The 112,253-nt window shown below is 70.8% G+C and carries 118 protein-coding genes, 2 tRNA genes and 1 riboswitch (2 of these 121 cut by a window edge); of the genes, 81 read left to right on the top strand and 39 right to left on the bottom strand.

Annotated features, from left to right (window positions below; translation table 11 throughout):
* From V1227_RS35390 to dprA, 15 genes are all read left to right on the top strand, one after another.
* On the top strand, positions 1-627 hold the 3' portion of the coding sequence (locus V1227_RS35390) for an RNA polymerase sigma-70 factor (RefSeq protein WP_329789528.1). It extends 249 nt beyond the left edge of the window; the window shows 627 of its 876 coding nt (coding positions 250-876); the start codon falls outside the window, past its left edge; its stop codon occupies positions 625-627.
* A gap of 406 nt (positions 628-1,033) precedes the next feature.
* Positions 1,034-1,864 carry a CPBP family intramembrane glutamic endopeptidase gene (locus tag V1227_RS35395; RefSeq protein WP_329789529.1) on the top strand — a complete coding sequence of 277 codons (831 nt, stop codon included), beginning with the start codon at positions 1,034-1,036 and terminating at the stop codon, positions 1,862-1,864.
* Positions 1,864-2,595, top strand: a complete 732-nt coding sequence (locus V1227_RS35400; protein WP_329789530.1) for a LamB/YcsF family protein — start codon at positions 1,864-1,866, stop codon at positions 2,593-2,595. The genes V1227_RS35395 and V1227_RS35400 overlap by 1 nt, the downstream gene beginning before the upstream one ends.
* Positions 2,596-2,719: 124 nt before the next feature.
* A complete protein-coding gene (gene rpsP / locus V1227_RS35405; RefSeq protein ID WP_236225201.1) occupies positions 2,720-3,160 on the top strand; it encodes a 30S ribosomal protein S16 in 441 nt (146 codons plus the stop codon).
* Positions 3,157-3,396 (top strand): RNA-binding protein, encoded by a 240-nt coding sequence (locus tag V1227_RS35410; RefSeq protein ID WP_030468017.1) that lies wholly within the window; start codon positions 3,157-3,159, stop codon positions 3,394-3,396. Before rpsP ends, V1227_RS35410 begins: the two co-directional genes overlap by 4 nt.
* A 17-nt stretch (positions 3,397-3,413) precedes the next feature.
* The gene (gene rimM / locus V1227_RS35415) at positions 3,414-3,929 is read left to right on the top strand and encodes a ribosome maturation factor RimM (RefSeq protein ID WP_329789531.1); all 516 of its coding nucleotides are present in this window, start codon (positions 3,414-3,416) and stop codon (positions 3,927-3,929) included.
* Complete coding sequence (gene trmD / locus V1227_RS35420; protein ID WP_329789532.1) at positions 3,919-4,665, top strand: tRNA (guanosine(37)-N1)-methyltransferase TrmD; 747 nt, start codon at positions 3,919-3,921, stop codon at positions 4,663-4,665. The genes rimM and trmD overlap by 11 nt, the downstream gene beginning before the upstream one ends.
* Positions 4,666-4,818: 153 nt before the next feature.
* A complete protein-coding gene (rplS, locus tag V1227_RS35425) occupies positions 4,819-5,178 on the top strand; it encodes a 50S ribosomal protein L19 (protein ID WP_090095457.1) in 360 nt (119 codons plus the stop codon).
* A gap of 72 nt (positions 5,179-5,250) precedes the next feature.
* On the top strand, positions 5,251-5,919 hold the full coding sequence (gene lepB / locus V1227_RS35430; RefSeq protein WP_442916404.1) for a signal peptidase I: 669 nt from the start codon (positions 5,251-5,253) through the stop codon (positions 5,917-5,919).
* A 4-nt stretch (positions 5,920-5,923) separates the two neighbouring features.
* Positions 5,924-6,784 (top strand): signal peptidase I, encoded by an 861-nt coding sequence (gene lepB, locus V1227_RS35435; RefSeq protein WP_329789533.1) that lies wholly within the window; start codon positions 5,924-5,926, stop codon positions 6,782-6,784.
* Complete coding sequence (locus V1227_RS35440; protein WP_236225205.1) at positions 6,781-7,575, top strand: ribonuclease HII; 795 nt, start codon at positions 6,781-6,783, stop codon at positions 7,573-7,575. Before lepB (V1227_RS35435) ends, V1227_RS35440 begins: the two co-directional genes overlap by 4 nt.
* The gene (locus V1227_RS35445; RefSeq protein WP_030468024.1) at positions 7,575-7,898 is read left to right on the top strand and encodes a DUF2469 domain-containing protein; all 324 of its coding nucleotides are present in this window, start codon (positions 7,575-7,577) and stop codon (positions 7,896-7,898) included. The genes V1227_RS35440 and V1227_RS35445 overlap by 1 nt, the downstream gene beginning before the upstream one ends.
* A gap of 247 nt (positions 7,899-8,145) precedes the next feature.
* On the top strand, positions 8,146-8,517 hold the full coding sequence (locus tag V1227_RS35450) for a YraN family protein (protein WP_329789534.1): 372 nt from the start codon (positions 8,146-8,148) through the stop codon (positions 8,515-8,517).
* 1 nt (position 8,518) lies between these two features.
* On the top strand, positions 8,519-10,036 hold the full coding sequence (locus V1227_RS35455; protein WP_329789535.1) for a YifB family Mg chelatase-like AAA ATPase: 1,518 nt from the start codon (positions 8,519-8,521) through the stop codon (positions 10,034-10,036).
* Positions 10,037-10,999: 963 nt separating this feature from the next.
* Positions 11,000-12,157, top strand: coding sequence for a DNA-processing protein DprA (dprA, locus tag V1227_RS35460; RefSeq protein WP_329794188.1), 1,158 nt, complete (start codon positions 11,000-11,002; stop codon positions 12,155-12,157).
* Here dprA and V1227_RS35465 read toward each other — a convergent pair whose 3' ends face one another.
* Complete coding sequence (locus V1227_RS35465; protein ID WP_329789536.1) at positions 12,158-12,673, bottom strand: hypothetical protein; 516 nt, start codon at positions 12,671-12,673, stop codon at positions 12,158-12,160.
* 157 nt (positions 12,674-12,830) lie between these two features.
* Here V1227_RS35465 and V1227_RS35470 point away from each other — a divergent pair, with 157 nt between their 5' ends.
* Together V1227_RS35470 and V1227_RS35475 are read left to right on the top strand one after the other, a co-directional pair.
* Entirely contained in the window at positions 12,831-13,808 is a 978-nt protein-coding gene (locus tag V1227_RS35470) for a tyrosine recombinase XerC (protein WP_329789537.1), read from the top strand.
* Complete coding sequence (locus V1227_RS35475) at positions 13,783-14,781, top strand: FliA/WhiG family RNA polymerase sigma factor (protein WP_329789538.1); 999 nt, start codon at positions 13,783-13,785, stop codon at positions 14,779-14,781. The genes V1227_RS35470 and V1227_RS35475 overlap by 26 nt, the downstream gene beginning before the upstream one ends.
* 1,120 nt (positions 14,782-15,901) lie before the next feature.
* On the opposite strand, the gene V1227_RS35480 is transcribed toward V1227_RS35475, so the two are convergent.
* On the bottom strand, positions 15,902-16,375 hold the full coding sequence (locus tag V1227_RS35480; protein WP_329789539.1) for a M23 family metallopeptidase: 474 nt from the start codon (positions 16,373-16,375) through the stop codon (positions 15,902-15,904).
* A gap of 370 nt (positions 16,376-16,745) precedes the next feature.
* Here V1227_RS35480 and rpsB point away from each other — a divergent pair, with 370 nt between their 5' ends.
* From rpsB to V1227_RS35505, 5 genes are all read left to right on the top strand, one after another.
* Positions 16,746-17,609 (top strand): 30S ribosomal protein S2, encoded by an 864-nt coding sequence (gene rpsB, locus V1227_RS35485; protein WP_236225212.1) that lies wholly within the window; start codon positions 16,746-16,748, stop codon positions 17,607-17,609.
* A 71-nt stretch (positions 17,610-17,680) separates the two neighbouring features.
* Entirely contained in the window at positions 17,681-18,496 is an 816-nt protein-coding gene (gene tsf / locus V1227_RS35490) for a translation elongation factor Ts (protein WP_090095469.1), read from the top strand.
* Between the two features lie 121 nt (positions 18,497-18,617).
* Positions 18,618-19,328 carry a UMP kinase gene (pyrH, locus tag V1227_RS35495; protein ID WP_090096004.1) on the top strand — a complete coding sequence of 237 codons (711 nt, stop codon included), beginning with the start codon at positions 18,618-18,620 and terminating at the stop codon, positions 19,326-19,328.
* Positions 19,329-19,389: 61 nt separating this feature from the next.
* Entirely contained in the window at positions 19,390-19,947 is a 558-nt protein-coding gene (gene frr / locus V1227_RS35500) for a ribosome recycling factor (protein WP_329789540.1), read from the top strand.
* Between the two features lie 66 nt (positions 19,948-20,013).
* On the top strand, positions 20,014-20,868 hold the full coding sequence (locus tag V1227_RS35505) for a phosphatidate cytidylyltransferase (protein WP_329789541.1): 855 nt from the start codon (positions 20,014-20,016) through the stop codon (positions 20,866-20,868).
* 7 nt (positions 20,869-20,875) lie between these two features.
* On the opposite strand, the gene V1227_RS35510 is transcribed toward V1227_RS35505, so the two are convergent.
* Positions 20,876-21,694: a VOC family protein gene (locus V1227_RS35510; RefSeq protein WP_329789542.1), complete on the bottom strand. Its 819-nt coding sequence runs from the start codon at positions 21,692-21,694 to the stop codon at positions 20,876-20,878.
* A 96-nt stretch (positions 21,695-21,790) separates the two neighbouring features.
* On the opposite strand from V1227_RS35510, the gene V1227_RS35515 reads away from it, so the two are divergent.
* Positions 21,791-22,534, top strand: coding sequence for a class I SAM-dependent methyltransferase (locus V1227_RS35515; protein ID WP_329789543.1), 744 nt, complete (start codon positions 21,791-21,793; stop codon positions 22,532-22,534).
* 19 nt (positions 22,535-22,553) lie between these two features.
* The gene (locus V1227_RS35520; protein WP_329789544.1) at positions 22,554-23,531 is read left to right on the top strand and encodes an aldo/keto reductase; all 978 of its coding nucleotides are present in this window, start codon (positions 22,554-22,556) and stop codon (positions 23,529-23,531) included.
* 1 nt (position 23,532) lies between these two features.
* Here the strand turns inward: V1227_RS35520 and V1227_RS35525 are convergent, their stop codons facing one another.
* Complete coding sequence (locus V1227_RS35525) at positions 23,533-23,919, bottom strand: PadR family transcriptional regulator (RefSeq protein WP_329789545.1); 387 nt, start codon at positions 23,917-23,919, stop codon at positions 23,533-23,535.
* Positions 23,920-24,119: 200 nt separating this feature from the next.
* Here V1227_RS35525 and rlmN point away from each other — a divergent pair, with 200 nt between their 5' ends.
* The 6 genes from rlmN to V1227_RS35555 all read left to right on the top strand — a co-directional run bounded on the left by rlmN (position 24,120) and on the right by V1227_RS35555 (position 29,524).
* Positions 24,120-25,226: a 23S rRNA (adenine(2503)-C(2))-methyltransferase RlmN gene (rlmN, locus tag V1227_RS35530; RefSeq protein ID WP_329789546.1), complete on the top strand. Its 1,107-nt coding sequence runs from the start codon at positions 24,120-24,122 to the stop codon at positions 25,224-25,226.
* Positions 25,227-25,422: 196 nt separating this feature from the next.
* Positions 25,423-26,085: a hypothetical protein gene (locus V1227_RS35535; protein WP_329789547.1), complete on the top strand. Its 663-nt coding sequence runs from the start codon at positions 25,423-25,425 to the stop codon at positions 26,083-26,085.
* Positions 26,082-26,717, top strand: a complete 636-nt coding sequence (locus V1227_RS35540; RefSeq protein ID WP_329789548.1) for a hypothetical protein — start codon at positions 26,082-26,084, stop codon at positions 26,715-26,717. Before V1227_RS35535 ends, V1227_RS35540 begins: the two co-directional genes overlap by 4 nt.
* Positions 26,714-27,382 carry a hypothetical protein gene (locus V1227_RS35545; RefSeq protein WP_329789549.1) on the top strand — a complete coding sequence of 223 codons (669 nt, stop codon included), beginning with the start codon at positions 26,714-26,716 and terminating at the stop codon, positions 27,380-27,382. Before V1227_RS35540 ends, V1227_RS35545 begins: the two co-directional genes overlap by 4 nt.
* Before the next feature lie 39 nt (positions 27,383-27,421).
* A complete protein-coding gene (locus tag V1227_RS35550) occupies positions 27,422-27,850 on the top strand; it encodes a hypothetical protein (RefSeq protein WP_329789550.1) in 429 nt (142 codons plus the stop codon).
* Between the two features lie 102 nt (positions 27,851-27,952).
* Positions 27,953-29,524 (top strand): serine/threonine-protein kinase, encoded by a 1,572-nt coding sequence (locus V1227_RS35555; RefSeq protein WP_329789551.1) that lies wholly within the window; start codon positions 27,953-27,955, stop codon positions 29,522-29,524.
* A gap of 9 nt (positions 29,525-29,533) precedes the next feature.
* Here V1227_RS35555 and V1227_RS35560 read toward each other — a convergent pair whose 3' ends face one another.
* Complete coding sequence (locus V1227_RS35560; protein ID WP_329794189.1) at positions 29,534-29,896, bottom strand: winged helix-turn-helix transcriptional regulator; 363 nt, start codon at positions 29,894-29,896, stop codon at positions 29,534-29,536.
* 103 nt (positions 29,897-29,999) lie between these two features.
* Between V1227_RS35560 and V1227_RS35565 the strand changes: the two genes are divergently transcribed.
* The gene (locus V1227_RS35565; RefSeq protein WP_329789552.1) at positions 30,000-30,899 is read left to right on the top strand and encodes an NADP-dependent oxidoreductase; all 900 of its coding nucleotides are present in this window, start codon (positions 30,000-30,002) and stop codon (positions 30,897-30,899) included.
* On the opposite strand, the gene V1227_RS35570 is transcribed toward V1227_RS35565, so the two are convergent.
* Positions 30,896-31,153, bottom strand: a complete 258-nt coding sequence (locus V1227_RS35570; RefSeq protein WP_236225225.1) for a DUF2631 domain-containing protein — start codon at positions 31,151-31,153, stop codon at positions 30,896-30,898. The two genes, V1227_RS35565 and V1227_RS35570, sit on opposite strands and share 4 nt — an antisense overlap.
* 154 nt (positions 31,154-31,307) lie before the next feature.
* Between V1227_RS35570 and V1227_RS35575 the strand changes: the two genes are divergently transcribed.
* Positions 31,308-32,447: an ABC transporter ATP-binding protein gene (locus V1227_RS35575; protein ID WP_329789553.1), complete on the top strand. Its 1,140-nt coding sequence runs from the start codon at positions 31,308-31,310 to the stop codon at positions 32,445-32,447.
* Entirely contained in the window at positions 32,440-33,576 is a 1,137-nt protein-coding gene (locus V1227_RS35580; RefSeq protein WP_329789554.1) for a polyamine ABC transporter substrate-binding protein, read from the top strand. Before V1227_RS35575 ends, V1227_RS35580 begins: the two co-directional genes overlap by 8 nt.
* Here V1227_RS35580 and V1227_RS35585 read toward each other — a convergent pair.
* Together V1227_RS35585 and V1227_RS35590 are read right to left on the bottom strand one after the other, a co-directional pair.
* The gene (locus V1227_RS35585; RefSeq protein WP_329789555.1) at positions 33,563-34,675 is read right to left on the bottom strand and encodes a cytochrome P450; all 1,113 of its coding nucleotides are present in this window, start codon (positions 34,673-34,675) and stop codon (positions 33,563-33,565) included. The two genes, V1227_RS35580 and V1227_RS35585, sit on opposite strands and share 14 nt — an antisense overlap.
* A complete protein-coding gene (locus tag V1227_RS35590) occupies positions 34,650-35,189 on the bottom strand; it encodes a TetR/AcrR family transcriptional regulator (RefSeq protein ID WP_329789556.1) in 540 nt (179 codons plus the stop codon). Before V1227_RS35590 ends, V1227_RS35585 begins: the two co-directional genes overlap by 26 nt.
* A 52-nt stretch (positions 35,190-35,241) precedes the next feature.
* Here V1227_RS35590 and V1227_RS35595 point away from each other — a divergent pair, with 52 nt between their 5' ends.
* The 4 genes from V1227_RS35595 (at position 35,242) to V1227_RS35610 (ending at position 39,210) form a co-directional block, all read left to right on the top strand.
* Positions 35,242-36,081 carry an ABC transporter permease gene (locus tag V1227_RS35595; protein WP_329789557.1) on the top strand — a complete coding sequence of 280 codons (840 nt, stop codon included), beginning with the start codon at positions 35,242-35,244 and terminating at the stop codon, positions 36,079-36,081.
* A complete protein-coding gene (locus V1227_RS35600) occupies positions 36,078-36,887 on the top strand; it encodes an ABC transporter permease (protein WP_329789558.1) in 810 nt (269 codons plus the stop codon). The genes V1227_RS35595 and V1227_RS35600 overlap by 4 nt, the downstream gene beginning before the upstream one ends.
* A gap of 71 nt (positions 36,888-36,958) precedes the next feature.
* A complete protein-coding gene (locus tag V1227_RS35605) occupies positions 36,959-38,563 on the top strand; it encodes a histidine kinase (protein ID WP_329789559.1) in 1,605 nt (534 codons plus the stop codon).
* On the top strand, positions 38,560-39,210 hold the full coding sequence (locus V1227_RS35610) for a response regulator (protein WP_236225233.1): 651 nt from the start codon (positions 38,560-38,562) through the stop codon (positions 39,208-39,210). The genes V1227_RS35605 and V1227_RS35610 overlap by 4 nt, the downstream gene beginning before the upstream one ends.
* Before the next feature lie 62 nt (positions 39,211-39,272).
* On the opposite strand, the gene V1227_RS35615 is transcribed toward V1227_RS35610, so the two are convergent.
* The gene (locus V1227_RS35615; RefSeq protein WP_236225234.1) at positions 39,273-39,539 is read right to left on the bottom strand and encodes a GlsB/YeaQ/YmgE family stress response membrane protein; all 267 of its coding nucleotides are present in this window, start codon (positions 39,537-39,539) and stop codon (positions 39,273-39,275) included.
* A gap of 136 nt (positions 39,540-39,675) precedes the next feature.
* Here V1227_RS35615 and dxr point away from each other — a divergent pair, with 136 nt between their 5' ends.
* The 7 genes from dxr to map all read left to right on the top strand — a co-directional run bounded on the left by dxr (position 39,676) and on the right by map (position 47,070).
* A complete protein-coding gene (gene dxr, locus V1227_RS35620; RefSeq protein WP_329789560.1) occupies positions 39,676-40,806 on the top strand; it encodes a 1-deoxy-D-xylulose-5-phosphate reductoisomerase in 1,131 nt (376 codons plus the stop codon).
* 7 nt (positions 40,807-40,813) lie between these two features.
* Positions 40,814-42,025 carry a M50 family metallopeptidase gene (locus V1227_RS35625; RefSeq protein WP_329789561.1) on the top strand — a complete coding sequence of 404 codons (1,212 nt, stop codon included), beginning with the start codon at positions 40,814-40,816 and terminating at the stop codon, positions 42,023-42,025.
* A 49-nt stretch (positions 42,026-42,074) separates the two neighbouring features.
* Positions 42,075-43,205 (top strand): flavodoxin-dependent (E)-4-hydroxy-3-methylbut-2-enyl-diphosphate synthase, encoded by a 1,131-nt coding sequence (ispG, locus tag V1227_RS35630; protein ID WP_329794190.1) that lies wholly within the window; start codon positions 42,075-42,077, stop codon positions 43,203-43,205.
* A 208-nt stretch (positions 43,206-43,413) separates the two neighbouring features.
* On the top strand, positions 43,414-44,265 hold the full coding sequence (locus V1227_RS35635; RefSeq protein ID WP_329789562.1) for a GNAT family N-acetyltransferase: 852 nt from the start codon (positions 43,414-43,416) through the stop codon (positions 44,263-44,265).
* Positions 44,266-44,283: 18 nt separating this feature from the next.
* On the top strand, positions 44,284-46,074 hold the full coding sequence (locus V1227_RS35640; protein WP_329789563.1) for a penicillin-binding transpeptidase domain-containing protein: 1,791 nt from the start codon (positions 44,284-44,286) through the stop codon (positions 46,072-46,074).
* Entirely contained in the window at positions 46,074-46,202 is a 129-nt protein-coding gene (locus V1227_RS35645) for a hypothetical protein (protein ID WP_329789564.1), read from the top strand. The genes V1227_RS35640 and V1227_RS35645 overlap by 1 nt, the downstream gene beginning before the upstream one ends.
* A 10-nt stretch (positions 46,203-46,212) precedes the next feature.
* Positions 46,213-47,070: a type I methionyl aminopeptidase gene (gene map, locus V1227_RS35650; RefSeq protein WP_090096010.1), complete on the top strand. Its 858-nt coding sequence runs from the start codon at positions 46,213-46,215 to the stop codon at positions 47,068-47,070.
* On the opposite strand, the gene V1227_RS35655 is transcribed toward map, so the two are convergent.
* Complete coding sequence (locus tag V1227_RS35655; RefSeq protein WP_329789565.1) at positions 47,057-47,737, bottom strand: hypothetical protein; 681 nt, start codon at positions 47,735-47,737, stop codon at positions 47,057-47,059. The two genes, map and V1227_RS35655, sit on opposite strands and share 14 nt — an antisense overlap.
* Before the next feature lie 28 nt (positions 47,738-47,765).
* Between V1227_RS35655 and V1227_RS35660 the strand changes: the two genes are divergently transcribed.
* Complete coding sequence (locus V1227_RS35660) at positions 47,766-49,265, top strand: cobyric acid synthase (RefSeq protein WP_329794191.1); 1,500 nt, start codon at positions 47,766-47,768, stop codon at positions 49,263-49,265.
* Here the strand turns inward: V1227_RS35660 and V1227_RS35665 are convergent.
* On the bottom strand, positions 49,189-50,082 hold the full coding sequence (locus V1227_RS35665; RefSeq protein ID WP_329789566.1) for an EamA family transporter: 894 nt from the start codon (positions 50,080-50,082) through the stop codon (positions 49,189-49,191). The genes V1227_RS35660 and V1227_RS35665 overlap by 77 nt on opposite strands.
* Positions 50,083-50,155: 73 nt before the next feature.
* On the opposite strand from V1227_RS35665, the gene V1227_RS35670 reads away from it, so the two are divergent.
* Positions 50,156-51,046, top strand: a complete 891-nt coding sequence (locus V1227_RS35670) for a LysR family transcriptional regulator (protein WP_329789567.1) — start codon at positions 50,156-50,158, stop codon at positions 51,044-51,046.
* Here the strand turns inward: V1227_RS35670 and V1227_RS35675 are convergent.
* The 3 genes from V1227_RS35675 to V1227_RS35685 are packed head-to-tail and all read right to left on the bottom strand — an operon-like array spanning position 51,043 to position 53,949.
* Positions 51,043-52,134, bottom strand: a complete 1,092-nt coding sequence (locus V1227_RS35675) for a winged helix DNA-binding domain-containing protein (RefSeq protein ID WP_329789568.1) — start codon at positions 52,132-52,134, stop codon at positions 51,043-51,045. The genes V1227_RS35670 and V1227_RS35675 overlap by 4 nt on opposite strands.
* Positions 52,131-53,234 carry an epoxide hydrolase family protein gene (locus V1227_RS35680; protein WP_329789569.1) on the bottom strand — a complete coding sequence of 368 codons (1,104 nt, stop codon included), beginning with the start codon at positions 53,232-53,234 and terminating at the stop codon, positions 52,131-52,133. The genes V1227_RS35675 and V1227_RS35680 overlap by 4 nt, the downstream gene beginning before the upstream one ends.
* Positions 53,235-53,277: 43 nt before the next feature.
* A complete protein-coding gene (locus V1227_RS35685; protein ID WP_329789570.1) occupies positions 53,278-53,949 on the bottom strand; it encodes a FadR/GntR family transcriptional regulator in 672 nt (223 codons plus the stop codon).
* 105 nt (positions 53,950-54,054) lie between these two features.
* Between V1227_RS35685 and V1227_RS35690 the strand changes: the two genes are divergently transcribed.
* On the top strand, positions 54,055-55,242 hold the full coding sequence (locus tag V1227_RS35690; RefSeq protein WP_329789571.1) for a CynX/NimT family MFS transporter: 1,188 nt from the start codon (positions 54,055-54,057) through the stop codon (positions 55,240-55,242).
* A 58-nt stretch (positions 55,243-55,300) separates the two neighbouring features.
* Entirely contained in the window at positions 55,301-55,705 is a 405-nt protein-coding gene (locus tag V1227_RS35695) for a VOC family protein (protein WP_329789572.1), read from the top strand.
* 6 nt (positions 55,706-55,711) lie between these two features.
* On the opposite strand, the gene V1227_RS35700 is transcribed toward V1227_RS35695, so the two are convergent.
* From V1227_RS35700 to V1227_RS35710, 3 genes are all read right to left on the bottom strand, one after another.
* On the bottom strand, positions 55,712-56,125 hold the full coding sequence (locus V1227_RS35700; protein ID WP_329789573.1) for a hypothetical protein: 414 nt from the start codon (positions 56,123-56,125) through the stop codon (positions 55,712-55,714).
* 67 nt (positions 56,126-56,192) lie between these two features.
* Complete coding sequence (locus tag V1227_RS35705) at positions 56,193-57,566, bottom strand: mycothione reductase (RefSeq protein ID WP_329789574.1); 1,374 nt, start codon at positions 57,564-57,566, stop codon at positions 56,193-56,195.
* 284 nt (positions 57,567-57,850) lie between these two features.
* On the bottom strand, positions 57,851-58,378 hold the full coding sequence (locus tag V1227_RS35710; RefSeq protein ID WP_329789575.1) for a YbhB/YbcL family Raf kinase inhibitor-like protein: 528 nt from the start codon (positions 58,376-58,378) through the stop codon (positions 57,851-57,853).
* Positions 58,379-58,466: 88 nt separating this feature from the next.
* Here V1227_RS35710 and V1227_RS35715 point away from each other — a divergent pair, with 88 nt between their 5' ends.
* The 3 genes from V1227_RS35715 (at position 58,467) to V1227_RS35725 (ending at position 60,326) form a co-directional block, all read left to right on the top strand.
* Positions 58,467-59,237 (top strand): polysaccharide deacetylase family protein, encoded by a 771-nt coding sequence (locus V1227_RS35715; protein WP_329789576.1) that lies wholly within the window; start codon positions 58,467-58,469, stop codon positions 59,235-59,237.
* A 78-nt stretch (positions 59,238-59,315) separates the two neighbouring features.
* Complete coding sequence (locus V1227_RS35720; protein WP_236225249.1) at positions 59,316-59,786, top strand: AMIN-like domain-containing (lipo)protein; 471 nt, start codon at positions 59,316-59,318, stop codon at positions 59,784-59,786.
* Between the two features lie 63 nt (positions 59,787-59,849).
* Positions 59,850-60,326 (top strand): AMIN-like domain-containing (lipo)protein, encoded by a 477-nt coding sequence (locus V1227_RS35725; RefSeq protein ID WP_329789577.1) that lies wholly within the window; start codon positions 59,850-59,852, stop codon positions 60,324-60,326.
* A gap of 69 nt (positions 60,327-60,395) precedes the next feature.
* On the opposite strand, the gene lon is transcribed toward V1227_RS35725, so the two are convergent.
* Entirely contained in the window at positions 60,396-62,744 is a 2,349-nt protein-coding gene (lon, locus tag V1227_RS35730; protein ID WP_329789578.1) for an endopeptidase La, read from the bottom strand.
* Between the two features lie 76 nt (positions 62,745-62,820).
* Positions 62,821-63,531 (bottom strand): hypothetical protein, encoded by a 711-nt coding sequence (locus V1227_RS35735; protein ID WP_329789579.1) that lies wholly within the window; start codon positions 63,529-63,531, stop codon positions 62,821-62,823.
* A gap of 81 nt (positions 63,532-63,612) precedes the next feature.
* On the opposite strand from V1227_RS35735, the gene V1227_RS35740 reads away from it, so the two are divergent.
* On the top strand, positions 63,613-64,413 hold the full coding sequence (locus V1227_RS35740) for an SAM-dependent methyltransferase (RefSeq protein ID WP_329789580.1): 801 nt from the start codon (positions 63,613-63,615) through the stop codon (positions 64,411-64,413).
* Here the strand turns inward: V1227_RS35740 and srmL are convergent.
* The 6 genes from srmL to V1227_RS35770 all read right to left on the bottom strand — a co-directional run bounded on the left by srmL (position 64,386) and on the right by V1227_RS35770 (position 71,437).
* Positions 64,386-65,414 carry a PheS-related mystery ligase SrmL gene (srmL, locus tag V1227_RS35745; RefSeq protein WP_329789581.1) on the bottom strand — a complete coding sequence of 343 codons (1,029 nt, stop codon included), beginning with the start codon at positions 65,412-65,414 and terminating at the stop codon, positions 64,386-64,388. The two genes, V1227_RS35740 and srmL, sit on opposite strands and share 28 nt — an antisense overlap.
* A 124-nt stretch (positions 65,415-65,538) precedes the next feature.
* Positions 65,539-67,419, bottom strand: a complete 1,881-nt coding sequence (locus V1227_RS35750) for a patatin (protein ID WP_329789582.1) — start codon at positions 67,417-67,419, stop codon at positions 65,539-65,541.
* A gap of 41 nt (positions 67,420-67,460) precedes the next feature.
* Positions 67,461-68,003, bottom strand: coding sequence for a hypothetical protein (locus V1227_RS35755; protein ID WP_329789583.1), 543 nt, complete (start codon positions 68,001-68,003; stop codon positions 67,461-67,463).
* Positions 68,000-68,635: a CatB-related O-acetyltransferase gene (locus V1227_RS35760; RefSeq protein ID WP_329789584.1), complete on the bottom strand. Its 636-nt coding sequence runs from the start codon at positions 68,633-68,635 to the stop codon at positions 68,000-68,002. Before V1227_RS35760 ends, V1227_RS35755 begins: the two co-directional genes overlap by 4 nt.
* The gene (locus V1227_RS35765) at positions 68,632-70,506 is read right to left on the bottom strand and encodes an ABC transporter ATP-binding protein (protein WP_329789585.1); all 1,875 of its coding nucleotides are present in this window, start codon (positions 70,504-70,506) and stop codon (positions 68,632-68,634) included. The genes V1227_RS35760 and V1227_RS35765 overlap by 4 nt, the downstream gene beginning before the upstream one ends.
* Before the next feature lie 34 nt (positions 70,507-70,540).
* Positions 70,541-71,437 (bottom strand): alpha/beta hydrolase, encoded by an 897-nt coding sequence (locus tag V1227_RS35770; RefSeq protein WP_329789586.1) that lies wholly within the window; start codon positions 71,435-71,437, stop codon positions 70,541-70,543.
* Between the two features lie 69 nt (positions 71,438-71,506).
* On the opposite strand from V1227_RS35770, the gene V1227_RS35775 reads away from it, so the two are divergent.
* From V1227_RS35775 to V1227_RS35785, 3 genes are read left to right on the top strand one after another with little or no spacing between them, the layout of a single operon-like run.
* Positions 71,507-72,526 (top strand): M48 family metallopeptidase, encoded by a 1,020-nt coding sequence (locus V1227_RS35775; RefSeq protein ID WP_329789587.1) that lies wholly within the window; start codon positions 71,507-71,509, stop codon positions 72,524-72,526.
* Positions 72,527-72,541: 15 nt separating this feature from the next.
* Positions 72,542-73,318, top strand: coding sequence for a S1 family peptidase (locus V1227_RS35780; RefSeq protein WP_329789588.1), 777 nt, complete (start codon positions 72,542-72,544; stop codon positions 73,316-73,318).
* 22 nt (positions 73,319-73,340) lie between these two features.
* On the top strand, positions 73,341-74,060 hold the full coding sequence (locus tag V1227_RS35785) for a S1 family serine peptidase (RefSeq protein WP_329789589.1): 720 nt from the start codon (positions 73,341-73,343) through the stop codon (positions 74,058-74,060).
* On the opposite strand, the gene V1227_RS35790 is transcribed toward V1227_RS35785, so the two are convergent.
* Together V1227_RS35790 and V1227_RS35795 are read right to left on the bottom strand one after the other, a co-directional pair.
* On the bottom strand, positions 74,032-76,227 hold the full coding sequence (locus tag V1227_RS35790; RefSeq protein WP_329789590.1) for an ATP-binding protein: 2,196 nt from the start codon (positions 76,225-76,227) through the stop codon (positions 74,032-74,034). The two genes, V1227_RS35785 and V1227_RS35790, sit on opposite strands and share 29 nt — an antisense overlap.
* Before the next feature lie 52 nt (positions 76,228-76,279).
* Positions 76,280-76,915: a LysE family translocator gene (locus V1227_RS35795; RefSeq protein ID WP_329789591.1), complete on the bottom strand. Its 636-nt coding sequence runs from the start codon at positions 76,913-76,915 to the stop codon at positions 76,280-76,282.
* Between the two features lie 120 nt (positions 76,916-77,035).
* On the opposite strand from V1227_RS35795, the gene V1227_RS35800 reads away from it, so the two are divergent.
* Both V1227_RS35800 and V1227_RS35805 read left to right on the top strand, forming a co-directional pair.
* On the top strand, positions 77,036-77,770 hold the full coding sequence (locus V1227_RS35800; RefSeq protein ID WP_329789592.1) for a serine protease: 735 nt from the start codon (positions 77,036-77,038) through the stop codon (positions 77,768-77,770).
* A 13-nt stretch (positions 77,771-77,783) separates the two neighbouring features.
* A complete protein-coding gene (locus V1227_RS35805) occupies positions 77,784-78,242 on the top strand; it encodes a GNAT family N-acetyltransferase (protein ID WP_090095515.1) in 459 nt (152 codons plus the stop codon).
* On the opposite strand, the gene V1227_RS35810 is transcribed toward V1227_RS35805, so the two are convergent.
* Complete coding sequence (locus V1227_RS35810) at positions 78,196-79,395, bottom strand: 8-amino-7-oxononanoate synthase (RefSeq protein WP_329789593.1); 1,200 nt, start codon at positions 79,393-79,395, stop codon at positions 78,196-78,198. The genes V1227_RS35805 and V1227_RS35810 overlap by 47 nt on opposite strands.
* Before the next feature lie 37 nt (positions 79,396-79,432).
* Here V1227_RS35810 and V1227_RS35815 point away from each other — a divergent pair, with 37 nt between their 5' ends.
* Positions 79,433-80,494: a hypothetical protein gene (locus V1227_RS35815; protein WP_329789594.1), complete on the top strand. Its 1,062-nt coding sequence runs from the start codon at positions 79,433-79,435 to the stop codon at positions 80,492-80,494.
* Here V1227_RS35815 and V1227_RS35820 read toward each other — a convergent pair.
* Positions 80,478-81,314: a quinone oxidoreductase family protein gene (locus V1227_RS35820; protein ID WP_329789595.1), complete on the bottom strand. Its 837-nt coding sequence runs from the start codon at positions 81,312-81,314 to the stop codon at positions 80,478-80,480. The genes V1227_RS35815 and V1227_RS35820 overlap by 17 nt on opposite strands.
* 79 nt (positions 81,315-81,393) lie before the next feature.
* Here V1227_RS35820 and V1227_RS35825 point away from each other — a divergent pair, with 79 nt between their 5' ends.
* The 12 genes from V1227_RS35825 to cobA all read left to right on the top strand — a co-directional run bounded on the left by V1227_RS35825 (position 81,394) and on the right by cobA (position 93,798).
* On the top strand, positions 81,394-81,900 hold the full coding sequence (locus tag V1227_RS35825) for a helix-turn-helix domain-containing protein (RefSeq protein WP_329789596.1): 507 nt from the start codon (positions 81,394-81,396) through the stop codon (positions 81,898-81,900).
* Positions 81,901-81,907: 7 nt separating this feature from the next.
* Positions 81,908-82,870, top strand: coding sequence for a threonine aldolase family protein (locus tag V1227_RS35830; protein ID WP_329789598.1), 963 nt, complete (start codon positions 81,908-81,910; stop codon positions 82,868-82,870).
* 197 nt (positions 82,871-83,067) lie between these two features.
* Complete coding sequence (locus V1227_RS35835) at positions 83,068-83,478, top strand: hypothetical protein (RefSeq protein ID WP_329789599.1); 411 nt, start codon at positions 83,068-83,070, stop codon at positions 83,476-83,478.
* Positions 83,479-83,590: 112 nt separating this feature from the next.
* A riboswitch (cobalamin riboswitch) is annotated at positions 83,591-83,739 on the top strand.
* 36 nt (positions 83,740-83,775) lie between these two features.
* A complete protein-coding gene (locus V1227_RS35840) occupies positions 83,776-85,680 on the top strand; it encodes a putative cobaltochelatase (protein ID WP_329789600.1) in 1,905 nt (634 codons plus the stop codon).
* 10 nt (positions 85,681-85,690) lie between these two features.
* Positions 85,691-86,305 carry a cob(I)yrinic acid a,c-diamide adenosyltransferase gene (gene cobO, locus V1227_RS35845; protein WP_329789601.1) on the top strand — a complete coding sequence of 205 codons (615 nt, stop codon included), beginning with the start codon at positions 85,691-85,693 and terminating at the stop codon, positions 86,303-86,305.
* The gene (locus tag V1227_RS35850) at positions 86,302-87,678 is read left to right on the top strand and encodes a cobyrinate a,c-diamide synthase (protein ID WP_329789602.1); all 1,377 of its coding nucleotides are present in this window, start codon (positions 86,302-86,304) and stop codon (positions 87,676-87,678) included. The genes cobO and V1227_RS35850 overlap by 4 nt, the downstream gene beginning before the upstream one ends.
* Before the next feature lie 31 nt (positions 87,679-87,709).
* On the top strand, positions 87,710-88,747 hold the full coding sequence (locus V1227_RS35855) for a cobalt-precorrin-4/precorrin-4 C(11)-methyltransferase (RefSeq protein WP_329789603.1): 1,038 nt from the start codon (positions 87,710-87,712) through the stop codon (positions 88,745-88,747).
* Positions 88,748-88,757: 10 nt separating this feature from the next.
* Complete coding sequence (locus V1227_RS35860; protein ID WP_329789604.1) at positions 88,758-89,579, top strand: hypothetical protein; 822 nt, start codon at positions 88,758-88,760, stop codon at positions 89,577-89,579.
* 49 nt (positions 89,580-89,628) lie between these two features.
* On the top strand, positions 89,629-90,879 hold the full coding sequence (locus V1227_RS35865; protein WP_236225275.1) for a cobalamin biosynthesis protein: 1,251 nt from the start codon (positions 89,629-89,631) through the stop codon (positions 90,877-90,879).
* Positions 90,880-91,030: 151 nt separating this feature from the next.
* Positions 91,031-91,780, top strand: a complete 750-nt coding sequence (locus V1227_RS35870) for a S1 family peptidase (RefSeq protein WP_329789605.1) — start codon at positions 91,031-91,033, stop codon at positions 91,778-91,780.
* A gap of 44 nt (positions 91,781-91,824) precedes the next feature.
* A complete protein-coding gene (locus tag V1227_RS35875) occupies positions 91,825-92,538 on the top strand; it encodes a PIG-L deacetylase family protein (RefSeq protein ID WP_329789606.1) in 714 nt (237 codons plus the stop codon).
* Between the two features lie 51 nt (positions 92,539-92,589).
* Positions 92,590-93,798, top strand: a complete 1,209-nt coding sequence (gene cobA, locus V1227_RS35880) for a uroporphyrinogen-III C-methyltransferase (protein WP_329789607.1) — start codon at positions 92,590-92,592, stop codon at positions 93,796-93,798.
* Here the strand turns inward: cobA and V1227_RS35885 are convergent.
* The 4 genes from V1227_RS35885 to V1227_RS35900 form a co-directional block, all read right to left on the bottom strand.
* Entirely contained in the window at positions 93,795-94,928 is a 1,134-nt protein-coding gene (locus V1227_RS35885) for an MFS transporter (RefSeq protein WP_329794192.1), read from the bottom strand. The two genes, cobA and V1227_RS35885, sit on opposite strands and share 4 nt — an antisense overlap.
* Positions 94,929-95,014: 86 nt before the next feature.
* A tRNA-Lys gene (locus V1227_RS35890) sits at positions 95,015-95,088 on the bottom strand.
* 6 nt (positions 95,089-95,094) lie between these two features.
* Positions 95,095-95,166 (bottom strand) — tRNA-Gln (locus tag V1227_RS35895).
* A gap of 16 nt (positions 95,167-95,182) precedes the next feature.
* The gene (locus V1227_RS35900) at positions 95,183-96,505 is read right to left on the bottom strand and encodes a hypothetical protein (RefSeq protein WP_329789608.1); all 1,323 of its coding nucleotides are present in this window, start codon (positions 96,503-96,505) and stop codon (positions 95,183-95,185) included.
* A 59-nt stretch (positions 96,506-96,564) separates the two neighbouring features.
* Here V1227_RS35900 and yaaA point away from each other — a divergent pair, with 59 nt between their 5' ends.
* From yaaA to V1227_RS35915, 3 genes are all read left to right on the top strand, one after another.
* Entirely contained in the window at positions 96,565-97,293 is a 729-nt protein-coding gene (yaaA, locus tag V1227_RS35905; RefSeq protein WP_329789609.1) for a peroxide stress protein YaaA, read from the top strand.
* Positions 97,294-97,505: 212 nt separating this feature from the next.
* A complete protein-coding gene (locus tag V1227_RS35910; protein ID WP_442916405.1) occupies positions 97,506-98,474 on the top strand; it encodes a serine protein kinase RIO in 969 nt (322 codons plus the stop codon).
* A gap of 236 nt (positions 98,475-98,710) precedes the next feature.
* Positions 98,711-100,285, top strand: a complete 1,575-nt coding sequence (locus V1227_RS35915; protein WP_329789610.1) for a DEAD/DEAH box helicase — start codon at positions 98,711-98,713, stop codon at positions 100,283-100,285.
* A gap of 683 nt (positions 100,286-100,968) precedes the next feature.
* Here the strand turns inward: V1227_RS35915 and V1227_RS35920 are convergent.
* Positions 100,969-101,724 carry an SAM-dependent methyltransferase gene (locus tag V1227_RS35920; RefSeq protein ID WP_329789611.1) on the bottom strand — a complete coding sequence of 252 codons (756 nt, stop codon included), beginning with the start codon at positions 101,722-101,724 and terminating at the stop codon, positions 100,969-100,971.
* A gap of 83 nt (positions 101,725-101,807) precedes the next feature.
* Here V1227_RS35920 and V1227_RS35925 point away from each other — a divergent pair, with 83 nt between their 5' ends.
* Complete coding sequence (locus V1227_RS35925) at positions 101,808-102,764, top strand: GNAT family N-acetyltransferase (protein ID WP_329789612.1); 957 nt, start codon at positions 101,808-101,810, stop codon at positions 102,762-102,764.
* Here V1227_RS35925 and V1227_RS35930 read toward each other — a convergent pair.
* Complete coding sequence (locus tag V1227_RS35930) at positions 102,761-103,120, bottom strand: VOC family protein (protein WP_329789613.1); 360 nt, start codon at positions 103,118-103,120, stop codon at positions 102,761-102,763. The genes V1227_RS35925 and V1227_RS35930 overlap by 4 nt on opposite strands.
* Positions 103,121-103,255: 135 nt before the next feature.
* On the opposite strand from V1227_RS35930, the gene V1227_RS35935 reads away from it, so the two are divergent.
* Positions 103,256-105,001, top strand: a complete 1,746-nt coding sequence (locus V1227_RS35935; protein WP_329789614.1) for a proline--tRNA ligase — start codon at positions 103,256-103,258, stop codon at positions 104,999-105,001.
* 225 nt (positions 105,002-105,226) lie between these two features.
* Here V1227_RS35935 and V1227_RS35940 read toward each other — a convergent pair whose 3' ends face one another.
* On the bottom strand, positions 105,227-106,207 hold the full coding sequence (locus V1227_RS35940) for a hypothetical protein (RefSeq protein ID WP_329789615.1): 981 nt from the start codon (positions 106,205-106,207) through the stop codon (positions 105,227-105,229).
* 118 nt (positions 106,208-106,325) lie between these two features.
* On the opposite strand from V1227_RS35940, the gene V1227_RS35945 reads away from it, so the two are divergent.
* Positions 106,326-107,285: an ABC transporter permease gene (locus tag V1227_RS35945; protein ID WP_329789616.1), complete on the top strand. Its 960-nt coding sequence runs from the start codon at positions 106,326-106,328 to the stop codon at positions 107,283-107,285.
* On the opposite strand, the gene V1227_RS35950 is transcribed toward V1227_RS35945, so the two are convergent.
* Positions 107,181-107,588, bottom strand: coding sequence for a YjbQ family protein (locus V1227_RS35950; protein ID WP_329789617.1), 408 nt, complete (start codon positions 107,586-107,588; stop codon positions 107,181-107,183). The genes V1227_RS35945 and V1227_RS35950 overlap by 105 nt on opposite strands.
* A 100-nt stretch (positions 107,589-107,688) precedes the next feature.
* Between V1227_RS35950 and V1227_RS35955 the strand changes: the two genes are divergently transcribed.
* The 4 genes from V1227_RS35955 to V1227_RS35970 are packed head-to-tail and all read left to right on the top strand — an operon-like array spanning position 107,689 to position 110,806.
* The gene (locus tag V1227_RS35955) at positions 107,689-108,597 is read left to right on the top strand and encodes a glycosyltransferase (protein ID WP_329789618.1); all 909 of its coding nucleotides are present in this window, start codon (positions 107,689-107,691) and stop codon (positions 108,595-108,597) included.
* Positions 108,598-108,608: 11 nt separating this feature from the next.
* Positions 108,609-109,073, top strand: a complete 465-nt coding sequence (locus V1227_RS35960; protein ID WP_329789619.1) for a DUF4442 domain-containing protein — start codon at positions 108,609-108,611, stop codon at positions 109,071-109,073.
* Complete coding sequence (locus V1227_RS35965; RefSeq protein WP_329789620.1) at positions 109,066-110,019, top strand: aminotransferase class V-fold PLP-dependent enzyme; 954 nt, start codon at positions 109,066-109,068, stop codon at positions 110,017-110,019. Before V1227_RS35960 ends, V1227_RS35965 begins: the two co-directional genes overlap by 8 nt.
* A 55-nt stretch (positions 110,020-110,074) precedes the next feature.
* Positions 110,075-110,806, top strand: a complete 732-nt coding sequence (locus tag V1227_RS35970) for a hypothetical protein (protein ID WP_236225292.1) — start codon at positions 110,075-110,077, stop codon at positions 110,804-110,806.
* Here the strand turns inward: V1227_RS35970 and V1227_RS35975 are convergent.
* Both V1227_RS35975 and V1227_RS35980 read right to left on the bottom strand, forming a co-directional pair.
* Positions 110,803-111,231, bottom strand: coding sequence for a ferritin-like domain-containing protein (locus V1227_RS35975; RefSeq protein WP_329789621.1), 429 nt, complete (start codon positions 111,229-111,231; stop codon positions 110,803-110,805). The two genes, V1227_RS35970 and V1227_RS35975, sit on opposite strands and share 4 nt — an antisense overlap.
* Positions 111,228-111,671 (bottom strand): hypothetical protein, encoded by a 444-nt coding sequence (locus tag V1227_RS35980; RefSeq protein ID WP_329789622.1) that lies wholly within the window; start codon positions 111,669-111,671, stop codon positions 111,228-111,230. The genes V1227_RS35975 and V1227_RS35980 overlap by 4 nt, the downstream gene beginning before the upstream one ends.
* A 129-nt stretch (positions 111,672-111,800) precedes the next feature.
* On the opposite strand from V1227_RS35980, the gene rimP reads away from it, so the two are divergent.
* Positions 111,801-112,253: the 5' portion of a ribosome maturation factor RimP gene (gene rimP / locus V1227_RS35985; RefSeq protein WP_236225295.1), read on the top strand. It continues 72 nt past the right edge of the window; only the first 453 of its 525 coding nucleotides appear in the window; the start codon lies at positions 111,801-111,803; its stop codon lies off the right edge, out of view.

The raw sequence follows: 112,253 nt of genomic DNA on the forward strand, positions 1-112,253 counted from the left end.
GAGCCGCTGCTGACCGCCCCGGACGTCGCCGAGGACGTCGAGCTCGCCGACAGCGTCTCGATGGCGATGATGCTGGTCCTCGAAACGCTCACCCCGACCGAGCGCGCCGTCTTCGTGCTGCGCGAGGTGTTCGACCTCGGCTACGACGAGATCGCCGAGGCCGTGGGCAAGAACCCGGCCGCCGTCCGCCAGATCGCCCACCGCGCCCGCTCGCACGTGGCCGCCCGGCGCCCGCGCGAGGTCGTCACCCAGGCCGAGTCGCGCGAGGCCCTCGCGGCCTTCCAGCGCGCCACCGAGACGGGTGATCTCCAGTCGTTGCTGGACCTGCTCGCCCCGGACGTCGTGTTCCTCGGCGACGGCGGCGGCGTGAAGCAGGCCGTCCCGCGTCCGGTCGTCGGCGCCTCGAAGGTCGCGCGCCTGCTGCTCGGCGGCTTGCTGAAGGTGACCGGGTGGGAGATGGAACCGGCCCAGGTCAACGGCTACCCGGCGCTCGTGGTCAAGTTCGGCGGCGAGCTCGACACGGTGATCGCGGTGCGGATGGAGGAGGGGCGGATCAGCGGCCTCTACGCCGTGCGCAACCCGGAGAAGCTCTCGCACATGGAACGGGAGACGTCCCTGCGCCGCTGATCACCGGCTGGTGCGGACGTGTCCCGTGCCGCCGGGCGTGGTGAGAGCCGGCCACCCGGGGCGACCTCGCCGCGGCACCGGTCCGGCATCTCCCGCGCCTGTGGTTTGCGACCCGGTTCGTGCGCCGATCCGTTCACCAGGAGCCGGGACATCCGGCGGGGACCCGATCTGACCATCTTTTGGCCAGGTGCTCGGCCCGGATTCCGTCGGTGCCGCACAGTAACCTCGGATCCGGGGGCGGCAACGCTCCCCGAGGGGGCTCGCGGTCCCCACTCCAAGCGTATCGCGAGGCACCGACAGCCCGGAGGTGCTTCAGCAGCCGTCGATCGCGAGGTGGGTTGATCATGAGGGTGTCGGTGCCCGCTGTTGCCCCGCTGGTAGCCGCGGTGTGACTAGATTGCAGAGCGTGAGCGAGCCGGAATCCCTGAAGCCCAAGCGCGGCTTCGCCGAGAGCGTCGCCGGGGCCGCGCGCCGCGTTGCCGGGGCCGTGCGCGGCGCCGTCGAAGCGGTGCGGAACATCAACCGCGACCCGGAGCCCGAGCGGGTCGGCCAGCGCTGGGGGTTCGGCGCGTTCCTCCTGGTCGAGGCGATCTTCATCCTCAGCGCCGTGTTCATCACGGCGCTCGCCAAGCAGTTCGGCATCAGCCTGCTGGACTCGGTGCCGCTGGTGCTGGTCGGCTCGATCGTGCCGACGGTCCTCGCGGCCGGCGCCGCCATCGTGATCACCTACGTCAGGGGTAACGGTCCCAAGATCGACCTCCGCTTCAGCATGACCAAGGAGGACGTCGCGATCGGGCTGAAGCTCGGCGTCCTCGGCCTCGTCCTCACCTACGCCGCCGCCACGCTCTGGACGAAGGTCGTCGGCGAGGAGAACGCGACGAGCGCGGTCGGTGACCTGCTGTCCGGCTCGAACCTGCCGCTCGGCGCCGCGATCACGATGTTCCTCTACGTGAGCCTCATCGGGCCGATCTGCGAGGAGATCATCTACCGCGGCATGCTCTGGGGCGCCGTCGAACGCCAGGGCTGGAGCCGCTGGGCCGCGTTCTGGCTCACCACGGTGATCTTCGCGATCGGCCACTTCGAACCGCTGCGCACGTCGTTGCTGCTCGTGATCGCCATCCCGATCGGAATAGCCCGCCTGCTCACCCGCCGCCTGGGGGCGAGCATCGTGGCGCACGTGATGAACAACTTCCTGCCGGGGCTCACGCTCCTGCTCGTCTCCGTCGGGGTCATGTGATGGATCTGAACAGCGACCTCGGCGAGGGCTTCGGCATCTGGAAGCTCGGCGACGACACCGCCCTGCTGGGCCTCATCAGCAGCGCGAACGTCGCGTGCGGCTTCCACGCCGGTGATCCGTCGACCATGCGCAAGGTGTGCGAGGAGGCGGCGCGCAACGGCGTGCGGATCGGCGCCCAGGTGTCCTACCGCGACCTCGCCGGGTTCGGGCGCCGCTTCATCGACGCCGACCCGCTCGAACTGGCCGACGAGGTGCTCTACCAGATCGGTGCGCTCGACGCGTGCGCGCGAGCAGCGGGCACCGAGGTCGTGTACGTGAAACCGCACGGCGCGCTCTACAACGCGACGGTGCACCACGAGAAGCAGGCTGAAGCCGTGGTGAACGGCACCAAGGCGTTCAAGGACCTGCCGATCCTCGGCCTGCCGGGCTCCCAGTTGCTCGCGAAAGCCGCCGAAGCCGGGCTCAGGCCCGTCCAGGAGGCGTTCGCGGACCGCGGCTACACGCCGGAGGGCACGCTGGTCCCGCGCAGCCGGCCGGACGCCCTGCTGAGCAGCACGGACGAGGTCGTCGAACGGGCCAAGAGGCTCCTGGACGGCGAGATCGTCGCGGTCGACGGCACCGTGATCAAGACGCGCGCCGAGTCGTTGTGCGTGCACGGCGACACGCCCGGAGCGGTCGAACACGCCCGCGCGGTGCGCGAGGCGCTCGGCTCCGTGACGCCGTTCGCGTAGGCCCGATTCGGATCCACCGGCCGCCATCTGGCACAATTGCCCGCTGTCCGTCGTGGTCGGCCCCTCTGCCCGGGCCACGGCTGTGCGAACCATCAACACAGAGCTTTCGAGGAGTACCAGGCCAATGGCCGTCAAGATCAAGCTTCAGCGTCTCGGCAAGATCCGCCAGCCGTACTACCGCATCGTGGTCGCCGACGCGCGCACCCGTCGCAACGGCAAGGCCATCGAGACGATCGGCAAGTACCACCCGAAGGAAGAGCCGTCGTTCATCGCGGTCGACTCCGAGCGCGCGCAGTACTGGCTGGGTGTCGGCGCGCAGCCGACCGAGTCGGTCCAGCGCCTCCTCGAGATCACCGGTGACTGGCAGAAGTTCAAGGGCCTGCCGGGCACCGAGGGCACGCTGAAGGTCAAGGAGCCGAAGACTTCCAAGGCCGACCTGTTCGCCGCCGCCCTGGCCGCCGCGAACGAGGAGCCGATGACCGAGGCCACCACCCCGAAGGCGAAGAAGGCCAAGAAGGCCGACGAGGCCCCCAAGGCTGACGAGGCCACCAAGGACGAGGCGTGAGTTTGTTGGCTGACGCCCTCGAACACCTCGTTCGCGGCATCGTCGACCACCCGGACGACGTCCGGGTGAACCTCGTCACGACCCGCCGCGGCCGCACCCTCGAGGTCCACGTCCACCCGGACGACCTCGGCAAGGTGATCGGCCGTGGCGGTCGCACCGCGACGGCTCTGCGCACCGTGATGGCCGGCATCGGCGGTCGTGGTGTGCGGGTCGACGTCGTCGACACCGACCGCTGAACGAACTTCAAGGGCAAATGGACGTCGTTGTCGGCCGTGTGGCCAAGGCGCACGGGATCACCGGCGAACTCGCCGTTGACGTGCGCACTGATTCACCCGAACTGCGGTTCGCGCTCGGAGCCAAGCTCCAGGCCAAGCTGCGTGACGGCACGTCCCGAAGCCTCACCGTGTCAGCCGCCCGGCCTCATGCCGGGCGGCTGCTCGTGCGTTTCGCCGAGGTCGTCACCCGCGATGTCGCCGAGGCGTTGCGCGGCACGTTGCTGCTGGGCAGCACCGACGACCTCCCGCCGACCGACGACCCCGACGAGTTCTACGACCACGAGCTCGAAGGGCTCGCCGCGGAGCTGGTCGACGGCACGAAGATCGGCACGGTCAAGGAGATCCTGCACGGCCCCGGTGGCGAGCTGCTCGTGGTCATCCGCGACGGCGGGGAAGCGTTGATCCCGTTCGTGCGCGAGATCGTGCCCACTGTGGACGTTCGCGGCGGCCGTGTCGTGATCGACCCGCCCGAGGGTCTTCTCGATGCAGATTGACGTCGTCACGATCTTCCCCGAGTACCTCGCGCCGCTGCGCGCGGCGTTGCTCGGGAAGGCGATCGACAAGGGTCTGATCAGCGTCGGTGTGCACGACCTGCGGGACTGGACCCATGACGTGCACAAGGCCGTCGACGACAGCCCGTACGGCGGTGGGCCCGGCATGGTCATGAAGGCCGACATCTGGGGCCCCGCGCTCGATGACGTCTGCACGGACGAGACGCGTCTCATCGTGCCGACGCCGGCCGGTCGTCCGTTCACGCAAGCGCTCGCGCACGAGTACGCGAGCGAGTCGCACCTCGTCTTCGCGTGCGGGCGCTACGAGGGCATTGACCAGCGTGTGGTCGACGACGCCCGGCGGCGCGTTCGCGTCGACGAGGTGTCCATCGGGGATTACGTGCTGGTCGGCGGCGAGGTGGCCGTGCTCGCGATCGTGGAAGCGGTCGCGCGGCTGCTGCCGGGCGTGCTCGGCAACCCGAAGTCGCACGCGGAGGACTCGTTCCAGGACGGGCTGCTCGAAGGGCCGAGCTACACGCGGCCGCTCGTGTGGCGCGACCTGGCCGTTCCGGACGTGCTGCGCTCGGGCAACCACAGGCTCATCGACCGCTGGCGGCGTGACCAGTCACTCGCCCGCACCTTCGAACGGCGTCCCGACCTGCTGGAATCGTTGCCGGAGGACGCCTTCGACAAGCACGACCGGGCCCTGCTCGCACGCCTGCGCGAGGGTGGCGAGTAGCCCGATTTCATTCCGGAGTGCCTGGTCTGGCACACTGGAACAGTTGCCGCAGCCGGTGTCGTATCGGCGTGCGCACCAAGCCGACCCCCATCATGTCGTGCACAGCCATGGAACATGCTCTGGGGAGTTCACAGACACACGTGAGGACCACCGATGAACATCCTGGACGCACTTGACGCCCAGTCGCTGCGCTCCGACGTCCCGGCCTTCCGCGCCGGCGACACGCTGAAGGTCCACGTCCGCGTCATCGAGGGCTCGCGCGAGCGCGTCCAGGTGTTCCAGGGCGTCGTGATCCGTCGCCAGGGTGGCGGCATCCGCGAGACCTTCACCGTCCGCAAGGTCTCCTTCGGCGTCGGCGTCGAGCGCACCTTCCCGGTGCACTCCCCGAACATCTCCGAGATCGAGGTCGTCACCCGCGGTGACGTGCGTCGCGCCAAGCTGTACTACCTGCGCGACCTGCGCGGCAAGGCCGCCAAGATCAAGGAGAAGCGCGAGGCCCGTCCGGTCTCCTGATCGGTGGCTTCGAGCCCAGAAGACCCGGAGGACGCCTCCGCACCGGATGAACCGGAGCGGGGGCGTACTCCTGTGTGGAGGGAAGTCCTCTACGTCGTCCTGACGGCCGTCGTGCTGACGGTGCTGATCCAGGCGTTCGTGGCGCGGGTCTACGTGATCCCCTCGGCGTCGATGGAGAACACGCTGCACGGGTGCACCGGCTGCGAGAACGACCGCGTGCTCGTCGACAAGGTCACCTACAGGTTCGGCGACGTCGAGCCCGGCGAGGTGGTCGTGTTCCGCGGGCCCGAGGCGTGGACGACGGACTTCCGCAACCCGCCGTCGACGAACCCCGTCGCACGGTCGGTGCAGTACGTCGGTTCGTTGCTGGGCATCGCGCCCGCGAACGAGCGCGACTTCGTCAAGCGCGTGATCGCGCTTCCCGGTCAAACGGTGATGTGCTGCGACGAGCAGCACCGTGTCGTCGTGGACGGAAAACCGCTCGACGAGCCGTACGTGTACTGGCAGCCCGGCACCTCTCCCGCCGACCACGAGCCGTTCGCACCGATCCGCGTGCCGGAGGGGCGGTTGTTCGTGATGGGGGACAACCGGATGAACTCCACCGACTCGCGCAAACAGGGCGGCGGGGGCGTAGCGGGCACGGTGCCCCTCGAGAACGTCATCGGCAAAGCCCGGTACGTCATCTTCCCGAAAGATCGGTGGAGTGTTGTGTCCGACCACAACCCCCAGCCCCTAGGCTGATCTCGTGGTCGACGACGCTCCAGAGCAGAACCCGTCCGGTGACGAGCCGACTTCCGACGCTTCGGGTGAAACCGGGAAGAAGAAAAAGGGCAACTTCTGGAAGGAACTGCCCGTCCTCATCCTGGTCGCGTTCGGCCTCGCGATCGGCATCCAGGTCTTCCTGGGCCGCGTCTACATGATCCCGTCGGAGTCGATGGAGACGACGCTGCACGGGTGCACCGACTGCTACGGCGACCGGGTGCTCGTGGACAAGGTCACCTACCGCTTCACCGAGCCGGCGCCCGGCGACGTGATCGTCTTCCGCGGGCCGCCGTCGTGGCAGAACGACTTCGTCTCCGAGGAGCCGGGCAACCCGGTCTCGCAGGGGCTGTCGTGGCTCGGGTCGCTGGTCGGGCTGCCGTCGGCGAACGAGGAGGACTTCGTCAAGCGCGTGATCGCCGTCGGCGGGCAGACCGTGAAGTGCTGCGACGAGCAGAACCGCGTGACCGTGGACGGCAAGCCCCTCGACGAGCCGTACAAGCACTTCGACCAGGGCACGCCGGCCGAGCAGGAGTCGTTCGAGGAGCTCAAGATCCCGGACGGGATGCTGTTCGTGCTCGGCGACAACCGCAACCACTCGTGCGACTCGCGCTGCCAGGGCCAGGGCGGTCTCAACGGCCTCGTGCCGGTGGACGACGTGATCGGCAAGGCGCGCGTGATCGTGCTGCCCCCGTCGAGGTGGGGCGGGGTGTCGGACCACAACCCGCAGGCCGTGTCGATGGGTGCGCCGGGCTGGCAGGAGAACGTGCCGCTGGGTCTGGGTATCGTCGCCGCGTGGCCGCTTCTGCTGCTCGGACGTCGAGTGCGAGACCGATTCCGCCGATGACCATGCTGATGCCGCCTCGCGCGGTGGTGCGGGGCTCGTCGGGGAACTGGGCGCTGCAGAGCACCCTGGAGCGCCGGGGCCTGGGTCCCGTCGCCGGGGTCGACGAGGCGGGGCGCGGTCCGTGCGCCGGGCCGCTGGTGATCGCCGCGTGCGTCCTCCGGCCGGGTGACGCGTCGCGGTTCGAGGGCCTGAACGACTCGAAGCTGATGACGGCGTCGGCGCGCGACAGGATGTACGACCTGGTCCTGAAGCGCGCGGTGGACCACTCGGTGGTCGTCGTGCCGCCCGCGGACATCGACTGGCTGGGCATCCACGTCATGAACATCGAGGGCATGCGGCGCGCGGTGGCGCAGATGTCGACCCATCCCGGCTACGTCCTGACCGACGGGTTCAAGGTGCCGGGCATGCCCGCGCCGAACGTGGCAGTGCTCAAGGGCGACCAGGCCGCTGCGTGCGTGGCCGCGGCATCGGTGCTGGCCAAGGTCACGCGGGACCGGATCATGGCCGACCTGCACGAGCGCCATCCCGAGTACGGGTTCAACGTGCACAAGGGTTACTGCACGCCCGACCACACCGCTGCGTTGATGGAGCACGGGCCGTGTGCGGAGCACCGGTGGTCGTATGTAAATGTGGCAGCGGCGGCTGCCAAGCACGGTCTCGCCGCGCCGCACAGGGTGGCGCGCGCCACGACCGCGGCGGCCGTGGTCCAGAATGATGCAGCCCCGGCTGATGCCGGGGAGCTCGCGACGAGGGAGGGCGCGGAGCAGATGATGACCCGCGCGGAGGCGTAATGAGTGCAGAGGATCTCGAGAAGTACGAGACCGAGATGGAACTGTCGCTGTACAAGGAGTACCGCGACATAGTCAGCCAGTTCTCGTTCGTCGTGGAGACCGAACGGCGTTTCTACCTGGCCAACTCGGTGGACGTGCAGGTGCGCAACGCCGACGGCGAGGTGTACTTCGAGGTGCGCATGTCGGACGCGTGGGTGTGGGACATGTACCGGCCCGCGAGGTTCGTCAAGAACGTTCGTGTCATCACGTTCAAGGACGTGAACGTGGAGGAGCTGGACAAGCCGGACCTCCGACTGCCCGAGAGCGGTCCGTTCCCCACCTGAGGTCTTCCGCAGCACCGCCCTCGCGTCCCGGGTCGTACCGGGACGCGGGGGCGGTGCTGTTTTGTGCCGCGGATCGCCGTCCTCGGGCCAATAGCACACCCCACCGACAACTCCGCCCTTTCAAGATCCACAATGGCCGACCTGTCCACAGCCGCTGAGTTGTCCACAGATCCCCCTCAGCCCGGCCACCCACCCCGTTCCACCCGGCAAGGTCGAACCGACGACCCGCAGGGAGGCGAGGACAGTGGTGGCACAGGCACCGGCCGGGACCAGGCAGCAGGAGAGAGGCCGTCAGGGCGAGGACCTGGCGTGCAGGTACCTGGAGGAGCAGGGCCTGGTGGTCCTGTCGCGGAACTGGACGTGCCGCGACGGTGAGCTCGACATCGTGGCCGTGGAGGGCGACCGCCTGGTCGTCTGCGAGGTCAAGACGAGATCCGGTCCCGCGTGGGGACGCCCGGACGAGGCCGTGGACCAGAGCAAGCTCTCACGCCTGCGCCGAACAGCCCTGCGCTGGCTCGCGTCGCACGGCGTCGGCTGGTGCCACGTCCGCGTCGACCTGATCTCGGTCACGTGGCCCCCGTCCGGCGAAGCCCGCCTTCAGCACCTGCGGGGAGCCTGAGATGGGCCTCGCACAGGCGTGGTCGGTGGCGCTCTGCGGCGTCGACGGCCTGCCGGTGGAGATCGAGGCGGACGTGGGCGTGGGTCAGCCCCGCACGCACCTGCTCGGGCTGCCCGACGCGTCGCTGCACGAGTCGAAGGAGCGCGTGAAGGCCGCCGTCCGCAACAGCGAGGAGGAGTGGCCGAAGCAGCGCATCGTCCTGGGCCTGTCCCCGGCGAACCTGCCGAAGGGCGGCAGCAGCTACGACCTGGCCATCGCGTGCGCCACGCTGTCCGCCTCGGGCGCGATCCCGCCCGACCGCCTCGCCACCACCGTCCTGCTGGGCGAGCTGGCCCTGGACGGCCGCATCCGCCCGGTCCGCGGCGTCCTGCCCGCCCTGCTGGCGGCCCGCCGCGCGGGCCTCACGCAGGCCGTCGTCCCCGTCGCCACCCTGCCCGAGGCCGCCCTCGTGGACGGCGTGGAGATCCACGGCGCCCTCACCCTGACGGAGGTCCTGGCGTGGCTGCGCGGCGACGAGGTGACGCTGCAGAAGCCACCGCGGCCCGTCGACCCGCCGCTGCCGCAGGTTCCGGACCTGGCCGACGTGGTCGGCCAGCCGGAAGCCCGCTGGGCGCTGGAGGTGGCCGCGGCCGGCGCCCACCACCTCCTCCTGACGGGTCCACCGGGCACCGGCAAGACGATGCTCGCCGAACGCCTCCCGGGCCTGCTCCCACCCCTGACCCGCGAGGAGTCGCTGGCCGTCACGGCGGTGCACTCCGTGGCGGGCGTCCTCTCCTCCGACTACCCGCTGGTCGCCAGCCCACCGTTCGTCAACGTGCACCACACGACGTCGATAGCGGCCCTGATAGGCGGCGGAAGTGGATTGGCGAAGCCGGGCGCCGCCTCCCGGGCGCACAGGGGAGTGCTGTTCTTGGACGAGGCCTGCGAGTTCGGCCAGAAGACCATCGACACCCTCCGCACAGCGCTGGAAGAGGGCGAGGTCCGCATCCCGCGCCGTGACGGCATAGCCCGCTACCCGGCGCGCTTCCAGCTGATCCTCGCCACCAACCCGTGCCCGTGCGCCCCGCCGAAGGAGGTCGACTGCATCTGCACCAGCACGGTCCGCCGCCGCTACCAGTCCAAGCTCTCCGGCCCGCTGCTCGACCGAGTGGACCTCCGCGTCCGCATGAGAGCGACCACCGCCATGTCGAACGCCGACGCGGCCCCACCCGACTCGACGGCAACGGTCCGCGAACGTGTCCTCAAGGCCCGCTCCCGAGCCGCCACCCGCTGGTCGGCCCACGGCCACAACTGGCGGGCCAACGCCTTGGTCCCAGGCCCGGCACTCCGCCAGGAGTTCGCCCTCCCACGCGACACCACGGCGCTGCTGGACCGAGCCCTGGCCATCGGCGCCCTGACAGGCCGAGGCGCCGACAGGTGTCTGCGAGTCGCCTGGACCTTGGCCGACCTGGCCGAAGCCGACCGCCCCACCGCCGACCACGTGGCCGCCGCCCTCCAGTTCCGAGAACGCCGGGTCTGACGCCTCTCCGCTGGCCTCCGGCGCTCCTGCGACGACGCCAGGCCAGCACCCCGCGCCACCGTGGGCGGTCGTCCACAGGTACCGCCTGACAAACGGCGCTCGTGTCTGGCGGCCGACCGCCTGGCAGCGAGCCCAAGGGAGCCGCCCACCCGGAGCCGCCGGTCGCCAGCGGCGGCCCTTGTCACCCCGGCTGCCAGCGGACTCCAAGACAGCCGTCCACCCGAGCCGCCGGTCGCGGAGCTTCCCGCCCCGACTCCGCGTCCGGCCCCCGGTCGAGCGGGCGCTCGTCCACCCCGGCGAGCGCCCGCTCACCCACCAACCCCAGGGGCCACCCCACGCCACGGCCACCAACGCCCTGATCCCCGAGCCACGACCACCAACGCCCCGAGCCCGAGCCACGACCACCAACCCCTGACCCTCCCGAGCCGCCGGGCGCGGAGCCCCACTCCCACTCCGCGCCCGGCACCTGTCCCGCTCACCCGAGCCGCCGGAGGCGAGCTTCGAGCCTCTGCTCGTCTCCGGTCCCCAGGTGGGCCGTCCGCTCCTCCCCACCGGGCGGCCCACCACCCCAGCCCTCTTGCCAACTCCAGAGCCGCCGGTCGCGGAGCTTTCCGCCCCGACTCCGCGTCCGGCCCCGGTGGAGCAGGCGCTCGTCCACCCCTGCGAGCGCTCGCTCACCCACCAACCTCAGAGGTCCGACCCCCGGCACCGACGACCAACCCCTGACCCTCCCGAGCCGCCGGGCGCGGAGCCCCACTCCCACTCCGCGCCCGGCCCCGTCCAATCCAGACCAAGGAGTCCGACCATGTCCCCGCTTCTCGTCTGCGCGGCCACCTCGACCACCGCCCGAGCAGCCGCTGCTTTGCCCGAGCTTCTGCGGATGCCGTGCACGGTGCGAAGGCGCTCGTCGGGTGCCAGTCCGCCGTCGCCGTGGCGTTCGGAGCCCTGGCAGCGCTGGCTGCCCTGGTGGTGGTTCCGGTGAGCGCCGGGGCGACGGACGCCGTCCGGCTGGCGCGGGCGTACCTGTCACGGGTGGCGGAGCCGTATCCGGCGGCGCTGGCCGCGTTGGTGGCCGAGGTCGGGCCGGTTGAGGCCGCGGCGCTCGTCCGGGCTGGTGAGGTGTCGTCTTCGGTCGCCGGTCAGACGTCTGCTCGGCGGGCTGAGGAGCGGGCTGAGCAGGACCTCGCGCACGTCACCAGGTTGGGTGGGCGGCTGGTTGTTCCTGAGGACGAGGAGTGGCCGCGGTGGCCCTTCATCGCGTTGGAGGGGGTGTCGGCGCGGCGGTGTGGTGGTGAGCCGTTGGCGTTGTGGGTCCGTGGGGCGCACGACCTCGCCGAGGCGGTGGACAAGGCCGTGGCGATCGTCGGGTCGCGGGCTTCGACCGGGTACGGCGAGCACGTTGCCGGCGAGTTCGCGTTCGGGTTGGCGGCGGCGGGTGTGACGGTCGTGTCCGGGGCGGCGTACGGGATCGACGGTGCTGCTCACCGCGGTTCGCTCGCCGGTGGCGGGCTGACCGTCGCGGTGCTGGCGTGCGGGGTGGACTTCGCCTATCCCGCCGGGCACCAGGGGTTGCTCGCGAAGATCTCGCGGGATGGGGTGATCGTCAGCGAGTACCCGCCCGGTGTGATGCCTGCTCGGCACCGGTTCCTGACGCGCAACCGCCTCATCGCGGCGCTGGCCGGTGGCACGGTCGTCGTCGAGGCCGGGCGGCGCAGCGGGGCCAAGAACACCGCCGCGATCACGCTCGCGCTGGGGCGGCCGTTGATGGTGGTGCCGGGGCCGGTGACGTCGGCCAGTTCGATCGGGTGCCACGAGCTGTTGCGGGACGGGCAGGCGGTGTCGGTGAGCTCGGTGGCCGAGGTCGTCGAGTCGGTCGGGCGGTTCGGGGACGACCTCGCCACCGAGCCCGCGGAGAAGGAGAGCGAGCTCGGGGCGCCGCAGGGCGAGGCCATGCGGGTCTACGAGGCCCTCGGGAAGCGGTGCGGGGTCAGCGACGAGGTCGTGTCGGTCGAGTCCGGTGTGCCGTTGGAACGGGTGCGGGCGCTGCTGCCCGAGTTGGAGCTGGCCGGGCTGGCGCTGCAGGTCGACGGTGGCTGGCAGAAGCTGGAGGTGCGGTGCTGATCAGTCCGGGTCGGCCGGGCCTTCTTCGGGGTCGTTGTCGCGCAGCACCAGGGCGGCGACGACGGCGTCGGCGAGAGCCTCCGCCTTCTCCTTCTCCATGCCCAGCGAGAGAGCGCGTTCGAGGGCGGTCTTGCGCACCTCGGCCAGCTGGGGCGTGGTCAGGGGCGTGGACGGCAGCTCGAGCGGTTCGGCGGGCTTGCCGCGGAGTTTGCGCCACGCTTTGCGCGCGGCGTTCGTCGTGCCCTGCTGCACGGCCTTGCCGACGCTGTCGGACACGGCGGTGATCACGCTGCCGGACACCAGGGCGATCACCGGGGTCGCCATCGCGACGATGTCGCCCAGGCCGAAGCCCAGCGGGTCGTCGTGGGCCTGGCGGAGCCGGCGTTCGGCCTGCTGGGGGTTCTCCAGGTAGGGCGCGGCGACTATCTCGAACGAAGGCAGCTCCTCGGGCGCGATCTTGCGCACGACTCGGCGGGCGAGCTCGTCGACTGTTCGGACGGTGGTGCTGGCTACCATCGCTACTCCGAAAGGTGATCTGTACGTGCCACCAAACCCCTGGTCGTCACAGGGAGTTGAAACGTTATCGTGTTCCCGACCATGAGAGCGCTCTCATGCGGCTCGGGGGTGTGGCGATACTTGACCAAACGCCCCGACTGGCGCAGCGTCTTGGCCTATGTCCCCGCCGCCGCATGGTCGGACACGTCGTGTCGATCTCGTTCGCCTGCGCGAAAAACTGCCTGCGCACGTCGCGGAGGTGTTGCGGCAGTACGAACGCCACCTGGCATTGGAGCGTGATCTCTCGACGCACACAGTGCGCGCGTACGTGGGCGATGCGGTGGCTTTGCTGGGACACGTCGCCGGGAATATCCCGGAAAACGCCGATGTCGGGCACATAGACCTGACAAATCTGCGGTCATGGCTTGCGGCACAACGCACAACGGGTGCGAGCCGCACGACTCTCGCGCGCCGCGCTGCCGCTGCACGCGCGTTCACGGCGTGGGCGCACCGAACTGGGCATTTGGCGACGGATCCGGGACCTCGCCTCGCTGCTCCGCGGCCGCACCGGACGTTGCCGTCCGTGTTGCGACAGGACCAGGCGAAGGACGTGATGAGCGCCGTATCCTCTGGCGCGTCCCAAGGTGATCCGGTTGCGCTGCGTGATCAGGCCGTGGTGGAGTTGCTGTACGCCACCGGTATCCGCGTGGCCGAACTCTGTGGTCTTGATCTCGACGACGTGGACTACTCCCTAAGGGTGATTCGAGTTCTGGGCAAAGGTGGACGAGAGCGCAGCGCGCCGTTCGGCGTGCCGGCCGAGCGCGCGGTGCGGCGGTGGGTGGACGAGGGCAGGAACGCCCTGGTAGCACCGGATTCGCCGCCCGCCCTGTTCCTCGGTGCGCGCGGGGGCCGGCTGAACCAGCGGGCGGTCCGCGCTCTGGTGCACGAGGTCGTCGCCGAGGTGCCGGAAGCGCCGGACATCGGGCCGCACGGGTTGCGCCACTCCGCTGCGACCCATTTGCTGGAAGGAGGAGCGGACCTGCGCACCGTCCAAGAGCTGCTTGGTCACGCTACGCTCGCAACGACTCAGCTTTACACACACGTCACTGTCGAACGGCTGAAGGCGATCCATGACCGAACCCACCCCCGTTCCTGACGCCGCAGGGGGAGGATCGCGTACGGCGACCGTGCCCCCTGACCCCGTCCTGCCCGCACCAGCGTCGAAGCAGGCGAGCAACGGGCACCGTCAGAACGGCGCGCCACACAGCACCGAGGCGACCCCCGAGCCCGGTGCCGACACGCATGTCAACGGCACGCCCGCTGCCGTCCCGACCGGCGTGACGCGTACGGATGTCCGGTCCGGTGATGACGTCGAGGCCGGCATCGTCGCGCTGTGGCGCAGCTACGGCGAGTCCCGCGACCAGGGCCAGCGCGACCGCCTGGTGCTGCACTACGCGCCGCTGGTCAAGTACGTCGCCGGCCGCGTCGGCACGGGCCTGCCCGCCCACGTGGACGTCGCCGACCTGATCCAGTCCGGCATCTTCGGCCTGGTCGACGCGATCGAGAAGTTCGAGCCGGAACGCGGTCTCAAGTTCGAGACCTACGCCATGCAGCGCATCCGCGGCGCGATCCTCGACGACCTGCGCTCCCAGGACTGGGTGCCGCGGTCGGTCCGCAGCCGCGCCCGCGACGTCGAACGGGCCTTGGAACGCCTCGGCGCCAAGCTCCAGCGCACGCCGACCGACCGCGAGCTCGCCGCAGAGCTCAAGATCGGTCTGGCCGAGCTGCGCGAGCTGTACGGCCAGCTCCAGCTCACCAGCGTCGTCGCGCTCGACGAGCTGATCGCCCCGAACAAGGGCGGCTCCTCCCTCGCCGAGTCGCTGCCCGACGACGCCGCGGAAGACCCGGTCGCGAGCCTCGTCGACCAGGACAGCCGCCGCCAGCTGGCCGACGCGATCGCCCAGCTCGCGGAGCGCGACCGCGTGGTCGTGACCCTCTACTACTTCGAGAACCTGACCCTCGCCGAGATCGGCAAGGTCCTCGGCGTGACGGAGTCCAGGGTCTGCCAGCTGCACACCCGCGCCGTCCTGCGCCTGCGCACCAAGCTCAACGAGCAGTCCGAGGCCTGACGAAGGCTCATTCCACCCGCAGTCGGGCGCACCGCCCGAGCTGCCGGACGCGCGTACCGAGAAGTCGTGTGCGGCCCTGGAAGTGAGCTTTGAGCCTCCTTTCCGCCCCTCGCCGGGCTAATTCACTCGAACGGGTGGACTTCTTCTCGGTCTCAGCACGCCGCGTGCCCGCTCGGGCAGCAGGCGAACAGTCGAGCGCCGAGCTGAGCTGCTGGACTTCGGGCGCGCCGGTCGATTCCCGCGGTGGGCCGTCGAGTCGAGCTGCGGAAGACGGCGGCCAATCTGCGAGCCCGCAGAAAATGCATTCAGCGCTTGCGAACCTGTACCGGCAACGGCAATCGGGCAGGCGCCGAACAGGCCGGTCGTCATCGTCGGACCGCGATTCGGCGATCGGCTGGAAAGTCGAGCTGTCGCCCGCGGTAGGTGGACGAGCGGGAGCAGTGGGCAGGGGTCGAGCCTGCTCGCGGGCGCAGGCCGGGCAGTTCGCGCGGAGAACGGGCAGGGCCGTCGCGCGTCGACCTGGCCCGGGCGTCCGCGGACCTGGGCTAGGTGGGCCGGGAGGCGGCCGGAAGGTGAGCGGGGGCCGAGCCGGCTTGTAGGTGCAGGCCGGGCGATTCCGCCCGGAGAGCAGGCAGGGCCGCCGCGCGCGGCCGGGTTCGGACGTCTGCGGGCCAGGGTCAGGTGGGTCGGGGGCGGGCGGAAGGTGAGCGGGTGCCGAGCCGGCGGCTCGCGGGTGTAGGCCGGGCGGTTCAGTGCGGAGAGCGGGCAGGGCCGCCGTGTGCCGGCCGGGTTCGGACGTCTGCGGGCCAGGGTCAGGTGGGTCGGGGGCGGGCGGAAGGTGAGCGGGTGCCGAGCCGACGGCTTGCGGGTGCAGGCCGGGCAGTTTCGTGCGGAGAGCGGGCAGGGCCGCCGTGTGCCGGCCGGGCTCGGACGTCTGCGGGGCCAGCGCCAGGTGGGCCGGGAGGCGGCCGGAACGTGAGCGGGGCCGCCTCCCGGCACCTGGTGGGCGCCGCGGCGCGGGGACGGGTCGCGCCGCTGTCCGGCCGTCGGGGACGGCGGGAAGCGCCCTATCGGAGCGCCGCTCGCAAGCGCTGGGCTGCGCGGCGCGAGTCTCGTCCGGTCAGGGGCTCCTGGCCGGCGCGGATAGGGGCAGCAGGCGCACGTGCGGCGAGCTGACCAGGCGGAGCGGGTCGAGGTACTCGGTGCCCCGCCTGGCGCCCCAGTGCAGGCACGGCGTGGAGCAGTGGCCCTCCTGCAGATGACCGATCACCTGTCCCCGGCGCACCGGGCTCCCCGCCGCGACGGTCGGCGCCACCGGCTCGTACGTCGTGCGCAGGCCGCCGCGGTGCTGGAGCGACACCAACGTCCTGGTGGCCACCGGCCCGGCGAACACCACCACCCCGTCCGCCGCGGCCAGCACGCCGGTGCCGGCCGGAGCGGAGAGGTCCGCGCCCCGGTGGCCGGGGCCGAACGGGGTCGCCGGGGCCTCGAAGGCGCGCACCACGGGGTGCGGCGGGGGCAGCGGCCAGCCGAAGCGCGCCGGAGGCGGGGCCAGGAGCGTGGTGAGGACCAGGGCGGTGGGGAGGAGGGGCATGGGTCAACGGTCGGCTACGGGGCACACCGGGGACCAGCGGTGATCGGGGATCTGTGGATTACTCGCCGGTTGTGGACAACTGCCACCTGATCGACGGGGGCGATTCGAAGTTTGACGGGGGTGAGGAGTAGGCTTTCGGGCGCGTCCCGTCTGTGCGCGGGACGACTTCGCGTGCCAATGCAGATCCGACCGGCTGGTCCCAGCAGGGTCGAGTCACGACGTCCGACGGTCCTGAAGGTGCAGAGATGCTCCGAGGGTGCGGGCGGCGGCGTTCGGCACCAGGGCTGACGGCCTGCTGGCCTGAGGCGACAACCGGACCGACGCGCAAGGCCAGACCTGGCGCGTCCTACAGATGAGGTGCGAACCGGCCATGGCCGTCGTAACCATGAAGCAGCTGCTCGACAGCGGCGTGCACTTCGGGCACCAGACGCGGCGCTGGAACCCGAAGATGAAGCGCTACATCCTCACCGAGCGCAACGGCATCTACATCATCGACCTGCAGCAGACGCTGACCTACATCGACCGGGCTTACGAGTTCGTGAAGGAAACGGTCGCGCACGGCGGGTCGATCCTGTTCATCGGCACCAAGAAGCAGGCGCAGGAGGCCATCGCCAACGAGGCGCTCCGCGTCGGCATGCCCTACGTGAACCAGCGCTGGCTGGGCGGCATGCTCACCAACTTCTCGACGGTCCACAAGAGGCTCCAGCGCCTCAAGGAGCTCGAGTCGATGGAGCAGACCGGCGGTTTCCAGGGTTTCACCAAGAAGGAAATCCTGATGATGAACCGCGAGAAGGACAAGCTGGAGCGCACGCTCGGCGGTATCCGCGACATGTCCAAGGTGCCCAGCGCCGTGTGGATCGTGGACACCAAGAAGGAGCACATCGCGGTCGGTGAGGCTCGCAAGCTGAACATCCCGATCGTCGCGATCCTCGACACGAACTGCGACCCGGACGAGGTCGAGTTCCCGATCCCGGGCAACGACGACGCGATCCGCTCCGCCGCACTGCTGACCAAGGTCGTGGCCGAGGCCGCCGCCGCCGGTCTCATGCAGCGCTCCGGTGGTCGCCGCGACGCCGCCGAGGGCCAGGACAAGCCCGCTGCCGACGAGCCGCTGGCCGAGTGGGAGCAGGAGCTCCTGACCAGCTCCACGGCCACCGAGGCTCCGGCCGAGGCGGCTCCGGCCGAGGCGGCTCCTGCCGAGGAAGCTCCGGCCGAGCAGCCCGTCCAGTCCTGATCTCCCCCACGAGGTGCCCGCGACCAGCGGGCACCTCGTGACCCAAGCGCGTACATCGCAGAAGGAACACGATGGCGAACTACACCACCGCGGACGTCAAGAAGCTCCGCGAGCTGACCGCCGCCGGCATGATGGACTGCAAGAAGGCGCTGGACGAGGCTGACGGCGACTTCGAGAAGGCCGTCGAGATCCTGCGCATCAAGGGCGCCAAGGACGTCGGCAAGCGCGCCGAGCGCACCACGTCCAACGGCCTCGTCGCCGTCAAGGACGGCGCGATGGTCGAGCTGCGTTGCGAGACGGACTTCGTCGCCAAGAACGCCGACTTCATCGCCCTGGCCGACGACATCGTCGCGATCGCCAAGGCCAACAAGGTCGCGGACGTCGAGGCCCTCAAGGCCGTCGAGGTCGACGGCAAGACCGTCGACGCGCTGGTCCAGGAGTTCTCCGCGAAGATCGGCGAGAAGCTCGAGCTGGCCAAGGCCGTCGACTTCGACGGCACGGTCTCGACCTACCTGCACAAGCGTGCCGCGGACCTGCCGCCGGCCGTCGGCGTGCTCGTCGAGTACACCGGTGACAACGCCGAGGTCGCCAAGGGTGCCGCGATGCAGATCGCCGCGATGCGCCCGAAGTTCGTCACCCGTGACGAGGTGCCGGAGGAGCTCGTCGCCAACGAGCGCCGCATCGCCGAGGAGACCGCTCGCGAGGAGGGCAAGCCCGAGGGCGCGCTCCCCAAGATCGTCGAGGGTCGCGTCAACGGCTTCTTCAAGGACGTCGTGCTCCTCGAGCAGGCTTCCGTGACGGACAGCAAGAAGACGGTCAAGGCTCTCCTGGACGAGGCCGGCGTGACGGTGACCCGTTTCGCTCGGTTCGAGGTCGGCCAGAGCTGATTCGCATGAGGGCGGGGTTGCAGGTACCAGCGACCCCGCCCTTGGCGTGTCTACAGAAGTTCCCGGGGTCAAAGGAGAGGGACCTGTGAGCGAAGAAGGTAGCCACGGCTACAGCCGGGTGATGCTCAAACTCGGTGGCGAGATGTTCGGCGGTGGTGGCGTCGGCGTCGATCCCGACGTCGTCCAGACAGTCGCCAAGCAGATCGCGGCCGTCCACAAGTCCGGCGTGCAGGTGGCCGTCGTGATCGGTGGTGGCAACTTCTTCCGCGGGTCCGAGCTCCAGCAGCGCGGCATGGACCGGTCGCGCGCCGACTACATGGGCATGCTCGGCACGGTCATGAACTGCCTGGCACTGCAGGACTTCCTCGAGCGCGAGCACGGCATCGACACCCGCGTGCAGACCTCCATCCAGATGACGCAGGTCGCCGAGTCCTACATCCCCCGCCGCGCGATGCGCCACCTCGACAAGGGCCGCGTCGTGATCTTCGGTGGCGGCGCGGGTCTGCCGTACTTCTCCACCGACACCACCGCCGCCCAGCGCGCGCTGGAGATCGGCTGCGAGATCGTCCTGATGGCCAAGGCCGTCGACGGCGTCTACACGGCCGACCCCAAGATCGACCCCGACGCGCTGATGTTCGACAACATCACCCACCGCGAGGTGCTGGAGCGAGGCCTCAACGTCGCCGATGCCACGGCCTTCAGCCTCTGCATGGACAACAACATGCCGATCCTCGTCTTCAACCTCCTCACCGAGGGGAACATCGCGCGCGCGGTGCGTGGTGAGAAGATCGGCACCCTGGTCAGCACCCCCGGTGGCCGTCCGGCCTTCTAGACCTGGTGGGATCTCTCCAGGACCGGGAATTGGGCACGAACACGCAGAGCAAGGAGCAGTCGTGATCGACGAGACCCTCCTCGACGCCGAGGAGAAGATGGAAAAGGCGGTTTCGGTCGCGAAGGAGAACCTCTCCTCCGTTCGAACCGGTCGTGCGACTCCCTCGATGTTCAACCGCATCAACATCGACTACTACGGCTCGATGACGCCGCTCAACCAGATGGCCAGCATCACGGTCCCCGAGGCGCGCATGGCGGTCGTGAAGCCGTACGACGCGAGCCAGCTCAACGCCATCGAGAAGGCGATCCGGGACTCCGACCTGGGCGTCAACCCGAGCAACGACGGCAGCATCATCCGCATCGTCATCCCGCAGCTCTCCGAGGAGCGCCGCCGGGACATGGTGAAGGTCGCCAAGCAGAAGGGCGAGGACGCGCGCGTCTCCGTCCGCGGTGTCCGCCGCAAGGCGAAGGAAGAGATCGACCGGCTCGTCAAGGACGGCGAGGTCGGCGAGGACGACGGCGCCCGCGGTGAGAAGGAGCTCGACGCTCTCACCCACAAGTACGTCGCGCAGGTCGACGAGCTCGTGAAGCACAAGGAAGCCGAGCTTCTCGAAGTCTGATCCCCCTGATGGTTCGCCCGGCCGAGTCGCCGAAGGCGTGATTGCCCTGGCCGGGCGGAGGTCGTGATGGGAGCACAGGTGGCAGGCGGTCCCGCGGACGCGCCCGCGTCGAAGCCGTCGCGCGCGGGACGTGACCTGCGGGCGGCGATCCTGGTCGGCGTGGGCCTCGGCGCGGTGATCATCACGTCGTTGCTGACGGTGAAGGAGACCTTCATCGCCATCGTCGCGGCCGCCGTGGCGGTGTCGACGTGGGAGATCGCCACCGCTTTCAAGAAGGCGGGCATCAACGTCGCCTTCTGGCCGGCGTTGATCGGCGGCCAGGCGATCCTCTGGCTGTCCTGGCCGCTGGAGCGCGCCGGCATGATGACCGCGTTCGTGGTCACCGTGCTGGTGTGCATGATCTGGCGGTTCCGGGGCGGCTCGGACGGCTACCTGCGCGACCTCAGCGCGTCGGTGTTCACCGTCGCGTACGTGCCGTTGTTCGCGGCGTTCGCGGCCATGCTCGTCGTGCCCGACGACGGCGTGGGCCGCGTCTTCGCGTTCATCGTCGGTGTCGTGCTGTCCGACGTCGGCGGGTACGCGGCCGGCGTCTTCCTGGGCAAGCACCCGATGGCGCCGACGATCAGCCCCAAGAAGTCCTGGGAGGGCTTCGCGGGCTCGCTGACCGCCGGTGTGGTCGGTGGCGCGGTCACGGTGTCCACGCTGCTCGACGGCCAGTGGTGGCAGGGCGCGCTGTTCGGTGCCGCGCTCGTCGTCACGGCCACCGCGGGCGACCTGGTCGAGTCGCTGATCAAGCGCGACCTCGGCATCAAGGACATGGGCACGCTGCTGCCCGGCCACGGCGGGCTGATGGACCGGATGGACTCGCTCCTGCCGTCCGCCGTCGCCTCCTGGCTGCTGCTGCACCTGTTCGTGCCGTGAGCCCCGGTCAGTCGTCGAACGGGTCGTCCACCTCGGTGCGCGGCTCGGCCTCGATCACGCGGGACGGGTCGATCACCGAGAAGGCCGTTCCCGCGTGGTCCTCGACCACCGTGATGCGCCCGAACGGGGTGTCGTAGGGCTCGACGGTCACCCGGCCGCCGAGCTCGAGCACGCGGTACGCCACCGAGTCGATGCCGATCTCCGGCGCCGCGTTGAAGTAGACCATCCAGTGGGAGCGCTCTCCGTAGGGGAACTCGCGCCCCATCTTCTGCCGCCCGATGACCTCCGTGCCCTCGACGGACCAGGAGGCGTAGTCCAGGCGCTGGCCGTCGCCGATCTGGGTGATGTCGTAGTTGCACAGCTCGCCGAAGAACTCGTCCGCCGCGACGCCGTCGCGGGTGTTCAGCTCGGCCCACGCGTACGAGCCGTGGCCTCCCATGCCGAACCGCCAGTCCGGCGGCACGTGGCGGAAGCCGACGACGGCGCCGGTGGGGTCGGCGATCACGGTGCTCTGCGTGTGGTCGGCGGCGTCCTCGGTGTTGCGCAGCACGGACCCGCCGAGGTGGAAGGCCTTCTCGGCGGTGGCACGCGCATGCGGTGTGACCAGGTACAACCGCCACCCTTCCGGATCACCCTGGGGTAAGCCCGCGACGGGGATGCCGTCGACCATCGCGACGGTGTAGCCGGCGTCGTCGGCGTAGTGCCAGCCGAAGAGGCCGGTGTAGAACTCGATCGCACTCTTGAGGTCGTCGACGGTTCTCTCGACCCAGCACGGACTTCCGGAGAGCAACGGCGCGAGCTTGGGCGTGTTGGGCGCGATGGACACAGCCGCCTCCTGCAGGGGAAAGAGATGTCAACACGCTACGCCGTGATCGGGCGAATTCGTACGGTCGCCGGGAAATGGAGGCCCTACAGTGGCTTCGTGAGGGGATTCGTGCGGGCGGCGCTGAACGCGGTGCGTCCGGCAGACGTCGTGCCCAGCCCGAACATCTGGCACTGGCCGGACGTCTACGAGGTCGAGAACCGCGCGCAGGACGTCCACGGTGCGATTTGGACGGCGATAAGCGAAGAATGTCCGTTTGACGGCAGGGACGTCGTGGACGTCGGCTGCGGTGACGGGTTCCACCTGCCGCTGTTCGCGCGCACCGCGAAGTCCGTCACGGGCGTCGAACCGCACCCGCCGCTGGTCGTGCGGGCCAGGCAGCGGGTGGCCTCGCTGCCGAACGCCCGCGTCGTTTCCGGCCCGGCGCAAGGGCTCCCGCTCGACGACGCGTCCGCTGACCTGGTGCACGCCCGCACCGCCTACTTCTTCGGGCCGGGGTGCGAGCCGGGGATGCGGGAGGCTGACCGGGTGCTGAGGCCCGGCGGCGCGCTGGTGGTCGTCGACCTCGACGGGCTGGCCGACCCGTACGGGCCCTGGTTGCTCGCCGACGAGCCGCGCTACGACCCCGTGGTGGTCGAGAAGTTCTTCGCGGACAACGGGTTTTCGTTGCGGCGGGTCGTGGCGGAGTGGCGGTTCGAGAGCCGCGAGGACCTGGAGGCCGTGCTGCGCATCGAGTTCTCGGCGAAGGTGGCCGAGCGGGCGATCGCCTCGGTGAGCGGGGTGAGCTTCCCGGTCGGGTACCGGGTGCACGTGCGGCGCAAGCCGAAGGGTCTGATCGTGTGATCGGGACTAGGCTCGGTTCGTGGAGAAGCGAAACGCAGGCAGGTTGAACCGCCAGGTCGGCGTCGTGGGGCTGGGGTGCTGGCAGCTCGGCGCGGACTGGGGCGAGGTGGACGAGAGCGACGCGCTCGCGCTGCTGCACGCCGCCGCCGACACGGGTGTCGACTTCTTCGACACCGCTGACGTGTACGGCGACGGTCGCAGCGAGACGCTCGTCGGGCGGTTCCTGAAGGAGCGCAAGGACGACGGGATCTTCGTCGCCACGAAGATGGGGCGACGGCTGCCGGCGCAGGTCGCGGAGGGGTACAGCCGGGAAAACTTCCTCGCGTGGAACGACCGGAGCCGCCGCAACCTGGGTGTCGACACGCTGGACCTCGTGCAGCTGCACTGCCCGCCCACGGCCGTGTACAGCCGCGACGAGGTGTACGACACCTTGGACGAGATGGTGGAGCAGCAGCGGATCGCCGCTTACGGCGTGTCCGTGGAGAAGGTCGAGGAGGCGCTGGAGGCGATCAGGCGTCCGCACGTGGCCAGCGTGCAGATCATCCTGAACGCGTTCCGGCTCAAGCCCCTCGAGGAGGTGCTGCCCAGGGCCGCGGAGGCGGGGGTCGCGATCATCGCGCGGGTGCCGCTCGCTTCCGGGTTGCTGACCGGGAAGTACGACAGGACGACGACCTTCGGCGCGGACGACCACCGCAACTACAACCGCAACGGTGAGGCGTTCGACGTCGGCGAGACCTTCTCCGGGGTGCCCTACGAGGTCGGCCTGGAGGCGGTGGAACGCCTGCGGCCGCTGGTGCCGGAAGGTGCCACGATGGCGCAGTTCGCGCTCAGGTGGATCGTGGACCAGGTCGGTGTCACGGTGGTGATCCCGGGTGCTCGCAACGTGGAGCAGGCACGCGCCAACTCGCAGGCCGCGGACCTGGCGCCGGTGGACGGCAAGGCCGTCGAGGCCGTGTACGACGAGCTGATCCGGCCGCACGTGCACGACCGGTGGTAGGTCACTCCTCGGCGAGGATGGCGTAGAGCTTGCGCCGCAGGCCGTTGTAGAGCTCGACCGCGCGGGCCTTCTGCTCCGGCGTGCCCGCGTGGGAGATCTGCTCCATCGCGGCGCCGAGCAGGCGGACCGCCGTGCGCAGCTCGCCGTCCACCGGGTCCAGCTGGATCTCGATGTCGCGCCAGGGCGGGGCCGTGTGCTCCGTCCTGCCGTGCTCGGTGAGGTCGAACAGCTTCTTGCCCCCGTCCTCCGCTGAGGAGATGAGGCCTTCGTCGGCGAGCATCTGCAGCGTCGGGTAGACCGAGCCGGGGCTCGGGCTCCACACGCCGCCGGTGCGCCGGGCGATCTCCTGGATGATCTCGTAGCCGTGCATCGGCCGTTCTGCCAGCAACGCCAGAACCGCAGCCCGGACGTTGCCGCGCCTCTGGCGACCGCCCCCGCCCCTGCCGCCGCCCCCGAAGGGGCCGTGGCGGTGCCTGTGGTGGTGTTCTCGGTGGTGTGGTCTCATCATCATGTCGTTAACGATATATCGGAACCTATCGCGATGTAACGGTCTTGTGTTGCCGGAGTTCGTGGGACACTAGATGTGCTATGACCTCGCTTCCCCTTGTCTTCGACGCGCCCAAGCGCGGCCTGCCGCCGCGCCACCTCGTCGACCTGTCGCCCGCCGAACGCGCCGAGGCCGTTGCGGCCCTGGGTGAAAAGCCGTTCCGGGCCAAGCAGCTGTCGAACCACTACTTCAGCCGCCTGACCGTCGACCCGGCCGAGATGACCGACATCCCGGCCGCGACGCGCGACAAGCTGGTCGCGGACCTGATGCCGCCGCTGTTCACGGTCGTGCGCAAGGTCACCACCGACGAGGGCACGACGGCGAAGACGCTGCTGCGCGCGCACGACGGCACGCTCATCGAGTCCGTGCTGATGCGCTACCCGGACCGGGCGACGCTGTGCATCTCGTCGCAGGCGGGGTGCGGCATGGCGTGCCCGTTCTGCGCGACCGGCCAGGGCGGCCTGCAGCGCAACCTGTCGACCGCGGAGATCGTGGACCAGGTGCGCCTCGGCGCCGCCGCCATGCGCGACGGCGACCTGCCCGGCGGCCCCGGCCGCCTGTCGAACATCGTCTTCATGGGCATGGGTGAGCCGCTCGCGAACTACAAGCGCATCCTCGAGGCCGTCCACCGCATCTGCGACCCCGCGCCGGACGGCCTGGGCATCTCGCAGCGCCACGTGACGGTGTCGACGGTCGGGCTCGTGCCGGCGATCAAGAAGCTGACCGAGGAGAACCTGCAGGTCCGCCTCGCGGTGTCGCTGCACACGCCGGACGACGAGCTGCGCGACACCCTGGTGCCGGTCAACACGCGCTGGAACGTCGCCGAGGTGCTGGAGGCCGCCCGCGGGTACGCCGACAAGACCGGGCGCCGCGTCTCGATCGAGTACGCGCTGATCCGCGACATCAACGACCAGGGGTGGCGCGCCGACCTGCTCGGCAAGAAGCTGCGCAAGCACCTCGGGCAGCTCGTGCACGTGAACCTGATCCCGCTGAACCCGACTCCGGGGTCCAAGTGGGACGCCTCGCCGAAGCCGGTGGAGCGGGAGTTCGTGCGGCGGGTCCGGGAACAGGGTGTCGAGTGCACCGTGCGGGACACGCGCGGGCAGGAGATCGCGGCGGCCTGCGGTCAGCTCGCCGCCGAAGGCTGAGCCGGACCGTCGCGATGCCGCGGTACCGCGTCAAGATGACGTGGTGGTCGACAGGGTCGAGCCGGGGCACGTGCCCTTCGTCGTGACCGTCGACGAGTAGCCGGACCGCATCGCGGCGGCCAGCGGTTCGCTCGTGGCCGGGGACTGAGCGAAAATCAGTCGCTGAGGTCCACTGCGGCTCTTACCGTTCCCCGCGATGAAACTTGCGGGGGAACGCTGGCGCACGCTCGTCAGCACGGTGCGGCTGGGCCGCGACGAGTACCGGGTGGTGCAGCCTGCCCGGCCGGTCGCGCATGCGTCGATGCACCTCGCGTCGTGCGGCGTGAGCGTCACGGTGAACAAGGCGTCGGCGCGCGAGCTGGCCATGGCGTGGGCGTTCGCGATGCGGTCGCCTCGCACGCTGGTGTACCTGCCGTTGCGGCAGAGCGGCTGTGAATGCCGGATGTACGCCGACGACGGCGACATCTCGGTCGATCTCGTGTTGTTGCACCACAGCTTGGGGTTCGCCGCGTCGCGGTGGAAGGAAGTGCGCGCCAGGCTCCGGGGTGGACGGCCGCACACCGTTGTGTGCCAGGGGTTGCCGAGAGGCGTGCTGCGGCGGGGGGAGGTTCTTCGCCGCGACTTCAAGGACGACCTCCGCTACCACTTCGCGGCCGACACCGCCTTCTTCACCGGCAGCCGGAAGGCGTTCGCGGCCACCGGCGAGGAGCTGCTGGACATGGTCGAGGACTGGCCGCGGCTCATGCACGAGAGGCAGCGGGAAGGCTTCTGCGCCGAGATCGTCGCGAAGGGCATGGGCAGCAGGGAGCAGTTGCACGTCCAGTACTGCCTCGAACACCGCGTGAGCACGCGCCGATGAAGCTCGAAGGGGCGCGGTGGCGCACGCTCGTCACCACCGTGCGGCTGGGGCCCGAGGAGTACCGGGTCGTGCAGCCCGCCAAGCCCTTGGAGCACGCGCCGCTGTACGAGGGGTACATGGGCGTCGAGTCGTGCGTGACCAAGGCGTCGGCGCTCGGCATCGCGATGGCGTGGGCGTTCGCGATGCGGTCGCCACGCACGCTGGTGTACCTGCCGTTGCGGCAGAGCGATTGCGAGTGCCGCGGCAACGGCGGACCGGCGCTGGACCTCGTGCTGCTCCACCACAGCCTCGGGTTCCGCCTCTCGACGTGGCGGGACGTGCGGGCCAGGCTTCGGGGTGGGCGGCCGCACACCGTTGTCTCCCGTGCCATACCTCGGGAGCACCCGCCGCCGGAGTGGGAAAGGGAGGAGCTGCGCGCCGAGATCGTGGAAGGCACCGTGTTCGTCGTCGGCGGCAAGGCCGCGTTCCAGGCAGGCGGGCAGGCGTTCCGGCAGTTGGTGGAGGACTGCCCGCGGCACATGCACGAGGCCCCCGGCACGCATTGCTGCGCCGAGGTCATGGCCAAGGGCCGGCACGAGAACTGGTTGCACGTCGTGTACTGCGACGAGCACCGGGTGAGCACGCGCCGATGAAGCTCGAAGTGGCGCGGTGGCGGACGCTGATCAGCACCGTCAGGTTGGGACGGGACGAGTACCGGGTCGTGCGGCCTGCCAAACCGTCGCGGCACGCGTCGATGTACATCACGGACGACGCGTATCGCAACGCGGAACTGCTCGTCGACAAGGTGGCTGCTCGTGAGCTGGCGATGGCGTGGGAGCTCGCGATGCGGTCGCCGCGCACGTTGGTGTACCTGCCGTTGCGGCAGGCCGAGTACGAGTGCCGGTCGTTCGAGGAGGACGACGAGCCGTTGCTGGACCTCGTGTTGATGCACCACAGCCTCGGGTTTCCGCCGTCGCTGTGGAAAGAGGTGCGGGCGCGGCTCGGGCGGGGGAGGCCGCACGTCGTCCGGAGCAGGGGGTTCCCGCCGGTCGAGAGCCTGCTCGCGCCGGACTACCAGCCGCTGCGCCGCGCACCTACCGCGACGTGGTGCGGCACCACGTCGCGGCTCACACGGTGTTCCTCACGGGGAGCCGGAAGGCGTTCGCGCTCACCGGGGAACAGTGGCGGTGGCTGGTCGAGGACGGGCCGCGCTGGATCCACGAGAACCCCGGCCGGCACTGCTGCGCGGAGGTCGCGGTCGAGCGGGACTGGGACTGGCTGCACGTCGTCCGCTGCGACGATCACCGAGTCGGCGTGAACGCCTGACGCCGGCGCGGAGTTCTGCGAAGCTCCGTTCATGGGAGTGTTCTGCGACTACTTCGCCGCGCCGTCCGACGAGCTCGCGGCCACCGCGATCGAGGACGGGCCGGTGGGTCTGTTCAGGACGGTCGAGACCAAGTCGCTCGACCCCGTCGTGGTGATGGGACAGCTGGAGGAGCTGCTGACCGGCCGCCCCTACACCGAGGTCGTCCAGGACCCGAGGTGCGGTCACGGCGTTGCCGTGGAACACGACGGGAACGTGGCGGTCCTCGCCGTCACCGACGGCCTGCGGGACGGGCTCGCGGCCGCCGGTGACCTGGACGGGGTCTCGGTGCGGTGGGCCGGGATCGAGGAGCTGGAGGGGTTCGAGGCCGCCGTGCTCGCCGAGGTCCTGGCGGAGCTGCGGGACCTCGCCTCCGAAGCGCGGAAGAACGGCGAGCGGCTCTACTGCTGGGCCTGCGTCTAGGGTTTCACCCCGGTCGCGCGGCGTTGTCGATCCGGTCGGCGAACGGCTGGAACTGCCGGACAGGAACCTGCCGCCACGACCGTGCGGCTACCATGCGGCCTCGTGGGGGATTCGACAAGGCTGGTCGCGGGCAGGTACGCGACGCTCAGAGAGCTGGGCCGGGGCGGCATGGGGGTCGTCTGGCTGGCGGAGGACAGGGTCATCGGCCGGCAGGTCGCGCTCAAGGAGCTGCGGACCGGCGAGACCGAGCGGGTGCTGCGGGAAGCACGCACGGCAGGGCGCCTGAACAGCCCGAACGTCGTCGGCATCTACGACGTCATCGTCGAGCACGGCGTCACGTACCTGGTCATGGAGCTGGTCGAGGCGCCCACGCTCTCCGAGGTCATGGCCCGCAGGGTCCTCACCGAGGACGAGGTCGCGGACATCGGCCTGCAGACCCTCAACGCCCTGGAAGCGGCGCATGCGGCGGGGATCGTGCACCGGGACGTCAAGCCCAGCAACATCATGGTGCTGCCCGACGGACGCGTGAAGCTCGCCGACTTCGGCATCGCCCGCGCGATGGACGACCCGGGCCTCACGGCGACCGGCGGCATCATGGGCTCGCCCGGCTACATGGCGCCGGAGCTGTTCGCGGGCAAGCAACCCTCGCCGGCGAGCGACCTCTGGGCGTTGGGCGCCACGATGTTCCACGCCGTGGAGGGGCGTTCTCCGTTCCAGCGCGACACGACCGCGGCCACGATGCACGCGATCATGTACGAGGAGCCGGTCCTCCAGCGCACCAGGGGCCCGCTCGCGGACACGATCATGGCGTTGCTGACCCAGGACGACACCCGGCGGCTCACCGCGGCCCAGCTGCGCGAACGGCTCGAGAACCGCACCGGCGTCGTGAAGCCGTTGACGCCGTCCGAGCAGACCGTCGTCATCGAACCGGTCACCGGCTACGTCGTGCCGCAGGCGGCGACGCGGGACGACTGGAGCGACGGGAAACCCAGGTCGCGCAAGAAGGTCGGCCTGTTCGCCGGTGCGGCGGCGGTCGTCGTGGTGATCGCCCTGGCCGCCGTCTTCCTGGTGAAGCCCGAGACGAGGCAGGGCGAAGCCGCTGCCGCACAACAGGGTCCGGCTCCCGCGCAACCGTCCTCGACGGCGAGCAGCACGCCCTCCAGCACGGCGAGCAGCAGCAGTGCGGCTCCGAGCAGCAGCAGCGCGGCGCCGTCGTCCACGCAGGTGTCGAAGCCTTCCCAGACGTCGCAGGCAGGACAGCCCCAGCCGACCACGACACCGCCGAAGCCACCGCGCGAGACCCTGGCGTTCTCCCGCTACCGCAACGCCAACGGCTGGCACTACAGCGGAACGCCGAACATCGCGGTGCCGCCGGGCTTCACGGTGGAGAACACCGGCGGCCTCGGCAAGCTCCTCGCCAAGCCGGAGCCGGGCACGAAGCCGTTGTACAGCTGCATCATCAACAACTCGGAAGACCGCATGACGTCGGCTTCGGACGGGTGCGAGGGGCAGAAGCGCTACGGCGGCGTCCTCGGCCACGTCTTCACCAGCAAGCCCGCCGACGTCGGCTCGCTGCCGCTGCACCGCTGCAACATGGGCGGCCACCACTTCGACTCGGTGGCGGGCTGCGAGGGCTACCCGCAGGAGTTCGTGCAGGGCTGGGTGCTCACCTGACCGGCCCGGTCAGCGGGTCGTGGCGGGTTCCAGGCCGACCGGCGCCGAGCTGTCGAACGTCTCCCTCGCCTCGGCGACGGACTCGTAGTTCTGCTGCGCCCACAACCGCAGCGCGGCCAGCGGCTCGGTGACGCTGCGCCCGAGCTCGGTCAGCTCGTACTCGACGCGCAACGGCACCGAGGGGTAGACCGTGCGCGTGACGAGCCCATCGCGCTCCAAGGTGCGCAACGTCTGGGTGAGCATCTTCTGGCTGATGCCTTCCAGCCGGCGCTTGAGCTCACCGAACCGCTTGGGCCCGTCCTCGAGGTCGCCGATCACCAACGCCGTCCACTTGGACGCGACCATGTCCAGCAGGTCGCGGCACGGGCACATCCTGAGGTAAACGTCCCTGATCACGGGTAGTTTCTACCAGGTACCCAGTGCACAAGATAGTGCCTGGTTGTCAAAGGTGACCTGCTCTCCCAGGATTGAGGGCATGCGAGCGATCACCCAGAACGAGTTCGGCGGCCCCCTCACCCTCACCGAGGTTCCCAAGCCCACGCCGCTTCCGACGGAGGTGCTGGTCAGGGTCCACGCGGCCGGCGTCAACCCGGTGGACTGGAAGACCCGCGCCGGCAGCGGCATGGCCGGGCTCCAGACGTTCCCGTTCATCAACGGCTGGGACGTCTCCGGCGTGGTCGAGGAGGTCGGCTTCGGCGTCACGACCCTCAAGCCCGGAGACGAGGTCTACGGCATGCCGTGGTTCCCGCGGGCCGCGGGCGCCTACGCCGAGTACGTCACCGCGCCGTCGCGGCACTTCGCGAAGAAGCCGAAGAGCCTCACCCACGTCGAGGCGGCCGCGCTGCCCCTCGCCGCCCTGACCGCGCACCAGATCCTCATCGACACCGCTGACCTGCGGAAAGGGCAGAAGGTGCTGATCTCGGCCGCGGCGGGTGGCGTTGGTCACCTCGCCGTGCAGATCGCGAAGGCGCACGGCGCATACGTCATCGGCACCGCGCGCGAGCCGAAGCACGCGTTCCTGAAGGACCTCGGCGCCGACGAGGTGGTCGACTACACCCAGGGTGACTACCAGGGCACCGACATCGACCTGTACGTCGACCTGGTCGGCGGCGCGTCACCGGCTCCGGTGCGGCCCGGCGGGCTGTTCGTCGGCGTGCCGTCCGGAGTGGACCGGCAGAGCCGCGACGACATCAGGACGAGCCCGATCCTGGTCGAACCCGACCGCGCGGGGCTCGAGGCCGTCGCCGCGCTGGTCGAGTCGGGTGAGCTCAGGGTGCACGTCGACGCGACGTTCCCGCTGGAGGACGCCGAAAAGGCGCATGCCCTGGGCGAGACGGGTCGCACCCAGGGCAAGATCGTGCTCGAGACGCTCTAGCGGCGCCAGGGCTTCTTGCGGCGCGCGGCGTCCCACAGCAGCAGGGCGATGATCGAGACACCGGAGGCGACGAGCCAGATGTTCTCGGTCTGACCGTGGTGGTTGCCGATCAGCATCAGGAAGCAGAAGATCGCGGAGAGCCAGCCCGCGATGCGGGTGCCCTTGGGGAACGTGCCGTGCCAGCCCCACTCGGCCGACGGCTCCTCGTGCGGGTCGACGGCAGGACGCTTGTCCAGTTCCGAGGACGTGGCCACGGTTTCCTCCACTGCTCATCCGGATTACGGGGCCATCGTCGCACATGTGGGCGGGGACGGATGTGTGAGGTCGCGCGCGCACGACTGACGGGCGAGGTGACGCCGGTCTAGGCTCAGCGCGGCCCCACCCGTCCGACCTCGAAGGCGCCTCGACTTGACCGGCTTCTCCCCCGCCGAGGCCTCCGCCCCGGACACGTTCGCCCCCGTCGAGATCGGTCTCCACGGCGTGCGCAAGCGCTTCTCCGACCAGGTGGCGGTCGACGGCGTCTCGCTGAACGTCCACGAGGGCGAGTTCTTCTCCGTCCTCGGCCCGTCCGGCTGCGGCAAGACCACGGTGCTGCGCATGATCGCGGGGTTCGTCGACCCGGACGAGGGCCGCATCGAGCTCGACGGCAACGACATGGTCGGCGTCCCTCCCCACCGGCGGGACGTCAACACCGTCTTCCAGTCGTACGCGCTGTTCCCGCACATGACGGTGTGGGACAACGTCGCGTACGGCCTCAAGCGCAAGAAGATCCGCGGCGACGAGCTGAAGAAGCGCGTCGGCGAGCACCTCGAGCTCGTGCGGCTCTCGCAGTTCGCCAAGCGCAGGCCCGCGCAGCTCTCCGGCGGTCAGCAGCAGCGCGTCGCCATCGCCCGTGCGCTGGCCGCCGGGCCCCGGCTGCTGCTGCTCGACGAACCCCTCGGCGCGCTCGACGCCAAGCTCCGCAAGGAGCTGCAGATCGAGCTGATGCGCATCCAGCGCGAGGTCGGCACGACGTTCCTCCACGTCACGCACGACCAGGAAGAGGCGCTGGTCCTGTCGCACCGCATCGCGGTCATGAACGCGGGCAAGATCGAGCAGGTGGGCTACCCCGAGGACGTCTACGAGCGCCCCGCGACCCGGTTCGTCGCCGGCTTCATCGGCACCTCGAACATCCTCGACGCGGTCGTGTCCGGTGTGGACGGTGAGTTCGCCGCCCTCCGGGCACCGGGGGCGGAACACCTGCGCGCCAAGTTCTCCGGCAGCGTCGGCCACGGCCGCGAGGTCGCCGCCACCGTCCGCCCGGAGAAGGTGCACCTGTTCGACGAGTCCGCCGAGCCCCCGGCGGGCTGGTGCGTGCTCAGGGGCGTCGTCCAGGACGTCGTCTACACGGGCGTCTCCACGCAGTTCGTGGTCGAGACGCCCGCCGGTGTGCTGTCGGCGTTCGTGCAGAACGCCCAGCGCATCGACGACGCGGGCGCGCCGGGCCAGCCGGTGCGGATGGCGTGGGACCCGGAGTTCACCGTGCTGCTGGAGGGCTCGGATGGCTGACCGGGTCCGGATCGCCCGGCTGTGGGACGTCGACAGCCCGCGGGTGACCCGGCGCGCGATGCTGGGCTCGATGGCGTTCTTCGCCCTCGCGGCGTGCGCCGTCGGTCCGGCGCCGACGAACTCCGGTGGCTCCGGCGGCGCCGCCAAGGCCGCGAACCTGCTGGACGAGCCGAAGCTCAACTTCTACAACTGGACCGACTACATCGCGCCGGAGACGTTGCCCGCCTTCACGTCCGCGAGCGGCATCGAGGTCACGTACGACAACTTCTCGACCAACGACGAGATGGAAGCCAAGATCGCGTCCGGGCAGGCCGGGTACGACCTGGTGGTGCCGAGCGACAACTTCCTGCGCCGGTTCCTGCGGTCCGGGCTCCTGCAGCCGCTCGACCACGACGCGCTCCCGAACCTGCGCAACCTGGAGCCGCGGTTCGCCGAGGCCGAGTACGACCCCGGCAACCGGTACTCCGTGCCGTGGGCCTGGGGCACGACCGGACTCGCGTACTCGAAGGCGGAGATCGGCGGCGAGGTCACCGGCTTCGACGCCTTCGACCTGCCGAACGCCCGGGGGCGCAGCTCGATCCTCGACGAGGCCCGCGACGGCATGGCGATCGGCCTGCTCAAGCTCGGCCACGACCCGAACACCACCGACGCGCGGCAGATCGACGAGGCCGCGAACTTCCTGCTGTCGCTCAAGAAGAAGCTCGGCCAGATCACCTCGGACGTGATCGAACCGCTGACGTCGGGGCAGGTGCGGCTCGCGCAGGCGTACTCCGGCGACGCGTTCCAGGCCCGCGAGACCACCGAGGACGTCGGCTACGCGATCCCGGCGGAGGGTGGACTGTCCTACGTGGACCTGCTCGTCATCCCGAAGGACGCGCCGCACGCCGCGAACGCGCACCGGTTCATCGACTTCGTCCTCGGCGCGGAGGCGGGCGCGGCGCTGTCCAACGCCGTCCGGTACGGCAGCCCCAACGCCGCCGCGAAGCCGTTGATCGACAAGGAGCTGCTGAACGACCCGGTGGTCTACCCGCCGGACGAGCAGCTGGCGAAGCTCCCGTTCACCAAGGACCTCGGCGGCGACGCCGAAGCGCTCTACGCCGACGCCTGGACGAAGGTCAAGACCGGCTGACCGGCATGGACCTCATGCCCCGGATCGCCACCGAGTCGCGGAACGTCACGGGACCCGCCTGCCGCAGATCCGGCATGCGGCGGGCCAGCGCGCGCAACGCCACGTCGCCCTCCATGCGCGCGAGCGTCGCGCCCAGGCAGTAGTGGATGCCGCTGGAGAACGCGAGGTGCTCGGGCTTGTGCACGCGCATCACGTCGAACTTGTGCGGCTCGGGGTAGACCTCGGGATCGCGGTTCGCGGCGGCGAGCAGGAGCGTCACCACCTCGTCCTTGCCGATCGCGTCGACCCGCTCGTGCGCGATCCGGCTGGTCAGCTGCACCGGCGGCGCCCACCGCAGCGTCTCCTCGACCACGTCGGGCGCGAGGTCCGGGTTGGCCTTGAACAACCTCCACTGCGCGGGGTGGTCGAGCAGCGCACGGGTGGCGTTGCCGATGAGGTTCACCGTGGTCTCGAAGCCCGCGACCAGCAACAGCACCAGGGTGCCGAGCATCTCCTGCGCGGTGAGCCTCTGCTCCGCCTCCGCGGCGACCAGCGAGCTGATCACGTCGTCGCCGGGCGTCCTGCGGCGTTCCGCGATGAGCCGGTCGAACAGCGCGAGCACCTTGTCGTGGGCCTCGGACATCTCCGGCGTGACCCCGGAGTCGAACGACGCGGCGACCAGCGCGCCGTAGTCGGCGAACTCCGCGGTGTCGGAGTCGGGGATGCCGAGCAGGTCGCTGATCACCGAGATCGGCAGCGGCGCCGCGAAGTCGGCGATCAGGTCGAACTCGTCGCGGTCGAGCAACGCGTCGGCGACCTTCTCCACGCGCGCCCGGTACTCGTCGATCTTCTTCGGGCTGAACGCCGGCATGGCGAGCCTGCGCAGCCGCGTGTGGTCGGGCGGATCGAGCTCCAGGAACGAGTCGGGCAGCAGGCTGCCGCCGGCCGGGTAGCCGCCGTCGGCGAACCGGACGCCGAAGCGGCGGTCGCGCAGGACCTTGTTGGCCAGCGCGTGGCTCGTCGTGAGCCACGTCCCGTTGTCCCGCGTCAGCGGTCCCTGCGCGCGGAGTCGTTCGTAGATCGGGTGCGGGTCTTCATGTCCGGTCAGCTGGTCCAGCACTTGCTACCCCCTCGAACACAGTGGTGAGCACGAACCGGGGAGCGTCCAGCGGCGCCAGACGGCCGTCGCTGATCGCTTCCCAGGCGTTGAAGAGCCCGGCGTAGAGGGTCTGCAGGATCCACCACGCGGGCAGGTCGCGGCGCAGCGTCGTGCCCTGCAGCCGGGTGATCAGGTCGAGCACGGGCCGGTCCATCTCGCGGATGCGGGCCGCCAGCTCCTCGTCGCGTTCCAGGCCGGGGAAGCGGAGCAGGAACTCCACCCGCGGGCCCAGCGCGACCAGGCGGGTGACCAGGTCTTCGAGCGCCTCGTCGGAGCCGAAGTCGACCTCGCGGGCGACCGAGTAGATCAGGTCGAGCGCGTCGCTCGCGACGGCGCGGACCAGTGCCGCGCGGGTCGGGAAGCGCTTGTGGAGTGTGGTCCTGCCGACACCGGCGGCCCGCGCGACGTCGCTCAGCGAGGCCGTCGGGTCCTTGAGCAGCACCGACGTTGCCGTCTGAAGCAGGTGAACACTCATGTTCACAACGGTACACGAATGTTCGCGCTGGTGCGGTGGCAAGATGCGGCCCGTGCTCCGACGCTGGCTGAAGGCCAACGCCCTCCTCGCCCCGACCGGGATCTGGCTGGGGATCTTCCTGATCGCGCCGCTGGTCGTGGTCGTCGAGTTCAGCTTCGCGACCAGGAACACCGGGGTCGCCCGCGCGGTGCTGCCGTGGACGGCGCAGGCGTACCTGACGGCGCTCGACCCGGCGTTCCTGCCGATCTTCGGGCGGACCCTGCTGTACGCCGGTGCGACCACGCTGTTGTGCCTGGTGCTCGGCTTCCCGCTGGCGTGGTTCATCGCGCGGCACGGCGGGCGCTACCGGACGGCGTTGCTCGCGGCGGTGCTGATCCCGTTCTGGTCGAGCTACCTCGCGCGGATCTACGCGTGGAAGGCGCTGCTGGACGGCGAAGGGCTCGTGAACACCGTGCTCGGCTGGGTCGGGCTGGACCGGGACGGCGGTTTCCTGCTGACCCACGGCGCCGTGGTGCTCGGCCTGACGTACGGCTTCCTGCCGTTCATGGTGCTGCCGCTCTACGTGGCCTGCGAGCGGTTCGACGTGCGCCTGGTGGAGGCGTCCCACGACCTCGGCCACGGGCGCGTGTCGACGTTCTTCCGCGTCGTGCTGCCGGGGGTGATGAGCGGTGTGCTGGCCGGGTCGCTGCTGGTGCTGGTGCCCGCGGCCGGTGACTTCGTGACGCCGAAGCTGCTCGGCGGGGTGGAGCAGTCGACGTTCGGGTCGGTGATCGACGACCAGTTCCGCGGCGGCAACAACTGGCCGCTGGGCTCGGTGATGGCGGTGCTGCTGCTGGTGCTCGTCGTGGTGGTGCTGGCGCTGCGTGGACGGCGCGGGGAGGACGTGCTGTGAACCGTCGTCCGTGGGCACTCGGCGCTGTCGTGGCGCTGGTGTTCCTGTTCTTGTACGCACCGATCGCGTGGCTCGCCATCGCGTCGTTCAACTCCTCGCGGTCGTTGTCGCGCATCAGCGGGTTCTCGCTGCAGTGGTACGCGGAGCTGGTGGACGACACGCGTGTGTTCGACTCGTTGCAGCTGACCTTGCAGCTCGCCCTGTCGTCTGCACTGATCTCGACGGTGATCGGGACGCTGGCGGCGTTCGGGCTGCGGCGGGCGTTCCCCGGCCGCGGGCTCTGGACGGTGCTGCTGTCGTTGCCGCTCGTGGTGCCCGAGGTGGTGCTGGGCGTGGCGATGCTGGGGTTCTTCGTGAAGCTCGCCGGTGTGCCGCTCGGGTTCGGGGCGCTGCTGTTCGCGCACGTGGCGTTCTCGCTGAGCTTCGTGGTCGTCGTGGTGCGGTCGCGGGTGTCCGGGATGGACGTCCGGCTGGAGGAGGCGGCGGCCGACCTCGGGGCGTCGCCGTTCGTGGCGTTCCGGACCGTGACGCTGCCGCTGGTGGCGCCCGCGGTCGTGGCCGGCGCGGCGTTCGCGTTCCTGCTGTCGTTCGACGACGTGGTGATCTCGTCGTACCTGACCGGTGTCGGCTCGACGACGCTGCCGGTGTTCGTCTACGCGCAGGCGTCGAAGCGCGGCATCTCGCCGGAGATCGTCGCGCTCTCGACGCTGATGGTGGCCGCGACGGCTCTTCTGCTGATCATCGGCGTCGTCTTCGCCTCCTGGCGGGCGCGCAGGGCCGGATCAGCCGCGAAGCTGGCCGGGTAGTCAACTTTCGTCGCTGGTTTCCGATACTCCAGCGTGCCGCGCGGACAGGGGACGTCTCGTAGCTTGAGAGCGTGATTACTGCTGTGCGGACCAGGGCCGAGGCGTTCCGCGCCGACGCCCTGGCCCGGTTCCGCGGCCTGACCGTGGTGCGCCTGGTCGGCGACCTGGTCGTCATGGTCGCCGCGCTCCTGCTGGACGTGTGGCCGGGCCCGTGGGCCGAGACGAAGGCGACGGGCTGGTCGCTCGCCGGCATCGCCGCCGTCTACGTGGTGCTGCTGCCGCTGCGGCACCTGTTCCCGGCGACGACCATGATCGGAGGTGCGGCGCTGCCCTTCCTCGGACCGGCGGCGATGGTCGTGCTGAGCTACACGGCGGGCCGCCGGATCGAATCGTGGGTCAAGGCCGTCGCGTCGACCGCGCTGACGTTCGTCGTCGTGGTCCTGCTGTGGGACTGGGACGCGCGCCCGCTCGAGTTCGACCCCGTCTACGGGATGCTCATCCTCATCACGATCTTCGGCGTGGGCGTGGCGCTGCCGTTCCTCGTCGGCCGGTACCTCGCGCAGCGCGAGGCGCTCGTCCAGGCCATGCAGGACCGCGAGGCGCGCATGCGCGGCGAGCACAAGATGCTGTCGCGGCAGGTCCGCCTGCGCGAACGCAGCCGCATCGCCCAGGACATGCACGACAGCCTCGGCCATCGGCTCTCCCTGATCTCGGTGCACGCTGGCGCCCTGGCGCTGGACCCGTCGCTGGGGGAGAAGCAGCGCGAGGCGATCGGGGTGCTGCGCTCGGCGGCGCTGACCGGCATGGGGGAGCTGCGGGCGATCATCGGCGTTCTGCGGGCCGAGGACGGTCCCGACGACGACCCGGCGACACGCACCGCGGAGTCCATCGACTCGTTGGTCACCGACGCGCGCAAGGCTGGTGTTCTGGTCAGTCTGGTGCGCGGCGGACAAGCACACCCTTTGCCGTCCCGTGTCTCTCACGCGGCTTATCGCGTCGCGCAGGAGGGGCTCACGAACGCCGCCAAGCACGCGCCGGGCGCGGCCGTGCAGGTGACGGTGAAGTACGAGCCGGACGCCCTGGTCGTCGAAGTCCGCAACAACCCGTCACGCAACGGCTCGCCGAGCGGCGCACCGGGCGTGGGACTCATCGGCCTGACGGAACGCGTGCGCGTGGCGGGCGGCATCCTGCACGTGGGCGCGCTGCCGTCCGGTGGCTTCCGCATCGCCGCCGTGCTGCCGTACGAGGAGACCGCGCTCCCCGACGAGCCCGAGGACGAGCAGGACGAGACCGAGTCGCCGCGCGGCATCCGCAAGTGGGCGGGCGTCGGCTCCATCGCGGGCGCGTCCGTGGTGCTGGCGATCATCATCGGCGGCTTCACGTACCTCGGCGCGCAACCGGTGACCGAGGTCGTCTCGCAGGAGAACCTGGACAAGATCCAGGAGGGCCAGCCCGAGGCCGACGTGCGCGCGTTGCTCCCGAACGGCGACGAGCCCCTGGTGGCCGACGGCGAACGCAAGTCGCAGGCCTCCCCGGAGCCGCCCGGTGCCCGGTGCGTCTACCACATCACCGACGAGCAGTCGTACCTCGCGAAGGGCACCAGGGTGGTGCGTTTCTGCTTCCGGGACGGCAAGCTGGTCGAGAAGAAGATCCACGTTCAGAGGACTGGTCAATGATCCGGGTGCTCATCGCCGACGACGAGCCGTTGATGCGCGCCGGCATCAAGGCCATCCTCGGCACCGCCGACGACATCGAGCTCGTGGCGGAGGCCGGCGACGGCCGCGAGGCGCTGCAGGTCGTGCGCGAACGCCGCGTGGACGTGGCGGTGCTCGACATCCGCATGCCGCGCATGGACGGTCTGGCGTGCGCCCGCGAGCTGCGGACGGTGGCGCCGTCCGTGCGGGTCGTGATGCTGACGACGTTCGGCGAGGACGACAACATCGTGCGGGCCCTGTCCGACGGCGCCGCGGGCTTCCTGCTGAAGGACTCCGCGCCCGAGGAGCTGTTGCGCGCCGTGCGCGCGGTGAACAACGGCGAGGCGTACCTGTCGCCGATGGTCACGTCCCGCGTGGTCGGCATGGTGGCGACGTCCGGGCAGCCGAAGCGGCAGGAGGCGCAGAAGGCCGTCGAGGGGCTGACCGAGCGGGAGGTCGAGGTGCTGGCGCTGCTCGGGCAGGGGATGTCGAACGCGGACGTCGGCGCGAAGCTGCACATGTCCGAGGCGACGGTGAAGACGTACGTGTCGCGGTTGCTGGCGAAGCTGGGGCTGACGAACCGGGTGCAGGCGGCTCTGCTGGCGCGGGACGCGGGCATCGCGAACTGACCCGGAAAAGACGAGAGGCCGTTCGGGTGTCACCCGAACGGCCTCAAACGTCGTGTGTGCGGCTAAGCGTGGCTGCGTCGTCCCGTGACCAGGCGGTAGACGCCCAGCAGGACCAGCGATCCGACGATGGCCAGCAGCCACGTCCGGAGATCGAAGAAATTGCCCAGGCTGGTCCCGAAGATGGCCGACCCGATGAAACCGCCCAGGATCGCGCCGACGATGCCGATCAGCATCGTGATGATGATTCCGCCCGGGTCCTTACCCGGCATGATCGCCTTGGCGATGGCTCCGGCCAGCAGGCCGAGCACGATCCATCCGAGGATGCCCACCGAGAATCTCCTTCCAACGACTTGACGATCGTGGAATGCCCTCGATCCGGCGACTTCACACCTCCAAAACCACTCCGTTATCAAAGTAGCGGGCCGTGCCGAGGCTCTCAGGCACTCTCCGGAACAATGAGGGGCGATGAGTACTCCACGCACTGTCCTGATCCTGGGGTCGACCGGTTCGGTCGGGACCCAGGCGCTCGACGTCATCCGGCGCAACCGCGACCGCTTCCAGGTCGTCGGGCTCGGCGCGGGTGGGCGTCAGCTGGACCTGCTGAAGCAGCAGGCAGCAGAGTTCGACGTGAAGACGGTCGCCGTGGCCAACGGCGCCGACGTGCCCGGTGTCAGGACGCTGACCAGCATGGTCGACCTGATCGAGGCGTGTCCGGCGGACGTCGTCCTCAACGGCATGGACGGGTCCAGGGGGCTCGAGCCGTCGCTCAAGGTGCTCGAGACCGGCGCCGTGCTCGCGCTCGCGAACAAGGAGTCGCTCATCGCGGGTGGGTCGCTCGTGCTCAAGGCGGCCAAGCCGGACCAGATCGTCCCGGTCGACTCCGAGCACTCGGCACTCGCGCAGTGCCTTCGCGGCGGCACCGAGAACGAGGTCCACAAACTCGTTCTGACGGCCTCCGGCGGGCCGTTCCGGGGCAAAAGCCGCGAAGAACTCGAATCGGTCACCGTGCAGCAGGCCATGGCGCACCCGACGTGGTCGATGGGGCAGGTCGTCACCATCAACTCGGCGAACCTCGTCAACAAGGGCCTGGAGCTGATCGAGGCGCACCTGCTGTTCGGCGTGCCCTACGACCGCGTCGACGTGGTCGTGCACCCGCAGTCCGTCATTCACTCGATGGTGACCTTCACGGACGGCTCGACGCTCGCGCAGGCGTCGCCTCCGGACATGCGGCTCCCCATCTCGCTGGGCCTCGGGTGGCCCGAGCGCGTACCGGGTGCGGCCGCCGCCTGTACCTTTGACACCGCCACCTCGTGGACGTTCGAGCCGCTGGACACCGTGACCTTCCCGGCGGTCGAGCTCGCGCGGCAGGCCGGCAAGGCGGGTGGGTGCCACCCTGCGATCTACAACGCCGCGAACGAGGAGGCACTCGCCTCATTCGTGGCGGGGAAGACGTCGTTCCTGTCGATCGTGGACACCATCGGCCAGGTTCTCGGCGAGGCGAACGATTGGCAGAAGGACCCCGCGGACGTCGCGGAGGTGCTGGCCGCCGAGGACTGGGCACGCGCACGTGCCCGCGAGCTGGTTGGAAGGAACTGAACTACTCGTGAACACATTCATCAACATCCTCGGGGTGCTGTTGTTCGCGTTCGGCATCGCGGTGTCCATCGCGCTGCACGAGTTCGGGCACCTGCTGACCGCCAAGGCCTTCGGCATGAAGGTCACCCGCTACTTCATCGGTTTCGGCCCGAAGATCTTCTCGTTCCGCAAGGGCGAGACCGAGTACGGCCTGAAGGCGATCCCGGCCGGCGGTTTCTGCGAGATCACCGGCATGACGGCGCTGGACGACGTCCACCCGGACGACCGCAAGCGCGCCTTCTACAACCAGAAGGTGTGGAAGCGCGTCGTCGTGCTGGCCGCCGGCTCCATCACGCACTTCATCCTCGGCTTCCTCATCCTGCTCGTCCTCGCGATGTCGCTCGGCCTGCCGAACAACAAGGACCTCCCGGTCCTCGCCGAGATCACGCCGTGCGTCCAGGACCACACCGTCGGCCTCACCGCGCCGTGCCAGCCGGGCGCCCCGGCCCCGGCCAAGGACGCGGGCCTGAGGCCCGGCGACGAGGTCACGGCCATCGCCGGCAAGCCGATCTCGACGTGGTCGGAGATGCTCAAGGTCACCCGCGACCTGAGCGGCCCGACCGAGTTCAAGGTCAAGCGCAACGGCGAGGAACTGGCCCTCACGGTGAACGTGCCGAAGGTCACCCGCGAGGTGACGGACGGCAAGGGCGGCCGCGAGGTCAAGGAGGTCGGCGCCATCGGCGTCACCTGGCAGCAGAACTTCGAGTACAGCCCGCTCGCGGCGGTGCCGGCGTCCATCGCGTTCACCGGCGACATGTTCGTGAACACCTGGAAGGGCCTCATGCGCTTCCCGGAGCGCATCCCGGCCGTGGTCAAGGCCATCGGCGGCGGCGAGCGCGACCTCGACACCCCCATCTCCGTCGTGGGCGCGTCGCGCCTGGGCGGTGACGCGGCGGAGCGGGGCCTCTGGGCGTTCTTCATCCTGATGCTGGCGGGCCTGAACTTCTTCGTGGGTGTGTTCAACCTCCTGCCGCTGCTCCCGCTTGACGGTGGTCACATCGCCGTCAACCTCTACGAACGGGTGCGAGACTGGGTGAGGAAGCTCCGCGGGAAGCCCGCCGGCGCACCGGTCAACTACATGCGCCTGCTGCCCCTCACCTACGTGGTCATCTTCATCGGTGGCGCCATCACGCTGCTGACCGTGACCGCCGACATCGTCAACCCGATCAGGTTGCAGTAGTGATTTACGGAAAGGTGCACAACCCATGAGTGACGGCGTGATGCTCGGAATGCCGGCACTGCCGCCGCCGGTGCTGTCGGAACGTCGCAAGACCAGGCAGCTGATGGTCGGCAACGTCGGTGTCGGCAGCGAGTTCCCCGTCTCCGTCCAGTCGATGACGACGACCCTCACCTCGGACGTCAACGCGACGCTGCAGCAGATCGCGGAACTCACCGCGGCCGGCTGCGACATCGTCCGGGTCGCCTGCCCGTCGCAGGACGACGCGGACGCGCTGCCGGCGATCGCCAAGAAGTCCCAGATCCCGGTGATCGCCGACATCCACTTCCAGCCGAAGTACGTCTTCGCCGCCATCGAGGCCGGCTGCGCCGCGGTGCGCGTGAACCCCGGCAACATCCGCAAGTTCGACGACCAGGTGAAGGAGATCGCGGCCGCCGCGCGCGACCACGGCACCCCGATCCGCATCGGCGTCAACGCGGGCTCGCTCGACCCCCGCCTGCTGCAGAAGTACGGCAAGGCCACCCCGGAGGCCCTGGCCGAGAGCGCGATGTGGGAGGCCTCGCTCTTCGCGGAGCACGACTTCCACGACATCAAGATCTCGGTCAAGCACAACGACCCGGTGGTCATGATCCGCGCCTACGAACTGCTGGCCGAGCAGTGCGACTACCCGCTGCACCTGGGCGTCACCGAGGCGGGCCCGGCCTTCCAGGGCACCATCAAGTCCGCCGTGGCCTTCGGCGCGCTCCTGCGCCAGGGCATCGGCGACACGATCCGCGTGTCGCTGTCCGCCCCGCCGGTCGAGGAGATCAAGGTCGGCCACCAGATCCTCCAGTCGCTCAACCTGCGCCCGCGCAAGCTGGAGATCGTGTCCTGCCCGTCCTGCGGCCGCGCGCAGGTGGACGTCTACACGCTCGCCGAGCAGGTCACGGCCGGTCTGGAGGGCATGGAGGTGCCGCTGCGCGTCGCCGTCATGGGCTGCGTCGTGAACGGCCCCGGTGAGGCCCGCGAGGCCGACCTGGGCGTGGCGAGCGGCAACGGCAAGGGCCAGATCTTCGTCAAGGGCAAGGTCATCAAGACCGTCCCCGAGCACGCGATCGTCGAGACCCTCATCGAAGAGGCCATGCGCCTCGCCGAGGAGATGGAGCCGGTAGAGGGCGGCGCGCCCGCCGTCACCGTCGGCTAGCAGCAACAACAGCACCACCGACGGGCGCTCCCACGGGGCGCCCTTCGCTTTGTCGCGACGCCGAAGCCATCCGTCACCGCGAGAACCGGCGTGCCACCTCGACGGGACGGTTCGCACAGCGGCCGCAGAATAAACGCAACCACCATCACCCCTGCTCCGCACCAACGGCTGATCCCAATTCGCGCGCGAATCTGGCACGCTGGATGACGTGCTGAGGCTGGCCGGAGCGCGCGTGCTGGACGAACGCGACCTGATCGACGTACGCGGGGTCTTCGAATCAGACCCCGTAGCCGCGTGCATGGTCGCCGCAAGGGTCGAAGTCGCCGGCCTGGACCCGTGGCGCCTCGGTGGCGAGATGTGGGGTTCGGACAGCAAGCCGACCAGGGGCACGATCGACGGCCTGTGCTTCAGCGGCCCGAACCTGATCCCCCTCAAGGGCAGCGCGGCGGCCATGCGCATGTTCGCGGACAGGGCCCGCCGCAGAGGCCGCATGTGCTCCAGCCTGGTGGGCCCGGCCGAACAGGTCCTCACCCTCTGGGACGAGCTCCGGCCGGACTGGGGCCCGGCCAGGGAGGTCAGGGCGGACCAGCCCCTCATGGCCATCTCGACGGCCCCGAAGACCACCCCGGACCCCGCGGTCCGGCAGGTCAGGCCGAGCGAGCTGAACCGCTACCTGCCCGCGGCGATCAGCATGTTCATCGAAGAGGTCGGCATCGACCCGTGCGCCGAGGACGGCGGCGCGGGCTATCGCGCACGAGTCACCGAGCTCATCGCCGCGGGCCGGGCGTTCGCCAGGTTCGAGGACGGCGAGGTCGTCTTCAAGGCCGAGATCGGCGCCATGTCGAGCCGCGTCGGACAGATCCAGGGGGTCTGGGTGCGCCCGGACCGCAGGGGCGAGGGCATCGGCACGGCGGGCACGGCGGCCGTCGCCGACCGCCTCACCAGGGTTCTGAACAGGACCGCGAGCCTCTACGTCAACGGCTACAACCACGTGGCGCAGGCCGCCTACCGCCGAATCGGTTTCGAACAGGTCGGGCAATACGCCACTGTCCTCTTCTGAGAGGGCATACTCGCGCGAGTGCGCCTACTCGCGATGATCACGGTGGTGCTGGTGACGGTGAGCGGCTGCGGGCTGTTCGAGTCGGAACCGGGGGCACCGGAGATCACCAACGACTTCCTGGCGAAGCTCGCGTCCGGTGACGTGCGGGGTGCCGCCGGGATGACCGACAACCCCGCCGAGGCCGAGGAGACCCTGGAGAAGTTCCGGGGTGCCCTGAAACCGGAGGGGCTCAGCAGCAAGGTCGACCAGATCCGCAAGAACGGCGAGACGGCGTCCGAGGCGAGCGTCACCCTCGACTGGGACCTCGGCAAGAACCGCCACTGGACGTACCCGGCCAAGTTCGACGTGCGCCAGGAGGGCGACACGTGGAAGGTCCACTGGGCCTCGTCGGTGGCGCACCCGAAGCTCGCGCCGCAGCAGTCCGTGCGGCTCACGGAGCTCAAGCCCGACCCGGCGCCGGTGCTCGACCGCGACGGCACGCCGCTGCTGGCGCCGGAACGGGTCGTGTCGGTGCTGCTCGTCGCGAAGGAGGCCGGGGACGTCGGGGCCGTCAGCAAGGCCCTCGCGGACGCGCTCAACCCGCTCGACAAGGCCATCACCCAGCAGACGATCACCGACGGCGTGGCCAAGACGCCGGAGGGGCAGGCCTACCAGGTCGCGGCGCTGCGCGATCCGGACTACCAGTCGGTGAAGCCCGCCATCTACGAGCTGCCGGGCGTGCGGTTCAGCTCGCAGACGTCGCTGCTGGCGCCGAGCCGCAACTTCGGCTCGCAGGTGCTGCCGGCCGTGCGCAAGCTGGTCGAGAACGACATCGCCGGTGACGCGGGCTTCCGGATCGCCACGGTCGACGCGCAGGGCAACGAGGTCGACGAGCTGCACTCGAAGGCGCCCGAGCCCGCCAAGGCCGTGAGCACCGCGTTGTCCCGCTCGATCCAGGCCGCCGCCGAGGACGCCGTCGAACCGGTCACGCAGCCCGCGATCCTCGTCGCGATCCAGCCGTCGACCGGGGACGTCCTCGCCGTCGCGCAGAACGACCCGGCCGACGCGCAGGGGGCTCTCGCGCTGACCGGCCGCTTCCCACCGGGTTCGACGATGAAGGCCGTGAGCGCGCTCGCCGCGATCCAGTCCGGCAAGGCCGCCGCCGACACCCCGCTGCCGTGCCCCGGCAAGACCACCATCGACGGGCGGCGGATCGTGCCGAACTCCTCGGAGTTCGACAAGGGCACCATCCCGTTCCGCTCGGCGTTCGCGTTCTCCTGCAACACCACGTTCGCGCAGCTCGCCGTCGACATGCCGGCGGACCTGCTGACGAACTCCGCGCTGTCGCTCGGCCTCGGCGTCGACTTCGACGTCCCCGGGCTGACCACGATCACCGGCTCCGTGCCGCCCGCGACCGACGTCGTGGAACGGGCGGAGGACGCCTTCGGGCAGGGCAAGGTGCTGGCGTCGCCGTTCGGCATGGCGCTGGTCGGCGCGTCCATCGCGAAGGGCTCGATGCCGGTGCCGCAACTGGTGCGGGGCAAGGAGACCAAAGCGGACAAGCAGCCGGCCGCACCGCCCGCCGCCGCGCTCGACCCGGTGCGGCAGATGATGCGCGAGGTCGTCGACTACGGCACTGCACCGCAACTCAAGCCGTACGGAGACGTGCGCGGGAAGACTGGTACCGCACAGTTCGGTGACGGAGTGCACTCGCACGGGTGGTTCATGGGTTACCGGGGCGATCTCGCGTTCGCGACCCTGGTGCTCAGCGGTGAGACTTCGACCCCGGCCGTGGACGTGGCGGTGAGGTTCCTCAAGGCGGTGCCGTGATGAGCAAGACCAGCGACCTGACGTTGCGCGAACGCCTGCTGCGGGCAGGCATCCTCCTGCCCGCGCCGCGCGTGCCCGAACCTCGTGCCGAGGACCAGGTTCAGGGTGGTCCGCGCGTAGGCGGCTAATGTGGAACGCATGGCTGTTCGTGCCCCACTGCAACCCGGTGTGCAATCTCCGCGGCGTCAGGTGCCCTCGCGCATCGTGCGTCCCGAGTACGTCGACAAGCCCGCGCCGCAGCGCGGCACCGACCCCTGGGTGCAGACGCCGGAGATCATCGAAGCCATGCGCGTCGCCGGCCGTCTCGCGGCCCAGGCGCTGCAGGAGGCCGGCAAGGTCGTCGTGCCCGGCGTGACGACGGACGAGATCGACGCGGTGGCGCACGAGTTCCTGTGCGACAACGGCGCGTACCCGTCGACGCTGGGCTACCGCGGCTTCCCGAAGTCGTGCTGCACCTCGCTGAACGAGGTCATCTGCCACGGCATCCCGGACAGCACCGTCGTCGAGGACGGCGACATCGTCAACATCGACGTCACGGCCTTCATCGGCGGCGTGCACGGCGACACGAACGCCACCTTCCTCGCGGGCGACGTCTCGGAGGAGGCCAAGCTCCTCGTCGAGCGCACGCACGAGGCGACCATGCGCGCCATCAAGGCCGTGAAGCCCGGTCGCGAGCTCAACGTCGTCGGCCGCGTCATCGAGGCGTACGCGAAGCGGTTCGGCTACGGCGTCGTGCGCGACTTCACCGGCCACGGCATCGGCCGGACGTTCCACAGCGGCCTCGTGGTGCTGCACTACGACGAGCCGTCGGTGAAGACCGTGCTCGAGCCCGGCATGACGTTCACGATCGAGCCGATGATCACGCTCGGGGACTACGAGGGCGAGATGTGGGACGACGGCTGGACCGTCACCACCAAGGACAAGAGCTGGACCGCCCAGTTCGAGCACACGATCGTCGTGACCGAGACCGGCTCGGAGATCCTCACAGTCTGCTGACCACGGACTTCACCGCGGCCGCGACCGACGAGGGCGACGTCGCGGCCGCCAGGTGGTGCGCCTCGACGCGCTCGACCGGCCACCCGAGCCCTTCCGCGCGCACCGCCGCGTCCTCGTAGACCGGGGACAGCAGCACGTAGCCGCAGGGTCCGGGCCACTCGACGCTCGGGCGCTGCTCCTTCAGGAACTCCCACGGCACCTCGGGTGCCTCGTCGCGCATCTCCTCGCGCAGGCCGGCGGGCACGAGCCGCAGCGGGTCGGAGTCGAACCAGCGGTCCCAGCGCGGCAGCCTGCCGTCGCGCACGGACGCCTTGACCTGGCTCACCAGGGCGGGGTCGACGGTCTCGCGCCACGCCCTGCCCGGCGTCGGCAGGTCGGAGTCGAGGAACACGAGGCCGGCCACGTCCAGTTCGAGGGCGTCGGCGAAGGCGGGGAGCAGCGGACCGGCTCCGCTGTGGCCCACGAGGACCAGCGGGCCGGACACCCCGGCGTCCTCCAGTGCGTCGGCGAAGGCGCCGATCAGCCGCTGGTGCACCGGGGCCTCGTTGACCGTCATCTGCAGGTCGACGAGCAGGACGGCCACCCCGTCGGAGGCCAGTTCGTCGGCGAGCGGGCGCATGCTCGACGGGCCGAGGAACGGGCTGTGCATGAGCACGACGGTGACCATGGGGGTGATGATGGCAGCATTGGCGTCCATGCGGGGCGCGATGTTGATCTGTGGGACGACCTCCGACGCGGGCAAGAGCGTCCTGGTGGCCGGTCTGTGCCGGTTCCTGGCACGCCAGGGCGTCGACGTCGTGCCGTTCAAGGCCCAGAACATGTCGAACAACTCGTTCGTCACACTCGACGGCGGTGAGATCGGGCGGGCGCAGGCGGTGCAGGCGCGGGCGGCGTTCAAGGAGCCCAGCGTCCGGTTCAACCCGGTGCTGCTCAAGCCCGGCAGCGACCGCACGTCCCAGGTCGTCGTGCTCGGGCAGGCGGTCGGCGAGGTGTCGGCGCTGAGCTACCGCGACCGCAAGCGGCAGCTGCTCGGCACCGTGCTGTCCACTTTGGACGAGCTGCGGCGCGACCACGAGGTCGTCGTGTGCGAGGGCGCGGGCTCGCCCGCCGAGATCAACCTGCGCGCCGACGACATCGCGAACATGGGCCTCGCGGTCAACGCGCACCTGCCGGTGCTCGTGGTCGGCGACATCGACCGCGGTGGCGTGTTCGCGCACCTCTTCGGCACGGTCGCGGTGCTGGACGCGGCCGACCAGGCGCTGGTCTCGGGGTTCGTCGTCAACAAGTTCCGCGGCGACCAGCGCCTGCTCGAACCCGGGCTGCGCCAGCTGAAGGCGCTCACCGGCCGGCCGGTGCTCGGCGTGCTGCCGTGGCGCGAGGAGCTGTGGCTCGACGCCGAGGACTCGTTGTCCTACAACGCCGACGGCGTGATCGGCCGGCCTCGGCCGCCGGTGAGGGACTGGCTGCGCGTCGCCGTGATCCGGCTGCCGCGCATCTCGAACGCCACCGACGTGGAGGCGCTGGCGTGCGAGCCCGGCGTCTCGGTGCGGTTCGTGACGGAGCCGTCGAGGCTGGCCGACGCGGACCTGGTGGTGCTGCCCGGCTCGAAGGCCACCGTCTCCGACCTCGCCTGGCTGCGCGAAACCGGCCTGGCACAGGCGATCGCGCGCTTCGACGGCCCGGTCCTCGGCATCTGCGGGGGGTTCCAGATGCTCTCGAAGCGGATCGAGGACGACGTCGAGTCCGGGCGCGGCGCGGTCGACGGGCTCGGCCTGCTCGACGTCGACATCCGCTTCCGGCGGCGCAAGACGCTGGCCACGCCGTCGGACGTCGCCTGGGGCGAACCCGTCACGGGGTACGAGATCCACCACGGCCAGGTCGTCCGCAGCGCCGAGCAGCCGTTGATCGGCGACGAGGGCGCGCAGACCGACAGGGTCCTCGGCACGCACTGGCACGGCCTGCTGGAGAACGACGCGTTCCGCCGCAGGTTCCTGCGCTGGGCCGCCGACCGCGCCGGCCGCGACTTCGAGCCGGCCGAGGTGAGCTTCCAGGCCGCCCGCGAGGCCCAGCTGGACCTGCTGGGCGACCTGGTCGCCGACCACCTCGACACGAAGGCCGTCATCGACCTGCTGGAACGAGGGGTTCCGGCAGGACTGCCGTTCGTGCCGCCCGGCGCCCCAGCAGCTGCGGGATAGCGAGCCCGGCCAGCACGAGCCCGCCGGCCGCGGCCTGCAGCCCGCTCAGGTCCTCGCCGAGGAACGCCCACGCCGAGAACATCCCGAACACCGGCACCAGCAGCGAGAACGGCGCCACGACGGATGACTCGTACTGGCGCAGCAGGAACCCCCAGAGGGCGAACCCGAGCAGCGTCGAGATCCACGCGACGTACCCGACCGCGCCGATCCCGGACCAGCCGAGGTCGCCGAGCGCGCTCATGTCCTCCGTGAGGGCCGACAGCGCGAACAACGGCAGCACCGCGACCGCGCTCACCCACACCATGAACCGCAGCGCGTCCGCGGGTCGTGCGTACCGCATCAGCACGTTCGACACGCCCCAGCAGGCCGCCGCGGCGATCAGCAGCACGAACCCGAGCAGGGGCGACGAGAGCCCGTAGTCCCACGCGATGACCCCGATGCCCGCGACGGCCAGCGCGATCCCGGTGATCTGCACGGACTTCGGCCGTTCGCGGAGCACGACCGCCGCGAACAGGGTCGTGAAGATCACCTGGCTCTGCAGGACCAGCGACCCGAGGCCCGCCGGCATGCCCGCCTTCAGGCCGATGAACAGGAAGCTGAACTTCGCGACGCCCAGCACCAGCCCGACGGAGACGATCCAGCGCCACGCCACCCTCGGCCGCCCGACGAAGAAGATCGCGGGGACCGCCGCCGCGAGGAAGCGCAGCGCGGAGAACAGGATCGGCGGGAACTCGTCGAGGCCGACCTTGAGCACGACGAAGTTGAAGCCCCAGATGGCGGCGACGAGAACGGCGAGCAGGACGTGGCGGGGACTCATGGGCTCAAGCTTGCGCGTGCTAACTGTTTAGCACTAGTTCCGATTCCTAAGGTGATGGGTTTAGCATCACTACATGCTCGATCTCGGCAGACTGAAGGCCCTGCACGCCGTCGCCACCCACGGGACCGTCGGCGCCGCTGCGGACGTGCTCGGCTACACGCCGTCCGCCGTCTCGCAGCAGATCGCCAAGCTCGAACGCGAGACTCGCACCACGCTGCTGGAGCGCAACGGACGCGGTGTGCGCCTCACCGACGCGGCCCGGCTGCTCGCCGAGACCGCCGACCAGGTGCTCAAGCTCGTGGAGGAGGCCGAGGTGGCGCTGGAGGAACAGCGCGGCGCCGCGATCGGCAGGCTCTGCGTCGGCTCCTTCGCCACGGCGGCGCGCGGCCTGCTGCCCGAGGTGCTCGCGCGGCTGGGCGAGCAGCACCCGGCACTCGACGTGCGGCTCACGGAGATCGACCCGCCCTACGCCACCGAGGCGGTCGCCCGCGGTGAGCTCGACATGGCGATCGTGCACGACTGGGCGAACACGCCGTTGCCCGTGCCGGAGTCGCTGTCCCGCGAGTACCTCGTCGAGGACGTCGCCGAGGTGCTGATCCCCGCCACGAACCCGCTGGCGCACAGGGAGTTCCTCGAACCGGTCGACCTCGCCGGCGAGCGGTGGATCTGCCAGACCGAGGGCTCGATCTGCTTCGACTGGCTGGAGCGGACGTTCCACGGCGCGGGCATCGAACCCGTGGTGGCCTACCGGATCAGCGAGTACCGGACGCAGATCGCGTTGCTGGACAAGGGGATCGGGGTCGCGCTGATCCCGCGGCTCGGCAGGGGGGAGGTGCCGGGCACGGTCAGGATCGTGCCGTTGCGGCCCACGCCCACCCGGCGGCTGTACGCGGTGTGGCGGACCCAGGCCTCGCGCAGGCCCGCCATCACCGCGGCGCTCGACGTGATCAGGCAGGTCGCCTAGGGCGCCACGACGACATGGGGCTTCTTCGGTGCCATCACCTTGAGCACCGCCTTGGCCTCCCGGATCACGCCGGCCATGTCCTTCTTCGTGGTCTTGGAGTAGGGCTCGATCGTCAGCGTCGCCGCGTCCTTGTTCTCCACCACGTTCCAGGTGCCGCGCAGGAACCCGTCCACGAGGAACGTCGGCGGGAACACGGCGTTGCGAACCGCGCCCCACCGCGAGCGCGCGTCCTCGCTCATGATCCGCCTGCGGTCGGCGTGCCCGAGCAGCACGTTGTCGAACGCGGGGAGCAGCCGTGCGGGCGCGGGCACGTCCTCGGGCACGATCACGCCGTCCGGGACGTCGAGCAGCACCTTGCCGTCCTCGTTGCGGTACTCCACGAGGTCGAGGTCCGCCGCGTGCGCCTTGAGCCCGACCAACCGCGACCAGGCCTGCATGTCCGCGAGCGTCGCCGGCCCGAACGCCCGCAGGTACCGCTCGACGAGCTCCGGCACCGCGGCCTTCTCCGGCAGCTCGCGGCCGAGCCACGTGGCCATGGCGACGTTTTGCGGAACACCGCCCACGCCCCAGATCCCGCGCGGCGGCACCTGGATCATCGGCACGAGCATCTGCGCCTGCGTCGACAGCTCGCGGGCCTTCGCCCCGGGGAAGTGCTCCTCGAGGTGCGCGCCGATCTCGGCGACCGTGCGCGGCTCGGCGTCGACGTACTCGCGCGTGATCCGGGCGAGCTTCTCGAGGTCGACCTCGACGCGCGTGGCGGGCGGCATCACGGTCTTCGCCCACTTGTTCAGCTCCGGCTGCAACGCCGTGCGCATGAGGTACACGTCGTCGGCCGAGATCAGGTGCAGGGTGCCGCGCCACAGCGTCATCCGCACCAGGGAGCGGTCGATGATGAGCTTGCTCAGCGCGTCGACCTTGTACGGCTTGAGCCGCGCCCAGAGGGCGAGGTAGGGCGGGATCGGCGCCTGCGCCTGCAGGCCGCCGAGGTGTTCGACGGCCTGGACGATCGGCATGTCGGTGCGTTGCAGCAACATCTGCCGCGCGAGGAGCGTGCGGTTGAGGGTGCGGTGGGAAAGTGTTGTGCTCATAGTGATCCGAAGAACTTCCTGATGTCTTGGACCAGCAGGTCCGGCTCCTCCATCGCGGCGAAGTGGCCGCCGCGGTCGAACTCCGTCCAGTGCACGATCGACGGGATCGTCTTCTCCGCCAGCGACCGCACCGGCAGGCTGAGGTCGTGCGGGAAGACGGCCACGCCCGTCGGCACGGTCGACGGCTGCTGCTTGCCCCAGGCCGCGGACTGCTCCTTGTAGAGCGCCGCGGACGAGCCCGCGGTGGCGGTGAACCAGTAGACGGACACGTTGGTCAGCATCCGGTCGCGGTCCACGGCGTCCTCGGGCACGCCGTTGTTGTCCGTCCAGTCGTGGAACTTCTCCGCGATCCACGCGAGCTGTCCGACCGGTGAGTCCGTCAGGGCGTACGAGAGAGTGCGCGGCCGGCTGCGTTGCAGGTGCATGTAGCCGGAGAGTTCCTTCTGGTAGTGGTCGAGCGATTCCAGCGCCCGCATCTCCTCGGGCGAGAGGTCGTTCACGCCCTGCGGACGGAACGTCTGCAGCATGTTCACGTGCACGCCGACGACGTGGTCGGGGAACACCCGGCCGATCTCCTGCGCGATGCCCGAGCCCCAGTCGCCGCCCTGCGTGCCGTAGCGGTCGTAGCCCAGGGCTTCCATCAGCTTCGCGAACGCCCACGACACGCGCAGGACGTTCCAGCCGGACTTGCGCACCGGGCCCGAGAAGCCGAAGCCCGGGATCGACGGGATCACCAGGTGGAAGTCCTGCGAGAGCGGCTCGACCACGTCCAGGAACTCGACCACCGAGCCCGGCCAGCCGTGCACGAGCAGCAGGGGCAGCGCGTCCGGGTTCTTCGAGCGGACGTGCAGGAAGTGGATGCGCTGCCCGCTCACCTCGGTCGTGAACTGCGGGTGGGAGTTCAGCCGCTCCTCCTGCGCACGCCAGTCGAACCCGTCGGCCCAGTACTCGGCGAGCGGGCGCAGGTAGCTCAGCGGGATGCCGTAGGACCAGCCGACACCGGGCAGGTCGTCCTCCGGCCAGCGGGTGCCGGCCAGGCGGGCGCGGAGGTCGTCGACCTCGGCCTGCGGGATCTCGATGCGGAACGGCGTGATCTCCATGGCCCCCGCTATGGGCTCGTGCGGACAGCCGTTGTCCGCGTTTTCAGCAGAACTTCTCGATCAGCTCCTCGAAGAACCCGCCCGCCTCGATCGCCGCCTTCTCCTGGTCGCCGTCGCGGACCGCGTGCAACAGCCCGGTGTGCGACACCTGGTCGGTGCCAGGCTGGCTGGTGTCGACAGAGGCCGCCACCGAAGCTTTGACCGCCTCGGTCAAGCCCCGGTAGAGCTCGGCTAGAAGAGTGTTGTGCGAGCACTGGACGAGCAGCACGTGGAACGCCGTGTCGTGCTCGACCACCTCGACCCACTGCTCCGCCTCCATCGCCGCGTCGCGCTTGTGCAGCAACTCGGTGAGGCGCGCGAGCTCGGCGTCGGTGCGGTGCTTGGCGGCCAGGCGCGCGCCCTCCACCTCGAGGGTGCGGCGGACCTGGAGCACCTCCCTGAGCTCCGACCCGCACATGCGGCGGACCGCGCCGGAGATCTCGCTGGTCGCGCGGACGAACGTGCCGTCGCCCTGCCGCACCTCCAGCAGGCCCGCGTGCGACAGCGCCCGCACGGCTTCCCGGACTGTGTTCCGACCTACCCCGAGCGCGGTGACGAGCTCGGGCTCGGGCGGGATGCGCTGCCCGACGGGCCATTCACCAGTGGTGATCGCGCCGCGCATCTGCTCGATCACCTGGTCGACGAGGCCCGCCCGCCGGGTAGTGGCCAACGGCACAGCGTCATCCTTTCATCCGAACATCCTACGTCTGCGATAGTGGCTCGCGTGACGCTTCAGCAGACGACTCCCGCCGCACAGACTGCCACCGATCGAGGTCGCAGGGTGACGGTCGTCAAGAATCGTCACGTTCCGCTGGTCGGGTCCACGATGCTCGCGATCGGGGTCGCCCTCGCTGCCGCGAATCTCCGGCCTGCGGTCACCAGTCTGGCCTCGGTCCTCGGCGATGTCCGCGCCGCCCTGGGCGTTTCGGCCGCTTGGACCAGCGCGCTGACGGCCGTTCCGGCGCTCTGCTTCGGCTTCGCGGCGTTCGCGGCCCCCTGGCTCGGCCGCCGTCTCGGCATGGCCCGCGCGATCGGTCTGTCACTGGGGGTGCTCACGCTCGGCCTGGTGCTGCGCGTGATCGACGGCCCCTGGGTCGTGCTGGGCGGCACCTTCATCGCGTGTGCGGGCATCGCGGTGTCCAACGTGCTGATCCCGGTGGTCGTGAAGGCCTCGTTCCCGGACAAGGTCGGCCTCATCACCGGTGTCTACACCGGGACGCTGTCCGCGGGCGCCGCGCTCGCCGCCGCCCTGACGCCGCGCCTGGAGGACTACCTCGGCTCGTGGCGCCTCGCCGTCGGCGCGTGGGCGCTGCTGTCGGCCGGTGCGGTGATCGTGTGGTTCGCCGGCGCGCGGCACGGTTCCGAAGCCTCGGTCGTGCGCTCCACCGCTCCCGCGGAGAAGCGTTCACTGCTGCGCAGCCCGCTGGCGTGGGTGATCACCGCGTTCTTCGGCCTGCAGTCGCTGTTCGCCTACACCGTCATGGGCTGGCTGCCCGCGATGCTCGTGGACTCCGGCGTCGACCGGAACACCGCCGGCATGCTGCTCGCCGTCTCGATGCTGCTGAGCGTCCCGGTCAGCCTGTTCGTGCCACCGATCGCCGCGCGGTTGCGCAGCCAGGGCCGGATGGTGCTGGCGCTCGGCGCGCTGTCGTTCGCGGGCATGCTCGGCATGCTGGTGGCGCCCGCCGCGGCGCCCGGCCTGTGGGTGGTGCTGATCGGGTTCGGCATGGGCATGTTCCCGCTGGCGCTGCTGATCATGTCGTTGCGCACGAAGTCCACTTCGGACACCGCGCGGCTGTCCGCGATGGCGCAGAGCCTCGGCTACCTGATCGCGGCCTCCGGGCCGTTCGCGTTCGGCGTGCTGCGCGAGGCCACCGGCACCTGGACCACGTCGCTGGTCCTGCAACTGGTGCTGCTGGCCGCGCTGACCGCGCTCGGCATGATCGCCGGCCGTCCCCGCTACGTCTGAGCACAGCCGGTCAGGAATCGAGAAGCACGGCGTTCCCGCCGGTCCTAGCGTTGCCGGCATGGACATCACCCTTCACGCGACGTTCCTGCCGCACACCGACCCCGACGCCTCGCTGGCGTTCTACCGGGACCTGCTCGGCTGGGAGGTCCGCGCGGACGTCGGCCAGGGCGCGCTGCGCTGGATCACCGTCGCCCCCGCCGGGGCGAGCTCGTCGGTCGTCCTGGAGCCGCCGGCCATGGCGGAGGGCCTCACCGACTCCCACCGCACCGCCATCGCCGAGATGATCGAGAACGGCTCCTACGCCTTCATCACCCTCGCGACGCCCGATCTCGCGGGCGCGTTCGAGGCGTTGCAGGCGGGCGGAGCGGACGTCGTGCAGGAGCCGGCGGACCAGCCGTGGGGCGTGCGCGACTGCGTGTTCCGCGACCCGGCGGGCAACACGGTCCGCATCCAGCAGGCCTGATCCCCCTCAGCCGGACACGAAACCGCGGTGCAGCACCGTGAGCTGGTCGGCGAGGTAGCGCGCCCACGCCTTCGCCCTGTCCCGGTCCGGTGCCGCGCCGCCGAAGCTGACGGGCCCGATGGCGCCGAGCCTGCGCACCATGCGCGTGACGTCGTCGGGCACCGGAGGCGTGCCGCGGTGGAACAGCCACAGGGGCGTGCACTTGAGGGAAGCCTTGTGCCGCCGCACGAATCTGTGCGCGTCCCGTGCGGCGGCATCACCCATGATCACGGCACCGAACCCGTGCAGCGTCTCCGCGGCGGCGACCGGGAGCACGCTGACCCTCAGGCCGCAGCCCGCGAGCTCGGTGCCGATGATCTGGGCGATTTCGTCCGTGGCGGCGATTTTCGACGTGTACGCGACGAGGACTTTGCCTGCCATCGCCGCATCCTGGCCCGTGCGAGCGAATCGCGGCAGCGGCGGCGGAAGACCCTGTCGCGGGGGACTTTCAGTCCAACGGCAGGTTCAGCAGCGCGTTCTCGACCAGCTCGGGCATCGCCGGGTGGATCCAGTACTGGCCCTGCGCCATGGACTTCGCGTCCAGCCCGAAGCTCATCGCCTGGATCAGCGGCTGGATCACCGTCGACGCCTGCGGCCCGATGATGTGCGCGCCGAGCAGCTGCCCGGTCACCGGGTCCGCGAGCAGCTTCGCGAAGCCCGTCGTGTCCTCCATCGCCCAGCCGTACGCGATCGACGCGTAGGCCTGGCTCGCGGTGACGTACCGGATTCCCCGCTCCTTGGCCTGCTCCTCGGTGAGCCCGACGCTCGCGATCTGCGGGCTGGAGAACACGGCCGCCGGCACGAACCGGTGGTCGCTCGCCTTGGGCTCGTCCGGGTGCAGCAGGTTGTGCTGGACCACGCGGGCCTCGTGGTTCGCGACGTGCTTGAGCTGGTGGTCCGAGCTGATGTCGCCCAACGCGAAGATGTGCGGCTGCGAGGTCCGCTGGAACTCGTCGACCTTGACGCGACCGTCGTCGTGCGTCTCGATGCCCGCCTTGGCGACGTCGAGCAGGTCGGAGTTCGGCTGCCGCCCTGTGGCGATGAGGAGCTGCTGCGCCTCAACGGTTTCCGCGCCGTTCGGCCCCTCCAGGTGCAGCCGCACACCGGTCGCGGTCTTCTCCGCGCGGGTCGTCTTGCGCTGGAGCAGGACGTTCCACTTCGACTTCGCGACGGACGTGAAGCGCTCGGCGATCTCCAGGTCCTCGTGGCGCAGCAGGAGGTTCGAGCGGGCGATCACCGTGACGTCCACGCCGAAGCTGCTGAAGACGTGCGCGAACTCCGAGGCGATGAAGCCGCTGCCGACGATGATGAGGCTCTCGGGCAGCTCGTCGAGGCGCATGACCGTGTCGCTGGTGTGGAAGCCGGTCGTGTCGAGGTCCGCGATGTCGGGGATGCTCGGACGGCTGCCGGCGGCCACGACGATCCGGTCGGCGGTGATGGTCTCGCCGGTGCCGGTGTCGATCGTGTGGGCGTCGAGGAAACGCGCGGTGCCCTCGTAGACGGTCACGTTGGCGTTCTCGTTGGCCCGCCAGTTGCGCCCGCCCTCGGCGATCGGGTCGATCCGCCCGAAGATGCGGTCGCGGATCTCCGGCCAGTGGACCGCGTCGGTGTGGGCGTCCACGCCCAGCTTCCTGGCGTTGGCCGGGGCTGCGGCCTGGTCCGCGGTGTGGACGAACATCTTCGTCGGGATGCAGCCCACGTTGAGGCAGGTTCCGCCGAAGGTGCCTTTCTCCAGGATGGCGATCTGCCAGCCTGCCATGGCTTCGGCGGGGATGCTGTTGCCGGAGCCGGTGCCGATGATGACCAGGTCGAAGTGCCTCACGTGTCGATCCAACCACTTCGGGTGGGTGGGTGTTCCCCGGACGGGTCTCACCCGGGGTTACGTGGCTTGCCCCGTCGGCGGGCGGTTGGGTTGCGGACGGCCCGGTTGCCTCGCGTTGTTCCGCCGGGGGCTCGGCGCCTTGAACGGGTTGACGGGCTGCCTGTCGCGCTGGTGGTCGTGCCCGTCGTGGGGTGGGCCGGTGGGGCGACTCGTGACGGGACACCCCACCGGCGAGGCGGCCGGAAGCCTGGAGCGAAGCGGCTCGCCTTCGGCGTCGCGTGCGATCAGTGCTGGTAGGTCGGGGTGATGATCGCCCTGGCCAGGGTGTGGAAGGCCAGGTTGAAGCTGACCACCGCGGGGGAGGCGTCGGCGTCCACGTCGAGCTTGTCGACGTCCACGGCGTGCACCACGAAGTAGTAGCGGTGCGGGTGGTCGCCCTTGGGCGGGGCGGCTCCTCCGAACGCTCGGGTGCTGTAGTCGGAGCGGACGTGGAAGGCGTCGCCCGGGAGGGTGTCGTCCGAGGCGCCCGCGCCCGTGTCGAGGCTGGTGGTGGTCGCGGGGATGTTCACGGCCACCCAGTGCCAGAAGCCCGAGGGGGTCGGGGCGTCGGGGTCGTAGCAGGTGACCACGAAGCTGCGGGTTCCCTCCGGGAAGCCCGACCAGGACAGCTGGGGTGAGGTGTTGCCGCCCTCGAAGACCTGGGCTTCGGGGAGCTGTTCGCCGTCTCGCACGTCCGTCGAGGTGACGGTGAAGGTGCCCACCTGCGGGAGCAGCTCGTAGGGGTCGGGAGCGACTGGGCGCTCGAGGCTCATGGGAGTCCTCCTTTTGTGATCGGTTCGACCCTATCCCCGTGCAACCGGTGGGGCCCGCTCGACGTCTTCGGCCTGGAGGGGGATGTTGATGTCGAGGTTGCGGCTCTTTGCTGCTTTTGTGCTGGTCGCGGGGGTGGTCTCCTGTGCGGAGACGCCGGAGGGGTCCGGTGGCGGGCCTGTGCTCACCACGTCGTCGCCCGCGGTGGTGACGACGACCCGGGAACGGCCGAAGAGGATGTTCGAGCCGCCGTACCCGTACGGGACGGTGCAGGCCAAGGCGCCCGCCGTGGTGGACGGGATGGTTCCCGTCGTCACGCACATCCCGACGGACAAGCCGTACGTGTTCATCACGGTCGACGACGGGGCCGTGCAGCACCCGAAGGCCCGTGAGCTGATGATCCAGGCCGGGGTGTGGCCGTCGGTGTTCCTCAACACGAAGTACGCCGAGGGGCATCGCGGCTACTTCAAGGAACTGCCCGTCACGGTCCACAGCCACACGACGAGCCACCCGAACCTCGCCGGCAAGGGGCTGGAGTTCCAGAAGCACGAGATCTGCGGCAACGCGGACTTCCTGGCGGCCGAGTACGGGAGGCGGCCCACGTTGTTCCGGCCGCCGTTCGGCAACTACGACGCCACCACGCGGCACGCCGCGGCGAGCTGCGGGTTCAAGGCGCTGGTCAACTGGACCGCCGCGGTCAACGACGGGCGGGTGCAGTTCCAGCAGGGGGATCGGCTCAAGGCCGGGGACATCGTGCTCATGCACTTCCGGACGACGTTCGTCGAGGACTTCACCGCGTTCCTCGACCGGGCCAAGCAGGACGGGCTCACGCCGGTGCCGCTGGAGGACTTCCTGGGGTAGCGGAGCAACCCCGCGGACGGTCGTTGCGTGGTAGGGGTGGAACGGTTCACGACCACTGACGTTCGCAGGGGGAGACAAGTGCAGAAGCGGCTTATCGCGGTGCTGCTCGCAGTGCTCGCGGTGTTCACGTTCGTCCCGGCGGCCTCGGCCAGCGGGCACGCGGAGCTCACGAACATCAGGACCGGCAAGCACGACGGCTTCGAGCGGATCGTGCTCGACTTCACCGGCCTGCCGGGCAACTACCTCTCGCGGGAGACGACCGAGGTCTCGAACTGCGCCTCGGGCAACCCTGTTCCCGTGCAGGGCGCGAAGATCCTCGACACGGTGCTCTACGGCGCGGCCACGTACGACGAGAACTTCGACCCGACGTACACCGGGCCGCGCAACTTCGTGCCACAGGGGCTGACCAACGTCAAGGGCGTCGCCATCACGTGCGACTTCGAGGGGACGCTGGGCATCGCCGTCGGGTACGCGAACCCGCACTCGTACCACAAGGTGTTCACGCTGACGGGTCCTGACCGGCTCGTCATCGATGTCTACTCGTTCTGACGCAACTGTGCCCTGCGTCACACGTCTTGAAGTCATCGAACGAGCCCTGAGAGGGGGCCGAAGATGAACAGACGCATTGCCGCGGTCCTGGTCGCGGTGCTGGCGGTTTTCACGTTCGTCCCGATCGCGTCGGCGCAGAGCACGCCCACGCTGTCGAACATCAGGACCGGGCAGCACGCCGGGTTCAGCCGCGTGGTGCTGGACCTGTCCGGACTGCCGGCCGAACACCGGGTCAGCGAGGTCACCGGCGTGTCGAACTGCGGGTCCGGCAACCCGATCACCGTCGCGGGATCCGGGATCCGGGAGATCCTGTCCGTCACGTTGATCGGTGCCGCCGCGCACGACGACGCCGGGAACCCGACCTACCTGGGGTCGCGAAACTTCGCGACGCCCGGCCTCACGCACGTCCGCGGGATCGCGCTCACGTGCGACTTCGAGGCCACGCTCGGGGTTGCTGTCGGGTACGGCAACCCCTCGTCGTGGCACCGGGTCTTCACCCTGACGAGCCCGAACAGGCTCGTCATCGACATCGGCCTGTAGAACGGAAAAGCCTCGTGGGGGCAGTAGTCGCCGCTACTGCCCCCACGAGGGGTCCACGTCAGGATTCCGTTACGCCGCAACGGTCGCGACGGTCTCCTTCGACAACGCGTGCTCCAGCACCTGGGCCACGTCCGACACGAAGTGCACGGTCAGCTGCTCGCGCACCGACTCCGGCACGTCGTCCAGGTCCGGCTCGTTGCGCTGGGGCAGCAGCACGGTCGTGATGCCGGCGCGGTGGGCGGCCAGCAGCTTCTGCTTCACGCCACCGATCGGCAGCACGCGGCCGGTCAGCGAGATCTCACCGGTCATCGCCACGTCCGAGCGCACCGGGCGGCCCGACAGCAGCGACGCCAGCGCCGTCGTCATCGTGACGCCCGCGGACGGACCGTCCTTCGGCACCGCGCCCGCCGGGACGTGGATGTGCACTCCCCGGTCGGCCAGCGCCGCGGCCTTGTCGTCGTGCGAACGCAGGTACGACAACGCGATCTGCGCGGACTCCTTCATCACGTCGCCCAGCTGGCCGGTCAGCGTGACACCGGTCGACCCCGTGCCCTTCGGGGCCAGCGAGGCCTCGATGAACAGCACGTCGCCGCCGACACCCGTGACGGCCAGACCCGTCGCCACGCCGGGCACCGAGGTCCGCTCCGCCGACTCTGGCGTGTTCTTCGGGCTGCCCAGGTACGACTTCAGCGACGGCTGGTCGACCACGACCGGCAGCTCCGACTCGCCCAGGGCGACCTTCGCGGTGACCTTGCGCAGGATCCGCGAGATGGCGCGTTCCAGTTGTCGCACACCGGCTTCCCGCGTGTACTCGCTCGCGAGCTGGTGCAGCGCGGGCTTGTCGAACGTGACGTCCTCGGGGGTGAGGCCGGCGCGTTCGACCTGGCGCGGCAGCAGGTGGTCGCTCGCGATCGTGACCTTCTCGTCCTCGGTGTAGCCGTCGAGCTGCACGAGCTCCATGCGGTCGAGCAGCGGAGCCGGGATCGACTCCAGGACGTTCGCGGTCGCGAGGAACACCACGTCCGAGAGGTCGAGCTCGACCTCCAGGTAGTGGTCGCGGAACGTGTGGTTCTGCGCAGGGTCCAGCACCTCGAGCAACGCCGCCGTGGGGTCGCCGCGGTAGTCCGAGCCGACCTTGTCGATCTCGTCGAGCAGCACGACCGGGTTCATCGACCCCGCCTCGCTGATCGCGCGGACGATCCGGCCCGGCAGCGCGCCGACGTACGTGCGGCGGTGGCCGCGGATCTCGGCCTCGTCGCGGACGCCGCCGAGCGCCACGCGGACGAACTTGCGGCCCATCGCCCGTGCCACGGACTCGCCGAGCGACGTCTTGCCGACGCCGGGAGGACCCGTCAGCGCGAGCACGGCGCCGGAACGACGCCCGCCCACGACGCCCATGCCGCGGTCGGCACGGCGCTTGCGCACGGCCAGGTACTCCGTGATGCGCTGCTTCACGTCGTCGAGGCCCGCGTGGTCGGCGTCGAGGACCTCGCGCGCCGCCTTGATGTCGTAGGAGTCCTCGGTGCGCTCGTTCCACGGCATCTCGAGAACCGTGTCGAGCCAGGTGCGGATCCAGCCCACCTCGGGCGACTGCTCGGAGGTGCGCTCCAGCTTGTCGACCTCGGCCAGCGCGGCCTTGAGCACCTTCTCGGGCAGCTCGGCGGCCTCGACGCGGGCGCGGTAGTCCTCCTGCTCGGTGGCGGGCTTGCCGTCGAGCTCGGCCAGCTCCTTGCGGATCGCGGCCATCTGCTGGCGCAGCAGGAACTCCCGCTGCTGCTTCTCGACGCCTTCCTTGACGTCCTTGGCGATCGTCTCGTTGACGTCGAGCTCGGTCAGGTGCGCCTGGCCCCACTCCACGAGCTTCTCGAGGCGCGCGGTGACGTCGGACGTCTCCAGCAGCCAGATCTTCTGCTTCTCGTCGAGGTAGGAGGCGTAGCCCGCGAGGTCGGCGAGCGCCGACGGGTCGGTGATCTGCTGCACCGAGTCGACCATCTGCCACGCGCCGCGCGTCTGCAGGATGTTCGTGACGAGCGCGCGGTACTGCTTCGCGAGCTCACGGGTGCGGTCGGTGACCTCGGACTCGTCCGCGATCGTGGCGTTCACCCACAGCGCCGCGCCCGGCCCCGTGGTGCCCGTGCCGATGCGCACGCGCTTGGTGCCGCGCACGACGGCGGCGCGTTCGCCACCGGGCAGCCGGCCCACCTGCTCGATCTCGGCCAGTGTGCCGACCGAGGCGTACTTGCCGTCCAGCCGTGGGACGAGCAGCACTTGATGGTTCGCCGCGGTCGTGGCCGCGTCGACGGCCGCGCGGGCCTCGGCGCTCGCGTCCGCACCGGAGATGCGGATCGGCACCACCATGCCGGGAAGCACCACGACGTCGTCCAGCGGCAGTACCGGCAGGGCCAGGGTTTCGCCCATCTCGTCATCCTCCAAAGTTGAGTCTGTATCGCTCAACCAACTGGAGTCTGCTGGTGTTCCCCCACAGTGTTCGCTGTCAGCGAGCAGTGGCTTGCAGGCGTCTGACCAGCGCGATCTCGCCGGTCAAGCGGGCGATCGCCGCGCCGGTCTCGCACGAGGACAGCACGCCGGTGGGCCTGCGCCGCAGGTCGAGGCGGTCCGCGCCGGGATACCTGACCGTGCAGCGGTTGGCCGCCGCGACGAGGGGGACCAGCACCTCGCCCGCTTCGACCGTACGCCCGCTCAGCACGATCGGCCGGGGCGTGCGGCGGGCCGGGGCGACGGGGACCGGTGTGTCGAACCGGAGCAGCTCCTCGACGGCGTCCGCGGCGAGGCCCGGGTCGGCGCGGAGCAGCGCGGCCTGGCCGGGGTGCTCGTGCAACGCGCGCAGGGCGTTGGTGAGCAACCCCCGCGTGGTGGCGAGGGCGGACGCGGCGAACGCCTCCACGCCGTGCGTGAGGGTGAACGCCTCCGCGGCCGTGGCGGCGACCGACTGCGCGAACGTGGCGTCGTCGGCGTCGAGCAGCTCCACGGTGCTCATGGTGATCGCCGGCCGGGCCACTTTCAGCGCGCGTGCGATCGCCCGTTTGGGTGGAGGTTGCGGGCCGCCCGCGTCCACGCCGAGCGCTGTGCGCACGTCGTCGTAACGGCTGATGCACCAGCCGCCGATGTCGGCGTCGAAGTGCACCGGCGAGCGTTCCCTGAGGTAGCGGAACCTCGCGTGGCGTTCAGCGGTGCTGGAGGGCATGTCCTCCACACGTGAGCGACACCATCCCGGTTCGGGTGTGTGGCGGTGGACACCCGTGCGGCGACGACGGAGGATGCGCACGTGAAGGAAGAGCTGAAGTGGGTCCCGTCCACGGTCGACGTCACGCGCCCGAGCGTGGCGCGGATGTACGACTACTACCTGGGCGGCTCGCACAACTTCGAAGCCGACCGCGCGGCCGCCAAGCAGGTGGAGCAGATCTTCCCCGGCGTCGCCCAGAGCGCGCAGGCCAACCGCTCGTTCCTGCGCAGGGTCGTCCGCCACCTCATGGACCAGGGCGTCGACCAGTTCCTCGACCTCGGCTCCGGCATCCCGACCGTGGGCAACGTCCACGAGATCGCGCAGCACGAGAACCCGGACGCCCGCGTGGTCTACGTCGACTTCGAACCGGTCGCCGTCTCGCACAGCAACGCCCTGCTGGCCGACAACCCGAACGCCACCGCGATCCTCGCCGACCTGCGCGCCACCTCGACGGTGCTCGAAGGAGCCCGCGAGACGCTCGACTTCTCCCGCCCGGTCGGCGTGCTGGTCATCGCCGCGCTGCACTTCATCCAGGACGCCGACAGCCCGTACCAGGCCGTCGAGGAGTACATGGCGGCGTTCCCCTCCGGCTCGTACCTCGCCATCACCCACGCCACCTGGGACACCCTGAACGACGAGGAGCGCGCCGAGGCCGAGCAGGTCGCCAAGATCTACAGCAGCTCGGACAACGGCCTCAAGATGCGCACGCACGCCGAGGTGACGAAGTTCTTCGACGGCATGGAAATGGTGGAGCCGGGCGTCGTCGCGGTCAACGACTGGCGCCCGGACTCCTTCGACGAGGCCCACGTGGGCATCTACGGCGCCGTCGCCCGCAAGCCCTGAAGCAGGCGGTCCCGGATCTCGTTGGTCTCGCGGTCGGTGAGGGTGCGTTCCGGCGCCCTCATCGTCACGCGGATGAGCACGTTCTTCTGACCGGGCAGGGCTCCCAGCCGTGCCCTCACGTGCTCGGGCAGCTCCTCCGACGGTGTCTCGCCGAGGATCTCGACCTCCTCGACGACGTCCTCCGGCACGAGAGCGCGGATCCGGTCGCCCAGGGTCTCCGCGTCGTCGCTGCCGTTGGCCACGATCGAGATGTCCCTGATCGCCGCCGGGTGCCGGGAGATCGGCCGGTACCCGTCCAGGTCGAGCATCTGCGCCGCGATGCGCGGGTCCTCGTTGCGCAGCAGGCGGATGTCCGGGATCCCCTTGCGCAGCATGAGAACCCGGTCGAGACCGAGCCCCAGCGCGAGGCCGTGCGGGTGGTGCTTGAGCACGTGCCGCGCCGCCCTGCCGCACTCACCGATCTCCACCCACCGACCGTCGTGCTCGACGTCGATCTGCTTGCCGTGCGTGGTGTACGGGTGCTGCGCGTCGACGGTCCGATAGCGCTTGCCGGGCAGCAGGGTCGTGACGACGGTGTGGATGAGGTCGTCCAGAGGTTCCTCCGCGGTGCTGATCCGCCAGACGTCGAGCTGGTGCGGCGTGCCGGTGTGCAGGCGGTCGACGGTGTCGCGGCGGTGGACGAGGCCGGGGCAGAGCAGCGTCACGTCCGGGGTGACCTCCCGCAACGCCGGCGGGATCATCGCCGTGGTGTGGCTGCGCAGCATGCACGTCTGGCTGACGTACCGGGTGTAGCGGGCGTCCCTGGTGATCGCGTCGGCCGGGTAGCCGAGGTGCTCGTAGTTGTGCTCCACCGGGACGAGCGGGTGGTGGCGGACTTCCCGCGGGGCGTCCAGCACCGCCTTCAGATCGGCGATGAGGAGCTGCATCGCGTGCGGGCCCTGCGCGGGGTCGGTGAGGTCGCGGACGTTCAGGGCGCGCACGAGTTCTTCGGTGCTGTACATGGGAGTTCCCGTTTCTGCTCGGTCGAGTGGGTGCGGAGTCCCCCGACCGACGGGAATTTCAGGCGCGCGCCACCCACGCTGGTCGGGGGTGGCTAAATCGCGTCACGGGTTCAGGTTAGCGCGCCTACTCCGGTGGCGTCAGCCGCAAATCCGGGTCCACCGGCGGCACCCCGTCGAACGGCCCGTCGTCCCTCAGCCGCCCCACGTGGTCCAGCGCGACCTCGATCCCGTCCCGGAACGGGTCGCCGTCGGCCGGGGGAGTGCGGAACCAGTCGTGCAGCTCCGCGGGGATCTCGAACCGGGCGAGCAGCTCGTCGTAGAGCGCCTCGCGGTCCGCGGCCTGCTCGCCGAGCTCCTGGTACTCGCGCAGCGCCATGCGCAGGCGGATCCAGCGGTAGCGGTCGGTGTTGTGCCGCTGCTCGAACCGCTCGCGCAGGAGTTCGCCCGCCCGCCGGCCGCGCAGCGCCAAGCGCCGGATCGTGGCGGGCGGCATGAAGAGGTTCGAGCCGCCCTCGTCGTCGGCCTGCCGCACGTGCGCGATGCGGCCGCGGTAGCCGGGGAGCGCGGACTGCATGGTGTCGCGCCAGTCCAGGAACGTGTTCAGGATCGACACCAGGAAGCGCGGCATCGAGTCCAGGGACGCGTACGGCGTGCCGGAGCTCGACGCGTCCTGCTCCGGCAGCCACACCTCCCGCGTGTCGCCGTTCGGGTAGGACTGCAGGCTCAGGCCGAACGTGGGCCAGCGGGGCAGCAGCGCGTCGAAGAAGTGGATGGGGAAGTTGCTGGTGATGCCGCCGTCGGAGAACCAGTGCACGCGGCCGTCGCGGCACAGCGGCACGGCGGCGATCAGGCCGGGGAACGACAACGACATCCGCACGGCGAGCGCGACGGGCAGCCGGTCGCGGGGAGGCAGCGCGCGCAACGGCATGTGCTCGTGCAGCGGGCACTTCGCGGAGACCTCGGGACCGTCCAGCTGTTCGACGACCCGGCGGGGCAGCACGTGGCCGAGGCACTCCTCGCAGTACTGCCACTCCTCCTTGAACGGCAACCGGTACGGCCGCCCCTCCGACACGTCGGTCGTCATCAGCACGAGGTTGATGTCACCGAGGTCGCCGAACGTCAGCGCCTGCGAGGTGCCCGCCAGCGCGTCGAGCTGGTCGGCGATCCAGTCGGCCAGCGGTGGCACGCCGGTCGACTTCGGCACGCCGGCGAGCCGGTCGAGCCACGACGGCGTGAAGTCACCGGTGCCCGGCACGAGTCCGAAGTGGATGGACCGCGCGTTGTTCTTCAGGAACCGCTGCACGGCATAGCCGTACGTGACGATCAACGCGCTGACCGCCGCCAGCGACAGCACCAGCCACACCAGCAGCACGACCGCGGCCGTGGCGTGGTGGCGGGAGAACGCCAGCCCGAGCACCAGGGGCACGGCGGCGAAGATCCAGGCGGGCCACGGCAGGCTCGACCTCAGCGGCCACAGCACCAGGACCAGGCACGCCAGCGCCAGCACGACCACCAGCGCCGCGAGCCAGCCCGCGTAGGACGACGGGGCGAGCCACGCCGACCACAGCACCGGCCCGCCCAGCCACAGCGCCGCCATGAGCGCCAGCACCGCCTTCGCCCGCCAGCCGATCGCGCCGAGCAGGGCGAAGAACAGGCACGTGATCGCGCTGCGGCCCGTCGTGGAGCGCTTCTGCATGGACGCGACGACGATCCGGTACAGCGCGCGGGTCTTCTGCGCGGGCTGGAACAGCTGCGCCATCCGCCACCGCTCCGCGCCCGTGCCGGACGTGAACCAGTCGATCAGCCCCGCCAGCTCCTCGAACCCGCCGGAGGCACGACCGCGTTCGGCCGCCGCCGTGAACCCCGCGGCGATCGCTCCCGCGGACGCGCCACCGATCTGCTTGAACTCGTAGTGGCGCGCCAGCGAGGCGACGGCGAGCGGGTACACGACGCCGCTGGTCGTGCCGCCCCGCATGGTCAGGTCGCAGTAGCGGTCGTACTCCATGTGCTCATGATCGCGCGGTCAGCGCGATCTCCCGGGAAAGTTCACCCGGACGCCAGCGGCCGGACCGGACCGCGTTCCACGGCGAGCCACCACGAGATCACGTCCTGCGCCACGTCGGCCACGGACTGGTCCGCGTCGACGACGTAGTCCTCGACCCAGGACGCCGCGTAGAGCATCTCCAGCTCGTCGGCGCGGTTGAGGTGCCACCGCAGTTCCGCCTCGTCGAGGTGCCGCTGCGACAGCCGCCGGTGCACGACGGACAGGTCGGCCTTCAACCGGCAGACGTTGAGCTTCCCGCCGATCACCTCGGCGTAGCGCAGGCGGTCCGCCTGGCTCTCCACCACGCCCGCGAGCACGATGCGGTGCACACCGGTCTCGACGTAGTTGCCCACCACGGCCCGCAGGTTGCGCAGCTGCAGCTCGAAGTGGAACGGGTCGGAGTCCGGTGCGGGCCAGCAGGACGACAGCCAGTCGAGGTCGATGACCGCGTGCGGCACCTTCGCCTCGGCGAGCCTGCCGCCGACCGCCTCGGCGACCGTCGTCTTGCCCACCCCGACCGGCCCGGTGATCAGCAGCGCCTTCACCCCGCCACCGCCGCGAGCTCCGCCGGCGTCCCGGACATGATCACGCGGACGTGCTCGGTCACCTTCTCGACCGGCCAGTCCCACCACGCGATGCTCTCCAGCAGCTCGACGTCGGCGTCGCTGTACCGCTTCTTGAGCAGCTTGGCCGGGTTGCCGCCGACCACGCCGTACGCCGGCACGTCCGCCACGACGACCGAACCGGACGCGATGATCGCGCCGTTGCCGATGCGCACGCCCGGCATGACCAGGCTGTGGTAGCCGATCCAGACGTCGTTGCCCACCACGGTGTCGCCCCGGCTCGGCGTCCCCAGCGCGATGTCGAGCGTCTTCTCCGCCCACAGCCCGCCGAAGATCGTGAACGGGAACGTCGACACGCCGTCGGTGCGGTGGTTGCCGCCGGACATGATGAACCGCACGCCCTCCGCCAGCGCGCAGTACCTGCCGATGACCAGCTTCTCCTCGCCGAAGTTGTAGAGGACGTTGCGGTGCTCGAACTCCTCGGCGTGGTGCGGGTCGTCGTAGTAGGTGTACTCGCCGACCTCGATCTGCGGGTTCTTCACCAACGGCTTGAGCAGCACCGTCCGGGGGTGGTCCGGCAACGGGTAGAGGTTGTCGGGCGGGGGAATCGTCACGGCGCTCCGATCGGCTCTTCGCTGAACTGCGTGCGGTACAGCTTGGCGTAGTGGCCTTCCCGGGCCAGCAACGCTTCATGCGTACCACGTTCCACGATCCGCCCCTTCTCGACCACGAGGATCTGGTCCGCCGCGCGGATGGTCGAGAGCCGGTGCGCGATGACGAGCGAGGTCCGCCCGGCGAGCGCCTCGACCAGCGCCTCCTGCACCGCGGCCTCCGAACGCGAGTCGAGGTGCGCGGTGGCCTCGTCGAGGATCACCACGCGGGGCTTGGCCAGCAGCAACCGCGCGATGGTCAGGCGCTGCCGCTCCCCGCCCGAGAGCCGGTAGCCGCGCTCGCCCACCACGGTGTCGAGCTGGTCCGGCAACGAGGAGACCAGGTCCGCGAGCCGCGACCGTTCAAGTGCGTCCCACAGTTCCTCGTCGGTCGCCGCGGGAGCCGCGAGCCGCAGGTTCGCGCCGATCGTCTCGTGGAACAGGTGCCCGTCCTGCGTCACCATGCCCACGGTGTCGCGGATCGAGTCGAACGACAGGTCGCGAACGTCCACACCGGACAGCCGGATGGAGCCGGAGTCCGCGTCGTACAGGCGGGGCAGCAGCGAGGCGATCGTCGACTTGCCCGCACCGGACGACCCGACCAGCGCGATCATCGAACCGGGCTCGGCGGTGAACGACACCCCGTCGAGGATCTGCTCACCTCCGCGCGTGTCGAGCGACGCGACCTCCTCCAGCGAGGCCAGCGACACCTTGTCCGCGGACGGGTAGGCGAACTTCACGTCGGAGAACTCGACGGACACCGGCCCGTCGGGAACGGGGACCGGCTCGGGCTTCTCCTCGATGAGCGGCGGCAGGTCCAGCACCTCGAAGACGCGCTCGAACGACACCAGCGCCGTCATCACGTCGACCCGTGCGCCGGCCAGTGCCGTCAGCGGTGCGTACAGCCTGGTCAGCAGCAGTGCCAGCGTCACGATCGTGCCCGGCGCCATCTGCCCGGCGAACACGAACCACCCGCCCAGGCCGTAGACCAGGGCCAGCGCCAGCGAGGACACCAGCGTGAGCGCCACCAGGAAGAGCCACTGCGCCACCGCGGTCCGCACGCCGATGTCGCGCACCCGCCGCGCCCGTGCACCGAACTCGGCGCTCTCCAGGGCGGGCCGGCCGAACAGCTTGATCAGCGTCGCGCCCGGCGCGGAGAACCGCTCGGTCATCTGCGTGGTCATCGCCGAGTCGAGGTTCGCCGCCTCGCGGTGCATCGACGCCAAGCGCTTGCCCATCCGCCGCGCCGGGATCAGGAAGATCGGCAGCAGCGCCATCGCGAGCAGCGTGACCTGCCACGACAGCGTCAGCATCACGGCCAGCGTCAGCACGAGCGCGATCACGTTCGTGACGACACCGGAGATCGTCTCGGAGAACGCCCGCTGCGCCGCGATCACGTCGTTGTTCAGGCGCGACACCAACGCACCCGTGCGCGTGCGGGTGAAGAACGCGACCGGCATCCGCTGCACGTGGTCGAAGACGGCTTGGCGCAGCCGCAGGATCAGGTCCTCGCCGACCCGCGACGACTGCCACCGCTCGGCCAGGGAGAACCCGGCCTCCAGCACCGCGACGCCGGCGATCGCCAGCGCGAGCCACACGACCAGCCCGAAGTCCCTGCCCGTGATGATGGTGTCGACGACGCGACCGGCGAGCAGCGGCGAGGCCACCGCGAGCACGGCGGCGACCGCGCTGGTGGCGAGCAACGCGTACACGGCCCGCCGCTGGGGGCGGGCGAACCGGGCGACGCGCTTCAACGTCGCCCGGCTCACGCGACGGTTCTTCTCGTCCTGCATCGCGCTTTCGAGCGCGTACCAGGCGTTGAAGTCGATGTTCATGACGACCAGTCTCGAACTTCGACCTATCAGGAGGTCAAGCGGTTTCGAGGAACGCGTCCACCTCGGCGAGCGCCGCCGCGCGCACGGGCTCCGGGGAGAGGAAGAGGTCGTGCATGCCGGCCTTGATCTCGACGACCTTGACCGACGACCCGAGCTTCGGACCCCACCTGCGCATCCCCTCGACGTCGAGCACGGCGTCGGCCCGGGAGACGTCCTCGCTCCACTCGCGGGCGTTGAGCATGCTCTTGTCGGAGTGCAGCACGAGCACGGGCACGCGCACGTCGAGTCCCTTCTGGACCTTCTCCTGGGCGATGAGCACGGCCCGGATCCACCCGGCCAGCACCGGGAAGCCCGCGAGCGGCTTCCACCTGAGGTCGAAGTCCCACTCGCCGTTGCGCGAGCTGTGGATCGCCGACCCGTACGCGTCGCCGAGGTTCGCGCGGATCTTCGCCTTCGGCGCGAGCCGGCCGACCAGCTTCACGACTCGGCGCGTCAACGGCGGTTCGACGACGTCCAGCCACGGGCTGTTGAGCACCAAGGCGTCGATCAGCTCGCTGGAACGCCGTTCGTGCGCCCACAACGACGTGGTCAGACCTCCGGTCGAGTGGCCCATGAGGACGACGCGCGAGTGCTCCTCGCGGACCTTCGCGATCGCCGCGTCGATCTCCTCGAAGTACACCGCCATGTCGGTCGTGTAGTTGGGCACCTCGCCGTCGCGCAGCGACCGGCCGTACCCGCGCAGGTCGACGGCGTAGAAGTCGTAGCCCCGGGCCGTGTAGTGCTCGGCCACGTGCTCCTGGAAGAAGTAGTCCGCGAACCCGTGCACGTAGAGGATCGCGCCCCGGTCGTTCGCCGCGGCCCGCCGGCGGACCAGGGTGGCCGATGCCCCGCCGCGCAACGGCAGAACGGTGGTGTCTTCGTCGCTGCTCACCGCGCAAGTCTGCAACGGTCCGGTGCCGATTCCGCGCACCCGCGTCCGGATCGTGTCTAACCTGGGGACATGACGGGGGACATCGAACAGTCATCCAGGGTGCGGTTCCCGGGCATCAGCTCGCGCGCCTACGAACATCCGGCCGACCGGGGCGCCCTCGCGGTGCTGCGCGCCGTGCCCGCCGTGGGACCGATCATCAAGGCGGTCGCGGCGGCGTTCTCCGAGCGCGGGGAGCGCCTGGTCCAGATCGCGTCCTCGGTGCGCGTCGGCCCGAAGCAGTTCCCCGACCTGCACCGGCTGCAGAACGAGGTCGCCGCCGCGTTCGACCTGCAGGAGGTCCCGGAGCTGTTCGTCCGGCACTCCCCGCTGGTCAACGCGCAGACCAGGGGCATCGACAAGCCCTTCGTCGTGCTGAACTCCGCGCTGGTCGAGAGGTTCGACCGGGAGCAGCTGCGCTGGGTCGTCGGGCACGAGATGGGCCACGCGATGTCCGGCCACGGTCTCTACAACACGATCCTCGACCGCCTGCTCGGCCTGAGGTACACGATGGGCTGGAACCCGGCGGGCACGTTCGCCATGCGCGCGGTGATCGCGGCGCTCTACGAGTGGCAGCGCAAGACCGAGCTGTCGTGCGACCGCGCCGGCCTGCTCGCGGGCCAGGACCCGCAGGCCGCGCTGCGCGTGCACCTCGCGTTCGCCGGCGACACGGGCGACCAGGTGGACATCGCGTCGTTCCTCGAGCAGGCCAAGGAGTACGAGGGCGAGGACATCCGCGACAGCATCCTCAAGCTGCTCGACAACGAGCAGCGCTCGCACCCGCTGGCCGTCGTCCGGGCCGCCGAGCTGCAGCGGTGGGCCGCGAGCGAGGAGTACCGCGAGATCCTCACCGGCACCTACCCGCGCCGCGAGGACGACCACCCGACGAACAACCTGACCGACGACATCAAGGGCGCCGCCAGGTCGTACAAGGAGTCCATGAGCAGCTCCGCCGACCCGTTGATCAAGACCATCAACGACATCGGCGAGACCGTGATGGGCGCGGCGGGCAAGATGTGGAGCAAGGTTGCTCCAAATGGACCAGCGGAGTAGCTACCATCTGGAGTCATGAGACGACTCCTGGTGCTGGTTCTCTCCGCAATGCTGGCCTCCGCGGGTGTCGCCGCCGCCGACGTGCAGGTCGTCGGCGGCGAGCGCGCGTCGATAGCGGCCAATCCCTGGGTCGTCCACCTCACCGACGAGCGGGGTGCGCAGTTCTGCGGCGGCACGATCGTCGCGCCGACCAAGGTGCTCACCGCGGCGCACTGCGCGCTGGGCCGCTCCCCGAGGAGCCTGCGGGTCGTCGCCGGTCGCGAGGACAAGCAGGACCGCGAGTCCGGGGTCTCGGTCGTGCCCGAGTCCATCTGGGTCCACCGGCAGTACGTCTCCGCCGACCAGGGCGAGGACGTCGCGGTGCTCACGCTGCCCAGGGCGCTGCCGTACCAGCCGCTGCCGTTCGCGGAGGAGACCGACGGGGCGCTCTACCGGCCGGGAACGCCGCTGCGCGCGCTCGGCTGGGGGCGCACCAGCGAGAACGGCAGGACCTCGCGCTTCCTCATGCAGGCGACCGTGCCGGTGCTGCCCGACGACTTCTGCGTCAACACGTACCCGCAGTTCGTGCAGACCGACATGTTCTGCGCTGGGTACGAGGGCGGCAAGGTCGACACCTGCCAGGGCGACTCGGGCGGTCCGATCGTCGTCGAGGGCAAGCTCGTCGGCGTCACGTCGTGGGGCGAGGGCTGCGCGCGCAGGAACAAGCCCGGCGTGTACGTCCGGATCTCCCGGTACGCCAAGGAGCTGCACTCGGTGGTGGATTCTCCGCCGCCTGCCGTTGTCGAGCCGTAGGGCGGCGGGTTCGGTGAGGGGCGTGCTGCCGGCGGTCCTGGCTCTGCTCGTGATCACGGCGACGCCGGTTCACGCGGCTCCCCGGATCGTCGGCGGCGTCGTGGCGGAGGCCGGTGAGGCGCCGTGGGTGGTGGCCCTGACGTCGTCGGGCGACCAGTTCTGCGGCGGCGCTCTCGTCGCTCCCGGGCGGGTGGTCACGGCGGCGCACTGCGTCGACGGCCGCCCGCCCGCCTCGATCACCGTCGTCGGTGGACGGCTCGACCTGCGCACCGGCGACGGAGCCACCTCCGCCGTCTCGGCCCACCGGGTGGTGGACGGCTACTCGACGCCCTCGCGCGGCAAGGACTTCGCGGTGCTGACGCTCGCCGAGCCGATGCCCTACGCGCCGTTGCCCGTCGCGCAGTCGTCCGGTGTGTACATGGCCGGCAGCGTCGGCGTCGTGTACGGCTGGGGCCGGCAGGCGGAGGACGACGCGGTCAAGAGTCCGTTGCTGCACAAGGCGCACATCCCGATCGTGCCGGACGAGCAGTGCGCGGCGGCCCATCCGCGGTACGACGCCGTGGCCATGTTCTGCGCCGGCTACCCGGACGGCGGCATCGACTCGTGCGTCGGCGACTCCGGCGGTCCGTTCGTGATCGACGGCAGGCTCGTGGGCATCGTGTCGTGGGGCGTCGGCTGCGCCCGCCCGAACCTGCCCGGCGTCTACACGCGCGTCACGACGTACCTGAGCGCAGCCGCCTGACCACGTCGGCCCGGTAGCGCAGTCCGGCGCTCTCCGCCCGTTCGACCGCCTTGGCGTACAACGCGTCGTCCTGCGTCAGCGCTGCTTTGCCCGCGAGCGCGCGCACCTCGATGATGCGGAACCCGGCCTCCACCGCGCGGCGCAGCACCTCGTCGTACTCGGCGACCGAACGGTTCACCTCCGCGAGCACGAGGCACGCGTCGACCTCGATGAACAGGTCGTCGTCGCCCGCGAGTCCGAGGGCGCGCCCGGCTTGCTCGCGCGCCTCCTCCCGGCGGCCCGCGGCCAGGAGCAGCTCGGCGTACTCGACCCGCGCGGACATCTCGACCGGCCGCAGCCCGTGGCGCTGGGCCAGCAGGACGGCCTCGGTGAACGCGGACTCGGACTCGGCGTGCCGGTGCTGGGCGGCGAGCACCACGCCCAGGTTGTTCAGGCCGTTCGCGAGGTGCTGCCAGTCGTCGGTCTCGCGCGCCAGCTCGACGGAGCGCCGCAGCATCTCCTCGGCCGAGGTGAGCCCGCCGAGCTCGAGGTCGACCAGTCCGAGGTTGGCGAGACCGCCGATGAGCTGCGCCCGCATGCCGTTCGGCCCGTAGAGCTCGATCGCGGACGCCAGGTGCTCGCGGGCGCGGTCGAGCTCGCCGAGGTCGTGGCGGATTCCGGCGAGCGTGTTGAGCGCCGTGGCCTCCTGCGCCTGCGCTCCGGCCGCGCGGAACTCGGCGATCGCCCGCTCGCTGTGCTCGACGGCCCGCCGGTGCTCGCCGGCACGCCAGTCGAGGAGGGCGAGGCACACCCGCACCGCCGCCGCGCGCTGCCCGGTCTCGCCGGCGTCCAGCGCCGCCTGCGCGATCGTGCGCAGGTCGGCGTACTGGCCGGTGAGCAGCAGGAACGGCCGCATGGCCGCGACCAGCGACGCGTCGGGGCGCTCCACGGCGAGCGCGACGAGGTTCTGCCGTTCCGCCTCGAACCAGGCCATCGCCTCCGCCCTGTCCGCGAACTCCACGGGATCCGGCACGGGCGGCAGCAGCCGGGTGAAGCCGGCCCGCACCCGAGCCTCGGCGCCGTCGGCGTGCCGCAGGTACCAGTCGAACACCGCCCGCCGGTCCGAGGCGGTGGCCCGTTCGTCGGCGTAGAGGCGCAGCAGGTCGTGCAGCTGGTAGCGGTCGCCGGTGCGCTGCACCAGGTTCGCCGCGACCAGGTCGTCCACGGCAGGCCCGGCCAGACCGGGCGGGACGTCGGGACCGGGCACGGCGCCCAGGAAGTCGAACGTCCGGCGCGCCCGCGACGAGAGCTTGCGGTACGAGAGGTCGAACGCCGCTCGCACCGCCGTGTCGTCCTCTTCGATCTCCAGCGCTTCGAGCCGGTGTTCGCGCAGCTCCGCGACGTAGTCCGGCAGGTGCCGCCCGGCGAGGTTCGCCCCGGCGATCCGCAACGCCAGCGGCAGCCGCGCGCACAGCCGGACCAGCTCGCCGGTGTCGCCCTCGACCCGCATGCCCTTCACCAGCTCGCGTGCTTCCCGTTCCGCCAGCACGCCGATCTTGACCTGCGCGAACTGCGGCAGGTCCTGGCGGCTCGTGACGAGCGCGGCGCACCCCGGCGTGGCCGGGAGCAGGGGCGCGATCACCTCGGCGGTGGCGTTGTCGAGCACGACCAGCACCCGCCGGCCCCGCAGCAGCTCGCGGTAGTCGTCGTCCGGCCCGCCGCCGAGCGCCTTCACGAACCGCGCCAGCGCCTGCTCGACCGTCGTCGACGGCCCGGGGGAGAAGCCGCGCAGGTCCACGTACAGCTGACCGTCGGGGAACCTCCCGCGCAGCCGGTGCGCCTCGCGGACCGCGAGCGCGGTCTTGCCGACACCGGGCAGGCCGGTGATCGCCCGCACCGCGGCGTCGAGCAGCTCCAGCCGAGCCAGCTCCTCCTCCCTGCCGACGAAGTCGGGCAGGTCGGCGGGCAGCTGGCACGGTGCGGGCGGGCGCGGCACGAGCCGGTACCCGGTCGGTTCGGTGACCACCTGCTCCGTGGCGCGCAGTCTGCTGACCAGCGTGCGCAGCGCCGCTCGGGGGTGCTTCGGCGGTTCTGCCGGCCAGACCCGCGCCGCCAGCACGTCGAACGGGACGGGGTCACCGGGACGCTCGGCCAGCGCGTCGCGCAGGGCCCGCAGTCGATCCACCACGTGATCGATCGTAGGGATCTCGTGCCGGGACGGGCGCCGCTCCCGGGATCGCCTAGAGCACCAGGCCCACGGACATGGTCAGGAAGACCGCAGCGCAGACCGCGTCCAACGCCGTCGTGACACCGGGGCGCTTCAGCCGTCCGGCGACGCGCGACGCCGCCAGCACGATCATCAGCTCCCAGACGGCCGCCAAGCCGAGGAACAGCGCCGCCAGCATCGCGAGCTGCGGTGCCGGTTCACCCGATCCGATGAACTGCGGCAGGAACGCCAGCGAGAACAGGATCATCTTCGGGTTGGTGATGTTGGTCAGGAAGCCCTGCCGGAACGGCCGGTCGCCGACGACCTCCTCCGGCTCGCCGCCGGAGCGCCTGAGCAGGCCGCGCGTGATGGAAACGGCCAGGTACAGCAGGTAGCCGGCGCCGATCCAGCGCAGCGCGGTGAGCACCATCGGGTACTGCGCGAGCACGACGCCGAGGCCCGAGATGACCAGAGCCACCTGGACCGCCGCGGCCGTGTGGATGCCGCCCAGCGCGAGCAGCCCGGCTCGGGTGCCGGAGCGCAGTGACGTGCGCAGCAGCAGGAACGCGTCAACACCGGGGGTCACGATGACGACCGCGCACGCGATGAGAAAGGCCGGAACCTGGCCGAAGTCGAACAACACCGTACATACCCCCGTGATCTGCGCCACTAGCCGTAAAATCTACGGCCAGCCGGGACACTAACACAAGAATCTCCGGTTTGACGCCGTACTGGCGCGATCGCTACGGTTGGTGACCGATCGTCCACCTGGCGCAACGAGGAGTGGTCCGTGAGGGGTAAGCGGTGTGCCGTGCTGATGGCGGTGATCGCGCTGGTCAGCGGCGCCACGACCGCCGATGCGGTCGTCGGGGGGACGCCCGCGGAGGTGGAGGACACCCCGTGGGTTGTGGCGATCACCACCACGGACGGTCAGCTGATCTGCGGCGGCGCGCTGGTCGCCGCGGACAAGGTCGTGACGGCCGCCCACTGCGTCACGGCGAAGGGCGTCGTCGGCAAGAACCAGCGCTCGGCGGAGCAGTTGCGCGTGGTCGCCGGCCGCACCGACCTGAGGGTGCAGGGGGAGGGCGTCGAGGCGGCGGTCGCGAGCGTGTGGCGCCACCCCGACTACCGCGAGGTCACCATGGGCGACGACGTGGCGGTGCTGACGCTCGCCCGCACCGTGCCGTACCGGACGATCGCGCTCGGCGAGGGCGGGGACGACGGCGTCGTGCTGGGCTGGGGCCGCACGTCCGAGAACTCCGCGCCCGCGATGTCGCTGCGCAAGGTGACGGTGCCGGTGCTGTCCGACCAGGAGTGCCTGCTCAAGGAACCGGACTACCGGCAGGGCGCGATGCTGTGCGCCGGGCGGGGTGGCCGTGACGCGTGCACCGGCGACTCGGGCGGACCGCTCGTGGTGCGCGGCAGGCTCGCGGGCGTCGTGTCGTTCGGCCGCGGCTGTGCCCGTCCAGACGAGCCCGGGGTCTACACCCGGCTGGCTCACTACCGGCAGGCGCTGGGCTTCTGATATCCAAGGTGCGGTGCGAACCACACAGTTTCCGGCCACCCTGCGCCGCCAGTGGGGACTCGACCTGAGCCCCGCCCAGCTCTACGCGATCCTGCGGCTGCGCCAGGACGTCTTCGTCGTCGAGCAGAGCTGCGTCTACGCCGACGTGGACGGGCGTGACCTCGACCAGGGCACACGGCACTTCTGGCTGGAAGCCGAGGGGTCGCACGACCCGCTCGCGTACCTCAGGCTCCTGGAGGAGCCCGACGGCACGTTCCGCATCGGACGCGTCGCCACCGCGCGCATGGCCCGCGGCCGCGGCTACAGCCGCCGCCTCATGCAGGCCGCGCTCGTGGACGTGGGCACCACGCCGTGCGTGCTCGACGCGCAGACGTACGTCGCGGACTTCTACGCGTCGTTCGGGTTCGTCGCCGAGGGCGCCGAGTTCATGGACGACGGGATCCCACACCTGCGGATGCGGCGCTCTCCCTGATCACGCGCACCGCGCGCTCGATCTCGGCCTCGGTCAGGTCGGCGCGCGCGGTGAGCCGCAGCCTGCTGACACCGTCCGGCACCGACGGCGGCCGGAAGCAGCCGACGACCACGCCGCTCGCGCGGCAGTTCTCGGCCCACTGGAACGCCTGCTCCGGGCTCGGCGCCCGCACGCTCACGACGGCGGCGGTCGGTGTGCTGGCCTGGAAACCGGCCTCCTTCAGGCGGTTGCTCAGGTCGTGCGCCACGGTCAGCGCCCGCTCGGGGCGGTCCGGCTCCTCGCGCAGGATCTTGATCGCGGTGAGGGCCGCCGCCGCGCTGCTGGGCGCGAGACCGGTGTCGAAGATGAACGTCCGCGCGGTGTCGATCAGGTGCCTGATCACCCGGCTCGGGCCGAGCACGGCACCGCCCATCGCGCCGAGCGACTTGCTCAGCGTCAGCGTGGTGACCACGTCCGGCGCCTTGATGATCCCCGCCTCGGCGACCGCGCCGCGGCCGCCCGGTCCGACGACACCCAGGCCGTGCGCGTCGTCGACGACCAGCGCCGCCCCGGTCGCGCGGCAGGCCTCGTGCAGCTCGTTCAGCGGGGCGATGTCGCCGTCGACGCTGAACACCGAGTCCGTGACGACGATCGCGCGCCGCTTGCCGCGCGTCTCGAGCGCGTGCCGGACCTTGCCCACGTCGCAGTGGTCCGCGACGACGACGTCGGCCTTCGACAGGCGCGTGCCGTCGATGAGCGACGCGTGGATGTGCTGGTCCGCCACGATCGCCGTGCCGGGACCGGACAGCGCCGTGACCGCGCCGAGGTTCGCCATGTAGCCGCTGCTGAACACCAGCGCCGACTGCGCGCCGCAGAAGTTCGCGAGCTCGTACTCCAGCTCGTTGTGCAGCTCCGTCGAACCGGTCACGAGACGCGAGCCCGTCGAGCCCGCACCCCACTTCAGCGTGGCGGCGGCCGCGGCACCCGCGACGCGCTTGTCCCTGGCGAGGCCGAGGTAGTCGTTGCTCGCGAGGTCGAGGTCCGTCGAGTCCGCCGTGCGCGGCCTCACGCGCCGGGTCAGACCCGCCTTGGACCGCGCCTCGGAGCGGACGTCGATCCAGTCGAACGTCGACTCACCGCCACTGGACACTGCCTCGGTTGTGCTCACGGTCACCGCCTGAGTCTCCCATCCGCCGACTAGCGTGCCGCTCGTGGACCTGTTCACCTTCACGCGCGCCGAACTCACCTCACCGGTGCAGTTCGCCGGCGGCCGCTGGGTGGTGTCCGCGTACGACGACGTGCGTGCCGTGCTGGCCGACCCGGTCACGTTCCTGCCCGACAACGCGCTGACCGCCGTCACCCCGGTCGCACCCGCCGCGCTGCGGTCCCTGGTGAGGGCCCGCTTCTCGCTGCCGCCGACGCTCGCGAACAACAGCTCCGCGTCCCACACCCGCCTGCGCAAGCTGGTGGCGTCGTTCTTCTCGCCGGCCCGCGTCGCCGCTGCGGAGCCTCGCATCCGATCCCTGGTTTGGGAACGGCTGGGTGGCACGGATCTCGTGCGCGACCTCGCGTGGGACCTGCCCGCGATCGTGCTGATGGACCTCCTGGGTTGTCCGAATGTTGACATTCCGACGTTGAAGCGGTGGAGCTCCGGCTCGCTGGAGTTCTTCTGGGGCGACATCACCCGCGAACGGCAGCTGGAACTGGTCGACGACGTCGGCGACTTCCACCAGTGGCTGGTCAAGCGCTACCACGCGCGCGACGGCGAGCTGTTCTGCGCGCTGGCCGACGCCGGGGTGTCCGCCGAGGACTCCGCGGGCCTCTGCTACTTCCTGCTGATCGCGGGTCAGGAGACGACGACCCAGCTGCTGTCCACGGCGTTGCGCCGGGCTCTGCTGGACCGCGAGCTGTGGGCGCGGCTGCCGTTGCCCGGTGTCGCGGAGGAGTTCGTCGAGGACGTGCTGCGCACCGAGACACCCGTGGTGACGTGGCGGCGGCTGACCGCGCGGGAGGTGGTGCTGTCCGGGGTGCGCTTGCCCGCCGGTGCCGAGCTCGTGTTGTTGTTGCGCGGCAAGGAGACCGATCCGCGGCACCTGGCCTTCGGCTACGGCAGGCACTTCTGCCTCGGCGCCGGGCTGGCCCGGCTGGAGGCCGCGGTGACGCTGCGGACGGTGGCCGAGCACGAGCCCACGCTGCACCTCACCGGGCCTGGCCCGGACTGGCTGAACCTGCTGTCGTTCCGCGCGCCGCGGTCGGTCACGGTCGCGCGATGAGCTTGCCCCTCGTGGTGCGGGCTTCGAGCGCCCGGTGCGCCTCGGCGATCTCGTCGAGCCGGTAGACGTCGCCGAGCACGGGTTCGAGCCCGAGTCCGAGGACCTCCTCCGGCGTCGTGTTCCGCGGCAGGCCCATCACCGCGACGCCCTTGCGGAAGATGTCGCTCGCCGTCACGTCCAGCGGTTCGCCGCTCGCGTACCCGAAGACGACCATCCGGCCCACACCGTCCCTGAGCAGCTCGAACGCGCGCCTGCCGACCTCGCCGCCGATCGACTCGAAGACGACGTCCACCGGGTCGAGGCCGTCCCAGTCGTAGCCGATGCCGCCCTTGCTGGACGCTTCGAGCACGGTGGCGCCCGCGCGGCGGGCGAGCTGCACGAGCAGGGTGCCGACACCGCCGGACGCCGCCTCGACCAGCACCCGGTCGCCCGGCTGGATCCGCGCGGCCTTCGCCGCCGCGACCGCCGTGGTGCCCTGCAGCAGCAGCGCCAGCGCCTGGTGGTCGCTCACGCCGTCCGGCACGTCGACCGGGTTCTCGACGACGGCCTTCGTGGCGTACGCGCCGTCCCTCGGCACGCCCATGACCCGGCGGCCCTGCCGTGTCGTGCCCACGACCTCCGACCCGAGCGTGGCGGGCAGCGACGGCCCCGGGTACCAGGGGAAGAGCTCCCGGCCCCTGCCGCGGCGGATCACGGTCTCGCCGTAGTTGAGCCCGATCGCGGTGACGTCCACGAGCGTGTCGCCGACCGGGTCCGGCACCTCCTCGACCCGCAACACCTCGGGCCCGCCGAACTCGTGGAACCGCACTGCCTTCATCATCTTCCTCCCCAATAAGCGGACCGTTGGTCCGGTTGTTACTATACGGACCGTCAGTCCGCTTGTGTCAAGGGAGAACCCGTTGGAACGCGCCGACGCCGCCCGCAACCGCGCCGCGATCCTGGCCGCCGCCACCCGGCTGATCGGGGAACGCGGCATCGACGCCGTGTCCGTGGACGACGTCGCTGTCGCGGCAGGCGTCGGCAAGGGCACCGTGTTCCGCCGGTTCGGCGACAAGGCGGGCCTGGTCAGCGCCGTGGTCGACGAGACGGCGGCGTCGTGGATCAGGACCGCGTCGCTGGAGTGCCGCACCGCGGGGGAGTTCGCCGGCACGCTGTTCGACCACGTGCTGGCGTCGTTGCCGCTGGTCATCGCCGTGGAACGGACGACGGTCCGCAGCTGCGAGGGCAACTTCCGCGTCACCGTGGAACGCCTGGCCCGGCTGGTCGGCTCGACGTTCAAGGCGCACACCGTGCTGGCCGTCCTGCGCGGCGAGCACATCGAGTTCCTGCTGAACCAGGGCATGACCGCCGACGAGATCCGTGCGGGCGTCATCTCTCTCGCGGACACTCTCGCGGCTGAGGTTTGATGCTGGGGTGCTGAACCGCCAACTCTCCGGGATCCGCAAGAAGACGCTGCTGGAACGGCTCGGCCCCGTGCCGGACGTCGACCCCGACCGGTACGGCGACGGCGGCCCGGTGGAGACGCTGGAGAAGCGGGTCGCGGAGCTGCTGGGCACCGAGGCGGCGCTGTTCGTGCCCACCGGCACCATGGCGCAGCAGATCGCGCTGCGCTGCTGGGCCGACCGCACCCACAACCCGATCGTGGCGATGCACCCGCGGGCGCACCCCTTGAACCACGAGGACGACGCGCTGACCGTGCTGTCCGGCCTGCGCCCGGTCGAGGTGCGCGACTCCGAGGTGGGCTCCTGCCCGGAGCCGTACGGGACGCTGCTGCTGGAGGTGCCGGACCGCGAGGCCGGGTTCGTCCTGCCGACCTGGGACGAGCTGACCTCGCTCGTGGACCTGGCACGGGAACGCGACGCCGTCGTGCACCTCGACGGCGCGCGGCTGTGGGAGAGCACGTACGGCCTCGGCAAGCCGCTGCCCGAGATCGCGGGCCTGTTCGACTCGGTCTACGTGTCGTTCTACAAGTCGCTCGAAGGCGTCTCGGGCGCGGCGCTCGCCGGTTCGCAGGACTTCGTCGACCAGGCACGCGTCTGGCGGCACCGGTACGGCGGCATGCTGTTCCAGCAGTGGCCCGCAGCCCTGTCGGCGTTGCACGGCCTCGACACCGTGCTGCCCCGGCTGGGCCTGTACGTCGAGCACGCCAAGGTCGTGGCCGCCGCCTTGGACCTGCCCGAACCGCACACCCACCAGTTCGCGCTGCACCTGCCGGGCGACCCGGCGCGGCTGACCGAGGTGAGCGGGCCGTTCCTCGGCGGGTTCTGGCGGGACGGGACGCTCGCCAAGACGGAGATCACGGTGGCGGAGCCCGCGCTGGAGTGGACCGCCGACGAGGTCCGGGAGGCCTGGGCGGAGTTCCGGAGCCTGATCTAGGGCGACGTCGCCTGCCATCGCCCGATCGTGTCGCCGAGCCTTCTGCCACGATCAGATCTCGGCGTGATCAGGAGGCAGTTCGACATAACCGCCCACGTGTTCGTGGACGAGACCGAGGAGAGGGCTTCCTGGTCACCGCGGCGGCGTTGCTCACGGGTGATCCGGTCTCCGCCCGCCGGACCGTGCGCGGTCCGGTCATGGCCAACCAGCGGAGGATCCACTTCCACAAGGAATCGGATCAGCGCAGGAAGCAGATCCTCGACGTGGTGGTGGAGATCGCGCCGGAGGTCACGATCCACGACGGATCGGCGCACGTGCGCAGGCGCCAACGGGATGCATGCCTCGTCCGGCTGGTCTGCGACCTCGCGGTGTCCGGCGCCGGAATGCCGGTGCTCGAACAGGACGATTCCGTCCTCGAAGCCGACAAGAAGCTCCTCTACCGCTGTGTTCGAGATCTCGGGTGTCACGAGACGCTCGTCTACCGGCACCACCGCGCCCACGAGGAACCGCTGCTCGCGTTGCCGGACGCGATCGCCTGGTGCTGGCACCGGGGTGGTCAGTGGAAGAAGCGGGTGCAGCCTTTGGTCGCCGCCGTGGAAGTCGTCTGAAAACCGCGAAACCCGGCCCACCCACCGTCCGGAAGGCTGCCGGGTCCACTTCGCAGCGCTAGTGCGACTGCGCGGACCAACGATACCGCACTTCTGACGCGACGTCGCTCACCTGGCTGTTGGACACGGCGGTGCGAAATGCGACGATGCCGGGGCTGTGAGGGGAGTGCGAGGAAGCCGGTGCGAATCCGGCGCCGTCCCGCGACTGTGACCGGCCCGGCAGGTCGGGAGTCAGGAACTCGTCCCCCTCTTCACCTGACCGCGGGCGTGGACACCCGAGGAAGGACTTCACCGAGCATGTTCCCCTTTTCGGCTGTCGTCGGACATGACGACCTCCGGCTGGCCCTGCTGCTCAACGCCGTTCACCCCGGCATCGGCGGCGTTCTCGTCCGAGGCGAGAAGGGGACCGCGAAGTCGACGATCGTGCGTGCCCTCGCCGCACTCCTGCCCGAGCTGGAGGTGTCGGCGCACTGCCGCTTCGGGTGCGTGCCCGGCAGCGCGGACTGCCCCGACGCGCCGCACGAGGGCGTGGAGCGGCGGCGCGCGAAGCTCGTCGAGCTGCCCGTGGGCGCCACCGAGGACCGGCTGGTCGGCTCCCTCGACCTCGAGAAAGCGCTGACCGAGGGCGTGCGGGCGTTCCAGCCCGGGTTGCTGGCGGCGGCGCACCGGGGCGTGCTCTACGTCGACGAGGTCAACCTGCTGCACGACCACCTGGTCGACCTGCTGCTCGACGCCGCCGCGATGGGACGCGCGCACGTCGAGCGCGAGGGCGTGTCGATCTCGCACCCGTCGCAGTTCCTGCTGGTCGGCACCATGAACCCCGAGGAGGGCGAGCTGCGGCCGCAGCTGCTCGACCGGTTCGGGCTGACGGTGGCGGTGAAGGCGGCGCGGGACGTCGGCGTGCGCACCGAGGTCATCCGGCGCCGGCTCTCCTACGAGGCGGACCCGGTGGGGTTCGCGCGGAAGTGGGAGGACGAGGACACCCTGCTCCGGCAGCGGATCGCCGACGCGCGGCACAGGCTGCCCGCGGTGTCCCTCCCGGACGGTGAGCTGCGCCGGATCGCCGCCGTCTGCGCGGCTTTCGAGGTCGACGGCATGCGCGCGGACCTCGTGGTCGCCCGTGCCGCCACGGCCCACGCGGCGTGGCGGGGTGCCGATCAGGTCGAGGAGCAGGACGTCGAGACCGCGGTCCGGCTCGCGCTGCCGCACCGGCGCCGCCGCGACCCGTTCGACGAGCCCGGCATCGAGGAGCAGCAGCTCGAGGACGCCATGCGGCAGGCGGCCGAGCACGCGGAGGACCCCGGGGAGGGACCGGACGACGACGGGCCGGGTGGTGGCGAGCTGCCCGAACCGCAGGAGGGCCCGAAGGGCGGCGGGAACGCGCCCGGTGACCGTCCGGCACCGGAGCCCGCGCCCGCGTTCAAGGCACGGCTGCTGGAGGTGCCCGGAGTCGGGGAAGGCACGCCCGGCAAGCGTTCCAGGGCACGCGCCCGCACGGGCCGGGTCGTGCGTTCGTCCACAGTGGACGGAAGTGGGCTGCACCTGGTCGACACGCTCACGAACGCGGCGCCGCACCAGCGGGCCCGCGGCCGCAGCGGACCGGGACTGCTGCTGACGGGCGCCGACCTCCGCAAGGCGGTCAGGGAGGGCAAGGAGTCGAACCTCGTCCTGTTCGTCGTCGACGCCTCCGGCTCGATGGCGGCGCAGAAGCGGATGTCGGCGGTCAGCGGCGCGGTGATCTCGTTGCTGCGCGACGCCTACCAGCGCCGGGACAAGGTCGGCGTGGTCACGTTCCGCGGCAGCCAGGCCGAGGTCGCGCTGCCCCCGACGACCTCCGTGGACGCGGCGGCGACGCGGCTCAGGAAGATGCGCACCGGAGGACGGACCCCGCTCGCGGACGGTCTGCTGAAGGCCCACCGGGTGCTGGAGGTCGAACGGCTGAGGGATCCGCGCAAGCGCCCGCTCGTGGTGCTGCTGACCGACGGGCGCGCCACGTCGTCCGGGCTCGGCGGTGACCCGGCCGCGGACGCGCTCAAGGCCGCCGGACTGCTGGAGCAGACCGCTGTCGTCGTCGTGGACTGCGAACAGGGGCACGTCCGCCTCGGGCTCGCCCAGAAGATCGCCGAGGCGCTGCAGGGCACCTGCGTGAGGCTCGAACAGCTGTCCGCCGACCACCTCGCCGGCGTCGTCCGGGCCGCATAAGGAGATCCCGATGCCTCAAGGACAACCCACCGAGGTGCCGAAGGACGGCCTGACCACCCGTCAGCGCCGCAACCGGCCGTTGCTCATGCTCCACACCGGCGAGATGAAGGGGAAGTCGACGTCGGCGTTCGGCCTCGCGCTGCGCGGCTGGAACCAGGGCTGGGACATCGGCGTGTTCCAGTTCGTGAAGTCGGCCAAGTGGAAGGTCGGCGAGGAGTCCGCGTTCAAGGCGCTCGGCCGGCTGCACGACGAGACCGGCGAGGGCGGCGCCGTCGAGTGGCACAAGATGGGCGAGGGCTGGTCCTGGACCCGCAAGCAGGGCACCGAGGACGACCACGCCACCGCCGCGCGGGAGGGCTGGGCGGAGATCGCCCGTCGCATCCGGTCCGAACGCCACGGCCTCTACGTGCTCGACGAGTTCACGTACCCGCTGCACTGGGGCTGGATCGACGTCGACGAGGTGGTCGACGTGCTGACGACCAGGCCCGGTCACCAGCACGTCGTCATCACCGGCAGGTACGCGCCCCAGGCCCTCGTCGACGCCGCCGACCTCGTGGTGGAGATGACCAAGGTCAAGCACCCGATGGACGCCGGGCAGAAGGGCCAGCGGGGGATCGAGTGGTGAACAGGCTGGTCGTCGCCGCCCCGGCGTCCGGCAGCGGCAAGACCACCGTCGCCACCGGTCTGATGGCCGCGCTGCGCCTGGCCGGGTCCCGGGTCGCGCCGTTCAAGGTGGGGCCCGACTACATCGACCCCGGCTACCACGCGCTGGCGACGCGGCGGCCCGGCCGCAACCTCGACCCGGTGATGGTCGGCGAGCACCGGATCCCCGGCCTGTTCGCGCACGGTGCCAAGGGCTGCGACATCGCCGTCGTCGAGGGCGTGATGGGCCTCTTCGACGGCCGCGTCGACACCGCGGGCATCGGCTCGACCGCGCACGTCGCCAAGCTGATCAACGCGCCGGTGCTGTTCGTCGTGGACGCCCGCGGGCAGAGCCGGTCGCTGGCCGCGCTGCTGCACGGGTTCCGCGGCTACGACCCGACGGTCCGGCTCGGCGGCGTCATCCTCAACCAGGTCGGCTCGGAACGGCACGAGCAGGTGCTCAGGTCGGCGTGCGACGAGGTCGGCCTCGACGTGCTCGGCGTGCTGCCCCGCGACCCGCGGTTCTCCCTGCCCTCACGGCACCTGGGCCTCGTGACGGCCGCGGAGCACGGGCCGGAGGCCGTCGCCGCGGTCGACGCGATCGCCGCCGCCGTCGCGAAGCACGTCGACCTCGACGCGGTGCGCAGGCTCGCGTCGTCGGTGCCCTCGATGGCCGTCGCCGCGTGGGAGCCCCAGGTCGACCGCGTGCAGGACGAGCCGCTGGTCGCGGTCGCCGGGGGAGCGGCGTTCACGTTCGGCTACGCCGAGCACGTCGAGGTGCTGGAGGCCTCGGGCGCCGCGGTCGCCGTCGTCGACCCGCTGAACGACGAGGACCTCCCGGCGGGCACGGCCGGTCTCGTCCTGCCGGGCGGGTTCCCCGAGCAGCACGCGGAAGCCCTGTCGGCCAACGCGAAGCTGCGCGACGCCGTGGCGCGGTTCGCCCGGTCGGGCGCTCCCGTGCACGCCGAGTGCGGAGGGTTGCTGTACCTGGCCCGCTCGCTCGACGGGCACCCGATGTGCGGGGTGGTCGACGCCGAGGGGTTCATGACCCCGAAGCTGACCCTGGGCTACCGGGACGCGGTGGCCTCCGCGAGCTCGCCGCTGCACCCGCCGGGCAGCCGCGTGACCGGCCACGAGTTCCACCGGACCCAGCTGTCCACACCGCACTCGGCCCCACCCGCGTGGCACTGGCGCGGCGTCGGCTCGCGGCCCGTCGCCGAGGGGTTCGTGGTGGGCGGCGTGCACGCGTCGTACCTCCACACCCACCCGGCCGGTGATCCGGAGGCGGTGGCCCGTTTCGTGCGCGCCTGCCACCCGTTCGTGGCAGGAGTGGCAGACGGTACGGTCTTCGCTTAAGCCTCTTCCCGAAACCCCCTGTGGAGCTGTCGTGACGACGACCGGTCGGGTCTCCTTCGTCGGCGCCGGTCCCGGTGCCGCCGACCTCATCACTGTCCGGGGCGCGCGCCGCATCGCGGAAGCCGACGTCGTCATCTGGGCCCCGAGCGCGGTGGACGTCGAGTGCGTCCGCGAGCACGCCCGCCCCGACGCCGACCTGGTCGACTTCTCGCGCGTCACGCCGGAGGAGATCACCGACCTGTACCGCCGCGCCGCGGCCTCGCGCCAGGTCGTCGTGCGCCTGCACGCGGGCGACGCCGCGACCGGTGGTGGCGTCCAGGAGCAGCACGACCTGTGCGTGCGCCTCGGTCTGGAGGTCGAGGTCGTCCCCGGCGTGTCGGTCGTGGCCGCCGCTGCCGCCAGGATCGGCCGCGAGCTCACGCAGACCGAGGCGTCGTCGGCGGTGCTGATCTCGCCGGAGAGCAGCGAGCGCGTCGCCGAGTTCGCGCGGCTGCAGACCACGATGGCCGCGACGGTCTCGGGCGCGCGCACGGGCCAGTTCGTGGAGAAGCTGCTGCAGGGCGGCTACACCACCGAGACGCCGGTCGTCGTCGCGTACAAGGTGAGCCAGACCGACGAGATCGTCGTGCACACCACGGTGGGCGAGCTCGAGGCGGTCGTGAAGCAGCACAAGCTGTACCGCCCCACGCTGTTCCTGGTCGGCACCGCGGTGAAGGCGCCGGCGCGCCGCGCCTCGGCGTCGGCCACGAGCTCGGCCGACGAGCCCCCGCGCACCGCCCGCCCGACCCGCTGGTCCCGCCGCGCCGCCTCGCGCATCGCGACGCGCACGGACGAGCCCATCCCGGCCGCGGTTCCCTCGCCCGCCGCTCCCGCCGAGCCGAACCCGGCGTGGACGGCGGTCGAGGAGATACAGCAGTCCGTGCGCAAGCCCGCCGAGGAGTCCGCGCCCAAGCCGAAGCTGACGGTGGTGGCGGCCGAGAAGCCGAAGCCGCCGACGGTCCGCGCCTCCACGGCCACGGCGAAGAAGAAGCCGGTCGCCCGCAAGTCCAAGCGCACGGCCGGCAACTGAGGCGGAAGCCGTGACAGTCGAGAAGCTGCGGGAGGCGGCGGGCCGCCCGGTCGAGGTCGTCGACGCCGCGGACGGTCTGCGCCCGGCGCTGAACGTGTGCCGTGCCCGTTCCGCCGTGGTCGTGGAGCTGGCCGAGGGCGTGGGCCCCGCCGAGATCGGAGCGGGCCTCGCGGGCTGGCGCCGGTCGATGGTCGTGTCGGACGCCGACGGACTGACCACAGTGGACCCGCGTGACGCCGTGACCAGGCGCTGGACCGCGCCGGACGCCGTGCTGTGCCTGGCGGACAACGAGTTCCTCCGGTCCGGCGACGGCTGGGCGCTCCCGGACGAGGAGTTCGCGAGCCGCGGCCACGTGTTGGGCGCCGAGGTCCGCGCGTTCGTGCTGGCCCGTCTCGCCCCGCGCCCCGGCGTGCTGGTGTGGGACGTGCTGGCCGGTTCCGGCGCGGTGGGCGTGGAGTGCGCCCGGCTGGGCGCCGCCGTGATCGCGGTCGAGCCCGACCCCGTGCAGTGCGTGCGGATCATCGCGAACGCCTCCGCACACGGCGTGGACGTCCGCGTCGAGGAGTCCGAGCTGGACGCGCCCTCCTTACCGCGCCCCGACGCGGTGTTCGTCGGTCGCGGTGAGATCGGCGCGGTCAAGGCCTCCGCCGCCGTGTCGGCCCGCCGGGTCGTGGTGGCGACCGAGAGAGTTGACGAGATCGTGCCGGCGCGCGACGCGCTGGTGGCCGCGGGCTACGAGGTGGAGGGCGTGCACTGGACCGCCTCGCGCCTGCTGGACTCCGGGTTCGCGCCCGCGGTGCCGGTGACCGTGTTGTGGGGGAGCAAGAAGTGAGCGCGGTGGAGCCGAGCCGCCCGGCCGCCGGACCGTGGGGAAGCAGCAGGTGATCGGTGTGTTCGCCGGGGCCGCCCACCGCGGTGACGCGGCCGACCTGGCAGGCCTGCTCGGCGCCGACGCGGTCGTCCCCGACGGTCCTGTCAAGCTCGCCGTCCGCGGTCTCTGGCCGCGGCTCGGCGCCGTCGTGCTGTTCCTGGACGCCGGGTCCGCCGTCCGCCTGATCGCGCCGCTGCTGCGCGACCGGCGCCGTGACCCGGCCGTGGTGTGCGTGGACGAGCACTTCGTCGTCGCGCTGGCCGGGAACGCGGACACGTTCGCCCGCCACGTCGCGGACCTGCTGAACCGCACGGCCGTGGTGACGAAGGGACCGTCGATCGACTCGGTGCTCGACGAGCTGGTGGAGCAGCTCGACGCCACCGCGGACGGCGACGTCGAGGCCTGCTTCGCCGCCATCGAGGCGGGCGAGAAGGTCGTGCTGCGCAACCCGTTGAACTTCCCGCTGCCCGCCCTGCCGCCGAACGTCGTGGCGGCGGGCGAGGACGCGACCTGGGTGATCGTCGTCGACGACCGGGCGGGCTCCAGCAAGGAGAACGTGCTGCGGATCGTGCCGCGCACGCTCGTCGTCGGCGTGGGGTCGACGAGGGGCGCGTCGGCCACGAGCGTCGGCGCGGCACTGTCGGAACTGGACGCCCAGGGCGGGCTCGACCTGCGCGCCATCAAGGCGTTCGCGACGGCCGACGTCAAGGCGGACGAGCCCGGCATCGTGGACGCCGTGGAGGACTGGGGTTTCTGGCACGGCGACACCGCCGAGCTGCTCACGTTCCCGACCGAGGAGCTGGCGGAGATCGGCGTGCCGAACCCGAGCTCGGTGGTGCGCAACTCGATGGGCACCGCGAGCGTCGCGGAGGCGGCGGCGTTGCGGGGTGCGCGGTCGCTCTGCGCCGGCGGGCCGGTCGAGCTGGCGGCCGAGAAGTTCAAGCGGGACAACGTGACCGTGGCCGCGGCACGGGTGCTGCCGCGCGGCAGGCTCGCGCTGGTCGGGCTCGGTCCTGGCCCCGCAGAGGAACGCACGCCGCGGGCGGAGGCGGAGATCCGGCGCGCGGCGTTCGTGGTCGGGACGCCCGAGGCGCTCGACGCCGTGGGACCGATCCTGCGTGCCGGCACCGAGGTTCGTCACGAGGGCGCGGGCGAACTGGCCGCAGCCGGGGCCGCCGTCGCGTTCGTCGCTTTGGGAGCCGGTCCCGCGCTGGACGGTCCGGTCGAAGCCGACGTGGTCGTCGTTCCCGGAATCGGCTGAGTCAAAAGTCAAGTCCGGCATCCCCGACTAATGGCGGTTATGCCGCCGAATCCTCCCCGGTGACGCTGTGTGCGCCGTTGCTTCACACCCTGCACACACGGCGTCATAGGGAAGGACTGGCAACATGGCGAAAACCCTGCATCGCCTGATCATGTCTGTCTTGGTGTCCGCTCTCGCGAGCATCTTCTTCATCGCTCCGCCCGCCAGCGCGGACGACGTGTCGCCGATGATCGTCGGTGGCACGCGCGCCAGCACGTCGACCTACCCGTGGGTCGTCTACCTGGCGTCGACGTCCGGCTCGCAGTTCTGCGGCGGCACGCTGGTGAAGGCCAACAAGGTCGTCACCGCCGCGCACTGCGTCTCCGGCCGCTCCGCCTCCAGCACCCGTGTCGTGCACGGGCGTGACGACAAGCAGAGCACCGCGGGCACCGTCGCGAGCGTCACGCGCATCTGGGTGCACCCGAGCTACCGCAGCGCGACGTCCGGCTACGACGTGGCGGTGCTGACGCTGGACCGCAACATCAGCTCGGCCACCCTGCCGCTCGCCACGCCGACCGACACGGCGCTCTACGCGGCCGGCAACTCCGCGCTGATCCTCGGCTGGGGCACCACGTCCTCCGGTGGCTCGGCCTCGCGGTACCTGCTCAAGGCCAACGTGCCGCTGACGTCGGACTCGACCTGCAAGACCGCGTACTCGCAGTACAGCAACACCTCGATGGTGTGCGCGGGCTTCCCGCAGGGCGGCGTCGACACCTGCCAGGGCGACTCCGGCGGTCCGCTGGTCTACGGCGGCAAGCTGATCGGTGCCACGTCTTGGGGCCGTGGCTGCGCCTCGGCGGGCTACCCCGGCGTGTACGCGCGCATCGCGTCGTACAACTCCGTCATCACCGCTCAGCTCTAGGTCGCCGGTTGCGGGGTGCGTGCTCCGGCGCGCACCCTGCACGCATGGCTGATCTCGAAGCTGTGCCCGAGGACTGGTCGAGCGCCCTGGTCGTCGTCGCTCACCCCGATGACATGGAGTACGGCGGTGCGGGCGCCATCGCTCGTTGGACCGCCCAAGGCAAGAAGATCGCGTACCTGCTCGCGAGCCGTGGCGAGAACGGCATCGACTCGATGGACCCGGACGTCTGCGCGCCGTTGCGCGTCGAGGAGCAGATCGCGTCGTGCGCGGCCGTCGGCGTGACCGAGGTCGAGTTCCTGGACCACCCGGACGGCACCATCGAGTACGGCGTCCCGCTGCGGCGCGACATCACGGCCGCCCTCCGCCGCCACCGCCCGGAGTTCGTCATCACCGGCAACTTCCGCGAGACCTGGCCGAGCGGCGGGCTCAACATGGCCGACCACATCGCCGTCGGCCGCGCGACCGTCGACGCCGTGCGGGACGCGGGCAACCGCTGGATCTTCCCGGAGCTCGGCCTGGAGAAGTGGGACGGCGTCAAGTACGTCGCGGCGGCGTCCTCGCCGTTGGCGACGCACGCCGTGGACATCACCGACTCGTTCGACGCCTCCGTGGCCTCGCTGCGCGCTCACAAGGCGTACCTGGAGGCGCTGAGCGGCGACATGGCCGAGCCGGAGCCGTTCCTCCGTTCGATGGCGGAAGCCGCGGGGAAGAGGTTCGGAGGCGTCCTCGCGACCTCGTTCGAGCTCCTGCCGCTGTGACCATGTTCCCTTCGGCTGGACACGGCGGGTCCGGTGTGGATGCTTCTACGCATGCCCTTTGAACAGCACTACCTGGCCGGCCTCGACCTCCGGGGCCGACGCGTGCTCGTGGTCGGCGGTGGCACGGTCGCGCAGCGCCGTCTTCCCCGCCTGATCGCGTCCGGCGCCGTCGTCGACCTCGTGTCGCCCGTCATCACCCCCGCCGTGCAGGGCATGGTCGACGCGGGGGAGCTGACCTGGCACGAGAGGCTGTTCGAGGCCGGGGACGTCGAGGGTGCCTGGTACGTGCTGGCGTGCACGTCCGACGCCGAGGTCAACGCGCAGATCAGTGAAGAAGCGCTCTCTCAGCGTGTGTTCTGCGTGCGCGCGGACATCGCCGTCGAGGGCACGGCCGTCACACCGGCCTCCGGCACGCACGACGGCATGCTGATCGGTGTTCTCGCGGGTGGCGAGCACCGCCGGTCGGCCGCGGTGCGGGACGGGCTCGTGGCGGCGTTGCGCGACGGCCGCATCGCGGACCAGGCCGCACCACCCGTCGGTGTCGCGCTGGTGGGTGGCGGTCCGGGCGACGCCGAGCTGATCACGGTGAAGGGCAAGCGTTTGCTGGCGCTCGCGGACGTGGTGGTCGCGGACCGGCTCGCCCCGCGTGAGCTGCTGGAGGAACTGCCCGCGCACGTCGAGGTCGTGGACGCGGCGAAGATCCCCTACGGCCGCGCGGCGACGCAGGACTTCATCAACCAGACGCTGGTCGACCGGGCCAAGGAGGGCAAGTTCGTCGTCCGGCTCAAGGGCGGCGACCCGTACGTCTTCGGCCGCGGCTTCGAGGAGCTGCTGGCGTGCGCCGAGGCCGGGATCCCGGTGACGGTCGTGCCGGGCGTGACGTCGGCGTTCGGCGTGCCCGCGCTGGCCGGTGTGCCGGTGACGCACCGGGGCGTGGCGCACGAGGTCGTCGTCGTCTCCGGTCACGTGGCACCGGACGACCCGCGTTCTCTCGTCGACTGGCCGGCGATCGCACGCCTGCGCGGCACGGTCGTGCTGATGATGGCGGTCGAACGAGCCGGTGCGTTCGCCACGGCGTTGATGGAGGGCCGTCCCGGGTCGACGCCCGTCGCCGTGGTGCAGGAGGGCAGCACGACCGCCCAGCGCGTTCTGCGCTCCACTTTGGACTCGCTGGCGGCCGACATGGAGGCGCACCAGATCCGCCCGCCGGCGATCATCGTCGTCGGACCGGTCGCCGACATCGCCTCCCTGGAGGGCTAGGGCCGGCTCGGGCGGACGTCGCGGAAGTGGGTGCGCAGCGGCTTCAGGCTGAGCACCCCGACCGCCGTGCGCAACGCCACGGCGGCGTACCAGGGCGCGAGCAGCCCGAAGCCGTCCGCGACGAGCCCGCCCACCAGCGCGCCGACCGGCTGGACTCCCCAGGTGATCAGCGTCTGCGCACTGCTGACGCGGCCCAGCAGCCCGGTCGGCACCACCCGCTGCCGGAAGCTCGAGGTCGCCACGCCCCACACCGCCGTGCAGAACGAGCTCACGACCGCGAACACCGCGACCGTGGGGAGGTCACGCGCGATCGTGGCGACGCCGAGCCACATCAGCGGGATCAGCACCACGGTCGCGAGGACCGCCCAGCTCGCCCGGGCCAGGACCCGCTCGGCCAGCAGTGCCCCCGCGACGCCGCCGCAGGCGAGGGTCGCGAGCAGCGCCCCGAAGCCGGCGTCGGTGAGCCCCAGGCGCTGCTGGGCGAACAGCACCAGCGTCGCCATCGTCATCGCGATGCACAGGTTGGTCGTCGCGGACACGACCGTGATGGTGCGCAGAGCCTCGTGCTTCATCAGCCACCGCAAGCCGTCGCGAGCCTTCTGCCTGGCGGACGGCACTTTGCGCTCCGTACGCATCTGAGTGACCAGCAACGCCGCTATGGCGAACGTCAGCGCGTTGACACAGAACGGCGCGGGTACGGCGATGGCGAACAGCAGACCACCCAACGGTGGTCCCGCGAACTGCAGCGCTACCGCTTGAGAGGCGAACAACCTGCCGTTCGCGCGCTCCAGCAGATGGTTCTTCACGGTGGCCTTGATGAGTGGTTGTCCCACGGCCCTGGGGATCGTCTCGGCGGTGCCGATGAGGAACGCCAACCCGTACAGGACCGCGATGTGCGCGCTGTGGAAGGTCGCGAGCAACGCCATGAGCGCGCACTGGATCCACAGCGCGGCGAGGAGAAGCCGCCGTCCGTCGTAGCGGTCCGCGGCCGCGCCGGCGGGCAGGGAGACCAGCAGCCAGGGGAGTGCGCCGAAGAAGCTCACGCCGGCGACCAGCGTCGGGTCGCGGGTGATCGTGGTGGCGAGCAACGGCAGTGCCGCGAGGAAGATGCCGTCGCCCAGCGCCGAGATCGCGCTGCCGCCCCCACAGGAGGTACCAGTTCCGCCCCATGGGGCACCCTACGTGCCGGTCCCTGTGAGACCGGCACGCAGGCGACTGGGGAACACGGCCGGGCTCGAACCGGCGTCCCTCCGGAGAAGAGCCGGAGCTCTACCGCTGAGCTACGCGTTCCAGGCGTTCGGCGGGCCGGGCTCGAACCGGCGTCCACCCGGTCCAGAGCCGGGCGCTCCACCACTGAGCTACCACCGAACGCGTCCCAGCTTGCTCAACCGAGCGTGTTCTGTCCACCCGATACTTCGGCGCGGACCGGCTTGCCGCTGAACACGTGCGCGCGCCGCAACACCATGCCCCACAACGGATCCGAGACGGACACGCCGTGCACGAGCTCCGGGGTCGGGCGGAAGCGCGCGATCGCGCCGTGTTCGCGCGGCGCCGTCCACCCGGCACGTTCCGGGTCGACGCCGTGCTCACGGCACGCCGCCTCCACGTCCGCGCGGGTGCACGCCGCCGTGCCGTCGAGGACCTCCCACGGCAGCGGCAGCCGCGCCCACACCGAGGTGTCCGGGTGCAGGCCGCCGTGCCACGCGACGAGGTCGGCCGCCATCACGCGCATGGCCTTGCCCGGCCAGGCGCCGTCGAGCAGCGACGACAGCCCCGCGGCGTGCAGGCACGAGATCCACGCCGCGCGTGCGGCATTGTAAGCGCCCGCGAAGGCGTTCCAGGTCGACGAGTCGACGCCGGACCGCACGACCATGGTCGCCCGGTCGACGTCCGACGAACGCCACACGCCGCCGAGCACGGCCGCGATCGACCGCGTCGCCGCGGACCACCGGCCGAGCAGCTCGCCGAGCTGGTCGGCGGACAGGTGCCGCAGCACGTCCCACACCGGGTGCGCCAGCGCGATCATCGCCCAGTCGGTGTCCGCGCGGGCCCGGCACCGCGCGAAGAGCACGTCCGCGACCTGGTCGAACGGGTTCTCCCGGCCGGTCAGGCTGAACTCGCGGCGCAGCTTGCGGCGAGCCGTGAAGTAGGCGACGAAGCAGGCCGCGTCGACGTCCGCGCCGAAGCGGTCGCGGTCGATCACGTCGACGAACCCCGCCGACGCGCGCAGCGTCGCGCTGCGCAGCCGCTGGGCGCGGCCGAGCCGGTCGGCCTTGGCGGACAGCCTGCGCAGCATGCGGAACCGGCGGTTGTACTGCCGCTTGGACAGCTCGACACCGGCCGCCTCGCGCGCCTCGCGGTTCAGCCGGTCCGCGAGGAAGTCCGTGTGCTCCGGGTCCCAGCCGATGCCGGCGCCGGCCAGTTCGGCGAACTCCAGCACCGACACCGGGTCCTCGGTGTCCACCGCGGCGTCCACGTCGAACAGGCGCCTGGTGGCGGCGACCTGCCGCGCCGCACCGACCGGGCGCGCGTAGTCGTCGCTCATGCCGGAGAACCCCTGCCAGCGCGACGCGTGCCCGGCGACGCCCTCGACCACCGCGCGCTCGCGGCGCGTCAGGGTCTGGTTCACCTCCAGCACCAGGACGGCCACGTCCTCCGGGCGCGGCCGTGCGTCGAGCGAGCGGTACAGGCGGTCGAGTGCTTCCACGCCTCCAGAGGACCACGCCCTGTCCAGCGGTTTTCGGGCTCTGCCCTACCCTTTCGACCGTGCTGGTGCTGCTTCCCCCGTCGGAGACCAAGGCGATCGGCGGCGAGGGCGCGCCGCTCGACCTCGACGCGCTGTCGTTCCCCGAGCTGAACCCGGTCCGGGACGAGCTGGTGTCCGCGCTGGCCGACCTCGCGCGGGACGTCCCGGCGAGCCTCAAGGCGCTCGACATCTCCGAACGCCAGGTCGACGAGGTGCACCGCAACGCCGCCCTGCGCACGTCGCGGACCACGCCCGCGCTCCTGCGCTACACCGGCGTGCTCTACGACAACCTGGACTTCCCGTCGTTGAAGAAGGCCGAGAAACAACGCGCCTGCCAGCGGCTCGCGGTCGCGTCCGCGCTGTTCGGAGTGGTCCGCGGCGGTGACCCGGTGCCTGCCTACCGGTTGTCGGGCGGCAGCGCGCTGCCGGACCACGGCAGCCTGCGCACGGTGTGGAAGCCCGCGCTGGAGCCCGTGCTGGCCGGCGCGGACGAGTTCGTCGTGGACCTCCGGTCCGGTGCGTACTCGAGCCTCGCGAAGATCCCGCACGCCGTCGTCGTCCGGGTCGTGACCAGCGAGGGCAAGGTCGTCAGCCACTTCAACAAGGCGCACAAGGGCCTGCTCGCGCGGGCCATCGCCCGGTCCAGCGCCGAGCCCGGCGACCTGAAAGGCCTGGTCAAGCTCGCGCAGAAGGCCGGGTTGCGGCTCGTGCCGACCGGCGGGAAGACCGCCGACCTGATCACCGGTTAATTCGGTTGCGGCCGGTGGGGCCGCAGGGCATTCTTCTGCCTCGAAGCGTGACATCGGAACTGGATCGAGGAGGTGCGTGATGTCAGAACCTGTCTGGGGACGTGGCACCGCGTTCGCGACCCGTCCAGCCGCCCTTCGCGCCTGATCAGCACCGTTTGATCGCAGAGCGCCAGTGGGGCGGTCACCCTTCATCCTTTCCGGGAGACCCCACCGTGCGCGAGCACGATCTTTTCGAACGCTACGAATCCGCTTTCGACGACACCGCCGACACGATGCGGCGCAAGGGAAAGCGCACCAGGTCCAGGATCGACGACGCGGAACCCACCCGTCGCGGCCGCATGACCGAGGAAGAGAAGCTGCGCGTCGCGCGAGTGCGCGAGGACCAGCTCAGCTCGGCAGACACCCCCGAGGACGGCGACCGCTGGTCCACGTGGGGCGACGCCGACCAGGGACCGAAGCCGCACCCGTCGTGGCTCATCACGGAGCTGGCCGCGGTCGACCGCGAGCTCGGCATCGTGAAGACGGGCAAGGAGGCGGACGTCTTCCTGCTGGAACGCGCGATCGGCGACCGGGCGTGCCTGCTCGCCGCCAAGCGCTACCGCAGCAACGACCACCGGATGTTCCACCGCGACGCGGGGTACCTCGAGGGTCGTCGCATGAAGAAGTCCCGTGAGACGCGGGCGATCACGAACCGCACCTCGTTCGGGCGCAACCTGATCGCGGAGCAGTGGACGGTCGCGGAGTTCGCCGCGCTCTCCCGGCTGTGGCAGATCGGCGCGCCCGTGCCGTACCCGGTGCAGCGCAGCGGCACCGAGCTGCTGCTGGAGTTCATCGGGGACGCCGAGGGCAACGCGGCGCCGAGGCTCGCGCAGACCCGTCCGGACGAGGACGAACTGCTCGACCTGTGGCGCCAGCTGGTCGCGACGCTGACGACGCTCGCCGAGGCGGGCCTGACGCACGGCGACCTGTCCGCGTACAACCTGATGGTCCACGAGGGCAGGCTGGTCGTGATCGACCTGCCCCAGGTGGTCGACCTCGTCGCGAACCCCCGCGGCGTGGAGTTCCTCGACCGCGACGTCCGCAACATCTGCGGCTGGTTCGCCGCGCGCGGCCTCCCGCCGGAGATCGGCGACCCGTCCGCGCTGGTGGCAACGCTGCTGGACGTGGCGGGTATGGGCTGACCCCGCCGTCGCGCGCCCGGCCGTGTCCAAGGACACTGCCGGGCGCGTGAGGTGTCGCCACTGATCAGTTAGACTGTGCTGTACACCGATGAAGGCCTGACGGCCGTTGACCGGTGTTTCCACCTACTCATCAGCGGCGTGACCACCACGCCGGGCCCGTCCTTGTGATCGGCACCGCGGTAGCGCGCGGGGCAGCCTCGAGACGTGCCATGTCCCGGAGGTTTGTTTTGCCATCAATGTCCGAAGGTCGTTCCGAGCGTGGACAAAGCCGCAGGTCACCGCGCCGCCGCTCGGGTCGCCAGGGCAATTCCTCGCGTCCGCAGCAGCGGGTCGAGGAACCGATCGTCGCCGAGCACTTCGAGAGCACGCTGCCGGAAGGCCCGCTGCCCTCGTTCGCTGAACTCGGCCTGGCCGACGCGCTGATCCGCTCGCTCGTCGCCAACGAAATCACCGAGCCGTTCCCCATCCAGGCGGCCACCCTTCCCGACGCGATGTCGGGCAAGGACATCCTCGGCCGCGGCCAGACCGGCTCCGGCAAGACGCTGGCGTTCGGCCTCGCGATGCTGACCCGCCTCGCGGCCGGCCGCTCGCTGCCGCACAAGCCCCGCGGCCTGATCCTCGTCCCGACCCGCGAGCTCGCGATGCAGGTGGAGACGGCGCTCATGCCGCACGCCCGCGCGCTGGGCCTGTGGTGCCGCGTCGTCGTCGGCGGCACGTCGTTCCCGCGCCAGATCGAACACCTGCGCCGCGGCGTCGACCTGCTGATCGCCACGCCCGGCCGTCTGTCCGACCACGTCCGCCAGGGCACGTGCGACCTCGGCTCCGTCGAGATCACCGCGCTGGACGAGGCCGACCAGATGGCGGACATGGGCTTCATGCCCCAGGTCCGCGCCATCCTCGACCTGACCCCGCAGGACGGTCAGCGCCTGCTGTTCTCCGCGACGCTCGACGGCGACGTGGACAAGCTGGTGCGCCAGTACCTGCACTCCCCGGTGACGCACTCGGTGGCCCCGTCCACCGCGAGCGTCACGACCATGGAGCACCACCTGCTGTTCGTGTCCGCTGAGGACAAGCAGAACGTTGTGACCGAGATGGCCGCGCGCGAGGGCCGCACGATCATGTTCGTGCGCACCAAGCACCACGTCGACCGCCTGGCCAAGAAGCTCCGCTCGGTCGGCGTCCACGCCGGCGCCCTGCACGGCGGCAAGGCGCAGAGCGCCCGCACCCGCGTGCTCGGCGAGTTCCGCGAGGGCACCACGCCGGTCCTGATCGCCACCGACGTCGCCGCCCGCGGCATCCACGTCGACGACGTCTCGCTCGTCGTCCACGTCGACCCGCCGGCCGACCCGAAGGACTACCTGCACCGCGCGGGTCGCACCGCGCGCGCCGGCCAGTCCGGCACCGTCGTCACCCTCGTGACGCACGACCAGCGCCGCGCCGTCCAGGGCATGGCCGCTCGCGCCGGCATCCGTCCGGAGAGCACCAAGGTCCGGCCCGGCGACGACGAGCTGGTCCGCATCACCGGCGCCCGCACGCCCAGCGGCGAGCCCGTGCTGGAGCGGGAGAAGCCCGCCCGCCGCGGGTCCTCGCGCCGGTTCGGCGCCCCCGGTGCCGGTACCGGTCGCGGTGAGTTCCGCGGCGGAGCCGGTCGTCGTTCCGCGGAAGGGGGCGAGTTCCGCGGTGGGCCTCGTCGGTCCTCCGCGGACGGTGGCGAGTTCCGCGGGCCTCGCCGGACCGAGCGGACCGAGGGCGGTCGTGCGTTCGGCCGTTCGGAGCGCAGCGGACGGCCTCGCCGGGCGCCTCAGCACTGAGGATCGGCCGGCGGTGAAATCCGCCAGGTGATCTTGTCGGACCCCCTGAGCAGCGTTTGGGCTCAGGGGGTCTTCCTGTTGGGGGGACGCCTGCGCCAGCTTGGCGCTTGGTCTTTGTCTGGTTGCGTTGGCGGTCGCCGTCCGCTTGTCGGGGTCTGCTTGGGCCGGGAGCCGCCGGTTTCAGGCTCGGGGCTCCACCCCGGACCCCGCCAATCTGATCGAAGACCGGCCGGCGCCGTCTGCGGGTCGGATGGCACGCCTGGTGCTTTGGGCGGCTTGCTGTTGCGTAGCGGTGGGCGTCCGGTGGGGTGGTCCCGTCACAAGCCGCGCCCGAGCCGGCAAGAGCTGAGGCACGACTCGTGACGGGACCGCCCCACCTCGGGTCGTTGTGAAGAGCTGACAAGCCTGGGGCGGGGTTGAAAACGGCTCGGCTTCGCCTTTGCGCCTGGCTCGCCTTCGGCATCGTGGGTTGCGTGGGGCCGATGCACGGCTTGGCCCCTTGGCCCCAGCCCTGCCCGGCCTGCCGCCCAGCCCCGCCAGTCCAGCCCGGCCCAACTCCACTTGGCCCGGTCCGGCTGTGTCCGGCCCGGTCCGGCACCTACCTGACCGGGCCAACCTGGCCCTGGCCCGCCTGGCCCTCCTCAGCCTCGCCTTGCTCTACGCCGGCTCTGCCCGCGCCGCTGTCAGGGGGCCTGGAGCGTCAGGTAGGCGAGGCCCAGGGTTCCTCGCCAGCCTCGCAGGCGGTAGTTGCGGCTCCTGTCCGCCTTGGCGCGGATTTCGGCGGCGTGTTCGGAGGTCGGGTTGTCGCGCAGCCAGCGTTCCCAGGCGAGGCCGTGGCCGTTTTCGAAGATGTCCCACTCGTCGAGGCTCGCCTGTTCTGCGGCCAGCAGGCGGTAGCCGTGGGTGTGGGCCAGGTCGACCAGGTCTGCCAGTGAGCCGTACTGGTTGCGGGGGATGGGCATTGCCGCCAGTTGGGCCTCTGTGGGTTCTCGTTCCCAGAAGCCTTCGCCCAGCAGGAGTTTGCCGCCTGGGCGTAGCAGGGACCTGGCTGCTGTCAGGGCGTTCGTGGTGTGGTGCAGGGGGTCGCCGCCCCAGACCTGGGTTGCGCCGTTCACGATGACGGCGTCGGCTGGTTTGTCCGGTTGCCACTGGGCCACGTCGGTTGCGTGGAAGCTCGCTCGCGAGGTCAAGCCTCTGGCCTGTGCGTTGGCGGTGGCTTTGGCTATGTCGGCCGGGTTCAGGTCCACGCCTGTGCCGGTGGCCGTGGGGGCTGCTTCGAGGGTGCGCAGGAGCAGTTCCGCCCAGCCGCAGCCGAGGTCGAGGACGTGGGCGTTGTCGAGGGGGAGCAGTGAGCGGATGAGGCGGGCTGCTCGTTCTTCGGACAACGGGCCGTGGAAGGTCAGGTCGTCGTGCAGGGGCGCTATCTCTGGCGGTGTCATCTGGCGCAGGATGGCGTTGCCGGGGTGTTCGGGCAACGCGTTATTCGGTTGGCTGGGGTCGGGTCTCGTCGTAGTTTCGGGGTGTGGAACTCGTGTGGCGCTCGCTCACGACCGCGGACATCCCGGCGGTGGCCGCGTTGTACAACGCTGTCGAGGCCGCGGACGACACCGGGGAGTTGTTGTCCGAAGAGGACTTCGTCGAGTCGTTCGCTGAGGCCGACCTCCCTCGCGGGTCCGTTGCCGCGCTCGTGGGGGACGAGCTCGCGGCCTACGGGATGGTCGTGGTGCGGGACAAGCCCGTTGGGGCGCACCGGGTTCGGCTCGACGGGTTCGTGCACCCCTCGTTTCGGCGGCGTGGTGTCGGGCTTCGGCTGTTGCCGCGGATGGTCGAGCTGGCACGGGGCCTGCACGTCGACAAGCACCCGGACCTTCCGCTCGTGGTGAGCACGATGGTCGAGAGCCGGTGCGCAGGGCACGTGGCGCTGGTGCAGCGGTGGGGTTTTCGTGCTGAGCGGCACTTCCACGAACTGGAGGTGGCGCTGGGCGAGTCACTCGCCCGGGTGCCGATGCCGGCCGGGTACGAGGCCGTGCCGTTCTCGGCGGCTCGGGATGCCGAGGTCCGGGCGGTGTCCAACACGGCGTTCGCGCGGCACTGGGGGTCCGTCGAGCGCAGTCCGGAGGAGTGGGCCGCGTCGTTCACCAACAGCAAGCGGTTCGTGCCGGAGAGCTCCTTCCTCGCTTTGCACGAGGGTGTTGTCGTCGGGTTCGTGCTCGCGCGGCACTACCCGGTCGTCGAGGAGATGACCGGCGTGCGCGAGCTGTGGATCGGGGACGTCGGCACCCTCGAGGAGCACCGCGGGCGCGGGGTGGCCTCCGGGTTGCTGAGCTGGACGTTGGCCCAGGCCAGGACTCAGGGGTACGCCAGAGCCGGGCTCTCGGTGGACACGGCGAACCCGACCGGTGCGCTCGGGGTGTACGAGCGCGCCGGGTTCGGGGTGGTGCGGACCTGGGCCGACTACGGGATGCCGGTGGAGCTCTAGAGCTCCTCGCCCGCCTGGCCGACGCAGAACTCGTTGCCGTCCGGGTCCGCCAGGACCGACCAGACCAGGCCCGGCACGCTGTGCACGGCCACCTCGGTGGCACCCAGGCCGACGAGGCGTTCGACCTCCGCCTTGCGGTCCGGCACGTGCGAGTCGAAGTGCACTCTGTTCTTGCCCGGTGTGGCGTCCGGGACCTGCTGGAAGCCGAGGGTCGGGCCGCTCTCGGAGCTCGGGGCGAGGACGATGAACCCACCCCAGTCGTTCTGGACCGTCGTGCCCAGAGCGGCCGTCCAGAACTCCGCGAGCTTGCGCGCGTCCGGGGTGTCGATGGTGATCATGTCGATCGTCAGTGGCATGGGCAGGACGCTACTCAAGGAGTCTGACAATTCTTGTCGTCGCAGGTGAGGGCCCGTGGCGAGCACCGCGCGCGATTTCGCGGAACGTCCAACCAGTACGCTGCTCCAACAGCCCGTGAACGAGGAGTACCCACCGTGATCACCAGGATGTCGTCGCTGTTCCTGCGAACCCTTCGCGAGGACCCGGCGGACGCCGAAGTGCCCAGCCACAAGCTGCTGGTGCGCGCCGGCTACGTCCGCCGCGTCGCGCCGGGCGGATACTCCTGGCTGCCGCTGGGGCTCAAGGTCCTGCGCAACATCGAGGCCGTCGTCCGCGAGGAGATGGACGCCTTCGGCGCGCAGGAGATCCAGTTCCCCGCCCTGCTGCCCAAGGAGCCCTACGAGGCGACGAACCGGTGGGAGGAGTACGGCCCCAACCTGTTCCGCCTCAAGGACCGCAAGGGCGCCGACTACCTGCTCGGGCCGACGCACGAGGAGATGTTCACCCTCACCGTGAAGGGTGAGTACAGCTCCTACAAGGACTACCCGGTCACGCTGTACCAGATCCAGACCAAGTACCGCGACGAGGCGCGTCCCCGTGCGGGCATCCTGCGCGGCCGCGAGTTCCTCATGAAGGACTCGTACTCGTTCGACCTGACCGACGAGGGCCTGAGCCAGTCGTACGTGAACCACCGCGACGCCTACATCCGCATCTTCGACCGGCTCGGCCTGGAGTACGTGATCGTCTCCGCCACGTCCGGCGCGATGGGCGGGTCCGCGTCCGAGGAGTTCCTCGCCGTCGCCGAGACGGGTGAGGACACGTTCGTGCGCAGCACCGAGTCCGGCTACGCGGCGAACGTCGAGGCCGTCGCGACGCCCGTGCCCGCCGAGCAGCCGATCGACGACAAGCCCGCGGCGCAGGTGCACCACACGCCGAACACGCCCACCATCGAGACGCTGGTGGACTTCCTCAACGCGAACACCGACCGCAAGTTCACCGCGGCGGACACGTTGAAGAACGTCATCGTGAAGACGCAGCAGCCGGGCCAGAAGGACTGGACGCTGCTCGCGATCGCCGTCCCCGGTGACCGCGAGGTCGACTTCAAGCGCCTCGAGGCGGCGCTCAGCCCCGCCGAGGTCGCGATGGTCGACGAGGCCGACTTCGCGAAGAACTCGTTCCTGGTCAAGGGTTACATCGGTCCGGGCGCGATCCAGGCCAACGGCATCCGCTTCCTCGCCGACCCCCGCGTCGTCAAGGGCACCGCGTGGGTCACCGGCGCGGACAAGGCCGACCACCACGTCGTCGACCTCGTGGCGGGCCGCGACTTCACGCCCGACGGCGTCATCGACGTCGCCGAGGTCCGCGAGGGCGACGCCTCCCCGGACGGCAAGGGCGTGCTCGTCGCCGCGCGCGGCATCGAGATCGGCCACATCTTCCAGCTGGGCCGCAAGTACGCGGACGCGTTCTCGCTCGACGCCCTCGGCCCGGACTCCAAGCCGGTCCGGATCACCATGGGCTCGTACGGCATCGGCGTCTCGCGGCTCGTCGCGGTCATCGCGGAGCAGTCGCACGACGAGCGCGGCCTGATCTGGCCCCGCAACGTCGCGCCCGCCGACGTCCACGTCGTGGTCGCCGGCAAGGACGAGACGCTGCTCAACGCCGGTGAGGACTTCGCGAAGCAGCTCAGCGACAAGGGTCTCGACGTGCTGCTGGACGACCGCAAGGCGAGCCCCGGCGTGAAGTTCGCCGACGCCGAGCTCGTCGGCATCCCGACGATCCTCGTGATCGGGCGCGGGCTGAAGGACGGCACGGTCGAGGTCAAGGACCGCCGCTCCGGCGAGCGCGTCGAGGTGCCGGTGGCCGAGGCCGTCGACCACCTGGTGCAGGTCGTCAAGGGCTGAGCCGGGAACTTCGGACGCCGGGTCGCGCGCTGGTCGCGCGGCCCGGCGTCCGGCGTTTCCGGGGCTGGTCCTGCGGCCGCTGAGCGGGTTGCGGGGCAACGGTTCCGGCGTGGCGGCGGAGGCACGTTGCCGCAGGGCGGAGGGGCGTCCGAAGGCGAACGCCGCAGGAGGCTCTGGACGCGGTGCCGGTCGGCGCGAGGGGACCGGAGCGGCGCGGGCCGGACGTCAGGTCGTCGGGACCAGCGACTCGGCCATCTTCTGCAGGTCGGACTCCTTGACCAGCGGCGGGGTGGTGCCGCCTCCGCCGCCCTCCAGGTCTCCGTTGACGACCAGCACGTGCAGCCTGTTGCTGCCGTTGAGCACGACGACCTTGAGCATTCCCTTGGACGCCAGGCACTTGTTGGCGGACTGGGTCACGGTGGCGTCGACCTGCACGCCCTCGACGGTGACCTTCTTGCCGTCCTTCTGGGTGTGCTGGATCTTCACCGGCTTCGGCTGCGTGAGCTCCACCTTGGGCTCGCCGCCGGAGTTGTAGTACTGGGTGGCCAAGGACTTCGTGAAGTCGGTGGCGGTCTTGTCGATGTCGCCCTTGGGCAGCAGCGCGCCGCCGTTGGTGCCCTTGGTGTAGTTCTTGCCCTCGCACTCGTAGTCGCCGTACGAGGTGACGCCGGACAGCGAGATGCCGTCGAACTTGTCGACCGGGATCCTGGCCTCGCTGAGGATGTCCCAGTTCTTCGGGACCTCGTAGGTGAAGCCGAGGCTGGTCTCGACGCACTGCTGGCCGTCGTTCCTCGGGCACTTCGCCTCGGCCGGCTGCGAGGAGGAGGTGGCGCTGCTCGTCGGGGACGGGGCGGGCTGCGCGGCCTGGTCGTCCGAGCGGGACAGGAGCAGCCACGTGAGGCCGCCGCCGACCAGGAGCACGAGCACCACCGCGCCGAGCACGAGCCACAGCGTCTTGTTGCTCTTCTTCGGCGGCTCGTTGTCGAAGCCGCCGTAGACGCCCAGGCCGCCGTACCCGCCGCCGTAGGGCTGCTGCGGGAAGCCGCCCTGCTGCGGGAAACCGCCGGTCTCCGGGAAACCACCGGTCTGCGGGTAGCCGCCGGTCTGGTAGCCCCCCGTCGGGTGGCCACCGCTCTGGTCACCCTGCTGCTGGCCCCAGCCCTGCTGGTCGTTCCAGCCGCCCTGTCCACCACCTGGGTACGTCACGGGGGAACCGTACCTGGTGGGTCTGACAGCCCTGCAATTCATCATGCGTTTACTTTCCGGGAGAAACGGGCGTACCGTCCCTGTTAATTCAACGCTTGGTGAACTTTGGAGGTGCACGATGCGCACCGCGCTGGTCACCGCCGCCGCAGGCGCGGTGGTGGCGTTTCTCCTGGGACTGCTGACGTTCGGCGTGCAGGCCACCGTGCACCCGCGCGACGTGCCGCTCGCCGTGGTGGCGCCTCCGCCGGTCGCGGAGCGCGTGAAGGCCGCAGACTCGGCCGAGGTCGACATCAGGGTCGTGTCCGCCGACGAGGCGCGAACCCTGTTGGCGGACAAGGAGGTCTACGGAGTCCTGGAGATCGCGCCCGGCCGGGCGGCGATCCGGCTCAACCCGGCGGTCAACCCGTCCGGCACCCAGGTGGCGCAACAGGTCCTGACCGGAGTCGCGCAGGGCGCGGGGCTGCCGGTCGAGGTCGACGCCCGGGCCCCCACGGCCGCCGAACGCACCGCGCCACTCGCCGCGAGCGCGTTGCTGTGGGTCGGCGGGATGATCGCCGGGCTGCTGTTCGTGGTGCTGAGGGGGCAGCGCATGAGGTGGCTGTCCGCCTTGGTCACCGCCGTGCTGGTCACCGGCTCGACCGCGGGGCTGCTGGTCTGGTGGGGCGTCACCCCCGGCGCAGCGGCGCTCACCTTCCTGCTCGCCGTCGCCGTGGCGTTCGCCTTGCTGCAGGCCGGGTTGTTCCGGCACCTCGGCATCCGCGCGATGGGCGTCCTCGGCCTGCTCTACCTGATGGCGCCCGCCGTCGCGGGGCAGGTGCCGGAGCTGCTCCACCCCGTCTACGAGGCGGTCCTGTGGTCGTGGACGCCCTTCCGGTTCTCCGCGGAAGGCTTGCGCAGCCTCCTGTACGACGGCTCCGTCACCACCGAGTGGTGGGTGTTCGGCGGGATCGCACTCGTCGGCGTCGTGCTGCTGCTAGCCGGCCAGGAAGCTCAGACGGACCGTGCGGACGGGGTTGTCGACATTGGTGTCGACCAGGCAGACGGACTGCCACGTGCCGAGCGCCAGCACACCGCCTAGCACCGGGATCGTCGCGTAGGGCGGCACCAGGGCCGGCATCACGTGGTCACGGCCGTGACCCGGGGTGCCGTGCCGGTGCCGCCACCGCGCGTCGCGGGGCAGGATCCGCTCCAGCGCGGTCAGCAGGTCGTCGTCACTGCCCGCGCCGGTCTCGATGATCGCGACGCCCGCGGTCGCGTGGGGCACCCACACGTGCAGCAGCCCGTCGCCGTTCTCGCTTGCGAGGAACCGCTCGCACTCCCTCGTGAGGTCGTGGACGACCTCGTCGGAACCGGTGCGGACCTGGATCTCCTCGCTGCGCATGGCCTCAGATCTTACGAACCACCCGGGCAGGGCCGCCGACCGCAAGCACGTGAGCAGGCGAATCGCGCCTCGCTCTCGAAGACCTCAGTATCGTCACGTCATGCGCGTGCTGTTCGCCTGCATGGCCACGGTCGGCCACACGTACCCGTTGATCCCGTTGGCGTCAGCGCTGCGCAACGCCGGGCACGAGGTGCACTTCGCGGTCGGCGAGGAGATGCACCCCGAACTCGGGCGGCTGGGGCTGCGGCCGTTCCGCCCCGGCCTCGCGTTCGGCGAGATCTACGCCGAGGACATCGCTCCCGAACTCGAACGCGTCCTGCCCGACCTGGTGATCAGCGGCTGGTCGGTGCCCGAGGTGGTCCGGGAGGCGAAGCGCCGGGCGTTCCCGGTGCTGTGGCACGGGTTCGGGCGCATGTTCGACGACGGCATCGGGCTGGCGCGGCCCGACGGCGGACGGCACCTCGACCTCTGCCCGCCCTCGCTGCAGAACGCGGACTTCACCGACGACCGGATCCTGCTCCGCCCGGTGCCGCACGCCACGCCCGGCCGGGTCCCGGAACGCACGCACGAGAAGCTCGTCTACGTCACCTTCGGAACGGTGTTCGGCACGGAAGAACTGCTCGCGACGGCGGTGGGGGACCTCGGACGGCTCGACGCCCAGATCGTCGTCGCCACGCCGGACCGGTGGCTGCCGCAGGCCGAGGTGATCAAGCAGGCGGACGTCGTCGTGCACCACGGCGGAAGCGGCACGATGCTGAACGCTCTGGCCGAGGGGGTCCCTCAGGTCGTACTGCCGCGAGGGGCGGACCAGTTCGGCAACGCCGAGGCGCTCGTCAAGGCGGGCGCCGGAGTGCGCCCGGACGCGATCGGTGCCGAGGCGGTCGCCCGGTGCGTGCAGCTGCTGCTCACCGACGGCCGTTACCGGGAAGCCGCAGGTCGGATCGCGGACGAGATAAGTCACATGCCGTCGCCGGAGGAAGTTGCGGACAGGCTGGTGGAGGTTGTGTAACACTGTTTTTTATGAAGGCAAGCCGCCTGCGCTTCGGGATGAACCTGTGGCCGCCGTTCCTGTTCGCCGGCATCCGCGTCGAGGAGATCTCGCCGGACTACCGGTATGCGCGCGTGCGGATGCGTCTGCGTCCGTGGAACCGCAACTTCTTCGGCACCCACTTCGGCGGCTCGCTGTTCGCGATGACCGACCCGTTCTGGGTGTTGCTCCTGTTCAACCAGCTCAAGGGTGAGCACGTCGTGTGGGACCGGGCGGGCGAGATCGAGTTCGTCGCACCCGGCCGCGGCACGGTGCACGCCGAGTTCCGGCTGACCGACGAGCACGTCGAGCAGGTGCTGGAACGGACCAGGGACACCGAGAAGGCCTTGATCTGGTTCGACACGGACGTCGTCGGGCAGGATGGGACCGTGATCGCACGGGTGAAGAAGCAGGTCTACGCGCGGCGCAAGCGCGACAAGCAGCTCACGCATGCGTGAGGCCTTCGGAGCGGTTTTCGACGTCGAGCCCGGCTACCTGAACACGGCGTCCATCGGGGTGCCCCCGCGGCACGTCGCCGACGCGGTGGCGGCCTCGCACGAGCGGTGGCGGCGCGGCCAGGACACGTCCTCGACGTTCAACGAGGTCGTGGAGACCTCCCGCGAGGCCTTCGGGCGGCTGGTCGGGGTGCCCGCCGCGTCGGTCGCGTGCGGTGCCACGGTGTCGCAGTTCGCGTCGCTGGTCGCCCAGGCCCTGCCGACCGGCTCGAAGGTCTTCGTCGACCCCGGCGAGTTCACGAGCGTCTCGCTGCCGTTCGTCGCCGCGGGGCACCGGGTCGTGTCCACGGTGGACGAGTGCGACCTGGTCGCGGTGAGCGTGGTCCAGAGCGCGGACGGGACGATCGCGGACCTCGAAGGCCTTCGCGGATCCGGGAAGCCGGTGCTGCTCGACGTCTCGCAGGCGGCGGGGTGGATGCCGTTGTCACTGGCGTGGGCCGATTTCGTCGTCGGCGTGGCCTACAAGTGGCTGATGGCACCGCGGGGCGCGGCCTGGATGGCGGTGCGGCCGGACCGGATGGACTTCCTCAGGCCGTTGGCGGCCAACTGGTACAGCACCGGCGAGAACTACGGCACGGAGCTCGTGCTGCGTTCCGACGCACGGCGGTTCGACCTATCGCCGACGTGGTTCTCCCACGTCGGCGCGGCGGTTGCGCTCCCGTGGGTGGCGACCCTGGACCTCGACGCAGTGCGCGCGCACTGCGTGAGCCTGACTGATCGGCTCCTCACCGGGCTCGGCCTGCCGTCCCGCGGCTCGGCGATCGTGTCCGTCGACGCACCACCCGTCCCGGGCGTCGTGTCGTCTGTCCGCGCAGGTCGCACACGGTTCGCATGTCACCTCTACAACACGGTCGAGGACGTTGACCGGGTGCTCGAAGCGCTCGGCTGACTGCCGTCCGTTACCGTGGCTCCTTGTGTCGGAACCACGCCAGTCACCTGAAGAGGTGACCCAGAACCTGCCTCGCTTCCCACCGAGGCCCACCGACACCGCGCCGTTGTACCCGGCCGACGAGCTCGTGAAGCTCCAGTCGATCATGGACAACCGCCAGGGGCACATGCCCGCGCCGCCCCCACCCGCACCCGTGCGGAAGAGCACGTGGGTGGGCAGGGCGCTGGCACTCGTCGGCGTCGCGGTGGTCTCCGGGCTCGTCTGGTGGGTGCTGCAGCCTTCGGACCCGGTGGACAAGCAGGTCGCGCAACCCGAGAAGACCGCGGGGGAGTACGAGTTCACCACCGTGCCGGAGCTGCCGGAGCCGGTGAAGGACAGCGACTGCGCCGCGCACGCCACGAGCCAGACGCAGGCGTTCTTCAAGACCACGCCGTGCCTGCAGCTGACCCGTGCGTTCTACACGGCCAAACTGCCGGACGGCCGCACTGTCTACTCGTCCGTGTCCGTCGTGAAGATGAAGACGGCCGAGGAGGCGCGTCAGCTGCGCGAGCTGACCCAGCGCGACGGCACCGGCAACGTCAAGGACCTGGTCCTGGACAAGGCCATCAGCGTGCCGCCGCTGACCACGCTGGCCAACGGCGGGTACGCCTCCGAGCAGCGCGACGAGGAGGTCGTGATCGTCGAGTCCGACTCGCCGACCAGGGGCCCCGACGCGCTCGCGCACAACAAGGACATGAAGAAGGTCTCCGAGGACGCGATCAGGCTCGCGTCCTCGTTCACCGGCTAACCGGACGCGACCCCCGGCATCGCGATGGATGCCGGGGTCGTCCCGGCGGCCTTGCGCCACCGCGTCGCCCGCACCGCCGCTGTCGTCAGCGCCTCCAGCGCGGACGTGCGCAGCGCCGCGTCGTCGGTCCGCTCCAGCACTCCCCGCCACGCCGCGCAGGTGTCCTGCTCGGCGGCGACGAGCGCCGCCAGCGCGGACGGGGCGTCGGACACCGGCGCCGGCGGCAGGTAGGCGGCCGCGGGCGGGTTCGGCGTCGCGCCGTGGTCCTTCAGCCACCGCTCGGTCGTGTCGCGGCGCGCCCGGTGCAGGTTCGCGCCCTCGGCGACGGCGGCGGACTGCTGGTCCAGGAACGCCGACACCATGCCGTAGGTCCACAACGCCGCGTGCTCGGTCCCGAGCGCGGTCTGGACGGCCTCCACGCTCATCCGAGCACCTCCCGCAGCGACGCGCAGCCGGCGGCCACCGAGCCGACGAGACCGGCGCGGTAGGAGGGCAGCGAGGCGACGGCGGCCGAGGCCTCGCGCACGGACTCGTCGAGCGCGGTCCGCAGCGCGGCCAGGGGGTCCGGCGGCGTGGGCGGGCTCGTGGGGGCGGGCGGCGCCGTGGACGACAGCGGCGGCCGTTCGCGGTCGACCTCGGCCTGCAGCAGGGTCGCGTGCGTCTCGCGGGCCTTGGCGATCTCCGCGGCCGCGGGCACCGCCGTCAGCGACTGCGCCAGCTTGACGTCCGCACGGGCCCGCGCGGCGAGGGCCGACAGCGGGTCCGGCGGGGGTGGCGCCGGGGGTTCTGTGGTGCACGCAACGGAGAGCGGTGCGGCGGCCACCGCGAGCAGCACACGGCGGCGGCTGACCGATTCGGAGATCACGCGAACCCATATTGCCAGCAGCCGTGCGGGTCGGTGGGAGCCGGGCGAACGAGATAGTCTGGTCGTCCACGGCCGCCGGAAACAGCGTCGGCCGGGGTTTTCATGCGTTCGAACTGAAGGAGACACCACGTGTCCAGCCCGCCGCGCGGAGACCTTTCCGCGCAGCTAACACCCGTTGTGCGGGAAGCTCTCGAAGCCGCCGGCTTCGACCTCGACGCGCTCGACGTGAATCAGGCTGGGCGCCGCCGTCTGGTCAAGGTCGTCGTGGACGGTGAAGACGGCATCGGGCTCGACGAGGTCGCCGAGGCGAGCCGCGTGGTCTCCGCCGCGCTCGACGCGCACGACCACCTGATCAACGGGCCGTACACCCTCGAGGTCACCTCGCCGGGTGTCGACCGCCCGCTCACCCGCCCGCGCCACTGGAAGCGCGCGCACCTGCGTCTCGTGAAGGTCAAGCAGCCGGAGAAGGCCGAGTGGTTCGGCCGGGTTGGCGAGTGCGACGAGACCGGGGTCGAGCTGCTGCACCAGGGCGAGCTGCGGCGCGTGGAGTACCGCCACATCGAACGCGCGGTCATGGAGATC

This window comes from Lentzea sp. DG1S-22, from assembly GCF_036321065.1.
GTDB lineage: Bacteria > Actinomycetota > Actinomycetes > Mycobacteriales > Pseudonocardiaceae > Lentzea > Lentzea jiangxiensis.

Excerpts from the sequence above, each read along its gene's own strand:
- rimM (WP_329789531.1), top strand. The coding sequence starts at position 3,414 with ATGGACGTCGTTGTCGGCCGTGTGGCCAAGGCGCACGGGATCACCGGC.
- V1227_RS35480 (WP_329789539.1), bottom strand. The coding sequence starts at position 16,375 with ATGCCCCTCCTCCCCACCGCCCTGGTCCTCACCACGCTCCTGGCCCCG.
- V1227_RS35930 (WP_329789613.1), bottom strand. The coding sequence starts at position 103,120 with ATGCCACTGACGATCGACATGATCACCATCGACACCCCGGACGCGCGC.
- dxr (WP_329789560.1), top strand. The coding sequence starts at position 39,676 with ATGAGTACTCCACGCACTGTCCTGATCCTGGGGTCGACCGGTTCGGTC.
- cobA (WP_329789607.1), top strand. The coding sequence starts at position 92,590 with ATGCCCTTTGAACAGCACTACCTGGCCGGCCTCGACCTCCGGGGCCGA.
- V1227_RS35950 (WP_329789617.1), bottom strand. The coding sequence starts at position 107,588 with ATGCGCAGCGAGGAGATCCAGGTCCGCACCGGTTCCGACGAGGTCGTC.
- V1227_RS35840 (WP_329789600.1), top strand. The coding sequence starts at position 83,776 with ATGTTCCCCTTTTCGGCTGTCGTCGGACATGACGACCTCCGGCTGGCC.
- V1227_RS35590 (WP_329789556.1), bottom strand. The coding sequence starts at position 35,189 with ATGAGTGTTCACCTGCTTCAGACGGCAACGTCGGTGCTGCTCAAGGAC.
- V1227_RS35945 (WP_329789616.1), top strand. The coding sequence starts at position 106,326 with ATGCGCACCGCGCTGGTCACCGCCGCCGCAGGCGCGGTGGTGGCGTTT.
- V1227_RS35835 (WP_329789599.1), top strand. The coding sequence starts at position 83,068 with ATGGCCAACCAGCGGAGGATCCACTTCCACAAGGAATCGGATCAGCGC.
- cobO (WP_329789601.1), top strand. The coding sequence starts at position 85,691 with ATGCCTCAAGGACAACCCACCGAGGTGCCGAAGGACGGCCTGACCACC.
- srmL (WP_329789581.1), bottom strand. The coding sequence starts at position 65,414 with ATGTACAGCACCGAAGAACTCGTGCGCGCCCTGAACGTCCGCGACCTC.
- V1227_RS35955 (WP_329789618.1), top strand. The coding sequence starts at position 107,689 with ATGCGCGTGCTGTTCGCCTGCATGGCCACGGTCGGCCACACGTACCCG.
- V1227_RS35725 (WP_329789577.1), top strand. The coding sequence starts at position 59,850 with ATGAACAGACGCATTGCCGCGGTCCTGGTCGCGGTGCTGGCGGTTTTC.
- V1227_RS35535 (WP_329789547.1), top strand. The coding sequence starts at position 25,423 with ATGAAACTTGCGGGGGAACGCTGGCGCACGCTCGTCAGCACGGTGCGG.
- V1227_RS35820 (WP_329789595.1), bottom strand. The coding sequence starts at position 81,314 with ATGATGAAGGCAGTGCGGTTCCACGAGTTCGGCGGGCCCGAGGTGTTG.
- trmD (WP_329789532.1), top strand. The coding sequence starts at position 3,919 with ATGCAGATTGACGTCGTCACGATCTTCCCCGAGTACCTCGCGCCGCTG.
- V1227_RS35560 (WP_329794189.1), bottom strand. The coding sequence starts at position 29,896 with ATGTGCCCGTGCCGCGACCTGCTGGACATGGTCGCGTCCAAGTGGACG.
- V1227_RS35400 (WP_329789530.1), top strand. The coding sequence starts at position 1,864 with ATGGATCTGAACAGCGACCTCGGCGAGGGCTTCGGCATCTGGAAGCTC.
- V1227_RS35565 (WP_329789552.1), top strand. The coding sequence starts at position 30,000 with ATGCGAGCGATCACCCAGAACGAGTTCGGCGGCCCCCTCACCCTCACC.
- V1227_RS35660 (WP_329794191.1), top strand. The coding sequence starts at position 47,766 with ATGCGGGGCGCGATGTTGATCTGTGGGACGACCTCCGACGCGGGCAAG.
- V1227_RS35580 (WP_329789554.1), top strand. The coding sequence starts at position 32,440 with ATGGCTGACCGGGTCCGGATCGCCCGGCTGTGGGACGTCGACAGCCCG.
- V1227_RS35680 (WP_329789569.1), bottom strand. The coding sequence starts at position 53,234 with ATGGAGATCACGCCGTTCCGCATCGAGATCCCGCAGGCCGAGGTCGAC.
- V1227_RS35465 (WP_329789536.1), bottom strand. The coding sequence starts at position 12,673 with ATGGTAGCCAGCACCACCGTCCGAACAGTCGACGAGCTCGCCCGCCGA.
- V1227_RS35965 (WP_329789620.1), top strand. The coding sequence starts at position 109,066 with ATGCGTGAGGCCTTCGGAGCGGTTTTCGACGTCGAGCCCGGCTACCTG.
- V1227_RS35875 (WP_329789606.1), top strand. The coding sequence starts at position 91,825 with ATGGCTGATCTCGAAGCTGTGCCCGAGGACTGGTCGAGCGCCCTGGTC.
- V1227_RS35870 (WP_329789605.1), top strand. The coding sequence starts at position 91,031 with ATGTCTGTCTTGGTGTCCGCTCTCGCGAGCATCTTCTTCATCGCTCCG.
- ispG (WP_329794190.1), top strand. The coding sequence starts at position 42,075 with ATGCCGGCACTGCCGCCGCCGGTGCTGTCGGAACGTCGCAAGACCAGG.
- V1227_RS35715 (WP_329789576.1), top strand. The coding sequence starts at position 58,467 with ATGTCGAGGTTGCGGCTCTTTGCTGCTTTTGTGCTGGTCGCGGGGGTG.
- V1227_RS35610 (WP_236225233.1), top strand. The coding sequence starts at position 38,560 with ATGATCCGGGTGCTCATCGCCGACGACGAGCCGTTGATGCGCGCCGGC.
- V1227_RS35550 (WP_329789550.1), top strand. The coding sequence starts at position 27,422 with ATGGGAGTGTTCTGCGACTACTTCGCCGCGCCGTCCGACGAGCTCGCG.
- V1227_RS35975 (WP_329789621.1), bottom strand. The coding sequence starts at position 111,231 with ATGAGCGTGGAGGCCGTCCAGACCGCGCTCGGGACCGAGCACGCGGCG.
- rlmN (WP_329789546.1), top strand. The coding sequence starts at position 24,120 with ATGACCTCGCTTCCCCTTGTCTTCGACGCGCCCAAGCGCGGCCTGCCG.
- rplS (WP_090095457.1), top strand. The coding sequence starts at position 4,819 with ATGAACATCCTGGACGCACTTGACGCCCAGTCGCTGCGCTCCGACGTC.
- V1227_RS35960 (WP_329789619.1), top strand. The coding sequence starts at position 108,609 with ATGAAGGCAAGCCGCCTGCGCTTCGGGATGAACCTGTGGCCGCCGTTC.
- V1227_RS35445 (WP_030468024.1), top strand. The coding sequence starts at position 7,575 with ATGAGTGCAGAGGATCTCGAGAAGTACGAGACCGAGATGGAACTGTCG.
- V1227_RS35780 (WP_329789588.1), top strand. The coding sequence starts at position 72,542 with ATGAGACGACTCCTGGTGCTGGTTCTCTCCGCAATGCTGGCCTCCGCG.
- pyrH (WP_090096004.1), top strand. The coding sequence starts at position 18,618 with ATGCTCAAACTCGGTGGCGAGATGTTCGGCGGTGGTGGCGTCGGCGTC.
- V1227_RS35920 (WP_329789611.1), bottom strand. The coding sequence starts at position 101,724 with ATGACACCGCCAGAGATAGCGCCCCTGCACGACGACCTGACCTTCCAC.
- rpsB (WP_236225212.1), top strand. The coding sequence starts at position 16,746 with ATGGCCGTCGTAACCATGAAGCAGCTGCTCGACAGCGGCGTGCACTTC.
- V1227_RS35470 (WP_329789537.1), top strand. The coding sequence starts at position 12,831 with ATGTCCCCGCCGCCGCATGGTCGGACACGTCGTGTCGATCTCGTTCGC.
- V1227_RS35540 (WP_329789548.1), top strand. The coding sequence starts at position 26,082 with ATGAAGCTCGAAGGGGCGCGGTGGCGCACGCTCGTCACCACCGTGCGG.
- V1227_RS35505 (WP_329789541.1), top strand. The coding sequence starts at position 20,014 with ATGGGAGCACAGGTGGCAGGCGGTCCCGCGGACGCGCCCGCGTCGAAG.
- V1227_RS35775 (WP_329789587.1), top strand. The coding sequence starts at position 71,507 with ATGACGGGGGACATCGAACAGTCATCCAGGGTGCGGTTCCCGGGCATC.
- V1227_RS35695 (WP_329789572.1), top strand. The coding sequence starts at position 55,301 with ATGGACATCACCCTTCACGCGACGTTCCTGCCGCACACCGACCCCGAC.
- V1227_RS35645 (WP_329789564.1), top strand. The coding sequence starts at position 46,074 with ATGAGCAAGACCAGCGACCTGACGTTGCGCGAACGCCTGCTGCGGGCA.
- V1227_RS35545 (WP_329789549.1), top strand. The coding sequence starts at position 26,714 with ATGAAGCTCGAAGTGGCGCGGTGGCGGACGCTGATCAGCACCGTCAGG.
- V1227_RS35440 (WP_236225205.1), top strand. The coding sequence starts at position 6,781 with ATGACCATGCTGATGCCGCCTCGCGCGGTGGTGCGGGGCTCGTCGGGG.
- V1227_RS35735 (WP_329789579.1), bottom strand. The coding sequence starts at position 63,531 with ATGCCCTCCAGCACCGCTGAACGCCACGCGAGGTTCCGCTACCTCAGG.
- V1227_RS35665 (WP_329789566.1), bottom strand. The coding sequence starts at position 50,082 with ATGAGTCCCCGCCACGTCCTGCTCGCCGTTCTCGTCGCCGCCATCTGG.
- V1227_RS35710 (WP_329789575.1), bottom strand. The coding sequence starts at position 58,378 with ATGAGCCTCGAGCGCCCAGTCGCTCCCGACCCCTACGAGCTGCTCCCG.
- V1227_RS35475 (WP_329789538.1), top strand. The coding sequence starts at position 13,783 with ATGACCGAACCCACCCCCGTTCCTGACGCCGCAGGGGGAGGATCGCGT.
- V1227_RS35915 (WP_329789610.1), top strand. The coding sequence starts at position 98,711 with ATGTCCGAAGGTCGTTCCGAGCGTGGACAAAGCCGCAGGTCACCGCGC.
- V1227_RS35670 (WP_329789567.1), top strand. The coding sequence starts at position 50,156 with ATGCTCGATCTCGGCAGACTGAAGGCCCTGCACGCCGTCGCCACCCAC.
- V1227_RS35675 (WP_329789568.1), bottom strand. The coding sequence starts at position 52,134 with ATGAGCACAACACTTTCCCACCGCACCCTCAACCGCACGCTCCTCGCG.
- tsf (WP_090095469.1), top strand. The coding sequence starts at position 17,681 with ATGGCGAACTACACCACCGCGGACGTCAAGAAGCTCCGCGAGCTGACC.
- V1227_RS35765 (WP_329789585.1), bottom strand. The coding sequence starts at position 70,506 with ATGAACATCGACTTCAACGCCTGGTACGCGCTCGAAAGCGCGATGCAG.
- V1227_RS35655 (WP_329789565.1), bottom strand. The coding sequence starts at position 47,737 with ATGGTCACCGTCGTGCTCATGCACAGCCCGTTCCTCGGCCCGTCGAGC.
- V1227_RS35750 (WP_329789582.1), bottom strand. The coding sequence starts at position 67,419 with ATGGAGTACGACCGCTACTGCGACCTGACCATGCGGGGCGGCACGACC.
- V1227_RS35700 (WP_329789573.1), bottom strand. The coding sequence starts at position 56,125 with ATGGCAGGCAAAGTCCTCGTCGCGTACACGTCGAAAATCGCCGCCACG.
- lon (WP_329789578.1), bottom strand. The coding sequence starts at position 62,744 with ATGGGCGAAACCCTGGCCCTGCCGGTACTGCCGCTGGACGACGTCGTG.
- V1227_RS35455 (WP_329789535.1), top strand. The coding sequence starts at position 8,519 with ATGGGCCTCGCACAGGCGTGGTCGGTGGCGCTCTGCGGCGTCGACGGC.
- rpsP (WP_236225201.1), top strand. The coding sequence starts at position 2,720 with ATGGCCGTCAAGATCAAGCTTCAGCGTCTCGGCAAGATCCGCCAGCCG.
- map (WP_090096010.1), top strand. The coding sequence starts at position 46,213 with ATGGCTGTTCGTGCCCCACTGCAACCCGGTGTGCAATCTCCGCGGCGT.